Below are 112926 nucleotides of genomic sequence, written 5' to 3'. Positions count from 1 at the left end.
CCGCAGTGAGGAAAGCCTGCAGCGCCTGGAGCTCGCGCTCGACACGGCCAAGCGCGACAGCACCGACCACCGGCCGCACCTGAACTTCCACCGGGAGCTCGCCGGCGGTTCGGGCAACCAGGTGCTCTTCGAGGTCGTCGACTCGCTGCTCGCCGCGCGTGGCCGGGAGCAGAAAGCCCTGCGTGCCCTCATCGAGGACCGCCGGCGCGACTACGAGGAGCACCTCGCCATCTTCGACGCCGTGCGCTCCGGCGACGCGGCCGCCGCGGAGGAACACACCCGCCACCACCTCGAACAACTCCGCACCGAAGTGGCCCGCCAGCTCGGGCGGGCCGAATGACCGGGAAAGACACCATGCCGATCGCACCACGTTCACACCGCCTCGCCGATCTCACCTGGCCCGAGATCGACGACCTGCGCCCGCACGCCCCCGTGGCGATCGTGCCGCTCGGAGCCACCGAGCAGCACGGCCACGGGCTCGCGCAGCGCACCGACACCACCCGGGCCGAGGTCGTCGCAGACCTTGTGGCGCAACACCTTTCACCGAAGGTCGTGGTGACCCCGGTGATCCCCGTGGGGGTCTCCGAGCACCACATGGCCTTCCCCGGCACGCTCACGCTGTCGCCGATCACGCTGCAGCAGGTGATCGTGGAACTCGTCACCAGCCTGCACCGCCACGGCTGGCGCAAGGTCTACGTGCTCACCGGCCACGGCGGCAACAACGCCACGGTCGAGGTCGCCGTCACGCGGCTGCGCACCGACCTGCCCGACCTGCACATCGCGTGGAGCGGGATCACGCCCGTGGTCTCGGACCTCGTGTCGAAGCTGTCCGAAAGCCGGATCGGCGGCCACTCCAGCGAAATCGAGACCTCGCAGGCGATGTTCGCCGACCCGGACCTCGTGCTCCCCGAGCGGCTCACCCCCGGCAGCTCCACCTTCGACGACCTCGACCAGGCGGGCAAGCTCAGCCGCTCGCGGCCGGGGATCCACTTTCCACAGTCCTATCACGACCTGAGCAAGACCGGCACGCTCGGCGACGCCACCAAGTCGTCCGTCGAGATCGGTGCTCGGCTGGTGGAAGCCACCGTCGAGCGCATCAGCGGCTTCCTGCAGGAGTTCCTCGACCTGCCGGAACGCCAGTCCGCCCCCACCCTCACCCGCATTCCCCAGGAGACGCCATGACCGCCCCGACCCGACGCCGTCTCGGAGTGGCCACCCTCGTGCTCGCGGCCGGCCTCACGCTGACCGCCTGCGGTGGCAGCGACGACCAGGCCGCCAACCCGCTCGGCACCGCCACCCCCGGCAAGGTCCACTTCGCCTTCCGCTCCGACGACAAGCCGACGTCGTTCATCGACGGCGGCAAGCCCGCCGGCTTCCTCATCGAGCTCACGCAGGCGATGGCGCAGAAGATGAACCTGACCGCCGACTACACCGCGACCGACTTCGCGAGCATGCTGCCCAACATCCGCAACCACAAGTACGACTCGGCCGCGTTCGGCACGCTCGTCACGCCGCCGCGCCAGGAGGTCACCGACTTCACCACCGCGGTGAACTACGGGCAGGCGCAGCTGATCTCCCGCAAGAGCGCGCCACTGGCCACTGTGGACGCTTCGGGTGGCAAGACCATCGCGATCACCCGCGGCAGCGAGCTGATCCCGCTCGTGAAGAAGCGCGTGCCGACCGTGACGGTCAAGGAGTTCCCCAACATCGCGGCCAGCTCCAACGCGCTCACCGCCGGACAGGTCGACGGGCTGTTCACCGGCGTCGCGACCACGAACGACCTCCTGGAGAAGCACCCGGACTACCAGGCCTCGCCGGCGATCACCAGCGGCATGACCGCGTTCCCGGTCGCCAAGGACAAGCCCGAGCTGAAGAAAGCGCTCGACGACGCGCTCAAGGCCGTGATCGCCGACGGCACGTACACGAAGCTGTTCGACAAGTGGAACCCCAAGGGCGTCGCGATCCCGGACGACATGCTCAAGGCCTACCCCGGCATGCAGCAGCGCCCCGGCGTCACCGCTGCCGACGGGTCCTGAAAGGACAGCGCCATGGACGGTCTGAAACAAATCTGGGACACGTTCTTCGACCTCGACCTCATCGGCAGCACGCTCCCCACGCTGCTGAAGGAGGGGCTGCTGAACACCCTGTTCCTCACCGTGCTCGCGAGCGCGATCGGCCTCGTGGTCGGCATCTTCCTCGCCAGCGGCCTGATGTCCCGCTTCCGCGTGCTGCGCCTGCCCTGCCGCTGGTACGTCGACATCCTGCGCGGCCTGCCCCACATCCTGAGCATCTACCTCATCGGCCAGGGCCTGCCGCTGGCCGGGCTCACGATGTTCGGCAACTGGACCTACGGCTACGCGGCGCTCGCGATCGGGCTCATGGAAGGCGCTTACATGGCGGAGATCTTCCGCTCGGGCTTCCAGAGCGTCGACAAGGGCATCGTCGAAGCGTCGCGCAGCCTCGGGATGTCGCACACGAAGACCATGCGGCTCATCGTGATCCCGATCGGGTTCCGGCGCGTGCTGCCGGCGCTCACCGGCCAGTTCATCCTGGTCATCAAGAGCACGGCCCTGGTCTACCTGCTGGGCCTCGCCGCCGGGCAGCGGGAGATGTTCGCGATCGCCCAGGACACGTCCACCAACAACGCTTCGCTCTCACCGCTGGTCGCCGCGGGCCTGTTCTACCTCGCGATCACCGTGCCGCTCACCTACGTGGTGAACAAGTGGGACAAGCGGATGCGCGAAGGCCGGCCCGCCGCGGCGACCACGCCGGCGGCCGTGCGCACCGAGGAGGCACTCGTATGACGCGGGCGAGCACCGCGGCGGCCGACGCCGTGACCACCACCGGGACGACCGTCCGCTACGAGCACATCGACAAGACCTTCGGCAACACCCCGGTGCTGCATGACATCGTGCTCGAAGCCCCGGGCGGCACCACCACGTGCATCATCGGCCCGTCGGGTTCCGGCAAGTCGACGCTGCTGCGCTGCACCAACCTGCTGGAGATCCCGACCGCCGGGCGCATCTTCATCGGCGACCAGGCCATCACCGACAAGGGCGCCGACGTCGACCGCATCCGCACCCGCGTCGGCATGGTGTTCCAGAACTTCCACCTGTTCCCGCACCACACGGTGCTCGACAACGTGACGCTCGCCCAGCAGCAGGTGCTCGGCGTGTCTCGCGACGAAGCTGTGGAGACCGCGCGGGCGAACCTCGCCGCGGTCGGGCTCGCGGCGTACGAGAACCGCCGGCCCTCCCAGCTCTCGGGCGGTCAGCAGCAGCGCGTGGCCATCGCGCGGTCGCTGGCGATGAACCCCGAGGTGATGTTGTTCGACGAAGCGACGTCCGCACTCGACCCCGAGCTCGTGAAAGGCGTGCTCGCCGTGATGCGCGACCTGGCTTCCCGCGGCATGACGATGATCGTGGTGACGCACGAGATGCGGTTCGCCCGTGAGGTCGCCGAGCAGGTCGTGTTCCTCGACCAGGGACGGCTCGTGGAAGCCGCCCACCCCACCGAGTTCTTCGAGTCCCCCCGCAGTGACCGGCTCCGGTCCTTCCTCGACGAGGTGCTCTGAATGAGATTCGCCAAGCTCGCCGCTGTCGCCGCGCTTGCGCTGACCGCCACGGCGGTCGTCCCGCAGACCGCGTCCGCGACCCCCTCCGTGCGCAACTACCCCCGGGTTTCGACGGGCTGCACCGCGCACTCGACCTCCCTGCCGCTCGGGCAGACGGTCACGCAGACCATCACCTCCGGCGGGCTTTCCCGCGACTACCTGATCCACCTGCCCGCGAACTACCAGCCGGGTCACCCGAAGCCCGTGGTCATGGCGTTCCACGGCCGCAAGGGCGACGGCAGCGACATCGAAGAGTTCTCCGGCATCGACGGCCTCGACACCATCGCCGTCTACCCCGTGGGCGCCAAGGGCGAAGCCGACCAGCGCGCCTGGCAGAGCGCGCCGTACGCCGCGCCGGGCGTCGACGACGTCCGCTTCGTCGGCGACCTGCTCGACCACCTGCAGGCGACGCTGTGCGTGGACCCGCTGCGCATCTTCGCCACCGGCAAGTCCAACGGCGCCGGCTTCGTGTCGCTGCTGGCCTGCCAGCTGCCGATGCGCATCGCCGCCTTCGCCACGATCGCCGGCGCCTTCTACCCCGGCACCACGGTCGGCTGCTCGTCGAGCGTCCCCGCCCCGATCGTCGACTTCCACGGCACGGCCGACCCGACCATCGAGTACAACGGCGGCACCAGCCACAGCGAGCCCATCCCCAACCTCATGGACTGGGCCCAGAACTGGGCGAACCACAACCACTGCACCGCGACGCCGGTCAGCACCCCGATCGGCTCCGACGTGATCCAATTCTCGTGGCAGAACTGCGCCGTCAACGCCTCCGTCACCCACTACCGCATCCTCGGCGCCGGCCACACCTGGCCCGGCGAGCTCGTGGACAGCGGCCCCGGCTCGGCGACGCAGACGATGAAGGCCCAGCAGGTGATCTGGAACTTCTTCAACGCCCACACGCTCGGCTCTGGTTTGTTCCGCTGATCTGAGGAAATGCCCGGCCGGGCGCAGCTGCACCCGGCTGGGCATTTCCTTTTGTCCGGACCCTTTGCCGGCCCGGGCGGGTACTCGGTCAGATCTTCCTTGACTCGCGGATCGGTCGAGGAGGGCACGGTCATGAATTCGGACGACCGACGGGCCGGCGCGGGACGGCCCGGGCAAACGACGGCGTCGACCTGTCCCAGCGCGAGTCGAACTCGGCGGAGCTGCTGCGAAGCAACGGCTTCACGATCGAGGCGCCGGTGGCTCCGCGGTTGATGATCGCCTTCTCATGCGCGAGGGCAGCGCGGCGCGCGCCCTGGTGCTCGAAGAACTCCTGGCAAAATGGATCTTGGCATAAGTTGATCCAGGAGGTTGTCGGTCGGCGCGGGAGGAAGGGACAGCAGCCTCCGTGGATCGTCTCCGACGAGTTGTGGGTGCGGATCGAGCCGCCGCTACCGGTCGTCGGGCGACGCACTGACCATCCAGGCCGCCAGCGTCCGGATGACCGGAAGGTCCCGTGCGGCATCCTGTTCGTGCTCTGCACCACGATTCAGTGGGAGTTCCTGCCGCTGGAACTGGGCTTCGGTTCCGGTATGACGTGCTGGCAGCGCCTACCGTGCCCGAACTGGCTCGACAACACCATCTGATCACCGAAGCGCACGGTACCCCGTTGCAGGTGTCGCTGACCGGCGGCAACCGCAACGACGTCACCCAGCTTTATGCCCCTGATCAAGACGATCCCGCCGGTTCGGGTCCGTCGCGGACGGCCCCGACAGCGACCGGACGCACTGTATGCCGACCGTGGGTATGACCACGACAAGTACCGCAAGCAGGTCCGCGAAGTCGGGATTACGCCGGTCATTGCTCGACGCGGTGAGGAGCACGGCTCCGGACTGGGCGTGTACCGGTGGAGCGTCGGGCGTTGAAAGATTGGGATTTTGGGTCGTGTCGGTCGGTCGAGTCAGTGGGTGAAGGCGATGGATGCCGCAAGGTCCTTTTGATTTTCGAGTGCGGCGAGACGTTCGGTGAGTGCGGCGTGGACAGCGTCGTAGGTGTCGGAACCGAAAGTGAGGCGCAGGGGCGGGTTCGAGTGACGGGTGGTGTCGTAGATGGCGGCGGCAATCTTGGCCGGGTCGCCGGTGCGGGTGCTGTCGTCGGCGGTCTCCAGCAGACGCCGTGTCCGGCCGACGGCGTTGTCGCGGTAGGCGGCCGTTTCGGTGGTATAGCGCAGGGCCGAGGCGAAGCCGGTGCGGGTGCCACCGGGTTCGACCAGGGTGAGGTGAATGTTGAAGTTGGCGACTTCGCGACCGACGCTCTCGGTGAAGCCTTCCAACCCCCACTTGCCCGCATGATAGGAGCTGTGGGTGGGGATGCCGATCTGGCCGCCCATACTGGAGATCTGGATGATCCGGCCGCCGCCCTGCTCGCGCATCGGCTTCAGGAACGCCCGGGTGATCAGCATCGGAGCGAGCAGGAGGACCTCGATCTGGTCGCGGATCTGCTCGACCGTCATCTCCTCGGCGGCGCCCACGACCGCGTACCCGGCGTTGTTGACCACGATGTCCACCGGTCCGGACCGAAGCGTCCGGCCGACCACTGCGTCGACATCGGCCGGACGGGCGAGGTCGAGGATCTCGACAGTCAGCCGGTCGCCGTACGTCTCACGCAGGTCTTGCAGAGTCTCGGGGCGGCGGACCGTCGCGGTGACGCGGTCGCCGCGCTGGAGGGCGTGCTCGGTGAGGTGGCGCCCCAGGCCACCGGACGCTCCGGTGACGAACCAGTGGCGCACGGCCGCGTCGGTGAGGGTGGGCATGAGCTCTCCTGAAGTAGAGTCGTAGCGGAATTCGTTCCGCTTACCAGTTAAGCGGAACGAATTCCGGAACGCAAGCGAAGGCAAGCACTGGAGGAACCCGCATGCCCGCGACTCCCCGCCGGATCAGGAGTGATGCGCTACAGAACCGGGCGCGCCTGCTGGAGGTCGCCGCGCAGGTCTTCGCGGAGCAGGGGCTGGACGCCGCACCGGCCGCGATCGCCAAGCAGGCGGGGGTCGGCGTCGGCACGCTCTACCGGCACTTCCCGACTCGAGAAGCCCTTATTGACGCCGCTTACCGGCACCAGCTCACCCGCGTCTGCGAGAAGGCAATCGAGCTCCTCGCCCGGCACCCGGGCGCTGAAGCCACCCGCCTGTGGATGGCACACTTCCTCGACTACGCCACGGCCAAGAGCGGTATGTCCGCGGCGCTCAACGCGGTCATCGCCTCCGGCATCGACCCGTATTCCGACAGTCACGCCCTCCTGTCCGGCGCCGTCGCCACCCTCCTCGAGGCCGGCGCCCGGGACGGCAGTCTGCGCACTGACGTCACCCCCGACGATGTGCTGATCCTCATGGGCGGCATCGCCTATTCGGTGCAGCACGGCACCAAAGAACAGGCCGGTCGACTCGTCGACCTCTTCATGGACGCGCTGACCAAAGGCGCGACAGCGAGCTAAACCCGCCACCCTGCCCGGCCGGCGCGTCGAACGCACGCACAAGTGCGCCACGCCGGCCTCTCTTCGTCGAGCGGTTCTGCCGCACTCGTCAGGCTCGGGCGCCCAGGGGACAACCCGCGTTTCGGAGTGATCCAACCGCTCGAATGTCATTCTGTCCGGAGCTCTGAGACAAGATCGTCGAATGCGCGAAACCCACCGCGCAGGCGAATCAGACGAAGCTGATCCACAAGTTCCCCTCCGAGTTTCTGCCTCAGACCCGTCGAGGCGCGCGAGATCGCCGCCCCCCTCTCGGTTTTCGCACGGTCGTTCGGCCGCGCGAACGGTAACCAAGCTGACCTGACCTTGCGGGGGTGGTGGCCAGGCCGCCACCCCCGCCATGGCTCAAGCCATCAGCTCCCGCACCATCGGCGCCACGCGAGCCCCGTACAGCTCGATGTTGCGCAGCACCGAGCCGCGCGGCAGCCCGGCCAGTCCGTACTTCAGGTCGAACCGCGTGGCCCCCACCGTCTTCAGCGACGCGGCGATCTTGCGCGCCACTGTCTCCGGTGAGCCGACGTGCCAGGCGCCGCGTTCGGAGACCTCCTCCAGGAACTGCTCGCGCGACGGCGGCCGGAACCCGCGTTCGTGCGCGACGCGGGTGAGCACGTCGACGTAGTGGGGGTACAGCTCTTCCATCGCGTCCTCGTCGCTGTCGGCGATGTGGCCGGGCATGTGCAGCCCGATCGCCTTCTGCGGCTTGTCGAGCCGGCGCTGCACGTCGCGGAACAGGTCCGCGAAGGGCTTGAACCGCGCGGCCGGGCCGCCGATGATCGCGAGCATGAGCGACATGCCGTACTTCGCCGTCCGCAGCACCGATTCGGGGCTGCCGCCGACGCCGATCCACGCCGGGATCGGGCCCGTCTCCGTGTGCGGCACCACTTCCTGGCCGTTCAGCGAGGGCCGCAGCCGGCCGGACCACGTCACGGGCTTCTCCTCCAGCAGGCGGGAGAACAGGTCGACCTTCTCGTCGAACAGCTCGTCGTAGTCGCCCAGGTCGTAGCCGAACAGGGGGAACGACTCGGTGCTCGACCCGCGGCCCAGGATCACCTCCGCGCGTCCGTGCGAGAGCGCGTCGAGGGTCGAGTAGCGCTGGAAGACGCGCACGGGGTCGTCGGAGCTCAGCACCGTGACGGCGGAGCCCAGCCGGATGCGTGACGTGCGCGCCGCCACGGCCGCCAGCACCACGTCGGGCGCCGAGAGCGGCATGTCCACCGTGTGGTGCTCACCGATGCCGAAGAAGTCGAGACCCACGTGATCGGCGAGCACGCCGTGCTCCACCAGGCCGCGGATGGTCTCGGCGTGGCTGACGGGGGTGCCGCCGTCGTCGGAAAGCACGTCCCCGAACGTGTCCAGTCCGAGGGTGACCGAATACTTCGTCATGCCCCGATGTTGTAACCACCACGGCAACCGCACCTCGCCACGCGCTGGGTACCCATACGAGGGGACGGCAGCGGGCGAGCCGCCGAAGGAGAATCGGGTCATGAGCGAGCAGCGCAACACCGAACTCGGGGACTTCCTGCGCTCCCGCAGGGCGGCGCTGACGCCCGCGGAGACCGGGGTCCCGACCTACGGCACTCCGCGGCGCGTCCCCGGGCTGCGGCGCGAAGAGGTCGCGCAGCTCGCCGGCGTGAGCGTGAACTACTACACCCGCATCGAGCAGGGCGAGAGCCACCAGATGTCCGACTCGGTGATGGAGGCCATCGCCAACGCGCTGCGCCTCGACGAGAGCGAGCGGATGCACCTGCTGCGCCTGGCCTGGCCCGCCCAGGTGATGCGGCGGGAGGCAGGCCCGGAAATGGTGCGTGACTCGGTTCTCGCGCTGGTCGAGGGCAACCTCGACCAGGCGGCGATCATCGTGGGCCGGCGGACCGACCTGCTCGGTGGCAACCGGCTCGGCTTCGCGTTGCTGGGCATCGACCGCACCGCGCGGCCCAACCTGACCAAGCACATGTTCCTCGAGCCGGCGATGCGCGACCTCGTCGTCGACTGGGAGCGCCAGGCCCGCAACGCGGCCTCCTACCTGCGGATGGCCACCGGCGAGCAGACCGAGGACCCGAAGATGGCGGAGCTGATCGGCGAGCTCAGCATCCACAGCCCGGAGTTCGCGCGGATCTGGGCCTCGCACCCCGTGGCGGAGTGCCTGCACTCGGTCCGCGAGTACGACCACCCGCTCGTCGGGCGGCTCACCCTCAACGAGGAGAGCCTGCGGATGCCCGACGACACGGGTCAGCGCATCATCTTCTCCGGCGCCGAGCCCGGCTCGCCGTCGGCCGAACGCCTGAAGCTGCTCGACTCGCTGGTCTCCTGAGGCCTCACAGCTCGTCGAAGACCAGCACCGTGTGCGTCGAAAGCACGTCCGGCATCGCCTGAAGCCGTTCGAAGACCAGGTCGCGCAGGCTGTCGGCGTCGCTCGTGCGGACGAACAGGATGAGGTCGTTGTCCCCCGAGACGAGCCCGCCGTGCTCGATCTCGGGGATGCTCTTGAGCGCCGCGCTCACCGTGCGCCACGAGTTCTGCGTGACCTTGAGGTAGACGTACGCCGCGAGCCCCTGACCCATCCGCCGCGGATCGGTCACCGCGGCGTACCCGGTGATCACGCCTTCGCGGTGCAGCCGCTCCACCCGCGTGTAACAGCCCGCTCGCGAAATGTGCACGCGCTCGGCCAGCGCCCGCATCGAGGCGCGCCCGTCGGCCTTGAGCTCGGCGATGAGTTTCAGGTCGACCTCGTCGAGGGCCGCCGCCATTCGTCCACCCGGCTCGGACATCCCGGCACCTCCCGAAGCCAATAATCCGGCTCACTGTGAGCAGGTGAGCCATTGTTCCACACTTGCCGTGGATACCTGGATCCCTGATCGGTGCGGAGCGAAGATCGGCGTTAGACGTCTTCCCCTGTTCCCCGTCGATCGGAGCTGCCGGTGACCACCACGGAACGCACCGCCGCGTCGTTCTTCCTCCCGAGCGACGAGCCCCTGGGCCTCATCACCGCCGACGGCGCGCCCGTCGCCGACCCCGACCTGGAGATGCCGGCCGACGACGTGCTGCTGCGCCTGCACCGCGCGATGGTGTCGGGCCGCCGCTTCGACGCGCAGGCCACCGCGCTGACCAAGCAGGGCCGCCTCGCCGTGTACCCGTCCGCCCGCGGCCAGGAGGCGGGTGAGATCGGCTCGATCCTCGCGTTGCGTCCGCAAGACTGGCTCTTCCCGACCTACCGCGACTCGATGGCCGTCGTCGCCCGCGGCGTCGACCCGGTCGAGGTCCTCACGCTGTTGCGTGGCGACTGGCACTGCGGCTATGACCCGTACCGCGCCAACGTCGCGCCCCAGTGCACGCCGCTGGCCACGAACACGCTGCACGCCGTCGGGTTCGCGCACGCCGCCAAGACCAAGGGCGAGGACACCGTCGCGCTGGTGCTGCTCGGCGACGGCGCCACCAGCGAAGGCGACACGCACGAGGCGCTGAACTTCGCGGCCGTGTGGCAGTCGCCGGTGGTGTTCCTGGTGCAGAACAACGGTTACGCCATCAGCGTGCCGCTTTCGAAGCAGACCGCGGCGCCTTCGCTCGCGCACAAGGGCGTGGGCTACGGCATGCCGTCGGTGCTGGTGGACGGCAACGACGCGGCCGCCGTGCACGCCGTGGTGGAGCAGGCCGTCGCGCGCGCCGCTGCCGGTGGCGGGCCGACGTTGATCGAGGCCCTCACCTACCGCGTCGAGTCGCACACCAACGCCGACGACGCCTCCCGCTACCGCGACCGAGCGGAGGTCGAGGCCTGGCTCACCCGCGACCCGATCGCGCGGCTGGAGCGTTACCTCACCGACCGCGGCCTGCTCGACGACGCCGCCCGCGAGGAGATCGCCGCGCGCGCCGAGACCGAAGCCGCGTCGCTGCGCGAGCGCATGAACGTCGACACCGTGCTCGACCCGGCGGACCTGTTCCGCCACGTGTACGCCGAGCCGACGGCCGCGTTGCGCCGCCAGGCCGAGGACCTCACCGCCGAACTCTCCTTCGGAGCCGAAGAATGACCGCGACCCTGGAGTCCACTTCGGGCACCGCCACCGAACCGGACACCGTCACCATGGCCGGCGCGCTCAACCGCGCCCTCGCCGACGCGCTGGCCGAGGACGAGCGCGTGCTCGTGTTCGGGGAGGACGTCGGCACGCTCGGCGGTGTCTTCCGCGTCACCGACGGGCTGGCCGCCCGCTTCGGCGAGACGCGGGTGTTCGACACCCCGCTCGCCGAGTCGGGCATCGTCGGCACGGCCATCGGCATGGCGATGAACGGCCTGCGGCCCGTGGTGGAGATGCAGTTCGACGCGTTCGCCTACCCTGCGTTCGAGCAGATCACCAGCCACCTCGCGAAGCTGCGCAACCGCACGCGCGGCGCCGTCGAGCTGCCCATCGTGATCCGGATCCCCTACGGCGGTGGCATCGGCGGCGTCGAACACCACTGCGACTCCTCCGAGGTCTACTACACGCACACGGCGGGCCTGCGCGTTGTCACGCCGGCTTCGCCCGCTGACGCGTATGCGCTGCTGCGCCAGGCGATCGACAGCCCGGACCCGGTGATCTTCCTGGAGCCCAAGCGGCGCTACTGGGAGAAGGAGACCGTGCGGCTCGACCACCGATCGTCCACTCTGGACCGCGCGGTCGTGCGGCGCTCGGGCACCGACGTCACGCTGATCTCCTACGGCGGCGCGCTCGGCACCACACTCGAAGCCGCCGCGGCGGCCGAGGAAGAGGGCTACAGCGCCGAGGTGATCGACCTGCGCAGCCTCGCCCCGTTCGACCTCGACACGGTCGCCGCCTCGGTTCGGCGGACCGGGCGCGCGGTCGTGGTGCACGAGGCCAGCCGCTTCTGCGGCTACGGCGCCGAGGTCGCGGCCCAGCTGTCGGAGACGTGCTTCCACTACCTGGAGGCGCCCGTGCTGCGCGTCGGCGGGTTCGACATCCCGTACCCCGCCCCGAACTTGGAGAAGCACCACCTGCCGAACGTCGACCGGGTGCTCGACGCGATCGAGCGGCTGCAGTGGGCCGACGCGGCGCCGCTCACGAAAACGGAGGCGTGATGGCCGTCTTCAAGCTGCCCGACCTGGGCGAGGGCCTGACCGAGGCCGAGATCGTCGCGTGGCACGTGGCCGTGGGCGACACCGTGACCGTCGACCAGACGGTGGTGGAGGTCGAGACGGCCAAGGCGAGCGTCGAGGTGCCGGTGCCGTTCGCGGGCCGGGTCGCGACGCTGCACGGTGCGGCCGGCGACGTGCTGACCGTCGGCAGCCCGCTGATCACGGTGGAGGAGGCGCCGGCGTTTCTGGAGCCGGGGGTGGTCACGCCTTCTCCGGCCACTTCGGAGGGCAGCGGCAACGTCCTCATCGGATACGGCACCGGTACGGCTCAGGCGCGGCGGACCCGTCGTGCTCGGGGCACGCGGCGGCCCGGAGCCGCGGTGGTGTCCGCGCCGCGGCCGGTGAACGAGCGCGTGCGCGTGGTGTCGCCGTTGGTGCGGCAGCTGGCCAAACAGTCCGGTGTGGACATCCACGCGCTCGCCGGTTCGGGTACCGACGGGATCATCAGCCGCGCCGACGTCGAGCGAGCGATCGCCGCGGCCGTCACTCCTGCGGCCTCCGACGAACGCCGGATCCCATTGCGCGGCGTCCGCAAGACCGTCGCCGACACGCTCACCCGCTCGCGCCGGGAAATCCCCGAAGCGACTGTCTGGGTCGACGTCGACGCCACAGCCCTGCTCGAAACCCGCGCCGCCCTCAACGCCGAGGCCGGGGCCCCGAAGATCAGCCTCCTCGCGCTGCTGGCCAAGTTCACCGTCGAAGGCCTGCGTCGCTTCCCCGAGCTCAACGCACACCTCGACGGCGACGAGATCGTGATCCCCTCGGCCGTGCACCTCGGGTTCGCCGCGCAGACCGACCGCGGCCTCGTGGTCCCCGTCGTGCCCGGCGCGCACGAGCTTTCGGTGGAACAGCTCTCCGGCGCCCTCGCCGAACGCACCGAGCGCGCCCGCTCCGGCTCACTCGCCCCCGCCGAGCTCACCGGCGGCACCTTCACGATCAACAACTACGGCGTGTTCGGCGTCGACGGTTCCGCCGCCATCATCAACCACCCCGAGGTCGCGATCCTCGGGATCGGCCGGATCATCGACCGCCCGTGGATCGTCGACGGCCAGGTCGTGCCGCGCAAGATCACCGAGCTGACGCTGGCGTTCGACCACCGCGTCTGCGACGGCGGCACGGCGGGCGGGTTCCTGCGGTTCATCGCGGACTGCGTGGAGTCACCGCTGCGGCTCCTGCGCGGCTTGTAGCGTTGCTCAGGCGAACTTGATCTCACTGAGGTCGATCGACACCAGCAGCGGTTCCGGCACCGGCTTGCCGTCCTCCCCGACGGGGTAGACGCGACGCTTGGTGGGGACCACGATGCCGTCGACCTCGCGGTGCTCCGACGAGTAGTGCGCCGCGAGGCCGCCGGCGACCGCCTCGGCGTCGTAGTCGTGGCGGCGGATGAGGCCGTCGGCGTCGAAGTAGAAGGTCTGCACCTTGTTGTGCGTGGTGAGGTCGTCGGGGAACTCCACGCGCAGGCGGCGCCACGTCTCGCCGTCCTCCTGCCACGGCGCGAGCTCCTCGGTGCGGAAGCCCGGACGGGTGAGCGTGAACGGCGTGGTCAGGTACGTCCACATCGCGTAGCCCGCGAAGTACGCCGTCTGCAACCGGTCCCAGTGTGACTCCAACGCGTGGCCGGCGAACGACGCGCGGAGGTTGTCGCGCTCCTCCACGACCTCGCCCGCCGCGTTCTCGATCGCCACGTGCTCGCCGCGGAACGCCGTGCGCAGCCCGGGCCCGCCGAACGGCGAGTGGCTGGTGAACTGCCGATGCAGCTCGACGCGGACGTCGATCTCGTCGAGCAACCCAGCCTGGCCCTTCAGCGGAAACACGACCCCGCCGTTGCGCAGGTGCGCCCTCACACTGTTCAGCTCGTTCCAGCGCTTCAACCCGCCGTGCGCCTCGACGGCGATGTCCAGCAAGTCACTCATGTCCGTAACTCCGATCCTCGGGTGGCTCCTGCCTCACCACTTGAATATGACCGGTCGTCTTAACTCTTGTCAACCCCTCCTCCTTCGCGGCTCGGCTACCGCTTGCCGGCTACCGGCTACCGGCTACCGGCGAAGAACTCCCGCCCCGCCGGCACCCACAGCAGAACCACCGACGCGACTTGCAGCGCCCCGAGCACCGGGATGACCGCGTGGAACATCCCCGAGGACGACCACGAGAACACGCTGAACAGCACCCCTGCCAACTGCGAGACGGTCACCAGCCGCCGCACCCACACTCTCCCGCCCCTCAGCTTCCACGCCGGCACCACGCACAACAGCAGCAGCACCAGGTGAAACCCCACCGCCGCCCCGACCGCCACATCGGCCGCGCGCGCCACCTCAGCCACCCCGAACTCCGGATGCGCCGCCGCAACCTCGTCACGCACCGCCCCCTCGCGCGCCCGCATCACCAGCGGCACCACCAGGTGACTCACCGCCACGAGGCCCAGCAATCCCCGCGCAACCTGCCCAACGGCGGGTATTCGGGCCGGAGCTATCGCAGTCATTTCTCCCCCTCATCACCCTGGCGTTTCCTCCGCCAGCGCGGCCCACTCCCGCGCTGCGCCGCCGAAGCTGCGTCGCCGCGGGTCGACCACGCCTGGTTCAGGCGGGTGATCAGCTCGCGGGCCCTGGTGACGTCTTCGTCCGACCAGCCGGAGATCACGTCGGCGAACACCGCCGCACCGGCGGCGACCGTGGCTTCGGCGTCGGCGCGGCCGGTTTCCGTCTGCCGCACCAGGAAAGTCCGCGAGTCCGCCGGGTCCGGCTCCACCGCGATCTGCCCGGCCGCCTCCAGCGCGGCGAGGTGGCGACTGGTCGCCGACGCCGTGAGCCCCAGCTCGGCCGCGATCGCGTTCGGCCGCACGGGCTGCCGGGCCTCGACGGTGCCCAGCACGCGCACCCGCGTCAGGTCGAGGTGCCGCGAGATCCGGCGGTGGCCGGTGTCGATGAGCTCCATGACCGCGCGGGCCAGGTCTGCTCGTTCATTTCGTTGCGGCATGAAACGACCGTAGCGCGCACGACTGGAAACGGGCACAAAAAAAGCCCGAACCCGCTGGTCAGCAGGTTCGGGCCGCGAGCTGGCGAAACGTCACTCGACGCCGAGCATGACCTCGGTCGACTTCACCAGCGCGGTCACCGGCTTGCCGACCTCGAGCTCCAGCTCCTCGGCGGCGTCCTTGGTGATCGAGGCGGTGACGGACTGGCCGCCGTCGAGCTGGACCGTGACCACGGTCATGACCGCGCCGGGCTTCACCGCCGACACGGTGCCGACGAGCTGGTTGCGGGTTGACAGGCGCATGTGGACAGTCCTTTGTGCGGTGTGTGGAAGTACGACAACGCCGCCACAGTAATACTTTTCCGCGAGCACCGTCGCCGATTCGATCACCCATCGAACCGACCTGCGGCACCACTCATCCCCCTGGTCCCGCACTTGCACGCCCAGCGCCCCCCACCGAGCAGCACCCGCATTTCCCTGTGATTTTCACCGCCCGCGTGTCGCGCTGGGTTTGGCCGCGTGGAACTGCGCACCCGGGACGCCCGCCGGCCGGGGGCGCGCGACGTGTGCGAGGTCCTCGGCGCGCTGCGGTGCCTGCAACTCGACTCGATCAGCGTGGTCGCGCACAGCCACCACCTCGTGCTGCGCAGCCCGCTGCACCAGGCACTGATTCGCGCCTACCCGGCCGAGAAGTCGGCGTACGGGCGCCGGGTCGCCGAGTTCCTCCACGGCAACGCCGCCTTGCGTGACCACATCCTCGATCGGCTCCGCGAATCCGGCCCGCTGCCGGCCGGCGCGTTCGAGGACCGATCGACGGCCGGGTGGGTCTCGGGCGGCTGGACGACCGGGCGCAACGTGGAGCGCATGCTCGACGTGCTCTGGTTCCGCGGCGAGATCATGGTGGCGTCGCGAACCGGCGGGAAACGCCTGTGGGACTTGGCTTCCCGGTGCCTGCCCGCCGGCCTCGAGCCCACGCCCCTGACCGAGACCGAGATCGTGACGCGCTGCGCGGAGTACGCGCTGCGCGCCCCTCGGCGTCGCGCGGCGCTGCTGGAGGCGATCACCGCCGGCGGCTGGACGCCGCACACCACGTTGCTTTCGCCGTTCGACAACCTCATCTGCGACCGCGGCCGCACGCAACGGTTGTGGGGATTCGAGTTCCGCACGGAGATGTACGTGCCGAAGGCCAAGCGCCGCTACGGCTACTACGTGCTGCCCGTCCTCCACGGCGACCGCCTGATCGGCCAGGTCGCCCCGCGCGTGGACCGGCGCCGCCGAGCGCCCGAGCTCGAAGGTGTCCACGCCGAGGCCACCGCGCCGACCCGCGCGGGTGCCGCCGTGCACGCTGATCAGGAATTGACGTTTTCCTTGCGCCACTTGATCATGCGCGGAACACCCACCCCGCCGTACCGTAAAGCTTAGCTTTGACAAGCATTACCGCGAGAAAGGACCATCCGCCATGTGGGCGCCCCTCACCGTTGCGCTGCTGATCGGCTTCGTCGGGAACCTGACGCTGGACCGGACGGGCTCCGCGGTCGTGTTCCTCGTCCTCGCGGTGGCCACGGTCGCCACCGCGGTCGCGTTGCGCAGGAACAAGGCCGCCTGAGTCAGGCGCGGACCGGCTTGCCGGGCAACGCGTCGGGCACGAGGGAGCCGGCGCGCACCACCGCGGTGCCGTTCACGAGCACGTGCTCGATCCCCACCGAGGGCCGCGTTCCGTCCACATAGGACGCCTGGTCCGCGATCCGCGCGGGGTCGAACACCACCACGTCGGCGTCGCTGCCGGCGCGCAGGCGACCCTTGCGCCACAGGGCGGGCACGACTTCGTCCAGGACCTGCGCGGGCAGCAGCGAGCAGCGCGCGACCGCTTCGGACAACGTCAGCTTCCCGCTTTCCCGGTAGAGCCGCCGAATCGCGCGCGAGAACGTACCCGCGCCCCGCGGGTGGCCGAGCGCGCCCGGCGGCAGCGGCCACGTCAGCGGGTCCGGCCGGGTGCCCGTCCACGTCAGCGGCATGGCGTCGCTCGCGATGGCGGTGCCCTCGAAGAGCAGGGCGCGCTCCAGCGCCGGGTCGTCCTCGTCGAGGAAGTGCAGCAGCGCGAGCGCGCCCGGGGTGCTCGCGCGGACCTCGGCGAGACGCGCGGCGTCCGCGATGCGCTCCCCCGTGCCGACGAGCACGAGCGAGTCGGGCCGGATGCCTTGGCGCGCCAGGACTTCCGGCGCCAGGAAAGCCGCGCCGATGGCCGTCGAGCCGGCGCCGTAGGGGTACGCCTCGGTGGTCACCTCGGCGCCTTCCAGCCGGCAGCGCTCCACGAGCCCGAGCACGCGGTCGACGTGGCGCCCCGACGTGCTGTTCACGTGGCAGTAGTGCAGGTGCACCCCGGTCTGTCCCGCGACGCGCGCGATCTCCTCGGCGCCGTCGACCGGCACGTCCGGGTCGGCTTCCACGAGCGGGCGCGCGTGCGTGAACGCGGGCAGCCCGGCCTCCGCGGCCAGCTCCGCCACGGCGACGAACTCGGCCGGATCGAGGTGCGGCGCGTAGCCCGCGAGCACGCCGACGCCCAGCGCGCCGTCGGCCAGGTCCCGTGACAGGTGCTCGAAGATCCGCGCGCGCTCGACCGCCGACGCCTCGGCGCGCCACGCGGACACGCCCAGGTGCGTGAGCACCGTGTCCGGCGGGCCTTCGAGCGGCGCCCCCGCGAGCACGGCCATGCGCGCCAGCGCCCACGACGTCGAGTAGCCGTAGTTGACCGGCCGGCCCTCCGCCGCAGCCCGCGCGTACGCCGCGCCGACCGGCGTGATGCCGGCCTCGAGCTCCAACGCCGTGGTGACGCCGTCGAGCGCCTGCAGCCGCTGCTCGGGAATCGCCTGGCCGTGGCTGTGCAGATCCACGAACCCCGGGGCGACGACGAGGCCGGTCGCGTCGATCGTCTGCGCGCCCTGCAGCGGTGTTGCGGATACCACACTCACGGTGCCGCCGGTGATTCCGACGTCGGCCACCGCGTCGAAACCGCTCTCCGGGTCGAGCACCCGTCCGCCCCTGATCACGAGCGGATAGCTGTCCTGTGAAGTGGTCACGATTCGCTCCTGGGAGTGGGCGACGGCACGCACAAGGTACTGCCGATTCACCCGGCCGTGGGAATGACCCTCACACCCGGTTTGTTGACACGTCCGCAGAGCGGAGACTAAATTGCGGACGCGTCATCGAACACTTCTGGATCAAGCCCTGACCAGCGCAACTGAACCGATGACCGTCCCCTCGAACCAGGAAAGTCGGACATGACCAAGATTGCGATCATCCTCGGCAGCACCCGTCCGGGCCGCAACGGCGAAGCCGTGGCGAAGTGGGCCCTCGACATCGCGAAGCAGCGTGGCACCGCGGAGTACGAGCTCCTCGACCTCCTCGACTACGAGCTCCCGCACCTCGACGAGCCGCTGCCGCCGGCCATGGGCCAGTACGCGCAGGAGCACACCAAGCGCTGGGCCGAGAAGATCGCCGAGTTCGACGGCTACGTCTTCGTGACCGCGGAGTACAACCACGCCATCCCGGGCCCGCTGAAGAACGCCATCGACTTCCTGGGTGCCGAGTGGAACAACAAGGCCGCCGGCTTCGTCGGCTACGGCTCCGTCGGCGCCGTCCGCGCGGTGGAGCAGCTGCGCCTCGTGCTGAGCAACCTGCAGGTCGCCCACGTGACGAGCCAGGTCGCGCTGTCGCTGTTCACCGACTTCGAGAACATGTCGACCTTCAAGCCGGCCGAGATGCACACCGGCTACCTCAACACGACTCTCGACCAGGTCGAGGCGTGGAGCAAGGCACTCGCCACCCTTCGCAACGCCTGAGTCTCGGTGTTTGGCCTCCCGCCCACCGGGTAGCCGGTGAGTGCCAGCGAATGAGCAAGGGAGGCGACACCATGACCGACAAGGCCGAGAACAAGGCGGAAGAGCTCAAGGGCCGAGCCAAGGAGGCCGTCGGCGACGCCACCGGCAACGAGCAGTGGCAGGCCGAAGGCAAGGCAGAGCAGGGCAAGAGCAACTTGAAGCAAGCCGCCGACAAGGTCAAGGACGCCGTGAAGGGCGTCAAGGACTGAGTTCCGGAAAGCCCAGGGTCACGTGGCCCTGGGCTTTCTTGTATCCATCGAACTTGCGCATCACGCAGACTTTGCGTGATGCGCAAGTTTGCGCTACCTTGGGGGCATGACCGAACGGCCGAGCCTGCGTGAACGGCGCCGACTGGAGACGCGCGCCGCGATCTCCTGGGCCGCGATCCGGCTCGCCGTCGAACGCGGTCTGGCGCACGTGACCATCGAGGACATCGCCACCGAGGCCGGCGTTTCGCCGCGCACCGTGAACAACTACTTCTCCAGCAAGGCCGAGGCCATCGCGGCCCGGCACCACGACCGCGCCCAGGGCATCGCCGACCTGCTGCGCGCGCGGCCGGCCGACGAGCCGCTCTGGGACGCCATCGCCGAAGCCGCGCTCGCCCGGTTCGAGGCCGACCGCGCCGAGTCCACTCCGGATCCACTGTGGACACAGGGCGTGCAGTTGATGATCGCCGAACCCGCCCTGCAGGGCGAGTTCCAGAAAGCCAACGTCGCCGCCGAAATCGCGCTCGCCCAGGCGATCGCGGACCGCACCGGCACCGACGCCGACCACGACCTCTACCCCGTGCTCGTCGCCACCGCCGCCGGCGGGGCCATCCGCGCGGCCATGGTGCACTGGCTGCGCGCCGATCCACCCGTTTCCTTCAGCTCGGTGCTGCGCGCGGCCTTCGGCGCGGTGACCGTCGAACTTCCCTGATTTTCCGGCTTTTCCTCTTCTGTCAAGGAGAAACCATGCCCGCGACCGATGTCGTGATCGCCGGTGGTGGGCCCAACGGGCTCATGCTGGCGTGCGAACTGAGCTTGGCCGGCGTCCGGCCGGTCGTCCTGGAACGCCTCACCGAACGCAGCGAAGAACAGCGCGCCAACGGCCTCGTCGGCCAGGTCGTGCGGCTGCTGCACCGCCGTGGCCTGTACGAAGGGCTCACCGGCCAGGCCGAACCCGCGCCCGCGCCGCACTACATGTTCGGCGCGTTTCCGCTCGATCTGGCCCGGTTGCCCGTCAACCCCGTGTACCTGCTGCCGATTCAGCAGCGCGAACTGGAACGCGCGTTGGAGGAGAGGGCTCTGGCGCTGGGCGTGGAAATCCGGCGGGCGCACGAGGTGCTCGGGTTCGAGCAGGACGACTCGGTGCACGTCACTGTTTCCGGCCCCGATGGTGAGTACACTGTGGACACTCGGTTCCTGGTGGGCGCGGACGGCGGGCGCAGCACCGTGCGCAAGCTCGCCGGCATCGATTTTCCCGGCGTCACCAGGGAAGATACGGTTTCGTACACCGCACATGTAAGCGTGCCCGACTCCGTGCGCGACCCGGCGACGGGCGGGCTGCGGCTCGACGGCGTCGGCGCGGTGCCGCCGTTCCGGCACCTCCGCACGGAGACGGGGCTGTTCGTGTTCGCGCCGTTCCCGAACGCCGCACCGCTGGTGGCTTCGTCCGAACGCGGCCGGCCGCAGGTGCCCGATGACGTGCCGCCCACGCTCGACGAGGTGCGCGAAAGCGTGCGGCGGGTGCTCGGCGTCGACTTGCCGCTGGACGCGCCTTCCGGCCCCGGGCCGCACCAGCCGCGCCGGGTCTCCAGCGGAAACACGCGCCTGGCGGAGAAGTTCCGCGTCGGGCGCGTGCTGCTCGTCGGCGACGCCGCCCACGTGCACTCGGCGATCGGCGGACCGGGACTGAACCTGGGGCTGCAGGACGCCGTCAACCTGGCGTGGAAGCTCGCCGCCGAGGTGCGCGGCTGGGCGCCGGCCGACCTGCTCGACACCTACGACGCCGAGCGGCGGCCGGTCAGCCGGCGCGTCGTGATGCAGACGCAGGCGCAGGGTGCGCTGACCGCGCCGGGCCCGGAGGTCACGGCGTTGCGCGAGCTGTTCGGGGAGCTGCTCGGGCACCAGGACGTGACGCAGCACCTCGCGGACCTGTTGTCGGGCGCGGACATCCGCTACGGCGACGACCCGCACCCGCTCGTCGGCCGGTGGGCGCCGGACCTTTCTTCCGACGGCGTCGCGGCGGCTTATCGTGCGGCGCGACCGGTTCTCGTCGACCTGACCTCGGACGGCTCGGTTTCTTCGGCCGCCGCCGCGTGGGCGGACCGGGTGGACCCGGTCACCGATGCGACGGGCGTCGACGCGACCGCGTTGCTGATCCGCCCGGACGGCTACGTCGCCTGGGCTTCCTCCGACGCCCGGCCGGACGTGGGCGGGTTGGAGAAGGCGCTGACGCGGTGGTTCGGCACTGTCACCTCAGCCGGGTGACCGCCACGTCGATGCACGCGGATGCCGCCAGCCGGCCCTCGGGCGTCACCAGGTTGCGCGTCGCCACGGTGAACGCGGTGCGCAGGCCCTTGCGGTGCGTGTCGTCGAGGGTGGCCATCTGGTAGTAGGTGTCGTGGCAGGTCTGCCAGACCTCCTCGGGTGTGCCGCCGAAGTCGACGACCATCCGGTCCCACTCGACGGGTTCGAAGCCGGCGGGCGTGAGCAGCTCGTCCAGACCTTCACGCGTGCGGGTCCGGGGGTCGCCGGCCGCCGGCACCCGGCGTTCCTCGGGCACGACGGCGAACAGCGGCCGCGCGACCTTGAGGAAGATCTCCATCGCCTCCCGCCCGCCACCGCCGACGCCGATCGCGAGCGTGCCGCCCGGGGCCAGCACCCGCGCGGCCTCGGCGAGGACCTGCTCGACGTCGGCCATGAGCATCAACGCCATGAAGGACACCACGGTGTCGAACGTCTTGTCCGCGAAGGGCAGCTCCTGCGCCCGCCCCTCGCGCAGATCAGCCTCCGCCAGCTCGGGCCGGCGGCCGGCCGAGGCCAGCTGGCCGGGCGAAAGGTCCACCCCCGCCAGCTTCGCCACCCCGCGGCGGCCGAGCTCGGCGAGCAGCGCGCCGTCGCCGCAGCCGAGGTCGAGCACGGCCTCGGCCGTGGCGACGCGGTCGGCGAACACCTCGTACACGGTCCTGCCGTCGCCCGTCACGCGGCCGCGCCCGGCCAGCTCGGACGCGGCGTCCGGGCGGGCGTCGTGGTAGCTGCGCAGGAACTCCTCGGCGGACGTCATGGCGAGACGTTAGCGCGGATCGTCACTCCGCCAGGCGCGTTCGCGCGATGTCGAGCCGCACGGCCGCGGGCAGGATCCCGTCGGCGGTCAGCAGCCCACGCGTCGCCCCGGCGAACTCGGCGCGCAGTTCGGCGAGCTGCGTGTCGTCCAGCGTCGAGGCGGGGTAGAGCGTCTCGCAGCACGTGACCCACACCTGCTCCGGCCGCGCCCCGAAATCGACCACGATCTGTTCCCACGCAACAGGTTCGAACCCCACCGGCCCGAGGAACTCGTCGAACCCCTCGGCAGTGCGCCGATCAACACCGACTGCGAATCCGGCTTGCGGTCGTGGTACTCCCGCAGCCACAGCTCCCCGGCGTCGTCATGTCCCCGACGTTATCGCGGCAGATCGGCCCGCAACCTCGTTTCGACGATTCGCATGGTCATCCCTGCGGGCAATCGACCGTCCTCCACAAGATCGCGGGTTTCCTCCCGGAACGCCGATTCGAGCCGCTTCAGCTGCGCGGCGTCGAGGGTGTCCACCGGGTAGAACGTCTCGCAGCAGCGCGCCCAGACGTCCGCCTCGGGGCCGCCGAAGTCGAGGTCGATCGGGTCCCACGAGGCGGGCTCGAAGCCGGCGGCGCCGAGCAGCTCGTCGAGGCCGTCGCGCCGCCGGACGCGTGGGTTGCCCAGGCGGACGCGACGTTCTGCGGGAACCTCGTCGAACAGGGGGTTCGCCAGCTCGATGAACACCTTCAGCGCCCCCGTGACGCCGCCGCTGATGGCCGCGGCGAACACGCCGCCCGGCGCCAGCACGCGTGCCGCTTCGGCGATGGCCGTGTCGGCGTCCGGGAGCAGCATCAGCACCATGTGCGACACGACGGCGTCGAACGAACCGTCCGCGAACGGCAACTCCTGCACCCGCGCCTGCCGTAGGTCGGCTTGCGCGAGTTCCGGCCGGGCCCGCGCCACGTCGAGGTGCGCCGCGGACAGGTCCACGCCCGCCAAGGCCTCCGCGCCGTCGATCGCGGCCAGCAGCGAACCGGCGCCGCAGCCGAGGTCGAGCACGCGCCGTTTGCCGGACACCCGCGCGGCGAGGACCTCGTAACTCGTCCGCCCGTCACCGATCACCCGGCACGAATCGATCAGATCGGACATCACATGGGGTTTCCGGTCGTGGTACGCGGCCATGAAGGCTTCGGCGGGTGTCGTCACCCCGCGACCGTAGCGGGATTTGATACATCTCTCCCATGAACGACAACCAGGTGGTCCTGGGCATCGACATCGGCACCACCGCCGTGAAGGTCGCCGCGTTCGGCCTCGACGGCCGGGCGCGCGCCGTCCGCAGCGGCGCCTACCCGATCACCCGGCCGCGCCCCGGCTGGGCGGAGCAGGATCCCGAGGACTGGTGGCGCGCCACCGTCACCGCGATCGGCGCCGTCCTCGCCGAGCTGCCGGACGTCGTCATCAGCGGCGCCGGGATCGTCAGCCAGGTCAACACCCATCTGCTGGCAGAAGAAGACCTCACCCCGCTGACACCTGCCCTGATCTGGCAGGACCAGCGGTGCGCGGCAATAGCCCGGGAACTGGACGCGCGCTTCACCGCCGAGGACAAGGTGCGGATCTGGGGCGGGCCGGTGGCGCTGGACGCGTCGTTCGTCGGTGCGCGGGCGGCGTGGTTCGCCGAGCAAGAGCCGGACAAGTGGGCGCGGGCGAGGTGGATCCTGAGCCCCAAGGACTTCATCGGCGCGCGGCTCACCGGGCGCGTCGCGACGGACAAGCTGTCCGGCGTCCGGGTCGCTGGCGCGCAGGGCTATCTGCCGGAGGCCGTCGCGCTCGTCGACGGGCTGGGTGAGCGGCTGCCGGAGCTCCTCGAGCCAGAAACGCCGCTGGGGCCGGCGAAACACCTCAACGGCGCGCCCGTCGTCGTGGGGACCATGGACGCGTTCGGCGCGGTTTTCGGGACGCGCACGACGGAGCCGGGCCGCGGCATGATCTCGTGCGGCACGTCGCTGGTCGTCGCGGGCGCGTCCAATCACGGTGCCGCCCAGAAGGGCATCGTGACGTTCCCGCCGCGCGGCGACCTCTTCGTCCACGCCGGTCCGACGCAGGCCGCGGGCGAGGCCGTCAGGTGGTGGGCCCAGGCGTCGGGACAGACGGTGCCCGACGTGTTCGCCACAGCGGCCGACGGCGAGGCCGGGATCGTGTTCACCCCGTACCTGCAGGGCGAACGCGCACCGCTGTGGGACGCCGACGTGCGGGGCAGCTTCCTCGGTCTGAGCTCGTCGGCGACGCGAGCGGACCTCTCGCGCGCGGTGCTGACGGGCGTCGCGTTCTCCGCGCGGCACGTGCTGGAGAAGGTGGAGCAGGCGTGCGGTTTCCGGCTGCCGTCGCTGAGCTTCTCCGGCGGCGGCGCGCGCAGCGACCTGTGGACCCAGCTGCACGCCGACGTCCTCGGCCGTCCCGTCGAGCGCCTCCGCGTGCACGACAGCGCCGCGCTCGGGGCCGCGCTGCTGGGTGCCGTCGGCGTGGGCCTGCAGCCGGACGTCGAAACGGCGGCCGCCGCGACCGTCGCCGTGGAGCGCGTGTTCGAGCCGCAGACGGACCTGACGCGGCTGTACGAGGCGTACCGCGCTTCGTACGAGGGGCTCGCGAAGGTCCACGAGCTGCTGAAGTGAACCTCATCCCTGGTGTAATGAAGGAATGAGGACGATCCGCTACGGCGCCGAACCCAGCCAGTTCGTCGAGCTGCACGGCGACAACCCCGCGCGCGGCACGGCTTTCCTGCTCCACGGCGGCTGGTGGCGCGCCCAGCGCGACCTGCACCTGATGGACGCGCTCGCCGCCGACCTCGTCGCCGCCGGCTGGCTCGTCGCGAACCTCGAGTACCGCCGCATCGACGGCGACACCGGCGGCTGGCCCGAGACCCTCGACGACGTCCTCGCCGCCATGGCCGCCGTCCCCGTCGCGGAGAACCTGCCGACGATCGCGGTCGGCCACTCCGCCGGGGGCCACCTCGCGCTCCTCGCCGCCGCGTCCGTGAAACCGTCCGCCGTCATCGGCCTCGCCCCGATCACCGACGTCCCCCGCAGCGCCGCCGAAGGCCTCGGCGAGGGCGCCGCGAGCCTGTTCCTGCCGTCCCCGGACCCGGCCGCCTCGCCCCTCACGCGCCTGCCGATCGGCGTGCCCCAGCTGATCGTCCACGGCGACGCCGACGTCCGCGTCCCGATCGACCACAGCCGCGTCTACGTCGAGGCCGCCCGCGCCGCCGGCGACGACGTCACCTTCACCGCGCTCGCCGGCGTGGACCACTTCCGCGTGATCGAGCCCGCCGACGAACCCTGGCAGCACGCCCGCACCTGGCTCACCACCAGGTTCGGCTAGGCGCACGAAATTCAGTAGGCACGCCGCCGTCCTGCCGCTATCGTTCCGGGGACCGTGACTCGACGCCGGGAGGTGAGACCCATGAACGCTGTTTCGATGTGGGTGCTCCCCTCGTCGTCACGGTCGGGCGACTGACGTAGGGGTTGCCGGGAGCGCCTTGATCAGGCACTCCCGAAAGGTGACCACCATGAACACTCTGCGTTTCACCGCGGGCGAACCCGCGGTGGAGATCACGCGCGTCGCGCCCCGGCTGTGGCACGCGCTGGACGACGACCGCGTCACCGGCCGCGCCGAGGCGACCACGCGCCCCGACGGCCGGGTCTTCCTCAGCGTCGACGCCTGGCACCGCTCCGTTTTCGACCAGCTCGTCGGCGCGATGCTCGCGACCCTGCCCCAACCGCTCCACACGGTGGTCGACGAAACCGACCACGAACTGCTGGCCGCCTGGCGCGAAGCCGGCTTGACGATCCGGCGGCGCGAGTGGGAGTACGTCGTGCCCACGCGCGTCACCGGCCCGGCCCTGCCACCACCGGGCGTCACCCTCGTCCCCGCGGGCGCCGCCGGAGAAGGCCCGCTGCGGGAGCTGGACCGCGTCGTCCGGGCCGAGGTCGAAGCGGCCGTCGGCTGGCACGAGATGCCGGCCGAGGTGCTGGTCCGGCCCGGCGACACGATCGTCGACCCGACGAAGTACGCCGTGGCAGCCGAAAACGGCGAGTACGTGGGCCTGATCCGGGTGGTCCAGCTGACGCGCCTGCCCCGCATCGGGCTGGTCGCCGTCCGTACCTCCCGGCGACGCCGCGGCATCGCCCGTGCGCTGCTCGTCCATTCACTCGGCGTTCTGCACCGGGCGGGGATCGAGACGGCGTCGGCCGAGGTGAACGAGGCCAACGAAGCGGCGACGGCGTTGTTCGAGGGCCTCGGCGCCCGGCGGAGCAACAGCACCCTGGAGCTGGTGCGCCATGGCCGGTAAGGGCGGGATCGAAGTCGAGGGAACCGTGGTGGAGTGCCTGCGCGACGCCCGGTTCAAGGTCGAGCTGTCCAACGGGCACCACGTGCTCGCCCACATCAGCGGCAAGATCAGGAAGAACTTCATCAAGATCGTGCCGTACGACCGGGTCCTGGTGGAGCTGAGCCCGTACGACCTGAGCCGGGGGCGGATCCTGTTCCGGTACCGCAACTAGGGCGGCGGCGTTCCCGTCGGCGGCCGGGCACCTGCGCGCCGGCCGCCGCGGGACCGTCCGAAGTGGACCCCCCCGCTCCCGGTTTGCCCGAACACACCACGGGCCGGGGCAGGAAGCGCCCGAAGGTCAGACGTTCGCTTCCACGAACTGGTGGCCCTCGGTATTCTCGACCACGATCGAAGCGACCTGAGCGGGGTCGACGAGGGCGGAACCGTTGAGGTCCGCACCGTCGTGGACCGCCTTCGGGGACACGAGCCAGCCGCCGGCGATTTCGCGGTCGCCGTTCTTGCTGACGACGATCAGGCGGCACTTCTCCCCCGCCGGAATGCCCGTCACGGCTGCCTCGACGCGAACCCAGCCGGCGGCCGGGACGATGCTCGCGGTGAGCCGCGTTTCGCCCGAGGTGCCGCTGAGGAACTTCGTGCCGGGCACGGTGCTGGACGCGGTCGTCGGCACGGGTGCGGGCGGCGGCGGAACGGCGACGGCCGGGCCCGCGGGCGACCCCGCCTTGCCCACTACGACACCGACGCCCATCGCCGCGGCGGCAACCACGACGGCGGCCGTCGCGGCCAGGAACCGGCCCCGGCCGGCGGAGCTGCGCGCTTCCGAACGGACCTGGCGCAGCGTGCGCTGCAGCAGCAGGTCGCCGCCCTCGGGCGGGCCGTCGAGCAGCGCCTCGGGCGGCACTTCGCCCAGGAACTCCTGCATCTCGCGCAGCGACTCGACCTCCGCGCGGCAGTCCGCGCAGCCGGCGAGGTGCGCCTCGATCGTCTGCTTCTCCTCCGCGGAGACGTCACCGGCGACGTAGCCGGCGAGGTCCGCGTGCTCGGGGAACTCGCTGAACCCGCTCATCTACGCCGCCCCCACCCGCTGATCCGCGAACTTCTCCCGCAATGCCCGTAGACCGTAGTACGACCGGGATTTCACCGTGCCCGCCGGGATTCCCAGCTGCTCGGCGGCCTCGGTCACCGTCCGGCCGTGCAGGTACATCTGTTCCAGGACTTCGCGGTGCTCGGGCGAGAGGCCTTCGAGCGCCGACAGGACCACCATCGAGTCCACGACGTGGTCGGCGTGGTCGTGCTCGACCGGACCGGTCGTGGGCGACTCCGCGACCTCCGCGGGGCGTGCGTCCCGCGCGCGGACCTTGTCGATCACCAGGTTGCGGACGACGGTCAGCAGCCAGCCGCGCACGGAGCCCTTGCCGTTGACAAGGCTGTCCGGGTTGCGCCAGGCGCGCACCAGGGCCTCCTGCACCACGTCTTCGGCGGCCGCGCGGTCGTTGAGGAGTCTCGTGGCGTAGGCGAGCATCGCCTTTCCGTGCTCCTCGAACAACGAGCGGACGAGCGCCTCGTCGGCCACCTGTTGGCGGTGACGAGTCCTCAACCCGGCCATTCCGGACCACCCTCCCCGAACCGGCAAGATCACCCTTGCCCTGCTGCGCAGAACTGTAGGACAGCACCCGAGGCCGTCCACACGAGGTGCTCCGTCCGCGACCACCACCCACAGTGGCCGCTTCGCACCCCGCGACAGTCAACCCTTCCCCTGAACGGACGATTGCCATCACCGGGGGCAACCGACACCTTCGGCCACGGACGGTGCCCGTTCGTCCCCTGCCGGACCGGTTTCGGCGCGCTCGCCGACCTCGCCATCACGCTCGGTGACGAGGGCGACCCGGGCGTCCGACCGGTCCCCGGCGGCCGCACTCAGCCGATCGGACCACTCACCGGGACCAGCGTCACCGTGGCCGTTTTGCCGCCTTGCCCGGCGACCGTCACCCGCAGTTTGTCGCCGGGGTGGTGGGTGTCCATGAGGGCGATCAGTGCCGTCGCCGAGGTGACCGGTTTGTCGTCGATGCCCACCACGAGCAGGTTGGCCTTCAGGCCCAGCTTGGCCGCCGGCCCGCCCGCGACCACGGACTTGATGAGCGCGCCCGTGCCGTTGCCGCCGTCGACCACGGTGAGGCCGATGAACGCGCTGGGTCCGATGTGGATGGTGTCGGACGCCTTGCGCTCGAGGATGCGCTTCGCGATGTCGGCGGCCTCCGTGATGGGGATCGCGAAGCCCTCGTGCGGGCGCAGGCCCTTGTCGAACACGTACCCGGCGTTCGCGGCCGTGTCGACGCCGATCACGCGGCCCTGGGTGTCGGCGAGCGGTCCCCCGGAGTCGCCCGACTGGATGTCGGCGTCGACCTGCAGCAGGCCGGTGAGGGTCTCGGTGGCGCCGGTGACCTCGTCGGCCGCGGTGACCTGCTGGCCAAGCCGCGTGACCTTGCCCGGCGACGCGCTGGGCGGCCCGCCGAGGCCACCCGCGTTGCCGATGGCGACCACCCCGTCGCCGATCTCGACCGCGCCGGATTCGCCCAGGGTGGCCGTGACCAGGCCGGTCGCGTCTTTCAGCTTGAGCAAGGCGATGTCGTGGCTGCGGTCGTAACCCAGCACCGTGGCGTCGTAGCCGCGGCCGTTGCCGACGTCGGTGACGTGCATCGCGGTGGCGCCCTCGACCACGTGGTTGTTGGTGAGCACCAGGCCGTCGTCGCTCAGGACGATGCCCGTGCCCGCCGCGCCGCCGCCCTCGAGGCCGAGCTCCACGTCGATGTCCACCACAGCGGGACTCACCTTCGCGACCACCGACGCGACGTCGAACGCCGCCTGCACCCGCACCGGGGCCGCCGCCGGCGCGGGCGGCGCCTTCGGGCCCCACGCGTAGTGCCCGACCGCGACGCCGACGAGCGCCAGCAGCACCACCAGTCCGAGTGAGATCAGCACGGCGCGCAGGGGGTGCTTGCGCTTCGGCGGCTCCTGCGGGTCCGGCGGCGGGGCCGGGACCTGCGGGAGCGCCTCTTGCTGCTGGTGTGCCCACGGCGCACCGAGGGGCGCGTCGGTGTTCTGGCTCATCTTCGGTTCCCTGCCGCTCGCATCGGACAGCACACGTGCATTGTTCACACCGCCTCGATCGGGGAACAGTACTGGCAGGCCCGCCGGGGTGTGGGTTACGTTCGAAGTGATCTTCCCAGCCTGCTCCTCTCACCAGGTCGGCCCACGCCGGCGGCTGTGCACTGGGATCACCGCCCCCGGCGCCCGACCGCCCGGCCGCCGGGAGTGCGGTGCGTTCACCGCACTCCCGGCGGCCCTGGTCCACGGCGCCCCTCTCGTCCTTTGTGGACACTTTCGCCGATCGGCTGAATCCGCGGGTCTGGTGCCTCCTCGGGTGCGGACGTACCGTCCGAAGCGAGACCCGAGGAGAGGTGGGCCATGCCCGAACACTTCAAGATGCTCATCGGCGGCCACGCCGTCGACGCGATCAGCGGCAAGACGTTCGAATCCCGCAACCCCTACACCGGCGAAACCTGGGCCGTGCTCCCCGACGGCGGGCCCGAGGACGTCGACGCCGCCGTGCGCGCGGCCCGCGCCGCCCTCGACGGCGAGTGGGGCTCCGCGACGGGCTTCACCCGCGCCGCGCTGCTGCGCCGGCTGGGTGTCCTGATCGGCGAGAACGCCGAACAGCTGGCCCGCCTCGAGGTCAACGACTCCGGCAAGCTCCTGCGCGAGATGCTCGGCCAGCTCACCACCCTCGGCGGCTGGTACCACTACTTCGCCGGCCTGGCGGACAAGATCGAGGGGCGGCAGATCCCGTCGCCCAACCCGAACTACCTCGTGTACACGAAGCGCGAGCCGGTCGGGGTGGTCGCGGCGATCACTCCGTGGAACTCGCCGTTGTTGCTGCTGACCTGGAAGCTGGCGCCGGCGCTGGCCGCCGGGTGCACCGTGGTGGTGAAGCCTTCGGAGCACGCGCCGACGTCGACGCTGGGCTTCGCCGCGCTGGTCACGGAGGCCGGTTTTCCGCCTGGTGTGGTGAATGTCGTCACGGGCCTTTCGCGCGAGACGGGCGCCTCCCTGGCCGGCCACCCCGGCGTGGACAAGGTCGCGTTCACGGGCTCGACGGCGACGGGCCGGGCCGTCGCGCGGGCAGCGGCGGAGAACCTCGTGAAGGTGACCTTGGAGCTGGGCGGGAAATCGCCTCAGGTCGTGTTCCCCGACGCGGATCTGGAGGCGGCCGCCAACGGCATCGTGGCGGGCGTTTTCGCGGCCACCGGGCAGACGTGCATGGCGGGCTCGCGGCTGATCGTGCACGCGGACGTCCACGACGAACTGGTGCGGCTGGTGGCCCGGCGCGCCGCCGCGATCCGGCTGGGCGACCCGACCGCGGCGGAGACCGAGATGGGGCCGGTGGCGAACGAGCCGCAGTATCAGAAGGTGTTGTCGTACTTGGAAACCGCGCGGTCTGAAGGCGCGACGGTCGCGTACGGCGGCGTCGCGGATCCCGGCCTGGGCGGGCTGTTCGTGCAGCCGACGGTGCTGACCGGCGTCACACCCGAGTCGACGGTGTATCGCGAGGAGGTGTTCGGCCCCGTCCTGGCCGCGCTGACCTTCACCGACGAGGACGAAGCGGTGAAACTGGCCAACGACACACCCTACGGCCTCGCCGGCGCGGTGTGGACCAAGGACGTGCACCGGGCCCACCGGGTCGCCGGGCGAATCCGCGCCGGGACGGTGTGGGTGAACGCCTACCGCGTGGTCTCCCCGTCGGTTCCCTTCGGGGGCTTCAAGAACTCCGGCCTGGGGCGGGAGAACGGGGTCCACGCGGTGGACGAGTACCTGGAGGAAAAGGCCGTCTGGATCGAGCTGACCGGAGGGACGCGGGACCCGTTCACGCTGGGCTGAGTCCCTTGTGGACTGTTGTTTTGCGAAAACCCCGTGCACCGGCCGGCCGGGCCTGGCAGGATCTTGCCGGTGCCCGGGACGATCGCCTGCGACGAGTCCGGCTCCGAGGGCGTCAACCTCATCGGGGCGAACACGGCCGTCTTCGCGCACGCCGGCGTCCGGGTGGGCCTCGACGCAGCCGCGGCTTGCGTCGGCGAGCTCCGGGACCGGATCGGCTCGCCGGCTCTGGAGTACAAGGCGAACCACCTGCTGCGCGCCAAGAACCGGGCCGCTCTGGTGTGGTTCCTGGGCCCGTCGGGCCCCTTGGTCGGCCGGGCCGGCGTCGTGCTGGTGGACAAGGCACTGTTCGTCACCGGAAAGGTGGTGGACCTCCTCGTCGACCGAGTGCCGTACCCGGACTGCCTCGCCCGCCGCCCGGACTCCCGGGCGCTGGCAGTTCATTTTGGGGGTTTGCGACTGTATGGGCCGCGGTGGGTTGAGTTCCTGCAGTCGTTCACCGCTTTGCTGCGGACCTCACAGCGACGTGGTCCGGGGCTGACGCCTGCGGAGTTCTTTGCTCAGCGTGATGTGTTGGGTTGGCTCGCCCAGGTGCCGCCGCACGGTGGTCCCCTGCCCACTGCTGTTTCGTCGGCGCCCCAGCCCGGCGGTTCCCTACCCAATGCTGTCTCGTCGACGCCACAGCCCGCCGCCCATTCACCGGCACGGCAGCGCGGATCGATCAGCATCGAGCCCCCGCTGGTCGCGCCTTGGCAACAACGCCAGTCAAACGACCCGGAGCACCCTCAGATCCGACCGGCGCAGCAGCCCGAGTCGCCCCACCTGCCGATCAACCCGCAGCAACGGCCCGAGCCGAACCACCCGGACCACCCGCAAATCCGGCCACCGCAACAGCCCGAGTCACTCCGCCCACCGATCGACCCGCGGCAACGCCACGAGCCAAACCACCCCGAGCACACCGAGGTCCCACCGCCCCAGCAGCGCGAGCCATCCCGCCCACAGATCAACCCGGAGCAACGGCCCGAGCCAAACCACCCGGGGCACCCGCAAGTCCGACCGCTGCAGCAGACCGAGTCACTCGACCCGCCGATCGACCGGCCGCCGGCGCGCGAGCACCTGACCGAGCTACGAGATCAGCTGCTCGCCGACCCATCGCTGGTACCACCACTCGACCCGCTGATGCCGGCCCTCGTCGACACGGTCGCCCACTGGCACCCCGCCACCGTCATCCACGACGAACAGCCCTCCCTCACCCCCGCACGCCCTCGCGACCCTCCTCGGCCCCACCCGCGACATCCACTTCGTCGACTCCCGCGCCGACCCGCGCGTCCAACTCGCCGACTTCCTGGCCGGCGTCACCCGCCGCCTGGCCGAAAACGCCCTGCACCACCGTGGGGACCCCGAGCTCACCGCACTCCTGCGCCCCTACCTGCTCCCGGCCTCGATCTGGGCCACGGAGCTGTGAAGGGCAGCGCGGTGGGGACTTTCGGACACTTCGTGAAGATCGGATCGGCCGCCCCGCAAGCGCCCGCCACCCGCCGCCGGCCGGCCGAGCGGTCCCTTCACGACGTCGTCAACTCCACAGAGTCACACCCGCCTGCGCAACGCCCGCCGGAACTCCACTCACCAATCCGAGCGATCGCGAAGGGACCGTTCACGACCGCCAAAGCAAGCCCACGACTCACCCTCAACCACTCGCCGAGACCCACCCAGCAACCCTGAACCCGTCACGAAAGGCCCCTTCGCGGCAGCCAGCCGCGAACCACCCCGACGCCCGCCTAACCGGGATCAGCAACCCGAGCGCGTCTCGAAAGGGCCGTTCGCGACGGTGACATCAGCCCGCCAAAGCTCCCCGAACACGTACCGGAACCGGTCACCCAGCAAGCACGTCGCGAGACGGCCGTTCGCGACGGCCAAGACGAGCCCACGAAGACACCCGGCCACCTGCCGAGGCCGGTCACCAACCCGAGCGCGTCTCGAAAAGGCCGTTCGCGACGGTGACATCAGCCCGCGAAACTTCCCCAACACGTGCCCAGACCGGTCACCGACCCGAGCACGTCGCGAAGGGACCGTTCGCGACTGCCCACGTCAGCCCGGCAAGTCACCCCCGGCCACCTGCCGACACCCGACTCGAGCACGTCGTGACCGGTCCGTCACCTCCCGGATCAGTCGCGGGGCGTGACGATGTGCACGGCGGCCTCTTCGGCGGACGCGGCGCCGCCGTCGATGCCGGCGTCGGAGGCGTAGAGCTCCTCGTCGGTGTCCGGGCCGAAGCCCGCGTCCTGGGCGACGAGGCGGCCCGCGCGGGCGTCGCCGACTTCGTCGTCGAGGAGTTCGCCGTCGGTGTCGGTGGTGTCGCCGAGGTCGTCGCTGTCGTCGTACGCCAGGTCCGGCAGCTCGCGCGCGAGGCGGCCCTCCCAGCTCTCGCCGGCGAGCTCCTCCGCGGCGGTCATGCCCCACTCGCGCACAGCCAGCGGCTTCTCCGGCGGCGAGTAGCCCTCGTCGTACGGGTCGCCGTCCTCGAGGGTGTCTTCGGGGTCGAGCACGCCGGTGTCGGCGTTGTCCTCGATGTCGTCGTCCACGAACGGCTCCTCTCTCCGTGCCCTCCGCGTGCAGATTACGCACCGCTGCCAGTGTCCCTCGAACGGTGGGTCCCGGCGAAGATCGCTACCCTCGGGCGCGCCTACGGAGGTGGAGGGGTCAGTGACACAGTGGAGCGGGCCGACGTTGCTGGCCCTGTTCGGCGGCTTCGGGCTGGCGTTCGTGCTGGTGGTGCCCTACGCCGTCCTCAGCTACCGCCGCCGCGGCGAGTTCGGCCCGGGACGCGCGATCGCGGCGTTGGGGTTCCTCGTCTACTGCTGCGCGTTGATCACGTACACGCTCGTGCCGACGCCCGTGGTCGACGCCGCCTTCTGCGCGAGCCACGAGTCGCTGCGCCACCCCGTCGTGAACCCACTGCAGTTCCTTTCGGACATGCAACAGTTCCACACGGGACTGCTCAGCAACCCGGCGCTGCGGCAGGTCCTGTTCAACGTCGCGTTGTTCGTGCCGTGGGGCGTGTTCATGCGCCGCCTCTACCGGAAGGGCCCGGCCTTCGCGATCGCCAGCGGGTTCCTCGTTTCGCTCTTCATCGAAACCACGCAGCTCACGGGCGTCTGGTTCCTCGTCGACTGCCCCTACCGCCTCTTCGACACGGGCGACCTCCTCTCCAACACCGCCGGCGCCGCGGTCGGCGCCCTGGTCGCCCCGGTGCTCGGCCGCCCCCACGAACGCCTCGACGCCAAGGCCCCCCGCCCCGTCCGCAGCGGACGTCGCCTGTTCGGCATGCTGCTCGACCTCATCGCGGTGACGCTGCTCGGCGTGGCGCTGAACGTCGCAGTGGTCGCCGTCCAGCTCCTGCGCGACCCGGACAGCCTCCGCGGGCCGGGCAATCCCGTCGTGAACGCGATTCTCGGCGAGTGGTTGCCCGCTTTGGTCTTGCTGTTGATGGTCCCTCTGGCCGGCAACGGCGCGACACCTGGGCAACGCGCGGTGCTCCTGACGGTGGTCAATTCTGGCGACGACAAGCCTTCGGCGCTGCAGATGGTGGCGCGGTTCGTCTTCGGGTCGGGCGGCTATTTCCTCGCCCTGGGCGCCGCGACGGCCAGCGCACAGCCTTCGACGTTCACCGGCGTGTGGATCGTGGTGAGCGGCCTGTTCGCCATCTTCACCCGCGGGCACCGCGGCCTGACGGGACTGTTGGCGGGGTTGCGGGTTGTGGATGCTCGCCGTGAGCGGGAGCGGGTTTCGGCCTGACTTCACCCGCGTGGCTTCGTGCCGTCCATCGGCCGCCGCAGTGATGTCTGTACCGCTACGCTCGATTCTCGCCCCGTCCGACGTTCGCCGCGAACCCGTTTCGGCGCAATCTCGCGTGGCTCGCCAGCGATCTCCACTCACGAGCTCCTCAGCCTCACCGAGCTGGTGAGGCCTGTGTAGGGCTCGGCCTGCCGCCCCTCGACCGCAGAGAGCGGGTTCCTGCGCACCATCGCGCCCGGCTCCACCACGACTCGGCGTAACCTCGCCCGCGTGGCGCGGCACATCCTCCAACGACACGCCGACTTCCGCCGGCTCTTCCTGGGTAACTCGGTGTCGCTGCTGGGTTCGAGTGTCACCACTGTCGCGCTGCCGCTGGCGGCCGTGCTGACGCTGCACGCTTCGTCCATCTACATGGGACTCCTCGGCGCGGCGGCCCTCCTGCCACACTTCCTGCTCGGGCTGCCCGCCGGTGTCTGGGTGGACCGTCTGCCGTACCGGCGGCTTTTGGTGACAGCCGACATCGCGCAACTGCTGCTCATCGGCTCGATCCCTGTCGCCGCGGCGTTCGGGGTGCTGACCTTGGTGCAGTTGCTGATTGTCGCGCTTCTCGCCGGCGTCGCGAACCTCTTCGAAACCGTTGCGGCGCAATCATTCACGCCAGCACTGGTGCCACGCGAGGAACTCCTGCCCGCCAACAATGCGCTTACGTTAACCCTGGCCGCCGTGGGCTCAGTACTCGACGTGTCGTTGTAGTCCTTTGCGACGGAGCCGGGCGGTGAGGACATCGACACCTCATGTCAACTCGCGTCCCGCAGTTGTCCACAAGCCCCGTTCTCGTGGCCACAGTTGTCCACAGATTCCGAACTGGCCGATTTTCGGGGCCTGGCAACGGTAGACTGGGATGGGGACGCCCCCTTGGGAGGGCGGGGGTTTGTCTGGCGAGTCGGGGACGGGACTGCACATTGCGAGATCGAGCGCGCGGTCTGGCCGTTGCGACTTGGTGGCAATGGGGCCCCGACACCGCGCAAGTCCGTGCGGTGATTCGGCCGAGATGAGCGCGGACGTCCGCGATCGGGAGGGCATTCGCCAACACGGCCGGTCTGATCATCGCCGCGGGTAGCGCAGTCGCCGGCCAGGTGCTGCGCGGCGCGGGGCCCTCGCTCTACGGCGTGAACCAGCAGACTCTGCGCCAAACCCTCATCGCGCCCGACCTGCTTTCCCGCGCGACCGCGACGTGGCGGTTCCTCGTCTACGGCATGCAACCCCTGGGCGCACTCGCCGGCGGGCTGCTCGGCGCCGTGAGTCTCCGCGCCACCCTGATCACGGGTGCGGCGGTGATGGCCCTCGCGACTGTGTCCGCCGCGGGGTTGAGCCGGGTACGGGAGCTGTAGTCGAAGTATCCACCGCACTTGCCGGTCCCGGCAGCACTTCCCGAGTTCGCCGAGCCGTGTCGCCGAAGTCGCGGAAGCCGCACGTCCCCCGTTCAAAGCCTGTGCCGAGCGCAATCAACGCCTCTCGAAGGCGTCCGACTGGGCCGGGCCTGGCGCCTCTGACCCGTCAGCCGGAGTACGGCTCCAGCTTCGCAATCCGCGAACAAGAGCAACCGCGTCGACCGCCCGACTGAACCGGCTGCGGGAGCTGTAATCGCCGTGATTGCCTCGCAAATTCGGTTATCCAGCAATAGTTCTCGCGCTCGTCGAGCGCTATTGCCAAGTTCAAGGAAGCCACGCACCCCTGCTCACAGCCGGAGCCATGTGAAATCAACGCCTCCCGACGACGTCCGGGTGAGCCGGGCATGGACCCTCTGACCCGTCGGCCGGAGCAACCCTCCCGGCGAAGTGACTACCTCGCCGCGTTTGCCTATCCAGCAGCACTTCCCGAGTTCGCCGAGCCGTGTCGCCGACTTCGCGGAGCCCGACCCGAGCGAAATCACCCCGCCTGAACCCGAGCCGGGTCCAGCGCCTCAAACCCCTCAGCTCGAGAAAGCCTCCAGCTCCACGATCCGCGAATAAGCATGATCATTCGAATCCAAAGCCACAACCCGCACCCCATCGGCCTGCACAGCCGGGAACGTCGACGTCACCGCGCCCGAGGTGTTGCCGCGCACCGAGGCGACCGTGGTCCAGGCGCCGGCGATGTGGGCCTGGATGTCGAAGTCGCGGAGGCCGTACTTGGCGGCCGGGTACTTGGTGGAGTCCAGGGTGTCGGTGACGACGCGGCTGACCGCGGCAGCAGCGGGCAGGGTCACGGCGTAGGTGTCCGGGAACGCGGACTTCGTGCCGTCGTTCCAGCCGGTGGTGGTGGACCAGTGGTCGCCGTTCGCATCGCCGTCGACGGCGCCGCAGGGGGAGAAGCTGCCGTTGGTCGAGGAGGGCGTGGCTTGTTCGCCGAGGAGGAGGTTGTCGCCGGGGCCCTTGGGAGGTAAGGGAAGGACGTCGACGGGGACGGGCAAGTGGGCGCGGTCGGAGAAGAGGTCCACGGTGTAGTGGCCGGGGCGGGCGGAGCGCGGCACGGTGACGCCGACCCGGACCGACACCGGCTGGCCGACGGGAAGCCAGGACGAGAACACCCGCCGGTCGAGGGACAGCGGCCGAGGCGCGGAGAGCTCCATGTCCGCGTACACCGGGCCCTTGCCGTTGTTCGTCATGCCGACGGTGAGGGCGCTCGGCAGGCAGGGCAGGCCGACGACCTGGATCTGCGCAGGCGTGGCGGTCAGCTGCAAAGCGGGCGTGGCCGGGGTGCTCTGCGCGGCGCTCGCGAGTGCCACGCCGAGCACGACGGCAGCGCCGGCGGCCACCGCGAGGTGACGTCGCTGCATGGGGAACTCCTGTCAGTGGACGTGGATGGCGGGGACGCGGTCTTCGACGGTGAGCTTCGCGCGCGTGGTGACCTTGCCGTCGCGGATGGAGACCTTGTCGACCACGCGGTAGTCGGCGGTCCACTCGCGCGGGGTGACCTCGCAGCGCACGTAGCCGCGCTGGAAGTTGCCGAACTTGACGTGCGGGTTCTCGTCGAGGATCGTCTGGCCGCCGGCGTCGAGGTCCATGCCGTCCTGGCCCGACGTGATCGAGGTGCCGACGAACTCCGTCGCCACGACCGGCGAAGCCGGGTCCGCGTAGTCGGGCCGAAGCTCCGACGCGACGCTGCGGTGCAGGTCACCCGCGATGCTCACCAGGTTGCGCACCTTGCGGTCCTGCGCGCCGCCGAGGATGCGCTTGCGGGAGGCGACGTAGCCGTCCCACGTGTCCATCGGCACGAGCACGGGCGCGCCCGCGGCGGTGTCGAGCTGCGCGATCGCGGTCTGGTGCGCGAGCACCTCCCAGCGCGCGGAGTGCTGCGCCATGCCGTCGAGCAGCCACTTCTCCTGCGCCGCACCGGTGATCGTGCGGTTCGGGTCGAGCGAGTCCGGGTTCGGGGCCTTGGTGCCGTCGCCCGCGGCCTGGTCGTCGCGGTACTGGCGGGTGTCCAGCACGTTGAAGCGGATCAGGTCGCCGTACTGGAAGCGGCGGTACATCTGGATGTCCGGCCCGGTCGGCAGCTGCGAGACGCGCACGGGCTGGTGCTCCCACCACGCGCGGAACGCGTTGGCGCGCCGCACGAGGAACTGCGCGACGGGGTCGTTGTTCTCGGAGATGTCGCCGGCCCAGTTGTTCTCGACCTCGTGGTCGTCGATCGTGACGATCCACGGCGCGGCGGCGTGCGCGGCCTGCAGGTCGGCGTCGGTCTTGTAGAGGGCGTAGCGGCCGCGGTAGTCGTCGAGCGTCGTGGTCTCGCGCTGGAAGTCCACGGCCATGTCCTGCTTGCGCAGGCCGCCGTCGGCGCCCACGCCGTACTCGTAGATGTAGTCGCCGAGGTGGAACACGACGTCGTGGTCCTTCGCCGCCATGTCGCGGTAGGCGGTGTAGAAGCCCTCGTACCAGGCCTGGCAGCTCGCGTACGCCAGCGCGACGGCGGGCACCGACTGGTGCGCGGTCGGCGACGTGCGGGTGCGGCCGACCGGGCTGGTGTGGCCGCCGACGTGGAAGCGGTAGAAGTAGTGCCGCCACGGCCGCAGCCCGCGGACGTCCACGTGCACGCTGTGGGACTCCTCGCGCCGGGCGAGCGCGTTGCCCGAGCGGACGACCCGGCGGAACCGCTCATCCTCGGCGACCTCCCAGCGCACCGACACCGGGCGGTCGTTCATGCCGCCGAACGGATCGAGCGGCTTCGGCGCCAGGCGCGTCCAGATCACCACCGCGTCGGGCAGCGGGTCGCCCGAGGCGATGCCGAGCGTGAACGGGTAGCCGGGCACGCGGTCGGTGTCCACGGTGGTGGCGCCGGAAGCGGTGATGCCGGGCAAGGTGCCGGCGAGCGCCAGCGCGGCGGCGGCTCCCGTGACGGTGAGGAACTTGCGTCGCGTCGGGTTTTCCACGTCGCTCCGATCCAGTGCGGTCCCGGCGGTCGTGCCCGCGGGAGGGCGGACGGCCGCACAGGTGCGGCACGGTGGTTGTGCTCACCGTCGGCGGCTTCCCCAGTCGCTTCTTCGCCGGTGGAGCGGGTGGTGACACGTCTCAACACGGGCCGGTTCGTGCGTGGTTCGTCCCGCGCTGGGCACGTTATCCGGGTCCCGGCGCGCCGTGAACGATCACGGGGGTGAATTCGAGCTGAAGTCTGGGGAAGGTTGTCGGCGGTAGCGCTGAGTGACCATCGGAGACGACAAATAGTGCCACCGGAATTGTTTTCCGGTGGCACTATTTGTGGTTTTTTTTCAGATCAGACGAACAGTGCGCAGCTGGCCTTGTTGTCGAAGTTGTTGTTCGAGAAGTCGGTGTCCACCGAGTTCTTCTTGGCCTCGTAACCCTGGTTGCCGCCGCAGTCGGCGGCGTCGTACAGCTTCACGACGTGGCTGGTGTTGTTCTTCATCGAGCTGGCGCCGTTGGTGACGAAGCCGTTGCCGCCCGCCCACTTGGTCTTGGACAGGTCGATGGCGCCCGCGCGGTAGGCGAACTCGACGTGCTGACCCTTGTAGTCGTCGTCCTCGAACAGGCAGAAGTGCCCGGACGCGCAGGTCCCGGCCGCGCCGGCGGACGGGGCCAGCGCGAGCATCGAGCCGGCGCCCACGAGCACGCCGAGGACCAGCGAAATGTGCTTCTTCATTCAATCGCCTTTCGGTGGAGAAAACCCGGCCGACGGACCGGATTCGAACAGGCGGGAACGTCCCCAGACGCGTATGGCGAACTTCCCCAGAATTCCCGCCAGTGCGAAAAACTATAGCGACTGCTCTTCGGTGCACACCGCCGAAGTGGTGATCGTCACCGACCAGCCGGTATGGTGTTTCGGTGATCGGGAAAAAGTGAGGCATTACCTTCGCCGAGTGTGACGCTCGGTGGGGTGATGTCGCATTCCCGCCAGGTTCTGTCGGTGCCACCGGGCAGACTGGCGGGGTGTACGAGGACATCGAACGCTGCGTGCGCGCGGTGCAGTCGAAGGACGCCCGGTTCGACGGGTGGTTCTTCACCGCCGTCGTCACCACGGGTATCTACTGCCGCCCGAGCTGCCCGGTCGTGCCACCGAAGGTCGAGAACATGCGCTTCTACGGCAGCGCGGCGGCGGCGCAGACGGCCGGGTTCCGCGCGTGCAAGCGCTGCCGGCCCGACGTCACGCCGGGATCGCCGCTGTGGAACGAGCGCGCCGACGTGGTCGCCCGCGCCATGCGGCTGATCGCCGACGGGGTGGTCGACCGCGAGGGCGTGAGCGGGCTCGCGGCGCGGCTCGGGTACAGCGTGCGGCAGCTCGAGCGCCAGGTACACGCGGAGCTGGGCGCCGGGCCGCTCGCGCTCGCGCGGGCCCAGCGCGCGGAAACGGCGCGGCTGCTGGTCGAGACCACCGACATGCCGATGGGCGACATCGCGCACGCCGCGGGGTTCTCGAGCATCCGGACGTTCAACGACACCGTGCGGCAGGTGTTCGCCCTGACGCCGAGCGAACTGCGGGCGCGGGCGTCCGGCGCGCCGTCTTCGCCCGGGGCGCTGTGGTTGCGGCTGCCGTTCCGCGCACCGCTGTGCCCGGACAACCTCTTCGGCCACCTGGCGGCCACGGCCGTGCCGGGCGTCGAGGAATGGCGCGACGGCGCGTACCGGCGCACCCTGCGCCTGCCGCACGGCCACGGCCTCGTTTCGCTGGCGCCGACGCCCGACCACATCGCGTGCCGCCTCAGCCTCACCGACCTGCGTGACCTGTCGGCCGCCATCAGCCGCTGCCGCCGCCTCCTGGACCTCGACGCGGATCCCATCGCGGTCGACGCGCAGCTCTCCTCGGATCCGGCGCTGGCCCCGTTGGTCGCGAAGAACCCGGGGCGCCGGGTGCCGCGCACGACGGATCCGGAGGAGTTCGCGATGCGGGCCGTGCTGGGGCAGCAGGTGTCGACCGCCGCGGCCCGCACACACGCCGCCCGCCTGGTCACGGCCCACGGCACGCCCGTCGACGATCGCGAGGGCGGCCTCGGTTTTCTCTTTCCCACGCCGGCCGACCTCGTGGACCTGGATCCTTCGACGCTCGCGATGCCGCAGTCCCGCCGCCGGACGCTGCTGGGCCTCATCGCCGCTCTCGCCGCAGGTGACCTCGACCTTTCGCCGGGCGGTGACTGGGCTCGCGCCCGCGCCGAGCTGTCGGCGCTGCCGGGGTTCGGGCCGTGGACGGTGGAGACCATCGCGATGCGAGCGCTGGGTGATCCGGATGCTTTTGTGCCCACGGATCTGGGGGTGAAGCTGGCTGCTGCTGCTTTGGAACTGCCGACGTCGCCCTCCGCCCTGATCCGCCATGCGGCGGCGTGGCAGCCGTGGCGGGCCTACGCGGTGCAGTACCTGTGGGCGACGGGTGACCATCCGATCAACTATCTGCCCGCGTAGGTGTTTGTCGCTGTGGGGCGAGGAAATCCAGGACGGCCCCGGCGACGCAGAACGACCGACTCACCCTCCCAACGGCATCCGCCCAGAGGCGACAGCCATCGTCGGCCGGGATCATCGTGCCGGGGTGATCGGGCTCCACGACGGCGTTCCCGGCGGGATATTCCACGCCGGTTAGCCCCGCGTCATCCATGTCGGTCCGCGCCGGGCGAACCACGCTGCTCGATTCCTCGTGGTCCACGCGGTCCGAACCCGCATGATCCAAGCGACCCGGCTCCTCGGGATCCACGCGGTCCGCATCTCTGAGATCCGCGCGGTCGCGCCCCTCGGAATCCGCGCGATCCAAACCCACACGATCCCTGCGACCCGGCCTTTCCAGATCCACGTGATCCGTCCACCCGGAATCCTCGTGGTCCAAGACTGCCTGGTCGGCGCGGTTCGGCACCTCGTGATTCATGGGGCGCGAACCCGCGTGGCCCGCGCGACCCACGCCCGCGCGACCCACGCCCGCGGAATCCGCGCGGTCCGAAACCGCCTGATCCGCGCGGTGAGGTCCTCCGTAGGCGACACGGCCCGGAGTCGCACCCTCCGGGGTGAGGGCCCTCGGAGTACAGGCGATTCGAGCCCGCACGGCCACACGGTCCAGTCCCCCGAAATCCACGCAGTTCGAACCCGCGGGATCGGCATCGGGTGGTCCCACGTGATCCACGCGGTTCAGTATCGTCCCCGGCCGCCCGGGAGGGGTGAGGACAGAAGCGCGGGGCTACACGGCGCCCACCTCCGCGCAGTCGAAGGCCGTCACGCGAACAAGCCGTTCAGCGTGCCGAAGTCCATGGCGGAGGCCAGTTCGGCGTAGGTGCCCGCGTCGAGGAGTTCGCGGGTCGAGCGGAGGGCCGCGGCGTAGGCGGCCTGGGCCAGGGCCGTGCCGACGGTGACGCGGCGGACGCCGGCCGACGCGAGGTCTGCCACGGAAGGAGCGCCCGGGCCGGCCATGGCGGCGACGGGGAGCGGGGAGGCGGCCGTGAGCTCGCGGAGTACAGCCAGGTCCACCAGGCCCGGCACGAAGATGCTGTCCACGCCGGCCTCGGCGTAGGCGTGGGCGCGGGCGAGCACGTCGGCGAAGCGGCCCGCGGGCTCGCCGATGCCGAAGAGGTACACGTCGGTGCGGGCGTTGATCCACAGCTCCGGCAGGCCCGCCGAGGCGGCAGCCGCGCGGGCCGCCGCGAGACGCTCAGCCTGGACCTCCGGGGGGAACAGCGAGAGCGTGCCCGCCCGGGAGTCCTCCAGGTTGACGCCGACCGCGCCGGCGTCGATGACCTCGGCGACGGTGGTGGCGACGTCGGCGGGGTCCGGGCCGTAGCCGCCTTCGATGTCGGCCGTCACCGGTACCGAGACGGTGCGGGTGATCTGCCGCACGGCCGCCGTCATCTCGGAGCGCGTGAGACGCTGGCCGTCGCCGCGGCCGAGGGCCCACGAGACGCCGCCGCTCGTGGTGGCGATGGCCGGTGCGCCGGCGTGCTGGATGACAGCCGCGCTGCCGGCGTCCCAGGCGTTCGGCAGTACCAGCATCGGCTGGGTGTGCAGCTCTCTGAATGCCTTTGCCTTGTCCTGCAACGATTCCATGTGATCCCTCCCAGTCGGACTCGAACAAGGGAGGACGCTAGCAGCGGCCACCGACAAAAAGCTCAGGCCGCGAGGTCGAGGACGATCCGGAAGCGCGCCTGACCCGACATCATGCGCTCGTAGGCCTTCGGGGCGTCGGTCCACGGGACGATCTCGTTCATCGGCCGCACGCCGCGGGCCTCGGCGAAGGCGAGGCCGTCCTCGTTCTCGATGGCCGAACCGGTGAGGCTGCCGGCCACCGTGTGCGTGCCGAAGATCAGGTCCGCGGTGCCGATCGACAGCGGGTCGGGCGCCGCGCCGACGACCACCATCCGCCCGCGCGGCGCGAGCCCCGCGACCAGCGGCGACATGGACGCGCCGCTCGAGGCCGTCGCGACGATCGCCGCCGCGCCGCCCAGCTTCTGCAGCTCCGCGCCGGGGTCGGCGGCAGTGCTGTCGAGGTACTCGTCCGCGCCGAGCCGCATGGCCAGGTCGGCCTTGTCCGTTCCCCGCGCGATCGCGGCGACGCGGTAGCCCAGCGCCTTCGCGTACTGCACACCAAGATGGCCCAGCCCGCCGATCCCCTGCACCGCGACCAGCGAACCGGGTCGCGCGTCCAGCTTGCTCAACGCGCTGTACGTGGTGATTCCCGCACACAGCAACGGCGCGGCGTCCGAAGAGGACAGTCCACTCGGGATGCGCACGAGGCCGGCGGCGCGGGCATAGGCGTATTCGGCGTAACCGCCGTCGACGTGCGTGCCGGTCCACGGCTGGTCGGTGCAGTTGACGAAGTCGCCGCGGCGGCAGTACTCGCACTCGCCGTCCTGCCCGCCCAGGTAACCGATGCCGACGCGCTCGCCGACGTGCCACGCCCGCACCCCCTCGCCGACGGCGTCGATCACCCCGACGATCTCGTGGCCGGGCACCCGCGGCACATCCGGGTCGGCGCGCAGCCCGTCCACCGCGAGCACGTCGGAATGGCAGACGCCGCAGTACTCCACTTTGACCCGGACCTGCCCGAACGACGGCGCGACGAGCTCCCGCTCGCTGAGCGCGAACTGGCGGGTTCCGGTGACTTCCAGAGCTCGGTAAGTTGTCATGTCACGAATATGACCGGTCGTCTTAGTCACTGTCAAGCGCCGACCCCCGAATCAGGCACCCAGGTTTTTCAGGGCAGGTCGAAGCCCAGTTCCTTCGCGGCGTCGACCGGCGTCGGCTGCGCCCACCGCTGCGCCACGGCCTGGTGCGTCGACAGCGAACGCAGCTCCGCGCGGTCGAGGTAGAGCACTCCGCCGAGGTGGTCGGTCTCGTGCTGGACGATGCGCGCCGGCCAGCCGGCGAACTCCTCGTCGACGGCCGCGCCCGTCTCGTCCTGCGCCTCGAGCCGGACGCGCAACGGCCGCGCGACCACGGCTTGCCATCCGTTCACGCTCAGGCACCCCTCGAAGAACGCGACCCGCTCGGCGCCCAGCGCCGTGTACCGCGGGTTCACCAGCACGCGGAACGGCAACGGCCCGATCCCCCGCGCCGCCAGCACCTCCGGCGGCGTGTTCGGCCGCTCGTAGTCCTCGATCACGGCGAGCTGCAGCGGGAGCCCGATCTGCGGCGCGGCCAGCCCGACACCGGGCGCCGCGTGCATCGTCTCCTTCATGCCCTCGATCAGCCCAGCGAGCGCGGCTTCGCTCAGCTCGCCTTCATACGGCGCCGCGGCCGTGCGCAGGACCGGGTCACCGGCCTGGACGATGGGCCACGGGAGCGGCTGGGCGAGCAGTTCGTCCACCAGGTCGGCGAGCACGCTGGGGGCACCTTCCTACAGCAGGGAGCCGAACACCACGTCGAAGAAGTCGTCCAGCGGGGCGACGCTCTTGGCCACCTTGGTACGGATGATCGCACCCTCCCACGCGTCGAGCACGAACCGCCCGAGCAGCTCCGGGTCCTTGTCGCCCTTGACCTCGCCGGCGGCCTGCGCCTGGCGGATGGAGTCGGTGATGCTGTCCGACCAGTGCGTGAGGCTCTCCCCAACCTGCTTGCGGATGACGGGACTGTGGTCGGCGCGCTCGGACCCCATGTTGCCGATGAGGCAGCCGCGGGTGAACTCGTTGTCCACGAGCACGTCGCGCATCACGGTGAACCGCGCGCGCAACGTGTCGAGCGGCCCGAGGTCGCCGTGGCCGTCACGCCAGCCGGAGCTCTCGGCGTAGCGCGCGACGACTTCGGCGCCGAGGTCTTCCTTGCTCTTGAAGTGGTTGTAGAACGACCCCTTGGGCACGCCGGCCGCCCGGGTGATGGTGTCGACGGAACACGCGGCGAAGCCGTAGCGGTGGAACTCGGTGACCGCGGTGTCGACGATCACCTCACGAACGCTGGGACGTGGCATCCACCAATTATATGACCGGTCGTCTCAGCTGTCGACCAAGCCGTTCCGACCAGGGCTCCGGCCGAGATCCCCGGCCGATCTCGCACCCGTCTGATCGCTTCCGGCATGCTGGGCTCCGTGGCCTATGACGTGAACGCGATCCGCAAGCACTTCCCCGCCCTCTCCGAAGGCGCCGCGCACTTCGACGGGCCCGGTGGCTCGCAGGTGCCGGACGTGGTGGGGGAAGCCGTGGCAGGAGTCCTCTGCTCCGCGATCGCCAACCGGGGCACCGTGACGCCGGCCGAGCGGCGCGCCGACGGGATCGTGCGGGAAGCACGCCAGGCAGTGGCCGATCTGCTGGGCGCGAAGGCCGAAGGCGTGGTCTTCGGACGCAGCATGACCCAGGTGACGTACGACTTCTCACGCACGCTGGCGAAGACGTGGGAAGCCGGGGACGAGGTCGTGGTCACGCGGCTCGACCACGACGCCAACATCCGGCCGTGGGTGCAGGCGGCGGCCACGCGCGGGGTCACCGTGCGGTGGGCCGACTTCGACCCGGCGACGGGTGAGCTGCCGGTCGAGGCGGTCACGTCGCTGCTGACGGACAAGACGCGGCTGGTGGCCGTGACGGCGGCGTCCAATCTGCTGGGCACGCGGCCGGACGTCGCGGCGATCACGGCGAAGGCGCGCGAAGCCGGGGCGCTCAGCTACGTCGACGGGGTGCACCTCACGCCGCACGCCACCGTGGACATCGCAGCACTCGGAGCCGACTTCTACGCCTGCTCCGCGTACAAGTTCCTGGGCCCGCACCTCGGCCTGCTCGCGGCCGCGCCCGAGCTGCTGGAGACGCTGCGGCCGGACAAGCTCGTGCCGTCCAGCGATGCCGTGCCGGAGCGCTTCGAGCTCGGCACGCTCCCCTACGAGCTGCTCGCGGGCACCACCGCGGCCATCGACTTCCTCGCGAACCTGGTCCCGGCCGAGGGCACTCGGCGCGAGCGGCTCGCCACGTCGCTGGCCGCGCTCGAAGTGCACGAGCAGGAGATGCTGCAGCGCCTCGACGACGGGCTCGCCGCCCTGCCCCAGGTCGTCCGCTACGGCTCCCCCGGCCGCGAACGCACGCCGACCGTCCTGTTCTCCGTGACGGGCCACGAACCCAAGGCCGTGTACGAGCACCTGGCGAGCCACAACGTCAACGCGCCGGCCGCGAGCTTCTACGCCATCGAGTGCTCCCGCCACCTCGGCCTCGGCGACACGGGCGCCGTCCGCGCGGGCATCGCGCCGTATACGACGGCGGCCGAGGTCGACCGCCTGGTCAGCGCGGTGGCGGAGCTGTGACCGCCGTGCCGCGCACGTAGACCGCGCGGATGTCGTGGAGGGCGGCCGGGTCGGTGAAGGGTTGCCGGCCGCCGCAAGGCGCGGAAGGTGTCCACTGTGGACATCCCCGGCAGCGCGCGGGCGAGCAGCCTCGCTGAGACGGCGTTGACCGGCTGAGTTCCGTTGTGGAACTCTCGGAGCATGAGCATCGACGTCGTGGCCGGCGAAGCCGTCACCAGCGTGACAATCAACCGCCCGGACAAGCGGAACGCGCTGACCACGGCCATGTACTCGGCCCTGGCCGAAGCGCTGGAGACCGCGGCCACGCCGATCGTCGTCCTCGGCGGCGCCGGTGGCACGTTCACCGCGGGCAACGACCTGGGCGACTTCCTGGCGCACGACTCCGGTGCCGGAGACGACACACCCGTGCGGCGGTTCCAGGAAGCCCTGCTGGCGACGCGCGCGGTGGTGGTCGCGGCCGTCGACGGCCCGGCCGTCGGCATCGGCGCGACGCTGCTGCTGCACTGCGACCTCGTGTACGCGACCGAGAGCAGCTACCTGCAGTTCCCGTTCACGTCGCTGGGGCTCGTGCCGGAGTACGGCAGCAGCTTCGTGCTGCCGCGTCTGCTCGGCCCGCAGCGCGCCGCCGAGCTGCTGCTCTTCGGCGAACGCGTGCCGGCCGCCGAGGCGCACCGGCTGGGGCTCGTGAACGAGGTGCTGCCCGACGCGGCGGCGCTGGAGGCCCGAGTCGCCGACCGGACGGCCGCGTTGGCCGCACAGCCGGCTTCCTCGCTGGCGCTCACCCGGGAGCTGCTGCGCGACACCGAGGACACCAGCGTGCGCGGGCGGATGGACGTGGAGTCGCAGCACTTCGCGAAGCTGCTGCACGACCCCGCGACGGTCGCCAACCTGCGCGCGAAGCTCGGCCGCCGCTAGGCGAGCTTGCGGCGGCGCTTGTCCACGGCGCCGTCCAGCAGGGGCCGCAGCTCCTCGACGACCGAGTCGAGCGGGGCGACGTCGTGTTCGGCGCGCGCGAGCACGATCGCGCCTTCGAGCGAGCTGATCATCAGCACGGCCAGTGAAGCGGCGCGAGCGGGAGATACGCCCATCTGCTCCAGTGCTTCGACGAGCGGTTTACGCCATTCGGCGAATGCGCCGGCCGCGCTCTCCCGCAGCTTTTCGCTCAGCGCGACGGAATCGGCGACCGTGGCGACGATCGGGCAGCCGTTCCCGAATCCCTGATCGGCGAATTCGGCGCGCCACGGCTCGACCATCGCGGCGAAGAGGTTGCCCGGCGTCGCGTCTTCCAGCGATTCGGCGTTGCGGCGCACGCGGCGCGCGGCGTAGCGGCCGGCCCAGGCGACCGCTTCGGCGACGAGCTGCTCCTTACCCCCGGGGAAGTAGTGCTGCAGCGACCCCCGCGGCGCGTTCGCGTGGGCCACCACGTCCCGCAGGCCCGTACCGCCGACGCCCTGCGTCCGCAGCAGCTGCGCGGCGCTGAACACCATCCGGTCCCGCGCCGGCCTCTCCGACTCCGCCATCGACGACCTCCTTCATGACGCTGGTCATGCTAGTCGGCACGACCCGTTCGAACTCCTTCTCGCCCCGCTCGAACGTCGGGACCGGGCGGAAGCCGTGGGCGCGCAGCAGGCCCTCCGCCGGCGCGTTGCCGGCCTGGACGGCGGCGTGCAGCGTCCAGCCGGCCCAGCGCGGGTCGTCGGCCAATTCGCGCACGAGCGCGCTCGCGATCCCGCGGCGGTGCCAGGCGTCGGCCACGAGCACCCCGAGCTCGGCCCGGCACTCGCCCTCCGGCACGAGGTTGACCAAGCCGACCGCGACGTCGCCGACCTTCGCGACGAGCGCGGCACCGGCGAGCAGGAACGCGCGGTAGCGCACCAGGATCCAGTCCGGCGCCGGGCGCCCGGGCAGCGTGAAGCGCCACGCGAGGCTCTCCGGCGAGCAAGCTCGCACGAGACTCTCGACGGCACCGGCGGTCGCCGGCTCGACGATCGTTATGACAGCTGTCATGACCCATGGGTAGCACGGTTTCCCTGATCGACTCACTATGACAGCCGTCATAGTGAGTGCTCACGCTCCCGACACGGCGAGCCTCGACCGAGACCCACACCGCCCAGCCGAACGGTGGGACATGACCGGTTCCGGGTAATGCGATTTCACTTCCCGTGTCCGCCATCACCCGGTGCGCTGAAAAATGCCGCCAATTCATGCGTGGAACACAATCCGTCAGGCCGTGAGCCTTATCGGGTGAAAACCGTTCCCAAAACCTTCCGACCTCGTGATTCTTCCCTATCTTCTAATCGAATCTTCTCCAAACAGCGCACGAAGGGGACGCGGTCATGACCCAGTCGATCGAAGCTCCGGCGAAGGAATTCTGCGTCGACTGGGAGATGGAGGGAAACGACGGCGGCCGCGTGAACGTGACGCTGTCGGGTCAGGTGAGCCTGCTCGACGGCAACCGCTTCTACAAGGTCGACGGCGTGCTCTACATCGCCGAAGGCGCCGAGTACTGCCGCGAGGTCGGCAACCCGCGCCTGTACGTCCGGCGCAACGGAGTGGAAGCGAGCGGACGGCACTGGGGCTGGGAGCCGATCAGCTCGCGCAAGACCGCCAACCGCCTCTGCACGATGGACGGGTACTTCGTGCGCACCGGTTACTGGGCCCCGGCGGACCGGTCGATCCAGCTGAGCATCGTGGCCGAGCACGGCATCACGCGACGAAAGTCGTACAGCACCACGGCGACCGTCCGGCTCGTGGACTGACACCGGTTTCGACTCTTCGCATTCAACGCGCGGCGAGCATCGGGCAAGTCGATCGCGACGTGAAGTGACGGCGTTCACCCACAAGTGGGGTGACCACCTTGAGCGTGCTGAGGAACACACCGTTTTCCCATGAAAATCAAAGAAAACGTTGTGCTGGACACAGCGCGCGCGGGCGTGTAAGAGGACCATGGAGCTCATGCGGAACAAGGCCCGGGCTGGCAGACCACCTCTTCTCTTCACCCGTTTCCTGCGACGACTGGGGTTCGCGCGCAATCCGCTCGTGCGGCGCTCCGACCGGATCGAGGGTCTCCTCGCCGGCCTGGCCGCGCTGATCGCGATCTTGGCGCTCCCGCTCGTGGTGATGCTCGGCAAAGCCGATGTCTCCCACGAGACCGCGGCGTCGGACGCGCAGCTGCGCGCGCGCCATCAGGTGACCGCGACCGTGCTCGCGCCCGCGCCGAAGCCGGCGTCGATGGGCGACAGCGCCCCGATCGCCCACAGCTCTCGCGTGACCGCCAGCTGGCGGCTGGCGAACGGCTCGCCCCAAACCGGTGTCGTGACGGTGCCCGCGGGCGCCGGCAACCCCGGTTCGCAGGCCACGATCTGGCTGGACGACAACGGCAAGCAGACGACCGCCCCGCTCACCCACGCCGACGCGGTGACCAACGGCGTGCTCGTGGGCACCTTCACGTGGCTCTGCGCGATCGGCCTGCTGGCCGGCGCGTTCTGGATCGCCCGGCGCGTGCTCGACCACCGGCGCGCGGTGCGCTGGGCCGACGAATGGGCGCAGCTCGCCGGCCCGGAGGCAGTTCGCTGAAACCGGCTGCCTCCGGGCCCCGGCCGGCGGACCGGCGGAGCGACACCCCCAGCGCCGCCCCGCGGCAGTGCAACGCCTACCGCTAAGCCTGTGTTGGCGAGTTAACTATCAGCTAATTCGCCCTGCGCACAGTCTTGTGTAGGGGAGCCCTGATTGTCAACTGTCAGCTAATCTGGGATAGTCGACCTAGCTGAGAGCAATCAGTCGCTGACCGGAGGGGGCGGACATGTCCAGTGACTCGAGTGATGACACTCGGCCGACGTTGGCCTCCAGGCTCGACGATCTGTTCCGCACGGTGCGCCCGCAGGGCAAGCACTGGACGAACGCCGAGGTGGCCACCGAGCTGAAGCGCGAGTCGCCGGAGCTGAAGGTCGGTTCGGTGTACCTGTCGCAGCTGCGGTCGGGCAAGCGCACCAACCCGTCGCAGGAGCTGCTGGCGGCGCTGGCGAAGTTCTTCGGGGTGTCCGTCGCGTACTTCTTCGACGAGAAGGTGGCGGGCGACGTCCTGAGCGAGCTGGCCGCCATCGAGGCGATGCGGCAGGCGGGCGTGCGCGCGGTCGCGATGCGCGCGGCGGGCATGCGTGAGGAGAACCTGCAGGCGATCACCACGATCATGGACCAGTACCGCCAGATGCAGGGCCTGCCGCCGGTCAGCGACGAAGCGGCGGGCTGAGCATGGCGGAGGAGCGTCGCGACCAGCTCAAGCGGATGCGCGAGGAGGGCGCCCGGCGGATCGCCGAGCTGGACCTGCCGGAGGGCTGCGACCTCCCGACCCTGTGCGAACGGCTGGGCACCATCCGCGAACGGCCGATCACCCTCGTGCCGATGCCCATGCCGGCCTCCCACCCGTGCGGCATGTGGGTCGCGGCGCAACAAGAAGACCTCATCTTCTTCGACGCCAACACCACCGGCGCCCACCAGGAGCACATCATCTTGCACGAGCTCGGTCACATCATCTGCTGCCACCGCGGCTCGGGCCTGCTCGACGACGAGAGCGCCCGCTCCCTCTTCCCCAACCTCGACCCGGACATCGTCCGCGACATGCTGATGCGCGCCACCTACGACGACGCCCAGGAGCAGGAGGCGGAGATCATCGCCTACCTGCTGTCCGAACGCATGGGCGTGGTCCCGGCTCCCGCTCCTCCGGCGAAGGTGCCGGCTGCGGAGGAGAAGCCGATCGACCGGATCGAGCGGATGCTGCTCTAGGGCGAGGCTGCCGGGTGCGCTGGTGCTGCCCGGGTCTCGGCTCCTGCTCTCGGCACCCGCCCTCAGCTCCCGGGCCTGTCCGGTAACGACTTCCGCCGACTCAAGGCCTTCGACGGGCCCGCCGGTTTTCCGGCGGGCCCGTCGAACGTGTTGAGGCCGCCGACGCGAAACGTCCATCGGTTCATCCGGCACCGCCGCGACGGCAACGCGATGCCGCCCCGCCACCTCAGCCCGATCTCCATCCGCGACTGGTCGGCGAAGGTGGGGCTATTTACCAACGCCCTGGTCCTCACAGCCAGTTCCAGCCACCCGGACACACAAGGCGCTCAACCACGACCGCCGACCAAGGTGGTGGGTGTCGCCGACGAACAGCGTGCCGGTGTAGCGCAGGCTCAGATGCCGGGTCGCCGGCGCCAACCCGATCCCGGGCCTGCGTATTCGTGTCGGCGGACGTTCCGCGCGGCGTGCTCGACGAGCGGTCCCGCCTGGAGCGTCCCGGCATGGGAATTGGTGCTGCCACGTTCGGCAGGGCCACATACGCGTCGACAGAGGCCACCGGGAACAGAAACCGTTCGTAGGTGCACAAGCTCGCGTATCGGGCCCTCCCGCAATTCTTGAACCTTCACATCCGAGTGAAGGTCGACGTACGCCGGAGCGCATCAGGATCGGGCATGGTGGGTGGCAGGATCACCTGCCCGCAGTGCGTTTGTCCAGGCCGTAAGAGCCGAGGAACACCACGTACCAGAGCGTCCAGAGGATCGCCCAATCGATGAAACCCAATGCGTCACCGTGGAGCGTCCCCGCGGACACCGGCTCGTGGAGTACGTGCGGGGCCAGCACGAAATAGTAGAGCGGGTAGGTCCCACAGGCCAGGACGCCGGTGATCACAATGCGGAGAATCACGTTCACCCCCGCGGTGAAGCGGGTCGGCCGGTTCCCGAAGATGTTCGCCCAGGCGATCATCCAGAACGTCCAGCACACCCCGAGTTCGGCGGCGTGCACGGTCACGCCATCGCCGAGCGCGGTGACGTTCGCCGGCCCCATCAGGACCTTCACGATGGGCACGAGGACGAAGTAGATCAGCGTTCCGAGCAGTGCGTTGCCGAGCAGGGACACCACCGCGACCGTGGCGGGACGGCCGGCCGGCCGCCACGGCAGGTTCTCGCCCAGCACACCGGTCAGGACTGTGGCCACGACCAAGGAGTAGAACCAGCCGATGAGCGTCGGGGTCGACAGCAGCGCGCTGCCCGGGCTCGCCCAGGTCGCGACGTTCGGCAACGCGAACACGGCATAGACGGCCAGCGTGGGAACGAACACCAGCGTGAGCTGCCCGAATCCGCGCCAAGGCTGCCGGTGTTTCGTCGACCACGGCCAATGCCCGTGACACACCGCGGACAGCACGTAGAAGAAGAACCCGAACAACACGAACAGGTTGCCCGCAGCGAACCCGGCGCCGCCCGCGCGCCCCGCGGCGAAACTCGGGTCGATCCGGCCCCAGCCGTACGCCAGCAGCACCGTGACCCCGATTCCGATACCCGCCGTCGTGGCGATGCCGGCGAGTCCACGCCACGGCTGCGGCCAACCGGCCGGCCCGAGCCACTCGAAGGTGAACGCGACCCACACCGTGCCCATCAGAAGCCAGAACAGCAAAGCGGTGAACGGTTGCGGGTAGAGTCCGGTGACACTCCATTGTGGATCCACCAGCAACCACCACGTCACGACCGAGACCACGAGCACGACGGCCAGGGTCGCCAGTGCGGTCCCCCACCGCGGCACGGGAGGCGGATCGACGGTGGGTTCGAGGTGGGTCAGGGGTTCCTCGGCAACCGACATGAGTACTCCTCGTTGAGCGCGGCGAAAGGGTCTTGGACGTGCATGACGGGGCGGGCGACGGAACGCCGCCGCCCGCCCGGTGAGACCGGTCAGGGCGAACCGGCCGAAGGCACACTCAGTCGTTCTTCAGGACGACCTTCAGTGCGCCCGTTTCCGCCGCGGCGAGGAACGTCCGGTACCCCGCTTCGGTTTCGTCGAGCGACATGCGGTGGGTGATCATCGGGGTGGAGTCCAGCGCGCCGGTCGCGATCGAGTTCATCAGCTGCGGGATCGTCAGCCCGGACGGGATGCCGGTGGTGATGGTGATCTGCTTGGCCCACAGCTTTTCCATGTGCAGCGTCGCCGGGCCCTCGTGCACGCCGATGTTGGCGATCCGGCCGCCGGAGCGGACCAGGTCCGCGGTCAGCTCGAACGCGTCGGGGAAGCCCACCGCTTCGATGGTGACGTCGGCGCCGAGACCGTCGGTGAGCTCGTTGACGAGACCGTGCACTTCGTTCTCGTCGACCGCGTGGGTGGCACCGAGTTTCAGCGCCATCTCCCGGCGGCTCGCGACGCGGTCGACCACGACGATGTTCCGCGGGGAGAACAGCTGAGCGGTCAACGTGGCGGACAGCCCGACCGGGCCGGCGCCGACGATCACCACGGTGTCGCCGGGCTGCACGCGTCCATTGAGGACACCCACCTCGTAGCCGGTGGCGAGGATGTCGGTCAGGAAGAGCACCTGCTCGTCGGTGAGATTGTCGGGGATCTTGTACACCGAGTTGCGGGCGAACGGGATCCGGGCGAATTCCGCCTGCACGCCGTCGATCGTGTTGCCCAGGGCCCAGCCGCCGTGCAGGCACTGGCCGTAGAGGCCGGCGGTGCAGAAGCGGCAGTAGCCACAGGCGCTGACGCACGCGGCCAGGATGCGGTCACCGGGTTTCACGTTCTGCACCGAGCCGCCGACTTCGGTCACCACGCCGGTCGCCTCGTGGCCGAGCACCGTGCCCGGCTGGACGGTGGGCACCCCGCCCTTGATGATGTGCGCGTCGGTGCCGCAGATCGTGGACTGCGAGACGCGCATGACGATGTCGGTGTCGGCCTGCAGCACCGGCATCGGGTGCTCGCGGTACTCGATCTTGCCGGGGCCGTCGTAGACGAGCGCTTTCATGAGCCAAACTCCCTTGTTTGAACTGGTGTTACTTGCCGGGTCCGTACAGGCCGAACCGGAGGTCGGGGTCGCCGGGGACCCACGTGTTGGTGAACTGCGAACGAGCGCCCATCGCGGCGACCCGGTCGATCAGCTGGTTGCCGAGCTCCAGTCGGCCCGGTTCCCAGCGCTTGAGGACGTCGGCGATTCCGCCGCCGCCGGCTCGGAGGTGTTCGTAGAGCTGCCACGCATCGTCGGCAGCCTTCGCAGAGCCCGCCGCGGCGTGCGGCCGCGCGGCGAACGCTGCGTCGCCGATGATCGCGACCCGGCCCTCGACCATGCCGGGAATGCGGGTGTCGAAGACGACCTGCACGTAGGGCTGCTCGGTACGCGTGACGACCTCGGCGACAGCCGGCGCGAGGGTGGCGGCCGCGGCCTCGCGCATCTCATCGACGTAGCGCTGCTGCACCGCGCCGGGGTGGATCGACACCGGGCACTCGAAACCGCGGGTGTCCGTGGTCAGCTCATCGAGCTCGGGTCCGGCGGCGACGTTGCGGTACCAGACGTAGTTGAGGAGCCGGTTGCATTCCTCCAGGTTGCCGTCCACACCCGGGATCGGGTACGTCACGCAATGCGTGCCGGGGGCGACGCTGTAAGTCAGGGAATCGGCCAGCAGCTCGTGGGTCTCAAGCGAAACCCGGTCCTCCCTGACCGCACCTCGCCAGCCCACATAACCGGAGTACTGCCGTTGCAGGTCCGGGAACATCCGCTTGCGCGCGGTGGAGGTGATCCCGTCCGCGAACACGACCAGATCCGCACGCTCCACCCGGCCCGAAACGAACCGGAGCTCAACCTGATCGGCGTCCTGGCCGTAGCCGGCACAGAACTCGCCGAGGTGGTAGTGGTCGGTGCCGAAGTCGCCCAGCAGCGCCCGGTAGACGGTTCCCCAGGAGGTGTAGCGCCAGTCGGCTGCTTCCTCGTGCAGGATCGCGTTACCGGAGCCGAGGTAGCGCAGCAGGCTGGTGCTGGTGCTGAGTTCGGCGATCTTGTGCGCGCTATGCCCGTCGAACCACTTCATCGTGATGGGCTGCAGCACGATGCCGCCTCCCCGGTTGTCCAGCTGCTCGGGCGTTCGTTCGAACACGTCGACGGAGAAACCGAGCTTGCGAAGCAGCAAGGCACTCGTGAGTCCGCCGATCGAGCCGCCGACGACGACAGCGCGCGAGCCTTCGTAGTGCTGCACGATCAGTCCTCCTTCACTCGTTGCGACCGGCACAGCATTGCTCCCCGACCGGGCCACCAGCACTGTGCAATCACCCAGTCATTCGCCGTTCGACTGTGGATATCACCATCCGCCGGCGACCCGGCTCGCTTTACCGTCTGTCCAACGGCCGGCGACGAGGCCCGCCGTCAAGCGCAAGGGAGTCAGCCGTGTCCATTGCCGTGTCGAAGTTCCGGGACGTCGCCGACGGCGTGCAGGAAGGCCAGTTCCAGATCGGGCAGCGCGCGTCCGTGCAGGGGCTCGCCGATCTCGATCCCGTCTACCGGCAGCTGCTCGACGGGCCGGTGACCGCCGCAGTCACGGTCGTGGGTGGGGACGGCTTGCCCAACCTGACGCCGGTGTGGTTCGACTACGACGGGGATCTCGTCCTGCTCAACATGGCCTCGCACCGCAAGAAGGTCGAGTGGCTGCGCGCGACGCCGAAGGCGACGTTCCTGTTGATGAACCCGGAAAACCCGTACCACTGGATGAGCGTCAAGGCGAGCGTCGTGCGGGAGATCGCCGAGGACGACCTCGACGACGGAGCACGGGTCACGGCTCACGGCTCACATCGACCGGATGGCGCGAAAGTACCTCGGCGCCGACAGCTATTCGCTGCGCGACCCGGCCCGTGACGAGCGCCGGGTCCTGTTCGAGCTTCGGGTGGACCGGGTCGCCACGTTCGGCCGGCCCTGACGCGGGTCCGGCGGCGCGAGTTGCGGGCCGTGGCCGCTCGCGCCGCCGAACACCTCGTCGGCCATGAGCGCGACCTTCAACCGCAGCAGTGCTTCGGGCTGCTGAAGGGAAACGCCGACCAGCTCCTCGATCCGTTTGAGGCGCAGCCCGATCGTGTTGGGGTGCACGAACAACGCCGCCGCCGTGCGCGCGATGTTCATCCCTTCGTCGAGGTACCGGCGGACCGTGTCGACCAGCTCCGCGTTCTTCCGCTGGTCGTACTCGCGCAACGGAGTCAAGACCTGCGAGGCGAACCGGACCAGCTCGGTGGGGTCGTTCACTTGCAGCAGCAGTCCGTAGACCCCGAGGTCCGGCAGGGCGACCGTGCGATCGGCGCCGTGCTGCCGGGCGATCTCAAGCGCGCCCCGCGCGGTGCCGACCGCCGCGGACGCTTCCTGCACGTGTGCGCACCGCTGGCCCACGACCACGGTCACGCTCCCGCCGGCGAGTGCCCGCCGCGCACGGGTGCGGACGAGATCCGCCGTGGCGGCGACATCGTCCCCCCGCGACGTGTCCGGCCACAGCACGACGACATGCTCGCCGGCGGTCGTGACCAAAGGCCGTGGCTCGCAACGGTCCGCGAGACTGTGGACCACGCTCAGCAGAGCCCGCCCGGCGTGGTCCCCAGGGGGCGCGTCCGGCGCCGCGACGAGCACCGTGTGCGCTCGCTGCAGGTCGTGGCCGAGGGGAACCGCGCGAGCCTGGAGCCGTTCGACGGCAGCGCCGGCCAGCAAGTCGGCCAGCAGGTCGGCGCGCAGGCTCCACTCCACGTCCTCGGCGGTGCGCCGGCGGACGAGCTCGAGCGAGCAGACGAGCGCCGCGTGCTCGATCGCCCGGCGGTCCAGCTCTGCCAGTTCGGCCAGCGAGCCCGGCAACCACAGGCGGGCGACGACGTCCCGCCCGAGCAGCACCGGCGCGGTGAGCCGGCCGGTCTCGGGGACCTCGTCGATGCCGTCGGCCGCCGGCTCCCCGGCGACGTCGTGCCCGGGCGCGAGTTGCACTCCCCGATGGGCGGCATTGGCCAGCACCGCGTTGTTCGCGTCGGTGACCAGCACCGGCCTCCCGAGCAGCTGAGCAAGCGCCTCCGTCACCCCCTGCACCCCGCCTGCCCGCAGCGCGACCGCGGTCAGCTCCCGGTGGATCGCTTCCGCCTGCTCGAGCAGGCGGCGTTGCTCGGTCAGCGAGGTGATCATCCGGGAACTCTGCAACGCCGTGCCGGCCTGGTTCGCCAACGTGGCAAGGAGCGTGAGCTCGTCCTGGCCGAACTCGTGGACTCCCCGCTGGTAGCAGTTGAGCGTGCCGACCGGTGTTCCGGCGATCAGCAACGGAACCGAGGCGATCGCTCGGTAGCCGTGATCCCGGGCCAGTGCCGCCCACGGTTCGAAGGACGGATCCGACAGGATGTCCGCGATCGGCACCGGCGCCGCCGTGCGGAAAGCCCGGCTCGACGGGCCGTTGGAGAGCGGGCCGGACGCCAGCGTGATCGTGCGCCGTTCGTTGACATCGGCGACGTAGTCGGCGGACAGTCCCGAGGAGCCGGAAATCCGCAGCACCTCTCCCGCCTCGTCGGTGAGCAGGACCGCGCTCGCGTCGTACCCGGTCAGTTCGCGGGCGGTGCGCGCGATCAAATCGAGCAGCTCGGTCAGCGGGGTCGTGGCGTTCACCGCGGCGGCGATCGCGCCGACGCCGGCCAGCCAGTACTGCACGTCGTCGCTGGTGTAGGTACGCATCGGCCGCCTCGGGTATCCGGCTGGCCACTTCGCAACCCGATGTGCGGAGCGACAGTGCCTGCCACTTTTGCTGTGGAAACTACCAGCTCCCGCGCCGAGCGAAAGGCGTACGTTCCGGGGCACAACACCGATCAGGGAGACGCAATGACGCACCCGGACCCGGCCCGGCGCATGGTCGACGCCGCGAACGCCTGGCTCGACAGCCTCGACGACCGGCAACGGTCCGCCGCGGTGGTCACCTGGCCGTCGGACGAGGAACGGCACCGGTGGTACTACACCCCGACCGACCACGGCGGGCTGCCGCTCCAGCGGATGCGGCCGGCTCAGCAGAGTCTCGCCATGCAGCTGCTCGCCACTGGGTTGTCCCGCCCCGGCTACGTGACGGCCACGACGATCATGGGCCTGGAGAACGTGCTCGACCAGGTCGAGGGCTGGCAGGTCGGCTGGGGCCGGGAACGAGGGCGCGACCCCCAGCTGTACTGGCTGCGGATCTTCGGCGAGCCGAGTATCGCCGGGCCCTGGTCGTGGCGGTTCGGCGGGCACCACATCTCGGTGCAACACCTGGTGGTCGACGGGCGGGTCGAGGCCAGTTCACCGGCGTTCCTGGGCGCCGACCCAGCCGAAGCCCCGTTGCTGGGCGGGCATCTCCTGCGTCCGCTCGGCGCGGCCGAGGACCTGGCCCGGGACTTGGTCCGGTCTCTCGACGACGGCCAGGCGGCACGAGCGTTGATCTCGCCGGTCGCGCCGGTGGACATCGTCGGCGGCAACCGACCCCGCATCGAAGACGGCGACCGGCTGATGCCGCTTCCCGACGTGTGGCGCGGGCGGTTCGCCGATCCCCACCTCGCCGCCCGCGTCGAGGCCATGCACCGGGGCGCCGAGGAGAACGCCGGTTTCAGGCCCGAACACGACGAGGCGGTGCGCCTCACCCGGACCCCGAAGGGCATCGCGGCCGCCGACCTCACCGGCGAACAGCAAGATCAGCTGCGCGCGCTGCTGGAGGTGTTCCTCGGCCGGATCCCCGACGAACTCGCCGAGCGCGAGGCCTGCAAGTTCGCCGGCGACCGGCTGCGCCAGGTCCACTTCGCCTGGGCCGGCGGACTCGAGCCCGGCGAACCGCACTACTACCGGCTCCAAGGGCCGCGGCTGCTAGCCGAGTACGACAACACCCAGCGCGACGTCAACCACATCCACACCGTGTGGCGCGATCCTGACGGCGACTTCGGCGACGATGTGCTCGCCCGCCACCTCGTCGCCTTCCATCATGAGCGCTGATCCGGCCGCCGCCGGCAGCGCTCACGCAACTCGTAGCCGCGCGAGTTCCGTGGCGACCGTCGTGGCGGTGTATTCAAGTTGTGTGGGTTCGTGGTCGCTGGTGAGGAAGAAGCGCAGGCGGGTCTGGGATTCGTCGACGGCCGGGTGGAGGATGGGGTCGACGATGATGCCGCGGTCGTAGAGGGTGGTGGCCAGGCGGAGCGTCGTGGTCGAGTCGCCGATGACGCAGGGGACGATGGGGGTCGCGGAGGCCGAGCCGGTGGGCAGGCCGGCCGCCTGGGCCAGGCGCAGGAACAGCCCCGAGTTCGAGCGGAGACGGGCCAGCCGCGAGGGGTCGGCGCGCAGGACGCGCAGGGCGGCCAGGGACGCGGCGGCGCTGGCGGGCGTGAGGCCGACGCTGTAGACGAAGCCCGGCAAGGAATACCGCAGCCATCGGACCGTGTGCGACGAGCCGGCCAGGTAGCCGCCGCAGCCGGCGAGGGACTTCGACAGCGTGCCCATCCAGAGGTCGACGTCGGACCGGTCGACGGCGAAGTGTTCGCCGACGCCCGCGCCGCCGGCGCCGACCGTGCCGATGCTGTGGGCCTCGTCGACCATCAGCAGGGCGCCGTAGCGCTTCTTGACCTCGATCAGGCCCGGCAGGTCGGCGAGGTCGCCGTCCATGCTGTACGCGCCCTCGACCACGATCAGCACGCGGCGGAACCGCGCGCGGGTGCGGCGCAGGATGTCTTCGAGCTGCGCGACGTCGTTGTGCGGGAACGGGCGGCGCGTCGCACCGGAAAGCGCGCAGCCCTGCAGGATGCTGTCGTGCGCGAGTGAGTCGTGGACGATGAGGTCGCCGGGGCCGACGAGGTGGCCGATGGCGCTCACGTTCGTCGCGTGGCCGCTCACCAGCGCCAGGCAGTCGTCCGTGCCCAGGAACGTCGCGAGCTCCGTCTCCAGCTGACGCGTGAGGTCGCGGTCGCCCGCGAGGAGGCGGCTGCCGGACACCGAGGTGCCGTAGCGGTCCACGGCGTCGTGCACCGCGGCCGTCACCGCGGGGTGGCCGGAGAGGCCCAGGTAGTTGTAGCTGGAGAACGACAGGTACTGCCGACCGCCGACGGTGGTGGTGCTGGTCAGCAGACCCTGGTGCTTGCGGAAGTACGGGTTCGGCACACCGAGGTCCGAGAACTCCCGCAGCCGCGCGTCGATCGCCGCGGCCTCGGGGAAGTCGTCGATCGACGCGGTGGCCGGGTCGAACGCGACGGTCTCCGAGGCCAGTGGCACGGGCACCGCCACGGCGGGCGTGATGAGGCCCGCCACCGCACCGGCCGTGACCCCGCGCTCCTGCTCGATTTCGAAGCGCTGCCCGGGGAAGCGCTTACGGAGGTTGGCTTCCAGCTCCGTCAGCATGAGGGAGTCGAACCCGAGATCGTCGATCAGCGCGTGCGCGGCACACAGGTCGCCGACCGGGAACGCACTCGTGCGCGCGACCTCCTCCAGCACCACGGCCAGCACGTCCCGCGAGGACGGAACCGCCGGTGGCTCAACGGGATCCGCCGCCGCCGAACCACTGAGCGGCGGCAACGACCGAGCCTTCAGCTGCTTCGCCTCGTCGACGACCCAGTGGTTGCGCGGGCTGAGCGGGCTCGGCGGCAGCGTGCACGGCGGCGTCCCGCCGATCACCGGCCGCAGCCCGGCGCCGGTCACCGCCAGCGCGGCCAGCTCCACCAACGGCAGGTCCGGTGCGGGCACCTCGGCGCCCGGCGCCACAACCCCGGCGTACGTCGCCGGCGCCAGCTCCCCCGTCGTCCCCGACTCCAGCGCGACGGACGCCGCCACCAGCTTCGACACTGCGTCAGGAAGGTCGTCGGCCACCACCGCGAGCCGTTCGGCGAACAACGTGCGACGCGCCAAAGTGGACGCCACCGCGGCCAGCGGCAACGGCTCGCGCGAAAGCACCTCCGCGACCTCGCGTGCGTGCCGGGCCAAGCCGGCCCGGTCCCGAGCGGTCAGCAGCAGCAACTGCGAACCGCCGGCGGAAACCGCTGGCACCGCAGGGGATTCCTCGAGCACCACGTGCACGTTCGTCCCGCCGAAGCCGAACGCGCTCACCCCGGCGCGCCGCGGACCGTCCGCGGTCCAGGGCGTCACCTCGCCGGCCACCCGCAGTCGGGCCTCGTCGAGCGCCAGGTGCGCGGCCGGTTCGAAGTCCGGCTGCGGCAGGATCTGTCCCTTGTGGACCGACAGCACCGACTTGATCAGCCCGGCGATCCCCGCGGTCCCCAGCGAATGCCCCACCACGGACTTCGCCGCGCCGAGGTACGCGGGAGCGGTCGCGTCGCGGCGCAGCTCGCCCAGCGCGTTGATCTCCACGTCGTCGCCCACCGACGTCGCCGTGCCGTGTGCTTCCAGGTAACCGACCGAGCCGGGGTCCACGTCGGCGTCGCGGTACGCGCGGCGCAGCGCCAGCAGCTGGCCCGACTCCTGCGGCATCATGCCGCCCTTGACCGTGCCGTCGTTGGACAACCCGACGCCGCGGATCACCGCGTAGATCCGGTCGCCGGCGGCCTGCGCGTCGGCCAGCGGGCGCAGCACGAGCACGCCGGCGCCTTCACCCAGCACGAACCCGTCGGCCCGGCTGTCGAACGGCCGGCACTCGCCGCTGCGGGAAACCGCGCCGATACGGGACAACCCCACCAGCAGGTCCGGTGTGAGCACCAGCTGCGCGCCACCGGCCACGGCGATGCGGCAGCGGCCGGCGCGCAGCGCGAACACCGCGTTGGCCACCGCCGTGAGGCCGCCGGAGCAGGCGGCGTCGAGCGCGTAGCTCTCACCGTGCAGGTCGAACACCGAGCTGATCGAGCTCGGGCCCATGTTGAGCAGCAGCCCGGCCATGGCCGTGGCGTGCAGGCCGCCGACGGCCGAGCCCGCCTCGGCCAGCTCGGCGCCCACCGACCGGCCGAACTCGCCGCCCGCGAGCTGGCGCAGGCGGATGTGAAGCGTGCTCATCTCGCGGTAGCCGCTCTCGGACAGCGACATGATCACCGACGTGTCTTCGCGCTCGAAGCCGCCGGCCTCCCAGCCGGCGTCCTGCAGCGCTTCGCGCGTGAGGTCGACCAGCAGCCGGTGCTGCGGGTCGAGCGACTTCGCGCGGCGCGGCGGGATGCCGTAGTGCCCGGCGTCGAAGTGGCCGACGTCGTCGAGCAGCGCCATCTTGTCGGAGTACGCGGCCGAGGTGTCCCGGAAATCGTCGTTGTAGAACGAGTCCCGCCGCCACCTCGAATCCGGGACGGTCCTGAACTGAGGTTTCGGCTCGCTGAGCAGATCCCAGTACTCGTTCACGTTCCGGGCACCGGGAAAACGGCACCCGATGCCGACAATAGCGATGTCCGGTCGATTTCCGATTTTTTGCGCAGCAGATCCCCAAGACGCCATGACAGAACTTCCTCGCGCCGATCGCCCACCCAGTAGGTGAGAGATTGCCCCGTGGCGATCGGATTTTCAAGGGCGTCCAGGAATTCGTGCGAAAATCCCCGACCGCAGGTCAACCCTCGGTAGCCGACCGATCACGCCACCAGCGCACCGTCGCCGCCGCCTGCTCGCCGAGCGGGGTGGCTTCTTCGCCCGAGAATTCCGTGAAGGCACGGGAATCCACCACGAACGGACGGTCGAACTGGTAGCGCACCTCCTGCAGTTCCCGCAGCAAGGGCGAAAACGCGGCGGCCATCCGCAGCAACGGCGCCGGAAGCCGTTGTACGCCGACCGGCGGCACGTTCGCCGCTTCGCACAACACGCCGACCATCACGCGCGACGAACGCGCCGGCAGCGTCGGCACGTGCCACGCGCGGCCCCACGCCTTCTCCTCCGCCGCGACGCGCACCAGCGTGCGCGCGACGTCCGGCAGGTAGGTCCAGCTGTGCGGCGCGTCCGGGTCGCCCATCACCTGGACCTTGCGTCCCTTCAGCACCGCCGGCACCACGCGCGCACCCAGGTGCCCGCCGTCGGTCACGCCCGGCCCGAAGAAGTCCGACGCCCGCACCTCGGCGGCGCGAATCCGGCCCTGCTCGTGCAGATCGTGCAGCTGCTCCCACAGCTGCACGCGCACGCGACCCTTGGGTCCCGTCGCCTCGAGCGGCAGATCCTCGGTGATCGGCCCGTCGACAGGGCCGTAGCCGTACAGGTTTCCCAGCGCCACGAGCACGGCGCCGGTCGCCTCGGCCGCCGCGGCGGTGGCGTCGGCCAGCGGCGGCCAGTCGCGCGTCCACCGGTGGTACGGCGGGCTCGCGCACTGGTAGATCGCGTCAGCACCCTCGGCTGCGGCGGTCAACGCGGCGCGGTCGGTGGCGTCGAGCACCACGTGCTCGAGCCCCGGCTCCTCGGGCCGCGGCGACCTGCCGATCACCTTCACCCGCTCGCCCCGTTCGGCGAGCAGCCTCGCCGTCGCCGCCCCCGCCGGACCGAACCCGATCACCACGTGAAGACTCATGCGCCACACCATAGTCAGCCCGGTGAGCGGGATTGGCTTTTCAGGTATCCGTAACTTCGGGTTCACCGCGAACTTCTTCGGACAGTTGTCCGTAAACCTCTCGGTTGCCTTGCGACGTCACCTCGAACGTCCCTCCGAAAAGGCTCGCGATTAATCCGATTCACGGGGCCTTCTCAGTGCTCTTCACTCTAGTCTTCCCTGTGGCCGGAGCCGCTTTTCGGACTCTAGGCGGCCGACGGGCGTTGGTGTAGGGTCGCCGATCATGGACAGTTCCGACAAGGATGCCTATGTCTTCTGAAGATCTCCCCCGGCTCGTCAAGGACACGGCTCGCCGTCAGCTCGCCGAGACCGGAGCGACCGGTCTGACGCTGCAGACGGTGGCCGTCGGAAGTGGCGTGACCGTGGCCGAGGTGCAACCGTTTTTCGGAGATCGTGACGATCTCCTGACCGCATTGATCATCGACGCTTACAACGCCTCCGGCGAGGCCATGGAACAGGCCGATCCCGGCGAACGGGAAACGGACCCGGGCGCGCGCCTGCTGGCCGTCACCCGCGCATTGCGCGAATGGTCGCTCGCCAACCCGGCCGAGTTCGCCTTGCTCTACGGCTCGCCCGTGCCCGGCTACGCGGCGCCGGAGACCACGGTGGGCCCGGCTTCGCGCACGCCCGCCGCGCTCGCCGCGGTGCTGCGTTCCGCGCTGGCGGCCGGATCCCTCACGCCGCCGAGCCGGCCGCTGCCCGGTCCGACGCTCGTGACCGCCGAGGCCGTCGCGCTCTTCGGCGGGCAGCCCGAGGCTCCGTACGGCGATCTGCTCGAACGCGGGATCGTGCTGTGGAGCAACCTGATCGGCCTGCTGGTGTTTCAGGTGTTCAGCCGTACGCACGACAGCGTCGCCGACCAGTCGGTCTTCTTCGACTACGCGGTGGCCGTGGCGGCGGAAGCCGTCGGCCTGGCCGTGCCGCTCGAAGGCAGCCGGCGCGAGGCCGTGAACGCCTGAATCTCGAGTTGCTGATCCGGCCACAGGCAGGCCGACCCCCACGCGGCGCGTAACCGTTGCTGCGAAGCCATTCGGCCGTGACTGTGGTCGGATCAGCAACAATCGATGCAGTATGCAACTGGGGTGGTCTGGTGTGAACGCGCTGAAGATCGTGCTCTTCGCGTCGTCCGCGGTGTCGTCGTACGCTGCGTTCCTCTACAAGCTCGCGTCGATCCGGCGCGGCTGGGGTGACATCGGGTACGTCACGATGATGGTGACGCTGGTGCTGCAGTGCCTCACGTTCACGATGGGGGCGGTGTCGCTCAGCGTCGTCACGTTCTTCGGCGTGCAGAACCTGGCCATCCTCGTGCTGCACCTCTCGGCGGTCGCCTACTGCATCAGTGCGCAGATCCTGCTGATGCAGTGGGCGAACCCGCTCTCGGAGGTGCGGCGCGCGATCCGGGCGTGGATCATCGCCGGCGTCGTGCTGTGCGTGGTCCTCACGGTGCTGTTCTTCATCGGCAACCGCCCCGGCACGCCGGCGTCGGCGTTCGGCACCGGCAGCAGCAACCCGGTCATCCTGATCTACCTGTTGCTGTTCATCGTTTCGCAGGCCGTGCCGTGCGTGACGATCTACCGCCAGTGCATCCCGTACGCGCGAAGCACCACGAAACCGTGGCTGCGCCGCGCTTTGCGGATGCTCGCATTCGGTGCGGTGGTGCTGTTCCTCTACTGCGCAGCGCGCACGGTGAACATCGTGAGCCCGATGTTCGGCCTGTCGGTCGGGCCGTGGGCGATCGCGGCGTCGCTGTTCAGCGCGCTCGGCATCGTGATCGTGTCGCTGGGGCTGACCATGCCGTCGTGGGGCGGGCACGTGTCGAACCTCCTTGCCTGGGGCCGGAACTACAGCTCCTACCGCGCGCTCTACCCGCTGTGGCACTCGCTCTACGAGTCCTCGCCGGGCATCGCGCTGGAGCCGCCGTCCGGTGCCGACCGCCAGTGGTCCGACCTGCACTACCGCCTGCACCGCCGGGTGATCGAGATCCGCGACGGGTGGCGGGCGCTGCGCCCGTACATGGACCGCGCCGAGCCTTCCCCGGCCGAAGCGGCGAACCGGGCACTCGTCGAGGCCACGAAGATCAAGCACGCGCTGCGGGCCAAGAACTCCGGCGTCACCCCGGCACACAGCCAGGACAACGGCAGCTTCGACGACCACGACGCCAAGACCTTCGCCGCGGAAGTCGAGTGGCTCACGCAGGTTTCGGCCGCCTACGGCCGGCTGAACTGAACCACTTCCGTCCGAAGTGGACCAAGGCTCAGGCCTGGACCAGTTCGCCGCGGTCGTGCGGCAGGTCGGCCAGCAGCGCCTCGCCCTTCACCAGCCACGAGACGCCGAACGCGATCACCGCGAGGGATTCCAGCCACACCGTCGCGTGCAGCGAAGCCGTGGCCGAGTCGAAGAAGAGCCCGTCGACCACGATCAGCGCGAGCGCCGCCAGCATCACGCCGCCGCACACGCGGTAGACGACGTTGCGCACGGCTTTGCGTGAGGTGGGCGACGGATCGTCGGACTTGGTGAACAGGAAGAAGCAGAAGAACGCCAGCGTCAGGAAGAAGATCGCGGCGAACACGAGGTGCGCCACGCCGATCGCGCGCTCGGTGCCCGTGGGCGAAGCCGGGCTGGTGGGGAAGAGCGCGACGCCGATGGCCGCGACCGCCGCGACGTTGCCGGCGATGTCGTCGATCCGGCCGTAACCCCGGTAGGAGACGAGGAAAACGCCGATGGCGCACATCGTGCCGACGAAGACGTTGCGCAGGTCGGTGTAGTAGTAGCCGCTCAGCGAGCCCTGCAGGCCGCCGCCTTGCAGCAGCTCCTTGCCGACGATCACGACGAACGGCAGCGCGAGGCCGAGCACGCCGATCGCGCGGCGGAGGAAGAGGAACGAGCGCACGAGGGTGTTCACGGTTGCCTCCCCGGTGTGGTCCACCACCATTTTCTACCGGGCCGGCCTGGTTTTCACAGCGTGACAGGCGTGGTTCCCAAAACGTTGTCGAGTTCGGCGAGCAGCCGGGCCTTCGAACGGGCGCCGACAATGGTGTGCACCGGCTCACCGCCGCGGAAGAGGATCAACGTCGGCAGGGACATCACCTGGTACTTCCGCGCCGTCTCGGGATTCAGGTCGGTGTCGATCTCGTGCACCGTCAGGGAATCTGCCCGCCCGGCCGCGATCTCGGCCAGCACCGGCGCGATCATCCGGCACGGCGGGCACCACTCGGCCCCGAAGTCCACGAGCACCGGCTTGTCGTGGTCGAGGACGTCGGCAGCGAAGGTCGCATCGGTGGTCATCGGGTCTCCTCCGCAACACAGGGGTCACGCCGGGCCGAGGCCTCGGCGAGCTTGTCCATCAACGCGGTCCGCACGGCACCGAGGTCGGCCAGGCACTTCTCGACCTCCTCGAGCTTGCGCCGGTACACCTCGACCGAAGCCGGGCAGGAGTCGCCGGACTCGTGGCCGGTGCGCAGGCAGTCGACGAACGGGCGGGTGTCCTCGAGGGTGAACCCGACCGTGCGCAGCGTCTGGATCTCGCTGACCAGCCGCAGGTCGTCCTCGTCGTACTCCCGGTACCCGTTCGCCGCCCGCCCCGCCGGCAGCAGCCCCTGCGCCTCGTAGAAGCGCAGCGCCCGTGGTGTCGTCCCCGCCCGCCGGGCGAGCTCGCCGATCCGCATGCGTTCGACGGTAGACCTTGACGTGCGCGTCAAGGCAACCTCTCAACCCGCGACCTTGCCGGTGTATTCGCGGTACTGCACCGCGTTCGCCGCCCGGGTGCTCATGTAATCGAACACCTTGCTGAACACGGGGCCGGTCAGCATGCGGTACATCCGGTTGCGGCTGCGCAGCTTCTTCTCGTTCTCCGGCACGAGGAACCCGCCGGAGCCGGCACCGTTCTTGTGACCGAGGTGCGCCGGCTTGCGCAGGCGCTGCTCGTACTTCTCGAACGCCGCCACGTGGTCGCCGTCCGCGGCCGCCAGCTCACCGGCGAGGATCTGCGCGCCCATCATGGCCAGGCCCGTGCCGGAGCCGCCGGGGCCCGCGCACCACGCGGCGTCGCCGAGCAGCACCACGCGGCCCTTCGACCACGTGTCCAGGCTGATCTGGCCGATGGTGTCGAAGTACAGGTCCGGCGCGTCGTCGAGCGCGCTCAGCAGGCGCTGCATCTCCCAGCTCGCGCCGGCGAAGACGTCGGCCACGATCTCCTTCTGCCGCTCGGGATCCGGGCGGCCGTAACCCCGCGGGTCGCCGCGGAAGTACAGGATGACGGTCACGGTGTCGCCGTCGCGGCCGCTGTAGACCATCGCGCCGCGGCCCGGCTCGTTGAAGATCAGGCCACTGTGGTCGAGCCCGAGGTGGTTGGGCGCGCTGAACGCGGCGACGTGGTAACCGAGGTCCTTGCGGAAGCGCGCCTCCGCGCCGAAGGCGGCCGTGCGCACGCCCGAGTGCACGCCGTCGGCGCCGACCACCAGGTCGAACCGCCGGGGCGCGCCGTGGCGGAAGGTCACCTCGACGCCGTCGGCGGTCTCGGTCAGCGAAGTGACGCGGTCGCCGAACACGTACTCGGTGTAGTCCCGGGTGCGGTCGTAGAGAATGCGGGCGAGGTCGCCGCGCAGGATCTCGAGCTCGCCACTGGCGAACGAGCTGGGCACGGTCACGATCGGCTTGCCCTCGGCGTTCAGCAGCAGCTGGTCGCCCATCGCGGTCTCGTACTTGCGTAGCTCCTCGGTGAGCCCCATGGCGTCGATCAGCTTCATCTGCTCACCGCGGAAGTCCACGGCCTGGCCGCCGGGCCGCAACGCCGGCGCCGCCTCGACGACGGTCACGGAGTAGCCGTGGTGGTGCAGCCAGAAAGCGGCCGACGGCCCTGCCACGCTGGCACCGGAAACGAGCACGGTCTTGGTCATCGCTGGAGTCCCTTCTCGGGGTTCGGCTTTCGATGACGCAAGACTGCGGCCCGGCGCTGACCACGCCCGCACGGTGCGCTGACGGTGGTGGTGCGCGCCCGTCAGTGGGGTCTGCGGAACGGTCAGCGCAGGCCGCGAACGCCCGAAACCAGGAGGTCTACGCCACGGGCGAAGTACGAATCCTCGTCGCCGCAGGCGGCCAGCGCGTCGGCGGCGGCCGAGACGTTCGGGAAGCGCTCGGGCGACAACGCGGCCAGCGCGACCCGCTTGCGCTCCACGGCCTCGTCCCGGGTGGACGCGGGGTGGACGTCGGTGGCGCCGGGCTCGGCCGTCACGAGGGTGACACTGGCCGACAGCAGGTAACCGCCGAGCTCGGCGGCTTCTTCGGCCGTGAAGCCGGCTTCGCGCAGCAGACCGAGCACGTGGTCGGCCACGGTGAGGCCGGCGTCGGACTCGAGGATGCGGGGCGGGACGAGGGCGGCGACGGCGGGGTGGGGGCGCACCGCGGCCAGCACCGCCACGAGCGCGGCCCGCAGCCGCGCGTCCCAAGGCCCATCGGACTCCGGCAGCGAGACGTCCGCGAGCAGGCGTTCGGCCAGGCCCGCCACGAGCTCGTGCTTGTCCTTGAAGTGCCAGTACAGCGCCATCGGCGTGACGCCGTGGTCCTGCGCGAGGCGGCGGATCGTCAGCGCGTCGAGGCCTTCGCGATCGGCCAGGGCGAGGGCGCCGTCGACGATCGTGTCGCGGCTGAGCTTCTCGCGCGTTTTGGCCACGAAGCCGACTTTACCGCGTACAGGGGCCGTCTTCGTCGTCCGCGTTCAGGCGCGAGACCATGCGGTCGAAGACGCGTTCCAGCACCTCGAGCTCGTCGGGTTTGACCTGCTCGAAGAAGTACCGCCGCACGGTCTCCACGTGCTCGGGGGCGGCGGCCTCGATGGCTTCGCGCCCGGCCGGCGTGAGGCGCACCATGGCGCCGCGCGCGTCGTCCGAGCAGTCCTCGCGCGTGACGAGGCCGCGTTTCTCCATCCGGCTCACGTGGTGCGACAGCCGGCTGCGGTCCCACCGGATCTGCATCCCGAGGTCACGCATGCGCAGCACGTCGCCGGGCGCCTCGGAAAGCGGCACCATCAGCGTGTAGTCCGGGCCCGAGAGCCCCGCGTCGCGCACGAGCTGCCGGTCGATGGCACCGTTGAGGGACCGCTGGAGCAGGTGGTACAGCTTCCAGACGTGCAACTCGCGCTCGTCGAGCCAGCGTGCGTCCGTCATGGAGTGAGTCTACCCAATTTGTTGACACATCACCATATTGTCTGCCCCGCCTCCGGCGTGGCGTGCGAGATCGCCCAGGAGCCGACGCCTCGAGGGTCCTCAACCGATCATCCCGCGACGATCACCGCGGCGTCCGGTTCACCAGCGTAAAGGCGCTCGACGAGCGCCACGCGCCGGGCCAGCACGCGGCGCTGGTTGAGGTAGCCCTTGTCCGTGATCTCGCCCGCGTCGAGGTCCGGTGGCTCGGCCAGCACCACGAGCCGCTCGACGCGACCGGCCGAGCCGGCCGCCGCGTTCATCGCGGCCAGCAGCTTCCCGACGTGCGCGCGCAGCTCGGCGTGCACCACGCAGCCGTCCGAGGCGTCGAGCGAACCCGCGAACAACCCGCGCGCTTCGGCCTGGTTGAGCCACGCCAGCGCACTGACGTACGAGCGGTTCTCCCCCGCGATCACCGCGTCGGACAGCAGCGGCACGGCCGAGAGCAGCGCCGTGCGCAGCGCGCCGACGCGGACGAACGTGCCCGTGTCGAGCTTGAAGTCCTCCGCGATGCGGCCGCCGAACAGCAGCCCCGCGTTCGGGTCGGCCGAGACCGGCACGGCGGCGTCGCCCGTGCGGTAGAAGCCTTCCTCGTCGAACGCCGCCTCCGTGAGGTCGGGCCGGTGCAGGTAGCCGGGCGTCACGGAGGCACCGCGCACGCGGATCTCCCGCGCCTCGCCCACGGCCGCGAGCTTGACCTCGAGGCCCGGCAGCGGCACGCCGATGCACCGCGCGTCGTCGAACGGGAAGTGGGCGCTCGTCACGGCGGGCGCGGTCTCGGTCGCGCCCCACGAGCTCGTCAGCGGCACGTCGACGCCGGCCGCCCTGGCCGCTTCCGCCAGGCGCGTGCGCAACGCCGCCGGCAGCGCGGCCGCCGCGTTGAACAGCAACCGCAGGCGCGAGAAGAACGCACGCGCGAAGTCCGGGTCCTGTTCCAGCACGGGCACGAGCTGCGCGTAACCCGCGGGCACGTTGAAGTACAGCGTCGGCCGCGCCGAACGCAGGTTCTCCAGGCTGCGGCCGAACAGCTGCGGCGCCGGTTTGCCGTCGTCCACGTAGAGCGTGCCTCCGTTGTGCAGCACCAGATCCACGTTGTGGTTGCCGCCGAAGGTGTGGCTCCACGGCAGCCAGTCGACGAGCACGGGCCGCTCCTCCACCAGGAACGGCCACGCCTGCCGGATCGACTGCTGGTTCGCGCACAGCATCCGGTGCGTGTTGAGCACGCCCTTCGGCGAACCGGTGGAGCCGGACGTGAAGAGCACCTTCGCCAGCGTGTCCGGTCCCGTCGCGGCGTACGCGGCTTCAAGCTCCGGGCCCGGTGAAGTGGCCAGCAGATCGTCGAGGGACGCCGCGCCCGGCACGGCGTCGACCTCGCGCGCCAGGACTACTTCCGGCCCCTCGACCGCGGCGAGCGCCTTCGCGAACGGACCACCGGCCTCGGCGAACACCAGGCCCGGCTTCAGCACCTTCGCGATCTCGCGGATCCGCGCGTGGTCTCCGCTGAGCAGCGAGTACGCGACGCTGATCGGCGCCACCGGCACGCCCGCGGTCAGCGCGCCGAGCGTGAGCACGAGGTGGGCGACGGAGTTGCCCGAAAGGATCAGGACCGGCCGGTCCGGACCCAGGCCACGGTCGAGCAGCGCCTGCCCGAGCGCGTCGGCGCGACGGCGGACCTCGCCGTACGTCAGCGTCGCCCAGCCGTCGCCGTCGCGTTCGGCCACCAGCGGGTGGTCGGGGTCCACGCGCGCCCAGGCCCGCAGCATCGTGGCCACGCTGCGCGGGTAGGCACCCAGCGGGTCGCGGGAGCGGAAGACGACGCTCCCGTCCGGCCGGTCTTCGCGTTCGACGTCGGGTTCAGCGAACATTCGACCGTCTCCTCCTCGAGACCCGCTGTTTCTCACACAACTATTGTGGGTCGCGAGGAATTTGTCGAATGTCAGTTTCCGCGCCGTCGGTCATCCGGCGCAGCACCGCGCCCGCCTTGAGCAGCAGCTCGACCTCGTCCTGTTCGAGGTCGCCGAACCGCTCCACGAGCACCCGCGCCTCGTCGCGCACCACCGCGCCGAGGCGGCGGCGGCCCTGCGGGGTGAGGTGCACGTAGCTCACGCGCTTGTCGCCTGCGTCGGCCGCGCGCGCGACGAAGCCGGCCTCCTCCATGGCGTGCACGACCTTCGTGGCCGTGGGCTGGGAGCAGCCGACCTCGTCGGCGAGCGCGCCGATGCGCAGGGGTCCGGACCGGGCCAGCTTGGCGAGCACCAGCAGCTGAGTACGCGGCAGGTTGTCGGGCGGCGCCGCCCGATGCAGCTCGCGCAGCAGCCGGTACAGCGACAGCACGAACTGGAACGCCTCGTCGGCGTCGACGTCCGGCGACTCGCCCGCCATGGCCCGCTCCTCACCCTCGTGGTCACTTCACCGGATGCGCAGCTCCGGTGAGTACAGATCGAACCAGGTCGCGAAGTTCAGCACACGCTCCACGAGTGGCCGGAGGAAGGGCACGGTGTCCTCCCGGGCAAGCAGCCTCGTCAGCAGGCCGCGGTCGAACAGGTCGAACACGGGGTGCGCCGGCGCGGCCAGCAGGTCGCCGACCTGGTCGCGCAGGGCTTCGAGGTACTTCGGGTCCTGCGTCGACGGGTACGGGCTCTTCACCCGCTCGGCCACCGACGTGGGCAGCACGTCGCGGGCCGCCGCGCGCAGCAGGCTCTTCTCGCGGCCGTCGAACGTCTTCGTCGTCCAGGGCGTGTTGTAGACGTACTCCACGAGCCGGTGGTCGCAGAACGGCACGCGCACCTCGAGGCCGGTGGCCATGCTCAGGCGGTCCTTGCGGTCGAGCAGGATGCGCACGAACCGCGTCAGGTGCAGGTAGCCGATCACGCGCATGCGACGCTCGTGCTCGGTCTCGCCGGGCCGGGTGCCGGCCTCCGCGACCGCCGCCGAGTACGAGTCGCGCAGGTGCGTGGCGAGGTCCAAAGAGGACCGCACGCCGTCGGCGAAGATCTGGCTCACCCCGCGTTCGCCCGACTGCAGCCGCCGCGCGAGCCACGGGAAGGTGTCGGCCTGCTGCACCTTCGGGTCGTGGAACCACGCGTAACCACCGAAGACCTCGTCGGCCGACTCGCCCGACAACGCGACGGTGGAGCGCTCGCGGATCGCGCGGAACAGCAGGTACAGCGAGCCGTCCATGTCGCCGAGGCCTGTCGGCAGGTCGCGAGCCCGCACCACCGCGCGGCGCACGGCCGGGTCGGCGAGCTCCGCCGAGTCGAGCACGATGTCCTGGTGCATCGAGCCCACGTGCTCGTGGACGTCACGCACATACGGCGCTTCCGGCGTGGCCCGCAGCGCGTCCGGCACGAAGTTGTCTTCCTGCCCCACGAAATCCACCGCGAAGCTGCGCACCCGCTCGTCCTGGTCGGCGAGCTGCAGGGCGGCCAGCGCGGTGATGACACTGGAGTCGAGGCCGCCCGAGAGCAGCACGCAGCGCGGGACGTCGGCCACGAGCTGGCGGCGCACGATGTCGTCGAGCAGCTCGCGCACGTGCTGCACGGTCACGCCGATGTCGTCGGTGTGCTCGGCCGGCTGGAGCTGCCAGTAGCGGCGCACCTTCAGGCCGGTGCGGTCCAGCGTCACGACGGTGCCGGGCTCGACCTCCCGCATGCCCGCCCACACGGCCTGGCCGGGGTTCTTGGTGAACGACAGGAGCTCCCGCAGGCCGTCGGTCTCCACGACGGGCCGGATCTCCGGGTGCGCGAGGATCGCTTTGGGCTCGGAGCCGAACAGCAGCCCGTCGCCGTGCGGCGAGTAGTACAGCGGCTTGATGCCCATCCGGTCGCGGATCAGGACCAGGCGCTCCTCGCGCGGGTCCCAGATCCCGAACGCGTACATGCCGTTGAGGCGTTCGGCCAGGCCGGTGCCCCATTCCAGGTAGCCGCGCAGGACCACCTCGGTGTCGCTGTTGGTGGTGAAGCGGTGCCCGCGCGTCTGCAGCTCCGCGCGCAGCTCGGCGAAGTTGTAGACCTCACCGCTGTAGGTCAGCGCGACCGTGCCGCCGGCCTCGGCCGTCATCGGCTGCGTGCCCAGCTCGAGGTCGATGATGGCCAGGCGCCGGTGCCCGAACGCCGCGTGGCGGTCGAACCACGTCCCGCTCGCATCCGGCCCGCGGCAGGCCATGGTGGCGGTCATGGCCGCCACCGTCTCCCGCTCGGCCGTCAGGTCGCGGCCGTAGTCGACCCATCCCGTGATCCCGCACATGTCCAGCCCCCGGAACATTTTCGAAGAGAAACATTCACAGGGAATGAAACTGGTCTCCGGGTGCGAGCGCCACCCGGACGAACCGGACGCGAGCGTGCCGATCCGACCCGGACGCCGAGCTTTCCGCTGCTGGAGAGACCAGCGAACCAAGAGGGGTGACGTGCGTCACGAAGTGGGGTAGAGCCGGCCCATCAGTTCGAGGACCTCTTCGATCATCTGCCCCGCCTTCGCCTTCGACGGAGCGGCCGCGACCTCACGGCCCGCCTCGGTCGACATCGCGGTGAGCGAGAGCACGAGCATGTCCGAAAGCGGCCGGGTATGGCCGTTGACCAGCGTGGCGTTGGCCGTGAGCCACTCCCGGAACCGCTCGCGCGTGAGCAGGCCGAAGCCCGCCGGGCCGTTCCCCGAGAGGAACAGCCGGGCGAGCTTGCGCTCCTGCCAGCACCCTTCGAGGTAGGCGCGCGCTCCGGAGATGTAGAGCCGGAGCGCGTCCTCCTCGCCCTGCGCCAGCGCCGTGCGGAACGCCTTGGCGGACCGGTGCTGCTGGCGGCGGTTGTACTCGTTGTAGAGCGTGATGTACAGATCGGACTTCGCGACGAAGTGGTGGTACAGGCTGCCGATGCTGGCGCCGGCCCGTTCGGCGATCGCGGCCATGCTCGCCTGGTCGTACCCCGACGCGGTGAAGACCTCACCGGCCGCCTCGAGCAGCGCCGCGCGGGTCGCTTGCGCCCGCTTGCTCCCTGTCGCCTCCGTCATGGCGTGATTGTGCCGGACGGACTCACGCCGCGGGGATGCCGTTGGCCGGTGCCTGTGGTTGCGGTTGTGTGTAGGGGGTCACGGGACCGTCACCGTCGTCGGTCGTGAGCGGCGTTCCGGACGACACCTGCTTGCCGTCCTTGATGGTCGCGATCTGCCCACCGGTGTAGCCCGCGTGCGAGTCCGCGCCGTAGCGGAACGGCACCAGACCCGGCCCGGTGAGCCCGCCCTTCTTCAGCGCGTCGATCACGCCCTGGCGCGTCGGGTTCTGCCCGGCGCGGGCGAGGGCCTGCGTGAAGGTGTAGGCGTAGGCCATGGCGTAGTACACGTTGCCGTCGAACGGCACATTCGGGATGTACTGGTCGTGGATCTTCTTGAACAGCGCGGTCCACGAGTTGCTCGTGTCGTCGAGTGCCGGCAGGTAAGCCGACGTGACCAGGCCTTCGATGAGGTCCTGCCCCTTCACCGACGAACCCGCCTTCTTGGCGAAGTTCTCCAGCAGCCCCGACACGGTGATCGGGTCGGCGCCCACACTGGACGCGACGAGCGTCGGCGAGTAGCCGAGCTTCAGCGAAGTCAGCTTGAACAACGCGGTGTAGGCCGGGATCGCCTCGAGCACCACGACGTCGGCCTTCGACGCCGCGATCGCCGACACCTGCGCGGCCACGTCGGTGTTGCCGGGCTGGTACGGCTGGCGCGAGACGACCAGGCTCTGGTCGATGTACTTGTCGAGGCCCTTCATGCCGTCGCGGCCGAAGTCGTCGTCCTGGTAGAAGTACGCGACCTTCTTGCCCGCCAGGTTCTTCTTCACGTAGTCGCCGAGGATCTTGCCCTCCACCGTGTAGTCCGGTTGCCAGCCGAACGTGTAGGGGTTCTTCTGCGGCTGGTCCCAGCACGTGCAGCCGGACGCGACGAACAGGTCGGGCACGCGCGAGGAGTTGAGGAAGTCCACGACCTTCGTGTGCGTCGGCGTGCCGAGCGAGCCGACGATCGCGAACACCTTGTCCTGCAACACGAGCTGCTTGGTCAGCGTGACCGTCTGGGCCGGGTTGTAGGCGTCGTCGAGGTACTTGAGGGTGATCTTGCGGCCGTTGATGCCGCCGTTGGCGTTGACGTAGTCGAAGAACGCCTTCGCGGCCGGGCCCTGCTCACTGTAGCCCGGCGCGGCCGTGCCCGTGAGCGGAATCGTGGACCCGATGGTGACGGTGTCGGCGGTGATCCCGGGCGTCGCCTCGGCGGCGTCGTCACCCGAGGCGCAGGCCGTGGCGGTGAGGGCGACCACCGCGGCCAGGGCGACCGCGACGGATGCTGGTCGGCGTACGGTCATCTTCTCGTCTCCTGACGGGTCGGGAGTGGACGGACGAAACGAGCCTTGAGCAAGGCGCCGAGCTTGCGGACCCCCGACTGGATGCCGCCGGGGAACGCGATGATCACCACGATCAGCACCAGCCCGTAGAGCACGAGCGGGATGTTCGCGTAGATCGCGCGGGGCAGGTCGGCCTGCTGCGCCAGGTCGGCGGTCCAGTTGGGCAGCAGGGTCACGATCACCGCGCCGTACACCGCGCCGGCGAGGCTGCCGAGCCCGCCGAGTACGGCCGCGGTGAGCAGGGACAAGGAAAGGCTCAACGTGAACGCACCGGGCGCGGCCAGGCTGTTGACGATCGCGAACAGCCCGCCCGCCAGGCCCGCGAACGCCGCGCTGATGCCGAACGTGACGATCTGCGTGCGGGCCACGTGCACGCCCGAGAGCGCGGCGGCCTGCTCGTCCTCGCGCACCAGGCGCATGTCGCGGCCGATCCGGCTGCGAGTGAGGTTCGCCAGCAGGAACAACGTGACCACCAGGCAGAGGCCGCAGATCCAGGCCTGCCAGCGTTCCAGCGGGAAACTTTCGCCGAGGGAGAGCGGCGGCGGGTCGGAGGTGACGATGAGGCCGTTGGCACCGCCGAGCAGGTCGCGCAGGCCGTGGTAGTCGGCCAGCGAGGGCAGGCCGACGGCCAGCGCCAGCGTCGCACCCGCCAGGTACGGGCCACGCAGCCGCGCCGCCGCCACGCCCACGAGCGAACCCAGTGCGCCGCCGACGACCACCGAACCGAGCAGCACGAGCACGAGCGGCCAGTCGAGGTGTTCCAGCAGCAACGCCGTGGTGTAGGCACCGACGGCCACGAACGCGCCGTGGCCCAGCGAGATCTGGCCGGACAGTCCGGAAAGGACGGTCAGGCCCGCCGTCGCGATGGCGGTGTAGCAGATCTGGGCGAACTGCAGGTTCGCGAACGAGTCGAGCGAGGTCGTCACGAAGTACAGCACGATCAGGCCCAGCAAAGAGAGCGTGAGGTGGCGGACGAGCGTGGACCGCTGCCAGAACCGGACCGGGGCCGCCGCGGCGAGCGCCGTCATACCCGCCTTCCCTTCGTCGAACCGAACAGCCCTTGCGGACGCAGCATCAGCACCCCGATGAGGACGACCAGCGAGGCCAGCGTGACGATGTCGGACCCGAGGTAGCCGGCCACGTAGCTGAGCACGATGCCGAGTGCGAGCCCGCCGACGACCGCGCCCGGCGGGCTGTCGAGGCCGCCGATCACCGCCGCGGTGAAGCCGAACACCAGCACCGCGTCGAACGCCGTGGGACTCACGAACGTGCTGGGCGCCACGAGCACCCCGGCGATCGCGCCGACCGCCGCCGCCAGAGCCCAGCCGACCGTGAGCATCCGCCCGACGCGCACGCCGAGCAGGCGCGCGACTTCCGGCGCGAACGCCGAGGCCCGCATCCGCAGGCCGAGGTTCGTCTTGCGGAACACCAGCGCCAGCACGACCATCACGACCAGGACCACGAGCACGATCCACAGGTCGTTGGGCGCGAACAGCAGCTGCCGGTCGCCCGCTTTGAACCCCGCGATGTCGAACGCCGGCGGGTACGAGCGCGGGGTGCCGCCGAAGAGCATCCCGGCCACGCCCTGCAGCAGCACGAGCAGGCCGAAGGTGACCACCACCGCGTCGAGCGGCGACCGCTTCTCCACCGGCCGCACGAGCACGCGTTCCACCACGGCGCCGAGCACGAGTCCACTGAGGACGGCCACGATCAGTGCCAGCCAGTACGAGCCGCCGTGGGAGACGATGGTGTAGGCGATGAACGTGGTGATCATCAGCATGCCGCCCTGCGCGAAGTTCACGATCCGCGTGGAGCGCCAGATCAGCACGAGCGCCAGCGCGACGGCCGAGTACACGGCCCCGCTGGTGAGCCCGGCGAGGGTCAGGTCGAGGAAGCGGCCCATCACACCTCCAGGTAGGCGCGGCGCACGCGGTCGTCGGCCGCGAGGGTGTCGGCGGTGTCGTCGGCGACCTTGCGGCCGAGGTGCAGGACGACGGCCCGGTCGGCGACCGACAGCGCGGTCGCCGCGTTCTGCTCCACCAGCAGCAGCGTGAGGCCGTTCTCCTCACGCAGCGTTCGCAGCACGGCCACGATCCGGGCCGAAACCCGTGGGGCGAGGCCGAGTGAGGGCTCGTCGAGCAGGAGCAGCTCGGGGCGGCTCATCAACGCGCGGCCGATGGCGAGCATCTGGCGTTCGCCGCCGGAAAGCGCTTCCGCACGCTGGTGGCGGCGTTCGGCCAACGGGGGGAACAGGTCGTACATCTCGCCGGTGCCCGCTTTGAGCCACTGGCGCTCGCGCCGCCACAGGCCGCCGAGGCGCAGGTTCTCCTCCACCGTCAGCTCGGCGATCACGCCGCGGCCCTCGGGCACGTGGGCGACGCCGAGGCGGACGAGGTCTTCCGGGGCCAGGCGGGTGATGTCGTGACCGTCGAGCTGCACGGCGCCCTCACGGGGGCGGTGCAGACCACTGAGCGCGCGCAGCAGGGTCGTCTTGCCGGCGCCGTTGGAGCCGAGCACCGCGGTGATGGATCCCTGCTCCACCACCAGGTCGACGTGGTCGAGCGCCCGCACCGGCCCGTAGTCCACGACGAGGCCGCTGACGTCAAGCATGCGCACCGCCTTGTCCCGCTGTCACCGGGTCGCCGAGATAGGCGCGCTGCACCTGCGGGTCGGCCCGCACCTGCGCCGGCGTGCCGCGGGCGATGACCTCGCCGAAGTCGAGCACCACGAGCCGGTCGCACAGGTTCATCACGAAGTCCATGTGGTGCTCCACGAGCATCACGGTCGTCGCCGGCGCGAGGCCGCGGACGATGTCGGCCAGCTCCCCGACCTCCGACGCCGACAGGCCGGCCGCCGGTTCGTCGAGCAGCAGCAACCGGGGCTCGCTCACCAGGGCGCGCGCGAGGGCGACGCGTTTGCGCACGCCGTAGGGCAACCCGGCGCAGATCCGCTTCGCGTCACCGTCGATTCCGAGCTCGCACAGCACCTCCATGGCGCGGGCGGCGAGGGCGCGTTCGTCGCGGTCGGCCCAGGGTGACGCGAGCAGCGCGCCGCCGAGACTCGTGCGCGAGCGGTGCGTGGCGCCCGCGACCACGTTGTCCAGCACGGTCAATCCGGCGAACAGACCGAGTCCTTGCAACGTGCGGGCGATGCCGTGGCGCGTGAGCCGCTCGGGCCGCGGGCGGTCGAGGGCTTCGCCGGCGAAGGTGATCGTGCCGGAGTCGGGCCGGACGAACCCGCAGATGGTGTTGAACAGCGTGGTCTTGCCCGCACCGTTCGGGCCGATGACGCCGAGTACGCACCCGGCGTGGACCTCCAGCGAAACCTGCCTGAGCACCTCGAGCCCGCCGAAGGAGACACAGAGTCCCTCCGCGCGCAGGAGTACAGGATCCTCGACCACGCTCACCCCACCGCCTCGTTGCAGTGACACCGGCAAAGCAGAATCCGATTCGGACGCGACGAACAGTACAGACATCTCCGTGGCTTGCCCAGACCTGTTATCGGGCCGAGCTCGCGGTTACCGAAGCTTGATCCAGCTCGCCGTGATCAACTAGGGCGGCCGAATGTTGTTCTGGCTAAGTAACGCGTGCTATACCCGGCACTTGCGTGGCACCGCACCCGAGCGGTGCCGTGAGCAACGAGGTGCGAAGTTGAGAAACCGTACTTGGCGCTCGACCGCGGTAGTGGCCGCTCTGGCCGTGCCGATCCTCCTCACGACAGCGGCGACCTCGGCCGTCGCGCAACCGGGCGGGCATTCCCGCTTGGCCATCACGACCGTCTCCAACCCGCGGCCCGATCTGGTCAGCGGAGGCCAGGTCCTGGTCAGAGTCACGCCGCCGGACACGCGCTCCACGGTGCGTGTGTCGGCCGGCGGCCACGACGTCACGCGCTCGTTCCACGCGTCGCGGGACGGCAGCCTGCTCGGTCTCGTCACCGGACTGCGCAACGGGCCGACGGACCTGGTCGCCACGGCCGGGCACGATCGCGCGAGCGTTCGCGTGGTGAACCACTCGATCACCGGCCCGGTGTTCTCCGGGACGCAGCAGAAGCCGTTCTACTGTGAGACCACGGCGTTCGGCCTGCCGCCGGCGACCATGCCGCTGTGCAGCGCGCCGACGCAGGTTACCTACCAGTACAAGAACACCGCCGGGAAGTTCGTGGCCCTGGCCGACCCGGCCAGCCGCCCGGCCGACCTCGCCACGGCGGCCGGTGGCGTGCCGTACATCGTGCGGGTGGAGCGCGGCACGATCGACCGCGCGGTGTACGAGATCGCGGCACTGGCCTCCGGGCCGGCCACACCGTCGCCGTTCACCGCCACTCCGGGCTGGAACGGCAAACTGGTCTATACCTTCGGCGGCGGCTGCAACTCCGGCTACCACCAGGGCAACGGCACCGGTGGCGTGGTCAACGACCTGTTCCTCTCGCAGGGCTACGCGGTGGCGTCGTCGAGCCTGAACGTGCTCGACAACAACTGCAGCCCGATCATCTCGGCCGAGGCCGCGATGATGGTGAAGGAACACTTCGTCGAGACCTACGGCCCGGTGCAGCACACCATCGGCTGGGGCGGCTCCGGCGGCGCGATCCAGCAGTACGACATCGCCGAGAACTACCCCGGCATCGTCGACGGCATCATCCCCGGCGTGTCCTTTCCGGACCCCATCACCACAGCCGGCCCGGTGGCCGACTGCCGGTTGCTGAACCGGTACTTCACCACCGCCGGCTTTACTGATGCCCAGAAGCTCGCCGTGGCGGGCTGGAACTCGTACTCTTCGTGCCTTTCGTGGGACGCCACCTTCGCCAGCCGCGCGACCGCCACGGACAGCTGCAACTCGGCCATCCCCGTTTCGGTGCGCTGGGACCCGGTGACGAACCCGCACGGCGTGATCTGCAATTCCAACGAGCAGTTCGCGAACCAGCTGGGCCGGGATCCGCGGACCGGGTTCGTGCGGAACACGCTGGACAACGTCGGTGTCCAGTACGGCTTGGACGCACTGAAGGCCGGCACGATTTCGGCCGCACAGTTCGTGTCCTTGAACGCCTCGATCGGCGGGCTGGACTACACGGGCAAGCCGGTGGCCGCCCGGTCTTCCGCTGACCCCAAGGCCCTGGACGCGCTGTACCGCGACGACATCTTCAACTCCGCGTCGCAGGGTTTGGCGTCGACGCCGATCATCGACCAGCGCACGGACCTCGACCTGGCCGGTGCGGGTAACGACATCCACACTTCGGAGTGGTCGTTCGTCATGCGCCAGCGGTTGCTCTCGGCCAACGGCACCGCGGCCAACCAGGTCATCATCGCCAACCACCCGACGGCCGGCGAACAGGCAGCGGCGAGCGCTTACGAACTCGACGCCATGGACCGCTGGCTGACGGCGATTTCCGCTGACCACTCGGGCCGTAGTGCTGCTTCCAAGGTGATCGCTGCTCGGCCGCACGACCTCTCGGACGGCTGCTACCTCTCCGCGACCCAGCGGGTGCAGGAGAAGCTGACCGATCCGTCGTCCGGCCAGTGCGGTGCGCTTTATCCGGTCGCGGAGAACACCCGGATGGCGGCTGGTGAAGGGTTGGCCATGGACGTGCTGAAGTGCCAGACCCGCCCGCTGGACTTCGGCTCTTACCCGGTCAAGTTCACGTCCGCCGAGAAGGCCACCCTGCGGGCCACCTTCCCAACGGGGGTTTGTGACTACCGCCGGGACGGCGTCGGGGAGCGTCAGCCTGCCGGTGTGTGGCGAAACTACGGCAGCCGCGCGTAGCTAGATAACCGCGACTGCGGCCGGCAGCTTCCTCACCGGGAGCGGCACACTCCGACCAGGGAGCTGCCGGCCATCTCTTGGGCCGCCAATCAAAATTGCACACTTTCCAAGAACTTGCCAATCAAGCATTTTCATCGCACTTGCCAGCCCAAGAGAAACCTCCAAAGAATTCTCTTTGAAGAATCCGATTTTTATGTAAAAATCCTCTTCGCAAGAGAACAGAGTTGGAACGACTACCAGCGCAGCCAGTAGCGTGTGCAGCTCGTCGATCGAGAATCTACTAGCCTCCGAACTTGCTACCTTTCCACGCAGCAAGGATATCTGACTCCCGGTACAGCCAATCCAAACGCGCAAAACCAGATCAGACTCAGGGCGATTGTCCATAAAAACGAGGAGCGATTCGATCAAATCAACCTGCGGCACCGTCAGCCGCAAAACATACAATTCACCGTCTCGAGCCAATGAAATTTTAGTTCTCATCGCGCAACAGCCTACTTGAATTCCGACCGGGCCCGCACTCGAGCGGCGCGAGTGCGGGCCCGGCCATGCCACAAGGGCCGCGGGTCAGAACAGCTTGCGCTTCGCTGCCTGGTTGATCAGGGTGCGGCCGTCCTCCGGGAGGAGGAAGTGCTGGGTTTCCAGGCGTTGCACGACGTCAGCGACCTGCTGCCGGTAGTCGGCGGTGCTGTAGTACAGCGAATGAAGCTGCGCGGCGTCGAAATCGCGGTGTGTGCCGTAGAGAACGCAGAACGAGGAAAGCGGATTGTCGAGGTTGGCGGGTGAGTTGATGCCGTCGTTGAGGCCGGTCGGAACTTCCACGTCGGGCAGGCGGATGCCGCCCTGGGCGAGGCCGAGGGGGTCGCGGGCCAGAACCGCGGGTGGGCCCGGGTCGATCAAGGCCAAGGGCGCCGCGCGGCGGGGTGTGATGCCGCGGCTGACCCACTTGTCGAGGGCGTCGTAGGCGGCGTGGAAGACCGTCCAGGACTCGACCTGGCTCGGGCCGGGGTTGGCGCAGGCGAAGGGGGCCTGCTCGCCGAACTCGCGGGACTGGATGGCGCCGAGCGTGGTGCGGAAGTCGTTCGGGTCGGTGCCGGTCGAGTAGGCGGGCACGTGGGAGGCGCCGGCGATTTCCCACGTGCGCAGGGAATCGCTGTCGGGCGCGGTTTTGCTCGGGACACCGGCGCCGCGGTAGACATCGTTTTCGGTGTAGACGCGGATGGCCTTGGTGCCGACGCCCTCGCGCGGGGGCAGGGAGCTGTCGGAGAGGGCGAACAGGAAACCGTCGTAGACGTGGCGCAGCGGCTGCACAGTGTTGTAGTACACGCCGAGGTAGCGGCCGGACTGCGAGGCGCCGCCGGCGTACACGCGGTCGATGCCGAGGTCGGCCAGCGGGTTCTTCTTGCCGCGGCCCTTGAGCAGCTGCGCGATCTGCGTGTAGATGTCGAACGACTGCGAGTCGTCGAGGACGGCGCCGCCATTGGTGACGTCGAGGGAGCCGTAGCGCTGCGGGCTCCACTGCGTGAGGCCGAGGCCGGCGGTGCCGCCCGTGGTGGCGCCGTTGACGCCGACGTGCTGCACCGAGGCGCCCACCCACGTCCAGCCGTTGCGGACGTAGTAGTCGGCGCTCGTGCCCCACTCGGTGTCGATGTCGTGCCCGGCGGTCACGTTCTGCCAGTCGACCACGGCGACGCCGGCCGACTTCGCGGGCTTCACCGGGCGCCGCACCACGATGCGGGTCGTGTACGGCGTGGTGCCCAGCGGCGTGGCGGCCTGCTTCTGCTCGTCGACGGTCGGGTTCGGGTTGTACCGCGTGGCAGTGCCCGAGATGAAGAACTCCTCTTCCTCGTAACCGGCCTTCTTCAGGTCGTACGGGGTCGAGTAGAAGACGTAGTCGTGCGCAGGGTCCCCAGGTTTGCCCTGCGACGGGATGGGACCGGTGATCTTCGCCGGGCCGTTGCCCGGAGCGGACGTCGGGGGCGCCTTCGCGACGGGAGCGGAGGGAGCCGCAGGAGCGGCCAGCGCCGGCGTCGCGGCGAGCAGGAGCGTGAGCGGTGCCAGGAGGATGGTGGTTCGCAGTCTTCGTTGAGTGCGGTTTCCGGACATGTACGTCCCTTCACGAGGGTGACAGCCTCTTTCCGGCGCCGCCAGTGAACGCCCGCTTAGTGAGCCATGTCAAGAATCTCATTCGGTTTTGACCGGTGGCGACCACCGGATTAGCCCGGACGTACGACAGCAGCCACCGAACTCCATTCTGTTTCCAGGAAGTCCACATCAGACGGCGCCCCGCTCTCGCCAGGCCGGGAACGCGTTCTTCTGGCAAGATCCACGCCCGAACGGTTGATCTTCACCACCGGAAGGCGTGACGCATGGCCCTGGGCAGGAAGCTGACCGTCGTCACCGCGACGGCCACCACACTCGCGGCCCTGCTCGCCGCCCCGGCCGGCGCCGCGCGCGAGACCGTCGACTGGAAACCGTGCCCCACCGCCGCCGGCGTCGACTGCGGCACCGTCACCGTCCCGATCGACTGGGCCCATCCGGGTGACGGCACGATCCAGCTCGCCCTCTCCCGGCGCAAAGCCACAGACCCCGCGCACCGCATCGGCTCCATCCTCATGGACCCCGGCGGCCCCGGCGGCGCAGGCGCGGGCGAGGTGCAGGACGGCTGGACCCTGTCGCCCGCCATCACCGCCCGCTTCGACACCGTGGGCTTCGACCCGCGCGGCGTCGGGCAGAGCAGCCCCGTGCGCTGCGGCCTCACCGAGGTCACGGCCCCGAACCCGCAACTGCCGAAGAGCGTTGCCGAGTTCCGCCAGCTCACCGCCCGCAACCAAGCCCTCGGCACGAGCTGCGCGAAGACCACCGGACCGCTCGCCTCGCACGTCGACACCACGAGCGTCGCCCACGACATCGACGCCATCCGCGCCGCGCTCGGCGAAAGCAAGCTGACGTACTACGGCACCTCCTACGGCACGCTCATGGGCCAGGAGTACGCCGAGGCCTACCCCGACCGCGTCCGCGCGCTGGTGCTCGACGGGACGATGGACCACTCCGTGCGCAGCACCTGGGAGTTCCTGAGCTCACAGACTCGCGCGACGCAGGAGATGTTCGGCCAGTTCGCGCACTGGTGCGCCGCCACCGCGTCCTGCGCCCTGCACGGCCAGGACGTGCGCTCGGTCATGGCCCAGCTCTACTCCCGCGCCGAACACGGCACCCTCGGCACCCCCGACGACCCCCTCGACCCGGTCGCGCTGATGGGCATGATCACCCACGCCTTCTACGGCCCCGACTGGTCCGGCCTCGCCACCAGCATGGTCAACCTGCGCGACGGCAAACCCGCCGAGTCCGCGTTCGGCGACATCACCGTGCCCACCGCGTTCAGCAGCATCTTCTGCTCCGACTGGCGCCTGCCCGTCAGCGGCTACGGCGAACTCGAGACCTTCCGCCGCTCGCTGGGCGCCATCGCCCCCGACATCCGGTTCTCCCCCCTGGCCTGGACTTCCGCCACCGGCTGCCTCGGCTGGCCCGGCACCGTCCGCGACCCGCAGCGCGCACCCGGCTTCCTGGGCAACCTGCCCGTGCTGCTCCTGAACAGCCGCTACGACCCCGCCACGCCCTACTCGTGGGCCCAGCACGTCTCCCGCCAGACCGGCGCGCCCCTCCTGACCTACGACGGCTGGGGCCACGGCGCCTACTTCAAGAACAGCGACTGCATCGTGTCCACCACAGACAAGTTCCTCATCGACGGCACCCTCCCGCCCAAGGGAACCCACTGCGCCGCCGTGACTCCCGGCACCTCGAAGTCCCGAATGGACGGACCCACCTACTGACCGACGAAGGGCCTCCCAGGTTTCGCCGGGAGGCCCTTCTCGCGTCACAGGTCAGTAATCGTCCCGCCCGGTGAACTGCTGCTCCAGCAACTCCGCCGACCCGGCCACCAGCTCCAGCGGGTCGGTGAACTCGTTGATGTCGAGGTTCACCAACGGCAACGAATGCCGCAGCACCACGTGCTCCCCCATCACCACGATCCCCCCGACCACGAGCGTGTGCCCCACCTCGGTCAGCACGTCGAGCAGATCCACCTCGTCCACCCGCGCGAACGGCGTCGCGATCTGCACCCAGTCTTCCTTCTTGTCGAAGACCTCATGCGCGACCACCACCACCTGCGCCCGCCCGGTCGTCTCCGCATCCTCCCCGAACGCCATGCGAATCCGCACCTCGTCGGGCTCCTCCCGGATCACCCGGTACTCCTGCCTCATGAACGCGACCAGATCGGCCCATCCCGCCACGCGGCTTCCTCCGTTTCGTGAGTGAACACGGGGAAGCGTAGTGAAGGTCCGGCCACCAGGCTGGGCGTTGTCGCTAATGTCCGTTTCCGCGGTATGGCGCAGCCCGATCGGCCTACACTATCGGCGGATTCACCCCACCACGCACAGCCTCTCACCAGCTCGCCCTCGAACCGCCGCAACACACCACCCCCCAACCCCTCACCACACGCAACACACCACCACCCACCCAACAGCCAGCCGGCAACCCAACCCAAGATCTCCCCAACCCCTCCCCCGACCTTCCCCCGGCCGGCCCCCGATAAAAGGTGACGACACGGTTCGGACTGCTTGTCAAGGTACTCTTTCCAGCCTTGACAAGCAGTCCGAACCGTTGTGACAATCGAAATTCGGGGAGCACATAGTGTTTTTGTCTTTTTGCCCGAAGGGCACCCGCCTGAAAGGCGCAATGCGCCCAGATGGCAGGGCTTAAAGAAGCTTCCACGCTCCCGTGAGCGTATCGCGGAGGATCTGTTCCATCTCGTCGAATTCCTTCTGTCCGCAAATGAGCGGCGGAGAAAGCTGGATCACCGGCTCGGCGCGGTCGTCCGCCCGGCAGTACAGGCCGGCTTCGAAGAGGGCGTCCGAGAGGTACCCACGGAGGACTCGTTCGGATTCCTCCGAGGTGAAGGTTTCCTTCGTGGCCTTGTCCTTCACCAGTTCGATCCCGTAGAAGAACCCGGCACCTCGGACGTCGCCGACAATGGGGAGATCCAGCAGCCGATCAAGGGTGGAGCGGAAAGCCGATTCCTGAGCGAGGACGTGGCCGTAAATGCCCTCACGTTCGATCAAGTCCAGGTTGGCCAACGCAACGGCACAAGAAACCGGATGTCCACCATAAGTAGACCCGTGCATGAACGTGGTCGACCCGTGCTCAAACGGCTCCATCAGCCGATCACTCGCCAGTACCGCCCCCAGCGGAGCATAACCGGACGTAAGCCCCTTGGCCGTCGTGATGATGTCCGGCTGATACCCGTACCGCTTGGCCGCGAAATCATACCCAACCCGGCCGAACGCGCAAATCACCTCATCCGAAACCAGCAACACATCATGCCGGTCGCAGATCTCCCGCACCCGTTCGAAATACCCGGGCGGCGGAACAAAACACCCACCAGTGTTCTGCACCGGCTCCAGAAACACCGCGGCAACCGTGTCCGCGCCCTCGAACTCGATCGCCTGCTCGATCTGATCAGCGGCCCACCGGCCATAAGCCTCGTAGTCATCGGCATGCTCAGGCGCACGGTAGAAGTTCGTGTTCGGCACTCGCAACGAACTCGGCACGAGCGGCTCGAAATCCGCCTTCGCGCCAGGAATCCCGGTGATGGACAGCGCCCCCTGGGAAGTCCCGTGGTAAGCGAGCGCGCGGCTGATCACCTTGTGCTTGGTCGGCTTGCCGACGATCTTGAAGTACTGCTTGGCCAGCTTCCAAGCCGTCTCCACCGACTCGCCGCCACTGACCGTGAAGAAGACCCGGTTCAAATCCCCGGGAGCAGCAGCCGTGAGACGCTCGGCCAGCTCGATGGCCGGCGGGTGGGCGTGCCCCCACAACGGGAAATACGCCAGGTGCTTCGTCTGCCGAGCCGCCGCCTCCGCGAGCTCGTCACGACCGTGACCGACCTGCACGGCGAACAGACCGGCAAGTCCGTCGAGGTAACGCTTCCCCCGCGAGTCCCAGATGTACACACCTTCCCCGCGCACGATCACGGGGACCTCGGAGGCTTCGAAGCCCGAGTGGCGTGTGAAGTGCAGCCAGAGGTTGTCGCGCGCGGACTCGGCCAGGCCGGTCGCGGCAGTGGCGTTGGGGTCGGCAGTGGTGGTCATGGCTCCTCGCAAGCGGGCCTCGAAGTGCCGGGCACGCATGGCGGCGCGAACCGGCCGGACCTCTTCGTTATCGCACGAGCCGATCATCCGACGCAAGCGGATCAGTCGCCGTATGGAGTAACCTCAACTAATTCTAGGCCATCCAGAACGTCACACCTTCGGATTTAGTCGTCCGAGGATCAGCGGGTGCCCCACTGGTACGACTGCTTGCGCAGCTTCAGGTACACGAGCGTCTCCGCGGTGCGGACGCCCGGGAGCGTGCGGATGCGGTTGGAGATCAAGTCCAGCAGGGCCTCGTCGTCGGCGCAGACGGCTTCGCACAGCACGTCGAAGCGGCCGGCGCAGAGGACGACGTAGTCGATTTCCGTCATCTCCGCGAGGGCGTCCGCCACGGGTTCGAGGGGGCCGTCGACGGTGATCGCCACCATGGCCTGGCGCAAAAGCCCTACCTGCAAGGGATCCGAGACCGCGACGATCTGGATCACCCCGGAGTCGGACAGGCGCTGCACGCGCTGGCGCACCGCGGCCTCGGAGAGCCCGACGGCCTTGCCGATGGTCGCGTAGGCGCGGCGGCCGTCCTCCTGGAGCTGGGCGATGATCTTCTTCGAGATGTCGTCGATCACCGGCGGCGCGGGCCGGGGGTGGTTCGGTTCCTGGCTGGTCACCCCCGGGATCATCCCCGACCCGCCCGAGGCCCGGCAAGCCAGCGCGCAGGCCACTGAACGCGACTGTCCACAGTGCGACAGGCGACGGATTTAGTCGTCTTGGTGCCGTTGACAACACCGAATCAGTGCTGTTCCATCCGTCGAAACATCGCGCCGCCGACGGAGGGACATCGCCTCAATGCCCCCTAATCCGGCTCTCGCCGAGACCACCACGACAGGCACCGCAGCGCCCCGCACGCTGACGCGTTCCATCGGCGTCACGGGCGGAACGCTGCTGACGCTGAGCTGCGTGACGCCCGCGTCGTCGTTGTTCGTGCTCGTGCCGCCGCTGTTCGCCGACCTCGGAACCGGCACGGCGCCGGCCATCGCGCTGGCCGTGCTGCTGTGCGTGGGCATCGCGTTCTGCTACTCGGAGCTCGGCACGCTCGTGCCCAGCGCGGGCGGCGAGTACGCCATGGTCACCACGGTGCTCAACCGCTTCGCCGGCTGGATCACGTTCGTGCTGTCGTTCATCGTGATCCTGGTCGTGCCGCCGATCATCGCGATCGGCGTGGCCGACTACCTCGCCCCGATCGTGCACCTCGACCCGTCGCTGGCAGGCGCCGCGGTGATGCTGGCGTCGACCGTGATGGGGCTGGCGAACCTGCGTTCCAACGCGTGGATCACCGGCGTCTTCCTGGCCATCGAGCTCATCGCCGTGGTGGTCGTGTCGGTGCTCGGGTTCGCGCACGCCGACCGCTCGCCTGCGGTGCTGCTGCGCCCGAGCCTCAACGGCGTGAGCGGCGTCGGGCTCGTCACGGTGATCGCCGGGCTCGCCGTGGCTCTCTTTGTGGTGCAAGGGTTTTCGACGGCCGTGTACCTGGCAGAGGAAATGCGTGAGCCACATCGGACAGTCTCGCGCACGGTCCTGTGGACACTCGGCATCAGCGCGCTCGTCATCCTGGTGCCGGTCGTCGCCATCACGCTCGCCGACACCGGCTCCCTGGGCGAGGTCGACCTCACCGCCCTGGTCGTGAGCTGGAGTGGCTCGACGCTCGGCACGATCATCAGCCTCTGCATCGCCGCCGCGATCGTCAACGCGGTGATCGTGATGGTCATCCAGAACTCACGCGTGCTCTACGCGTCGGGCCGCGACCGCGCCTGGCCTGACCCGGTGAACCGCGCCCTGAGCGTGGTCGGCTCCCGCTTCGGCTCGCCGTGGGCCGCGACGCTCGTGGTGGGCCTGTCGGAGGCCGTGCTGTGTTTCGTGCCGGTCGAGACGCTGAGCGGCGTCACGGGTGTCGCGGTGGTCGCGCTCTACCTGGCCATCGCGATCACCGTGCTCGCCGCCCGCCGCGCCGCCCACCGCGGCCCGCACGTCTGGCGGATGCCGGGCTGGCCCGTGATCCCGGCGGTCGTGGTGCTGGCGCTGGGGTACGTGCTCGTCGAGCAGACCGCACTGGACCTGGGCATCACGGCCGCGGTGCTCGTGGTTTCGGGCGCGTACTGGCTGTTCTACCTGCGCCGGCGGTCGGACCGGTGGCTGGTGACGGTTCCGGGGTGAGGCCCCCGCTCACGCGGCGAGCGCGGCCGGCGTGCCGAGCGATGCCGCGACGCGGGCGATGAACTCGGCGTTGGACTTCGTGGTGCGGACCTGGTCCAGGAACTGCTCGGTGGCGCGCTTGGGGTCCTGGCCGGACAGGGCGCGGCGGACCTCGTTCATGACCTGGAGTTCAGCCGCCGGGACGAGCAGCTCGTCGCGGCGGGTGCCGGAGCCGAAGAGCTCCACGGCGGGGAACACGCGGTTGTCGGCCAGCAGGCGGTCCAGGCGCAGCTCGGAGTTGCCGGTGCTCTTGAGCTCCTCGAAGAACACGGTGTCGGCGAGCGAGCCGGTGCCGACCAGCGCCGTGGCGATGATCGTGAGCGAACCGCCGCCTTCGATGTTGCGCGCGGCGCCGAGGATCTTCTTCATCGGGTGCAGCGCGCCGGCGTCGACACCGCCCGAGAGGACGCGGCCCGACGGGCGGGCGGCGAGGTTGTAGGCGCGACCGAGGCGGGTGAGCGAATCGAGCAGCAGCACGACGTCGCGGCCGCTTTCCACGAGCCGCTTGGCGCGCTCGACGGCCAGCTCGGCCACGGCCACGTGCTCGGACGGCTTGCGGTCGAACGTCGAAGAGACGACCTCACCGCGCACCGACCGCTGCATGTCCGTGACCTCCTCGGGCCGCTCGTCGGCGAGCAGCACCATGAGGTGCACGTCGGGGTGGTTCACCGCCACCGCTTGCGCGATCGCCTGCAGCACCGACGTTTTCCCGGTCCGGGGCGGCGCCACGATCAGTGCGCGCTGCCCCTTCCCGACGGGCGCGACGAGGTCGAGCACGCGAGTCGTGAGCTGGTGGCGGGTGGTTTCGAGGACGAGCCGCTGGTCGGGGTGCACCGGCGTGAGCCGTTCGAACTCCGGGCGGTTGGGCGCCGGAGGGGCCCCGTTGACCGAGACGACCTGCTCGCCGTCGACGACGATCTCGTCGCCGCGCCGCAGGTTGTGCTTGCGGATCAGTCCAAAGGGGACGGACGGACCGCCCGGCGTGTAGCCGAGGGTGGCGGTCTTGCCGTGGATGTCGAGAATTCCTTGGTATGACATGGTTTTGACTCCTTGAAGGATGAAAAGCGATTCTTGGTGAGATCGCGAAACGAGCGAACGCCACATCGAGGCGACGCAGCTTTCGTGAAAGTTGAGAACTCCCCCGGGCGGCCGGGCCGGCATCCATGGGGATCGAGGCGAGCATAGCGCAACGGCGGCGAGGACCACAACCGGCTACAATCGCGGCGACGGAGAAAGGGGGCGTCACCTTGCACACGCTGCTGCACCTGGCGTTCCCTGCCGTGCACATCTTCGGCCAAGCCGGCCCGGCGGCAATTCTCGCGTTCGCCTCCGTGGTGGCCGCGAGCCTGCTCGTGGTCCTGGTCGTCGGCAACGCCAACCGCGGTGAGCTGGCCGCGTGGACCGTCCCGGTCCGCGCTCGCCGCACCGCCCTGAACCAGCGCGCCCGTCGCGCCGCTTTCCTTCGGCTACGCGATCCCGGCGCCCCGGGCCGAAGCCGGCCCCGCGCACCCGGGTGGCACTCCCCGGCTGCGTAGCCCGTTCCAGGTCAGTCCGATCAGGACGGTCCGCAGCCGGTTCCGCTTGCCCTGAAACGACTTTCCCCTGGAGTGCTGTCATGCCCGAAATCTTCGACGTGCCCGTCGCCGGCGCGTACCACCTCGTCGACTGGCTCGCCTCGGCGACCGAACCGCTCACCGGCTCGTTCGCGGCCGCCGCGGCGATTGTGCTGTTCACCGTCGCCGTACGGCTGCTGCTCGTGCCGTTCGCCCGGGCCGCGGCGCACGGTCAGCGGGCCCGCACCGCGTTGGCCCCCGAAATTCGCAAGCTGCAGGAGAAGCACGGCAAGAACCGCGAAAAGCTCGTAGCGGAGATGGCGAAACTGCAGCAGGAGTCGGGCACCTCGATGTTCGTGGGATGCCTGCCGATGCTCGCGCAGCTGCCGTTCTTCTGGGTGATGTACCACCTCTTCAGCACGGCCGTGATCTCCGGCGCACCCAACGCCCTGCTCGGCAGCACGCTGTTCGGCATCACCCTCGGCGCCCACGGCCTCGCGGCGGCACCGGTCGTGTTCGTGGTGGCCGGCCTGCTCGCCGTGGTGGCGTGGTTCTCCGTCCGCCGGCAGGACCGCCGGCGCGACCTCACGGCCCCCGGCGCTCGAGTCCTGCGCCTCCTGCCTTATGGAACAATCGCGGTCACCGCTTTTGTTCCCTTGGCCGCCTCGCTGTACCAGCTGACGACCACGACGTGGACGGTCGTGGAGCGGGCGATCCTCACCCGGTGAGACCCGAGTCACCCATCGAGAACCGAGCTAGCCCGACCGGTCGATCGGCACTCGACTGGCGCATGCGCGCGGCGGGTTTGCTGATGATGTGGGCTGGGCGCATGCCGCGTTTGAGGGGGTGCGCAGCCGTCGGGGGTACCGGCAGTACCTCCCTTCGCCTGCAGACACGGCCTACGGTGGAGGGGTGGCCACGATCGATCTGCGCACCGAGATCAAGGAATTTCTGAGCTCGCGTCGCGCGCGGATCGCGCCCGAGCGGGCCGGACTGCCCGCCTACGGCGGCAATCGCCGAGTCAAAGGGCTGCGTCGCGAAGAGGTCGCTCTGCTGGCAGGGGTATCGGTCGACTACTACGTGCGCATGGAGCGCGGCGGCCTCGCCGGCGCCTCCGACGGGGTGCTCGACGCGTTGGCCGCGGCCTTGCAACTCGACGAGGCCGAGCGCGATCACCTGTTCCACCTTGCGCGGCAGTCCAGGGCGCCCGGCGGTCCACGCCGCCGGCGACCCGCCGTGGCGGTGCGTCCGGCGCTTCAGCAGGTGCTCGCGGCCATCACCGATGCACCGGCGTGGATTTGCAACGGCCGTTATGACGTGCTGGCCATGAATCGACTGGCCCGCGCGCTGTATTCACCGGTGCTGGCCGACGCCCGACGACCGGCGAACACCGCGCGGTTCTTGTATCTGGATCCCGAGGCGGCGAAAACGTTCTTCGTCGACTACGACCGAATCGCCTGCGATGTGGCCGCGAAGCTGCGCATGGAAGCCGGCCGCAATCCGCGCGACGAGGAACTGATCGCCCTCGTCGGTGAGTTGTCAACACGCAGTGAACTGTTTCGGCAGCGGTGGGCATCTCAGGACGTTCGGCTCCACCGGTCCGGACGCAAGCGTGTGCACCATCCGGTAGTGGGCCGGCTCGAGCTGGACGTCGAGTCGATGGAGCTGCCGGCCGAACCCGGCCTGCTCCTGAACGTCTACACCGCGCCCGCCGGCACGGCGACCGCGGACGGTCTGGCCGTCTTGGCGTCGTGGGCAGCCAGCCAGGAGCAACTGGCGACCGAGACTCAAGCACTCAGCTGATACGGGCCGCCGCTCACGCCTGCCGGCCCTGGCCGCGATGCTCACCACACTGATCCTGCGTGTCACCGACGCTGTCGACCACGTCGGGGCGTGGCCCCGCTTCGGGCGCCGACGACAACACCAAGCCCGCCTCAGCCACGCCAAACGACGTGGCTACCCACTCACCTGACTGCCGTTGCCGTACTAGGTACCTGTTGCGGTCGTGGCGATGCCGCCGTCGATCGGGATGACGGTGCCCGTGAGGTAAGAGCCGGCCCGGCTGGCGAGGAACACGGCGATACCTGCCATGTCGTCGTCGCGGCCGAGACGGCGCAGAGGAGCCTTCGCCGCGATCGTGTCGCCGATGGCCTCGAGCGTGGCCGCCATCATCTGCGACGGGAACGGTCCTGGGGCTACCGCGTTCACCGTGATGTGCTGTGGGCCCAGTTCTCTGGCAAGCACTCTGGTGAGTTGGTGGAGTGCCGCTTTGCTACTGGCGTACGAGTAGTTGGGCGACTCGGCGACGTGGATGGCGGCGATACTGCCGATGTTGACGATCCGCGCGGGATCGTCGGCGGTACCCGCCCTGCGAAGTGCGGGGAGCAGCGCCTGCACCAGCCAGAACGGCGACTTGAGGTTGAGATCGACCACTGCGTCCCAGGCCTCGGCCGGGAACGTCTCCAGCGGCTCGCGCCACATCGCTCCCGCGTTGTTGACGAGGATATCCAGGCGTTCCGAGTCGACCTTGACAAGATCAGCGAGGCGCTGACACTCGTCGTACCTGGACAGGTCGGCGGGGATTGCTTGAACGTCGCCGAATTCGGACAGCAGACGCTGTGCCTCCGCGCACGCGTCTGCGTTGCGTGAGCTGATGACGACGCGGGCGCCCGCCTGCAGAAGGCCGCGCGCAATCATCATCCCGATGCCCCTGGTACCGCCGGTGACAAGTGCGTATTTCCCACTCAGATCGAAAAGGTCTGCGTGAGTGGTGAACTGGCTGTCCGCGACGGGTATTCGTTCCTTCTGCCGTGGATCCATTACTTCTCCTCTGTTTGGCCGAAAGCCGACTCAAACAGGTTCACAGGCGTCCTGGACGTCCGGGAGACCCTGGTGATACAGGTACTGTGAGAGCCACCCACGCTTGCAGATCTTCAGCTGCAAGGCTGCCCTGCGTTCACGTGCTTCAGCCCAGCCGCAGGCCTGGCGGCAGCCGCAGGTCCGTCACCGTTCCGTCGGCCGCGATGGTGACGTCCAGGGTGCCGCCGGCCAGGGGCAGGTCGGTCACGCGAAGGGCGCCCACCGGGCTCGGCCGAGGTGGGTCCAGGGTGACGACGCCGGCGGGGACGTCGACGCGCAGGCCCAGGAAGGTGACCAGCAGCGTCACCGCGGATGCGGCCGCCCAGGCCTGGGGGCGGCAGGACGCGGGGTAGGGCAGCGGCGACGAGACCTCGTCGGAGCCGTAGCCCGAGAACAGCTCCGGCAGGCGGTTGTCGAAGCCGCCGGCCGCGTGGACGAGTTGCAACCCCAGTGAAGCGGCGCGCGAGGACTGGCCCGAGGCTTGGAGGCCGCGGACGACGACGGCGGTGTCGTGGGGCCAGACGGAGCCGCAGTGGTAGCTCAGCGGTGAGAATCCGCCGCCGGTCGAGGACATGGTGCGCAGGCCGAAGCCGGCGGCCATCGACGGGCCGAGGAGCAGCTCGCCGATCGAGGAGCTCTCGGCCGGGTCCAGGATGCCGGTGCCCAGCAGGTGCCCGATGTTGCTCGTCAGGGAATCCACGGGTTGTTTGGCGCCGTCCAGGGCCAGGGCCGGGAAGTGGCCGTCCGAAGTGGACACCCAGAACCGCGAGCGGAAGCGCGAGCGCAGGGCCTCGGCCCACTCGAGGAGTCCGTCGGCCGGTTCGCCGAGGGCGGAGAGCAGCTCGGCGGCGCGGACGGCGGCCTCGTACTGGTAGCCCTGCACCTCGGACAGCGCGACGGGCGGCTTGGCGATCGTGCCGTCGGCGAAGCGGATGGCGTCGCCCGAGTCCTTCCAGCCCTGGTTGGCCAGGCCGCGGCCGCTTTCGTCGAGGTACTCGGCGAAGCCGTCGCCGTCGGTGTCGGACAGGCCGGTGATCCAGAACAGCGCGGCGCGCAGGTTCGGCAGCAGCGCGCGGACCTCGGCCTCGGGCAGGCCCCAGCGCCAGGCGTCGTAGAGCAGGCCGACCCACAGAGCGGTCGCGTCGACGGTGCCGTAGTAGCGCGCGGGCAACGACATGCCGTGGACCTCGAAGCCGGTGCGCCGCCGTTCGTGCAGGATCTTGCCGGGCGCCTCGCCGGTCGCCGGGTCGTGGCGCTCGCCCTGGGCCCGGGCCAGTGTGCGCAGCGTGCCGCCCGCCAGCGAAAGCGACAGCGGCAACGCCAGGCGCGCGGCCCACAGGCTGTCGCGGCCGAAGAGGGTGAAGAACCACGGCGCGCCGGCACCCGCGAACACGTCGCCGGGGTGCTCGCGTTCGGCCAGCAGCAACGCGTTGAGATCGTCGAGCGAACGGTTCAGCAGCGCGGTGAACCGGCGGTCGTCGGCCTCCACCACGGGGGCCGACAGCCGTGCGGCGGAGCCCGGCACGAAGGGCGCTTCCGGGTCCGTGGCGGTCAGCGTCCAGTGCAGCACCACGCGGTCCTCGACGCGCACCCGCCACTTCACCAGCACCCGAGCACCGTCCACAGTGGTCTCGCCGTCGGTGGCGACCACGGCGTTGACCAGTCCTTGCGACCACCGCACGCCGCCGTCGACGCGCTCGGGCGCCAGCGGGTCCACCGAGCCGCCGGACTTGATCACCTCGATCGACGCGAAGTCCGCCGCCAGCGCGAGCTCGACCACGCACTCCACGGCCTCGGCCGCCGACGAGACCAGCTCCAGCTCCTCCGTCACCCCGCTCGCCATGACGCGGCGGTGGCGGCGCAGCCACACCGTCGGGTCCGGGCCGGGATTGCCGAGGTGGCGCACCAGCCCCGTGAACGTGCCGCGGTCCGCCGCCGGCTCCTCGAAGCCGATCGGTTCGGGCTCCCGCCCGTCGACGGTCACCACCGCTTCGCTCACCAACCGCAGGTCACCGTGCAGCAGACCCTGCGTGCCGTTGCCGCGGATCTGCCCGTCGCGACCGGAGAGGACGACGGTCGGGGCGTGCAGGGCGATCGCGAGGTCGTGGAGCAGGGGCTGCATGGAAATGTCCTCCGGTGGGGTCGGGTGTCCCCGATTGGATCGATCAAACCGGGTTCGTGTCAAGTTGGTTTGAAGTCTTGACAGGTCAGCGGCCAACGTTCAGAGTAGCCGCCAGATTGAACGTTCAAACCTGCACCTCGATCGAGGTGCCGGACCAGGTCACCAGGAGGCGGGATGGCTCAGCGGGCCACGCTGAACTCGGTCGCGGAGGCCGCCTCCGTCTCGCGCCAGACCGTGTCGAACGTGATCAACTCGCCCGAGCTCGTGAGCCCGGAGACCCGTGAACGCGTGCTCGAGGCCATCGACCGCCTCGGCTACCGCCCGCACACCGCCGCCCGCCAGCTGCGCACCACGCGCTCGCAGATCATCGGGATGCGCATCGCCCCGGTCGGCAACGGCGTGAGCGGCGTGGTCCTCGACCAGTTCCTGCACTCCCTCACGGCCACAGCCGAGGAGTACGACCACCGGATCATGCTCTTCACCGCCGCCGACGACGAAGCCGAGACGCGTGCGTACGCCGATCTCATCGCGTCGGTCGGCGTCGACGGTTTCGTGCTCACCCACACCCACCACGACGACCTGCGCACCCGCTGGCTCAAGGAGCGCGAGCTGCCGTTCGTCACTTTCGGCCGGCCGTGGGGCGACGAGCAGGCGCACGGCTGGGTCGACGTCGACGGCGCCCGCGGCACCCGCCTGGCCACCGAGCACCTCGTGCGCCAGGGCCACCGCCGCATCGCGTTCGTCGGCTGGCCCGCGGGCTCCGAGACCGGTGACGATCGGCGCGCCGGCTGGGAGGCCGGGCTCGCCGCCGCCGGGCTGGCGGACCGGCCGCAGATCCCCGTGTTCGACGGTGTGGAGGGCGGGCGTTCGGCCGCCGCCCGGCTGCTCGACGAGCCCGCCGCGCCCACCGCGTTCGTGTGCGCCAGCGACTCCCTCGCGCTCGGCGTGGTCGGGGAGCTGCGCGAGCGCGGCCTGCGCCCCGGCGCCGACGCGTCGGTGATCGGCTTCGACGACACCCCGACCGCCGCCGTGCTCGGCCTGAGCTCCGTCGCCCAGCCCATCGCCGAAGTCGCCGCCGAATGCGTGCGCCAGCTGCGCGCGACCCTGCGCGGCACCGCCGGCCCCGAACCCGTCTCGACCCTGCTCACCCCCCGGCTCGTGCTGCGCACGACCTGACATCACCATCTGCACGATCAAGGAGGATCGATGCGTCACCTCGTCCCCCGCACGGCCGTCGCCGCTGCCGGCCTGCTGCTCACGCTCACCGCGTGCGGCGGCGGCTTCGACGACTCGACGGCGCCCGCGACCCAGCAGTCCGGCCCCGCCCAGCTCAAGCTGATGATCGCCTCCAGCGGCGGCGCCGAGCTCACCGCGGTGCAGGACGCGGCCGCGAAGTGGGCGGCCGGCTCCGGCGGCTCGAAGGTTCAGGTGATCGGCGCCAACGATCTGCCGCAGCAGCTGAGCCAGGGCTTCGCGGCGGGTAGCCCGCCCGACGTGTTCGCCGTGGACGCCACGAAGTTCCAGGGCTACGCCGACGAGATGCTGCCCTACGGCGACTCGGTGTCCTACAAGGACGATCTCTACCCGACGCTGCGCACCACGTTCACCAAGGACGGCAAGCTCTACTGCGTCCCCAAGGACTTCTCCACGCTGGCGCTGGCGATCAACACCGACCAGTGGGCCGCGGCGGGCCTGACCGACAAGGACATCCCGAAGACCTGGGACCAGCTCAAGGCCGCTGCGCAGAAGCTGACCACCGGCGGGCACACGGGCCTCGTGTTCAACGACACCCGCGACCGCGTCGGCGCGTTCCTGGTGCAGGCCGGCGGCTGGCCGCTCGACGCGGACCAGAAGAAGGCCACGGCCGACACCCCGCAGAACCTGCAGGGGCTCACGTTCGTGCGCGACCTGCTGGCTTCCGGCGTCGCCAAGTACCCGAAGCAGATCGGCGCGGGCGACTCGGGTGAGGCGTTCGGCCTGGGCAAGGCCGCGATGAGCATCGACGGCAACTGGATGGTCGGCGGGATGACCAAGGACTACCCGAACGTGAAGTACCAGGTCGTGCCGCTGCCGGCCGGTCCGGCGGGTGCGGGCACGCTGTCGTTCACGCAATGCTGGGGCATCGCGGCGAAGAGCAAGTTCCAGGACCAGGCCAAGCAGCTCGTGGACGCGCTGATGCAGCCGGCCCAGGAGCTGACGTTCGCGAAGACGTTCGGCGTGATGCCGTCGCGGCAGTCGGCGCGCGCGCAGTACCAGCAGGAGTTCCCGCAGCAGGCGGCGTTCCTCGCCGGGGCCGACTCGGCGCACGGCCCGGTGACGCTCACGAAGATGGACCCGGTGCTCACCGACTTCGACGCCCAGATCCAGCAGCTGCCCGGCGCCGACCCGAAGCACATCCTGCAGCAGCTGCAGACCAACACCTCCGCCGCGCTCGGACAGTGAGCTGGGCATGACGACGCTGCTCACCACGACGAGCTCCCCCGCCGCGCCACCATCCCCGGCGCGGCGGGGGAAGGGACCGAGCCGGCGTGAAGGCCGCGTGGGCTGGCTGTTCCTCGCGCCCACGCTGGTGGTGCTCGGCCTGTTCTTCGTGCTGCCCATCGGAATGGCGCTCTGGGTGAGCGTGAGCGACTGGACCGGCAACGGCAGCCCGTTCTCGTCTCGGGTGCACTTCGTCGGCGGCGACAACTACGCCGCGCTGCTCACCGAACCCGGCCTCACGCAACGCAACTTCGCCACGAGCATCCGCAACAACGGCTACTTCGTACTGTTCGTGGTCCCGCTGCAGACCGCGCTCGCGCTGTTCCTCGCGATGGTGCTGAACCAGCGCCGGCTCAAGGGCAAGCAGTTCTTCCGCACGGCGTTCTACTTCCCCACCGTGACCAGCTCCGTCGCGATCTCGGTGGTGTTCCTGTTCCTCTTCTCCAGCACCGGCACGGTGAACGCCGCGCTCAAACTGTTCGGAGTGGACGGTCCCAGCTGGTTCGCCGACCCGCGCGGCCTCTTCCAGATCGTCCTCAACGGACTCGGCGTGCCGCAGAACCCGGCCGCGCTGACGTCACACGGATTCCTCGGACTGTCCTGGTGGGACTGGCTCTCGGGCCCGAGCGTGGCGATGTGCTCGATCATCGTGCTCGTGGTGTGGACGACCACCGGCGGGTTCATGCTGATGTTCTACGCGGCGCTCCAGAACCTGCCGCCGAGCGTCGACGAGGCCGCCGTGATCGACGGCGCCAACGGGTGGCAGCGCTTCTGGCGCGTGACGCTGCCCCAGCTGCGCCCGACGTTGTTCCTCGTGCTCACCCTCGGCCTGATCGGCACGTGGCAGGTCTTCGACCAGATCTACGTGCTCAGCCGCGGCGCCCCCGCCAACACCACGCTCACCCCCGCGTACCTCTCGTACTCGACGTCGTTCATCGGCAAGGAATGGGGCCAGGGCTCGGCGATCGCGTTCCTGCTGTTCGTGGTGATCGTGGTGCTCACGCTGGTGCAGCGCTGGCTGTTGAAGGAGAAGGACGGAAAACGGAGGAGCCGGCGGTGAAGCGACGCGGATACCTGCGCTGGGTCGGCTTCGGCGTACTGCTGCTGGTCGCTGTTGCCTACATCTACCCATTCCTGATCCAGCTGGCCACGGCGTTCAAGACCGACGCCGACGCCACGGCCCACCCGCTCACCCCGTGGCCGCACGAGTGGTCCGTGGCCGTCTTCTCGACGCTCGCCCAGCAGGATTTCCCGCGCTGGGCGCTGAACTCGATCTTCGTGTCGGTCACGATCACCGTCGGCCGGGTCGTGTTCAACTCGATGGCCGGGTACGCGCTGGCGCGGCTGCGGTTCCGCGGCCGCGGCGCGGTGTTCGGCGCGGTCGTGGCCGTGCTCGCCGTGCCGAGCGTGGTTCTGCTCATCCCGAAGTTCCTGGTGCTCAACCAGTTCGGCATGTACGACACGTACGCGGCGATGATCATCCCGCTGCTGGCCGACGCGTCGGGCGTGTTCATCATGAAGCAGTTCTTCGAAAGCGTGCCGCTGAGCGTCGAGGAAGCGGCTCGCATCGACGGCGCCGGACCGCTGCGCACGTTCTGGTCCGTGGTGCTGCCGATGTCGAAGCCGGCCCTGATCACCATGACGATCCTGGCGTTCCAGGGGTCCTGGAACGAGCTGCCGCACTACATCGTGTCGCGGCAGGACCCGGCACTGAACACGCTCACCACCGGCGTCGCCTCACTCGTGTCCGGCGAGCTCGGGCAGGGCAACCAGTTCCCGCTCAAGCTCGCCGCCGCGCTGCTGATGACGGTACCGGTGGCGATCGTGTACTTCGTCTTCTCGAAGCGCTTCACCCGAGGCACGTACGAGGGTGTCGACAAATAGCCAAATCCCTGAAATTCAGGGCATGCTCCACGGCGCGTTCGGCATCACGTGGCCGGTCTCCAGCAGCGACTTGAGGTTCGCGAACACCGACGGCCAGCCGCGGCCGATGTCCCGGCGCGCCTGCTCGTCGGGCAGGTCCTCGTGGGTCACGGTGAGCCGGACGATCGCCTCGTACTGCTCGATGTCGAACGTCACGCGCGAAGGCTCCTGGGTGTCCTCCTTGGTCGGGTCGAACCAGCGGGTCACGAGGCGCTTCGGCGGCACGGCTTCCACCACGTCGCCGTAGACGTCGACGATGCCGGACCCGTCCACCCGCACGTGTTCCCAACGTGAGCCGGGCTGCCAGTCGGACTCGTTGCGGTGCCCCCAGTACTGCCCGCTCAGCTCGGCGTCGGTGAGCGCCTCCCACACCTTCTCCGGCGTGCTCTCGATATAGGTGACGTAGACGTAACTCGGCTTTTCGGTCATGGCTTCCTCTGCTCGGCGTTTGACGGCGCTCAGCGCGCGCAGCCGGGGGCGCTCGAACTTGTCCACCCAGCGTTCCTGCATCTCGTGCAACGGGACCGGATTGAGGTAGTGCAGCTTCTCCCGGCCACGGCGCACCGTGCTGACCAGGTTCGCCGCCTCGAGGACGGACAGGTGCTGGGTGACCGTCTGGCGCGTCATGTCCAGGCGGGCGCACAGCTCGTTGAGCGTCTGTCCGTTGTCCTCGTGCAGCTGGTCGAGCAGGTAGCGCCTGGTCGGGTCGGCCAGCGCTTTGAAGACCTTGTCCAAGAAAATCCCGTCCAGCTCCGATTGCACACTCTAAGTTAGGCAGTCAAACGACTGCATGTCAAGCCCTCGGGCATACTGGCCTGGTGAAGAAGGTGGTCAAGGCTTGGACAGTGGCAGCGACCGGCAGCGGGCTGCCGTCGACCCTGCACGCGGTGATCACGCGCGGTGATCCGCTGGCGGCGACGCGCGCGGCGGGCACGCTGGCGCCCGGCGGCAAGGCCGGGCTGGTCCGCGGCGCCCTGGTCCACGGGCTGGTGTCCGCCGGCTGGACGGCCGCACTCGCCTATGTGGACCGCCGCCGGCCGCTGTCGGTGGCCAACGGAGTGGCGGCGGGAGCCGCCATCGCGGTGCTGGACCTGGAGATCGTCGGGCGGCGCAACGCCGCGATCCGGGCGTTGCCGCGCGGGGCGCAGTGGCTCGATCACCTGGCCTTCGGCGCGTTGACGGCCGTGGCGCTCAGAGCAACTCGGGCTTCAACGGCGGGTCCGCCATCTCCGCGTCGAACGGGAACATCGGCCGGTCGATCCCGGCGTGCCCGAGGCGCAGCAGGTCTTGGTCGACGCCCCCGGGCGTGAGAGCGAGCAGCCAGTCGGCGGCCATGTCGTACAGCTCCGGTTCCAGGTAGCCGATTTTCACGATCACCACGTCGGCTTCGCGCGGGCGCAGGCCGAGCGCGAGGAAGTCGGACTCCAGGTGGTAGGGCTTGCGCCGCGCGGTGACGATCACGCGCAGGCCGCCGATGGCGAACACCACGGCCGTGCCCGCGACGGGGTCTTCGGGGTCGATCGCCTCGACGCGAGCGGTCACCGGCACCGGACCGTGCGGCCCGGAGTCGACTTTTCCGCCCAGCTCCACGGAAACCGTCGCGCCGACGCCGGCTTCGACCGCCGCGGCAACGGCTTCCGGGTCCACGATCGCCGCGTACAGCGTGGTGAGCTCGGAGTCCACAATGGCCGGAGTGCGCAGGAGGACGTCGAGGCTCCAGGACGTGTCCCCGGCACCTCCAGCAGTCGGGTTGTCGCCGGAATCGCTGACGAAGAACGGCCGCGCGGTCGAGGCGACGGCCTGCTCCAGGCACTCGGCCAGGGTCCCCGTCGGGGCGACGAAAGCGAAGTCGCGACGAGCGTCCCAATAGGACTTGGCGAGCCGCTCGGCCTGTTCCGCGATGACGTCTTCGTCGTCACCGGACACGACCACGGCGGCTTGGCAACGCGGTTCGTCGGCCCACGCGTAGCCGACCCAGATGGCGGCGTCGAGCACGCCGCCGAGCGTTTCGACCTCGTCGACGGCGGCGTAGACGCTCTTGGCCGGTTCGAGGCGAGTGCTCGTTTTCTCGCCGGGCAGCAGCACCGGCACCTGCACCCACGCCTTCTTCGGCTTGCCGCCGTGACGCAGGCGAGCGGCGAGGTTGCGGGCCGCACGCTCGCGAGTGTCCCACGCGTCGGTGTGCGGGGCCTTGCGGTAGCAGGTGATCAGGTCGAGCGCCGTGGCCAGCTCGCGCGAGACGTTGCCGTGCAGGTCCATCGACGCCGAGATGAGCACGTCCGGCCCCAGAATCGCGCGGATCTCGGTGGCCAGCTCGGCTTCCACGTCCGTGCGGCCGACGACACTCATCGCGCCGTGGATGTCGAAGAACAACCCGTCGAGGTGCTGCGCCGCGCGCACCCGTTCCAGGATCTCCCTCGACAGCTCCGCGTAGGCCTCCTCGGTCACCGCGCCGCCGGGTAGCGAACGGGCGTGCACGAGCGGCACCCACTCGACGTCGTCCGTCCACGAAGGACGGTCTTCGCGCAGGAACGGGTAGCGCGCCAGCAGTTCTTCGCCCCGGGTCACGTGGAAGTCGGCCACGGTGGAGCGGTGCGGGGAGAACGTGCTCGACTCGATGGCGATCCCCGTGATCCCGATCCGCACCTTCGTCATCGTCTGCTCCGTATCGCTTCGTCGAAGACCTCGTCCAGCACCAGCGCGCCCGCGCCGTACAGCCCGGCGTCCGGGCCGAAGCGCACCCGATCGATGCGCAGTTCCCTCGTGGCCAGGGGAAGACAGCGTTCGTAGAGCGCGCCGCGCACGGCGGCCACGAACGCCTCCGAACCCGACAGCGCGCCGCCGAGCAGCACCTCGTCGGGGTTGCCAAAGTTCACCACCGTGGCCAGCACCTCGCCGAGCTGCAGGCCCGCACGCCGCACGGCCGTGGTCGCGTCGGGGTGCCCGTCCTCCGCCGTCGCCATCACCTGCGCGGTGCTGTTCACGTCCACGCCCTGCTCGCGCAGCTGCGCCACGAGGGCCGCGCCGCTCGCCACGGTCTCCAGGCAGCCGCGGTTTCCGCAGGTGCACGGCCGGTCGCCGGCCGCGGGCACGCGCACGTGGCTGATGTCGCCCGCGACGCCGGCGCGGCCGCGGTAGAGCCGGCCGGTCACGACGAGCCCCGAGCCGATGCCCGTGCCCGCCTTCACCACGAGCAGCGTGCGCCCGGGCGGCCCGGCGACGGATTCGCCCAGCGCCTGCAGGTTCGCGTCGTTGTCCACTGCCACGGGCAGGTCGAAGTGCGCACGCAACGCGTCGCGCACCGCGAACCCGCGCCAGCCCGGCATGCGCGAGGGCAGCGTGATCGTGCCCGCGCCGACGTCGACCGGCCCGGGGAAGGCGACGCCGATGCCCAGCTGCCGGCCCGGGCACCGCGCCTCGGCCGCGACTTCCCGCACGGTGTCGGCGAAAGCCGCGACGACCTGCGCCGGTTCGCGGTTGATGTCCAGCGGCCGTTCGGTCACGTGCAGCAGGTTGCCCGCGATGTCGAGGGCGCCGATGCGGACGTGGCGCGAACCGACGTCGGCGGCCCAGACGTGGCCGAACCCCGCGTTGACCGACAGCAGCTTCGGCCGCCGGCCACCCGCCGAGCTGCCTTCGCCGGACTCGACGAGCACCCCGGCGGAGATCAGCGCCTGCGTCCGAACGGACACCGTCGACTGCGGCAAGCCGAGCACCCGCGCGAGGTCCATCCGCGAGACGGCGTGCTCGTGGGCGACGAGCCAGAGCAGCCGCAGCAGACCGGCGGGATCCTGGGCCACGGCTGTCACCTACTTACTTCATGCCTGATGTAACTGTCCGGAAACTTGCCCCCGAAATCACCTCTTGGCAATTTCCAACACGCGTGCGACATTACACGGCAACCAAGAACACGCCCAGTCCCTGGACATCGACTTACACCAAGGATGTTGGAAGTGATGTGGATGGCTCGACACCGGTGGCGCGCCGCGCTCGGGGTCACGCTCGCCGCCGCGCTGGCGCTCTCCGGCTGCGCGACGAGCCGCGAGCAGCACGGCGGCGGCACGGGCAAGCCGGTGACCGGCGGCAGCGCACGGTTCGCGCTGCCCCCGTCGGCGACCCCGAACTGGATCTTGCCGATCTCGATCCCCGGCTACGGCGCGAGCTACAACGGCGCGATCCGGAACGAGCTGTACACCCCGCTGTACAACTACGACGGCAGCTCGGGCTCGGTCACGCTCGACGATCCCTCCAGCGCCGCCAACGCACCGAGCTACTCCGCCGACGGCAAGACCGTGACCATCACGCTCAAGCCGCTCACCTGGTCGGACGGCAACCCCCTGACCAGCCGCGACTTCGAGTTCTGGCTCAACCTGGTGCGCGCCGGCAAGGACAACTGGGGCAAGTACTCCGAAGGCCTGATGCCCGACAACATCAAGGCCTTCCACGCGGTCGACGACCACACGTTCACGCTGACCCTCGACAAGCCGTACAACGCCGACTGGTTCACGGCCAACCAGCTGAGCCTGGTCGTGCCGATGCCGCAGAAGGCGTGGGACCGCACGAGCGCGTCCGGCCCGGTCGGCGACTTCGACCGCGACCCCGCCGGGGCCAAGAAGGTGTTCGACTTCCTGGTGGCGCAGGCGAAGCAGCTCGGCACGTACTCGACGAATCCACTGTGGAAGGTCGTGAACGGGCCGTTCACGCTCGCCGGGTTCACCGCTTCGGGCCAGGTGACGCTGAACAAGAACCCGAAGTACACCGGCCCGGACGCGGCGAAGCTCGACACCGTGCAGTTCCTGACCTTCACCAGCTCCTCGGCGGAGTACAACGTGCTGCGTGCCGGCGGCGTCGACTACGGCTACGTGCCGACGTCGAACCTCGGCCAGCGCCCGAAACTGGAGGCGCAGGGCTACCGGATCGAACCGTGGAACGGCTGGTCGATCACGTACTCGCCGTTCAACTTCAACAACCCGCAGCTCGGCGCGGCGTTCAAGCAGCTGTACGTGCGCCAGGCGCTGCAGCACGCCGTGGACCAGGACAGCATCACGAAGGTGATCTGGCGCGGCACGGCCCGCGTGGACTACGGCCCCGTGCCGCAGGACAACGACGTCAAGTACCTGTCGGCGCGGCAGAAGACCAACCCGTACCCGTTCGATCTCGCCGCCGCGCGGAAGCTGCTCACCGACCACGGCTGGAAACCCGGCTCCGACGACGTTCTCGAGTGTGCGGCACCCGGCAGCGGACCCGGCCAGTGCGGCGACGGCGTCAAAGCCGGCACCCGGCTGTCGCTCACCATGCTGACCGAGTCGGGCTCCGACGAGACCGACGGGACGATGCAGGAGCTGCGCTCGGAGCTGTCGAAGATCGGCGTGGAGATGAAGATCAACGCGCAGCCGCTGAACACCGTGCTGGCCAACGGAACCGCGTGCAAGCCGGAAGAGGCGTCGTGTTCGTGGCAGCTGTCGTACTTCGGCACGCAGGGCAGCTGGTACTTCCCCGCCAGCCCCAGCGGTGAGGACCTGTTCGCCACCGACGCGGGCACGAACTTCGGCAGCTACGCCGACCAGCACGCCGACGACCTGATCACCGCGACCAACCTGGCCACGGGCGATCAGCCGATGCTCGACTACAGCGCCTACCTGGCCGAGCAGCTGCCCGTGCTCTGGCTGCCCAACCCGCCGTACCAGGTGTCGGCGATCGACACCGCGCTGCGCGGGGTGAACCAGGATCCGCTCGCCGGGCTGCAGCCGCAGCGCTGGTACTGGACGAGGTGAGGACATGACCCGCTACCTCCTCAAGCGGCTCGTGCTGGCCGTGGTCGTGGTGCTGCTGGTCACCGTGGTCACGTTCGTGCTGCTGCACCTGCTGCCCGGTGGTCCGGCGCGCGGCGTGCTCGGTGTGCAGGCCACGCAGGAGCAGATCGACGCGTTCAACAAGGCCCAGGGCTTCGACCAGCCGTTGCCCGTGCAGTACTGGGACTACCTGGTGCGGCTGCTGCACGGCGACCTCGGCGACTCGTACACGCAGAACTCCCCCGTGTCGACGCTGCTCGGAGAGCGCGTGCCGAAGACGCTGCTGCTCACCGCGATCTCGACGTTGCTCGCGATCGTGGTCGCGCTGCCGGTGGGTGTGTGGCAGGCGGTGCGGCGCGGCAAGGCGGCGGACCACGTGACCACCGGGGTGACGTTCCTGCTCTACGCGACGCCGGTGTTCTTCCTGTCGCTCGTGCTGATCATCGTGTTCGCGCAGGTCCTGCCGTGGTTCCCGGCGCAGGCCGCGCAGGGCGAGACGATCGGTGAGCTGCTCTCGCAACCCGGCTCGCTGGTGCTGCCGGTGGTCGCGGGCATGGGGGCGGCGCTGGCCGCGTTCAGCCGGTACATGCGAGCGTCCACTCTGGACAACCTCGCCGAGGACTACGTGCGCACCGCCCGCGCGAAGGGCACGCCGGAGCGCACGATCGTCTGGCGGCACGTCTGGCCCAACTCGCTGACGTCGGTGGTCTCGATGCTCGGCTACTACGTGCCCGTGGTGTTCAGCGGTTCGCTGGTGGTGGAGTCGATGTTCAACTACCCGGGCGTCGGCCTGCTGTTCTGGACGGCCGCGCGCAACGCCGACTTCCCCGTGCTGCTCGGGGTGGTGCTGGTGATCGCCGTGGCGACCGTGATCGGCTCGCTGCTCGCGGACGTCGTGCAGCTCGTGATCGATCCGCGCGTGCGGGTGAAGGGGGTGCGGTCGTGACCGTCCTTTCGCGAGTGTTCGCGCGGCGCACGGCGCTCGTCGGCGCCATCCTGCTCCTGCTGGTGATCCTGTTCTGCTTCTTCGGCCCGCTGTTCTACGGCACGGACCAGTCGCACACCGACCTCGCGGCGGCGCGGCTCGGGCCCGGCAGCGGGCATCCGCTGGGCACCGACGACCTCGGCTACGACGTGCTCGGCCGGCTGATGGTCGCCGGGCGGACGTCGCTGATCATCGGCGTGCTGGCCGGGCTCATCGCCACCGCGATCGGCGCGGTGTGGGGCGCGCTCGCCGGCTACACCGGCGGCTGGCTCGACACGGTGCTGATGCGCGTGGTCGACACCGGCGTCGCGATCCCCGCGTTGTTCCTGCTGCTGGTGGCGGCCACGCTGGTCACCCCGAGCGTCGGGGTGCTGGCGCTGATCATCGGCTGCGTGTCGTGGCTGGTGCCCGCACGGCTGATGCGCGCGGAGACGGTGAGCCTGCGCGAACGCGACTACATCCGCGCGATCACCGTGCTCGGCGCGAGCCGCACGCGGGTGGTGTTCCGGCACGTGATCCCCAACGCCATCGGCACGGTGGTGGTGAACGCGACGTTCCAGATCGCCGACGCCATCCTGCTCGTGGCCTACGTGAGCTTCCTCGGCCTCGGCGTGCCCGCGCCGGGCACCGACTGGGGCGCGATGCTGTCGAAGGGCATCACCTACACGTTCGACGGCTCGTGGTGGCTGATCCTGCCGCCGGGCATCGCGATCGTGCTCGTGGTGTGCGCGATCAACTTTCTGGGCGACGGACTGCGCGACGCGTTCGCGGTGAAGGGACGGCGATGAGCGAGCCGGTACTCGACATCCGTGACCTGCGGGTGTCCTATGGGGACGGTGACCCGGCCGTCGACGGGCTGTCGCTGACGGTCGAGCCGGGTGAGATCGTGGCGGTGGTCGGCGAATCGGGCTCGGGCAAGAGCACGGCCGCGCTCGCGGTGCTGGGGCTGCTGCCCGAGTCGGCTTCGGTGACCGGGGCGATCGAGCTGGCCGGGCAGAACGTGCTGGAACTGCAGGGCGAACAGCTGCGGAAGCTGCGCGGGCAGGGCGCGGGGATGGTGTTCCAGGAGCCGATGACGGCGCTGAACCCGTTGCTGCGCATCGGGTTCCAGCTCGCGGAGGCGATCCGCAACCACGACCCGAAGCGGCGGCGGCACAAGCACTACCACCCGCGGTGCGTGGAGCTGCTGGACCGCGTAGGGGTGCCGGAGCCGGAGGCGCGGCTGAAGCAGTACCCGCACGAGCTGTCCGGTGGGTTGCGCCAGCGCGTCATGATCGCGATCGCGCTGGCCGCGCGCCCGAAGCTGATCATCGCGGACGAGCCGACGACGGCGCTGGACGTGACCGTTCAGCAGCAGATCCTGGACCTGCTGAGGGACATCCGGGAGACCGAGGGCACGGCGACGCTGCTGATCACGCACAACATGGGTGTGGTGGCGGACGTTGCCGACCGCGTCCTCGTGCTGCGGTCCGGCCGGCTGGTGGAGGAAGCTCGGACGGCTGAGCTGTTCTCCTCCCCGCAGGCCGCGTATACGCGTGAGCTGCTCGCCGCCGTGCCGCGGCTGGGCGCGGGCGAGCACGCCGGCGCGGCGGCGGCGCCGGAGAAGCCGGTGCTGGCGTTGACGGACGTCGTGGTGGAGTACGGCGGCAAGCGCGCCGTGGACTCGGTGTCGCTGAGCGTCGGGCCGGGCGAGATCGTGGGGCTGGTCGGGGAGTCGGGCTCGGGCAAGACGACGCTGGGCAACTGCGCGCTGGGCCTGGTCACGCCCAAATCGGGCCGGGTCGACGTGCTCGGCGGGCCGTTGCCACGCGGGACCGGGCGGTCGGCGCGGGCGGTGCGGCGGCAGATCGGCGCGGTGTTCCAGGATCCGGCGTCTTCGCTGGACCCGCGGATGACCGTGGGCCAGACCGTGGCCGAGCCGCTGGTCATGCACACCTCCGCCGGCCGGTCCGAGCGGCGGCGGCGCGTGCGCGAGCTGCTCGACGCCGTGGAGCTGCCGGAGTCGCTGATGGACCGCTACGGCCACGAGCTGTCGGGCGGGCAGCGCCAGCGCGTGAGCCTCGCGCGGGCTTTGGTGCTGGGGCCGAAGCTGCTGATCGCGGACGAACCGACGAGCGCCCTCGACGTGTCCGTGCAGGCCGTGGTGCTGGACGTGTTCAAGCGGCTGCACGAGGAGTTCGGGTTCGGCTGCCTGTTCGTGAGCCACGACCTGGCGGTGGTCGACAGCCTGTGCGACCGCGTCGCCGTGCTGCGCGGGGGCGAGCTGGTGGAGCAGGGGCCGGCCGCGCGCGTGCTGCGCGAGCCGTCGCACGCGTACACGCAGGCGTTGCTGCTGTCCTCACCCGTGCCGGACCCCGCGGTGCAGCGCAGCCGACGGGCCGGGCTGGCGGACGTGGATCCCGCGGCGTGAGCCAAGTGTGGGCCGGGGTCGACATCGGCGGTTCGAAAACACTCGTGGTCGTGTGCGACTCCGACGGCCGGGAGGTGGCATCGGCGTCGGCGGATTCGGGTGCGCACCTGGGAGGTGCCGCGATCCTGGACCGCGCGGCCGCGCTGGTGTTGTCGCTCGCGCCGGGCCGGCTGGCCGGGGTCGGCGTCGGTGCGGCCGGCGTGGTGGAGCCGGAGACCGGGACGATCGTGGTCACCGGCGACTCGTTCACCGGCTGGGCGGGCACGGCCGTCAACGCGGGGCTGTCCTCACGGCTCGGCGGCGTGCCGGTGACGACCGAGAACGACGTGAACGCGTTCCTCCTCGGCGAACTGTCCACAACGGATCGGCACGTACTCGGCGTCGCGCTGGGCACGGGTGTCGGCGGCGCGTTGTACGTGGACGGCACCCTGCTGCACGGCGGCGGCACCGGCGCGGGCGAGATCGGCCACGTCGGCACCTACGGGCCGGCGCCGTGCACCTGCGGGCAGACCGGGCACCTGGAGGCCTACGCGTCGGGCCGGTCCCTGGCCCGCCGCTACACCGAGGCGACGGGCGTTTCCCTGCCCGCCGAGGCGGTCGCGGCCGCCGCGTTCGCCGGCGACGAGGCCGCGCTGGCGGTGTTCACCGACGCCGGGCGTTTCCTCGGCGAGGCGATCACGCACGCGTGCGGCCTGCTCGGCATCGCGACGGCGGTGGTCGGCGGTTCCGTGACGAACTCGTGGGCACTGCTGGAGAAACCGATGCAGGAGGCGCTCACCGAGCACCCCCTGCTGTCGGGTTCTCCCGTCGAGGTGCGGCTGGCCCGGGGCGGCGCGAAGGCCGTGGCGCTGGGCGCGGTCGCACTCGCGCGCGGCCTCAGCTGACCGCGGCTTCCTCGCCCGGCTGGAGCAGGTGCAGTTTCGTCGCCTTGCCGGCGAACGCCTCCGCCAGCGTGTCGGCGCCCTGGGTGAAGTGCCCCCAGCCCTGGAAGTGCAGCGGCACCACGTCGGCGGACCCCAGGATCTCGGCGGCTTCGGCGGCGGCCGCGCTCGGGAGCGTGAGGAAGTCGTCGATGAGCGGCGTGCGGGCCCCGCCCGCGAACAGCACGGCGATCGGCACCGGCCCGACGCGGGCGGCGATCTCGCGCACCAGCGCCAGCGACGCGTTGTCGCCGCTGACGTAGACCGACGGCAGGCCTTCGGCGGACAGCAGGAAGCCGGTGACCTCGCCGACCTTGGGCTCGGAGCCTTCCGGCCCGTGCAGCGCGGGCATCCCGGTCACTCGCACGCCGCCGACCTCGACGTG

The 112926-nt window shown here is 70.0% G+C and carries 109 protein-coding genes and 1 pseudogene (2 of these 110 running past the window's edge); 52 read left to right on the top strand and 58 right to left on the bottom strand.

Translation table 11 applies throughout. From position 1 onward, the window contains the following. From AB0878_RS27610 to AB0878_RS27580, 7 genes and pseudogenes are all read left to right on the top strand, one after another. Nucleotides 1–340, top strand: the end of a protein-coding gene (locus AB0878_RS27610; RefSeq protein WP_366583147.1) for an FCD domain-containing protein. Its footprint begins 347 nt before the window's first position; only the last 340 of its 687 coding nucleotides appear in the window; its start codon lies off the left edge, out of view; the stop codon is at nucleotides 338–340. Nucleotides 341–354: 14 nt separating this feature from the next. Then, nucleotides 355–1182: a creatininase family protein gene (locus tag AB0878_RS27605; protein WP_220243516.1), complete on the top strand. Its 828-nt coding sequence runs from the start codon at nucleotides 355–357 to the stop codon at nucleotides 1180–1182. Then, complete coding sequence (locus AB0878_RS27600; protein ID WP_366583146.1) at nucleotides 1179–2036, top strand: transporter substrate-binding domain-containing protein; 858 nt, start codon at nucleotides 1179–1181, stop codon at nucleotides 2034–2036. The genes AB0878_RS27605 and AB0878_RS27600 overlap by 4 nt, the downstream gene beginning before the upstream one ends. 12 nt (nucleotides 2037–2048) lie before the next feature. After that, a complete protein-coding gene (locus tag AB0878_RS27595) occupies nucleotides 2049–2804 on the top strand; it encodes an amino acid ABC transporter permease (protein WP_366583145.1) in 756 nt (251 codons plus the stop codon). Then, nucleotides 2801–3574, top strand: coding sequence for an amino acid ABC transporter ATP-binding protein (locus tag AB0878_RS27590; protein WP_366583144.1), 774 nt, complete (start codon nucleotides 2801–2803; stop codon nucleotides 3572–3574). Before AB0878_RS27595 ends, AB0878_RS27590 begins: the two co-directional genes overlap by 4 nt. After that, complete coding sequence (locus AB0878_RS27585) at nucleotides 3575–4543, top strand: PHB depolymerase family esterase (protein WP_366583143.1); 969 nt, start codon at nucleotides 3575–3577, stop codon at nucleotides 4541–4543. A 425-nt stretch (nucleotides 4544–4968) separates the two neighbouring features. Then, nucleotides 4969–5451, top strand: a pseudogene (locus AB0878_RS27580) (transposase); the annotation flags it as partial. Nucleotides 5452–5501: 50 nt separating this feature from the next. On the opposite strand, the gene AB0878_RS27575 reads toward AB0878_RS27580, so the two are convergent. Further along, nucleotides 5502–6437 carry an SDR family oxidoreductase gene (locus AB0878_RS27575; RefSeq protein WP_366583142.1) on the bottom strand — a complete coding sequence of 312 codons (936 nt, stop codon included), beginning with the start codon at nucleotides 6435–6437 and terminating at the stop codon, nucleotides 5502–5504. A 17-nt stretch (nucleotides 6438–6454) separates the two neighbouring features. On the opposite strand from AB0878_RS27575, the gene AB0878_RS27570 reads away from it, so the two are divergent. Further along, the gene (locus tag AB0878_RS27570) at nucleotides 6455–7030 is read left to right on the top strand and encodes a TetR/AcrR family transcriptional regulator (protein WP_366583141.1); all 576 of its coding nucleotides are present in this window, start codon (nucleotides 6455–6457) and stop codon (nucleotides 7028–7030) included. Nucleotides 7031–7411: 381 nt separating this feature from the next. On the opposite strand, the gene AB0878_RS27565 is transcribed toward AB0878_RS27570, so the two are convergent. Continuing rightward, the gene (locus tag AB0878_RS27565) at nucleotides 7412–8449 is read right to left on the bottom strand and encodes an Atu2307/SP_0267 family LLM class monooxygenase (protein ID WP_366583140.1); all 1038 of its coding nucleotides are present in this window, start codon (nucleotides 8447–8449) and stop codon (nucleotides 7412–7414) included. Nucleotides 8450–8549: 100 nt separating this feature from the next. On the opposite strand from AB0878_RS27565, the gene AB0878_RS27560 reads away from it, so the two are divergent. Then, nucleotides 8550–9377, top strand: coding sequence for a helix-turn-helix transcriptional regulator (locus AB0878_RS27560; RefSeq protein WP_366583139.1), 828 nt, complete (start codon nucleotides 8550–8552; stop codon nucleotides 9375–9377). 4 nt (nucleotides 9378–9381) lie between these two features. Here AB0878_RS27560 and AB0878_RS27555 read toward each other — a convergent pair whose 3' ends face one another. After that, nucleotides 9382–9834, bottom strand: coding sequence for an Lrp/AsnC family transcriptional regulator (locus AB0878_RS27555; RefSeq protein ID WP_360595072.1), 453 nt, complete (start codon nucleotides 9832–9834; stop codon nucleotides 9382–9384). 150 nt (nucleotides 9835–9984) lie between these two features. On the opposite strand from AB0878_RS27555, the gene pdhA reads away from it, so the two are divergent. Genes pdhA through AB0878_RS27540 form a run of 3 tightly spaced genes read left to right on the top strand, consistent with a single transcriptional unit; the run spans nucleotide 9985 to nucleotide 13375 of the window. Further along, nucleotides 9985–11088: a pyruvate dehydrogenase (acetyl-transferring) E1 component subunit alpha gene (gene pdhA, locus AB0878_RS27550; RefSeq protein WP_366583138.1), complete on the top strand. Its 1104-nt coding sequence runs from the start codon at nucleotides 9985–9987 to the stop codon at nucleotides 11086–11088. After that, a complete protein-coding gene (locus tag AB0878_RS27545) occupies nucleotides 11085–12131 on the top strand; it encodes an alpha-ketoacid dehydrogenase subunit beta (RefSeq protein ID WP_366583137.1) in 1047 nt (348 codons plus the stop codon). The genes pdhA and AB0878_RS27545 overlap by 4 nt, the downstream gene beginning before the upstream one ends. After that, complete coding sequence (locus AB0878_RS27540; protein WP_366583136.1) at nucleotides 12131–13375, top strand: dihydrolipoamide acetyltransferase family protein; 1245 nt, start codon at nucleotides 12131–12133, stop codon at nucleotides 13373–13375. Before AB0878_RS27545 ends, AB0878_RS27540 begins: the two co-directional genes overlap by 1 nt. Nucleotides 13376–13381: 6 nt before the next feature. Here the strand turns inward: AB0878_RS27540 and AB0878_RS27535 are convergent, their stop codons facing one another. The 4 genes from AB0878_RS27535 to AB0878_RS27520 all read right to left on the bottom strand — a co-directional run bounded on the left by AB0878_RS27535 (nucleotide 13382) and on the right by AB0878_RS27520 (nucleotide 15461). Further along, nucleotides 13382–14101 carry a hypothetical protein gene (locus tag AB0878_RS27535; RefSeq protein WP_366583135.1) on the bottom strand — a complete coding sequence of 240 codons (720 nt, stop codon included), beginning with the start codon at nucleotides 14099–14101 and terminating at the stop codon, nucleotides 13382–13384. 116 nt (nucleotides 14102–14217) lie between these two features. Next, nucleotides 14218–14613 (bottom strand): hypothetical protein, encoded by a 396-nt coding sequence (locus tag AB0878_RS27530; RefSeq protein ID WP_366583134.1) that lies wholly within the window; start codon nucleotides 14611–14613, stop codon nucleotides 14218–14220. A gap of 50 nt (nucleotides 14614–14663) precedes the next feature. Beyond that, nucleotides 14664–15161, bottom strand: coding sequence for a MarR family winged helix-turn-helix transcriptional regulator (locus AB0878_RS27525; protein WP_366583133.1), 498 nt, complete (start codon nucleotides 15159–15161; stop codon nucleotides 14664–14666). Nucleotides 15162–15251: 90 nt separating this feature from the next. Next, a complete protein-coding gene (locus tag AB0878_RS27520) occupies nucleotides 15252–15461 on the bottom strand; it encodes a TOBE domain-containing protein (protein ID WP_220243528.1) in 210 nt (69 codons plus the stop codon). Between the two features lie 216 nt (nucleotides 15462–15677). Between AB0878_RS27520 and AB0878_RS27515 the strand changes: the two genes are divergently transcribed. Next, nucleotides 15678–16580, top strand: coding sequence for a crosslink repair DNA glycosylase YcaQ family protein (locus AB0878_RS27515; RefSeq protein WP_366583132.1), 903 nt, complete (start codon nucleotides 15678–15680; stop codon nucleotides 16578–16580). Between the two features lie 37 nt (nucleotides 16581–16617). Beyond that, complete coding sequence (locus AB0878_RS27510; protein WP_366583131.1) at nucleotides 16618–16764, top strand: hypothetical protein; 147 nt, start codon at nucleotides 16618–16620, stop codon at nucleotides 16762–16764. 1 nt (nucleotide 16765) lies between these two features. On the opposite strand, the gene AB0878_RS27505 is transcribed toward AB0878_RS27510, so the two are convergent. Next, on the bottom strand, nucleotides 16766–18268 hold the full coding sequence (locus AB0878_RS27505; protein WP_366583130.1) for an amidohydrolase family protein: 1503 nt from the start codon (nucleotides 18266–18268) through the stop codon (nucleotides 16766–16768). A 168-nt stretch (nucleotides 18269–18436) separates the two neighbouring features. On the opposite strand from AB0878_RS27505, the gene AB0878_RS27500 reads away from it, so the two are divergent. From AB0878_RS27500 to AB0878_RS27485, 4 genes are all read left to right on the top strand, one after another. Next, the gene (locus AB0878_RS27500; protein ID WP_366583129.1) at nucleotides 18437–18997 is read left to right on the top strand and encodes an NAD(P)H-dependent oxidoreductase; all 561 of its coding nucleotides are present in this window, start codon (nucleotides 18437–18439) and stop codon (nucleotides 18995–18997) included. 71 nt (nucleotides 18998–19068) lie between these two features. Beyond that, nucleotides 19069–19245 (top strand): CsbD family protein, encoded by a 177-nt coding sequence (locus tag AB0878_RS27495; protein WP_220243533.1) that lies wholly within the window; start codon nucleotides 19069–19071, stop codon nucleotides 19243–19245. 106 nt (nucleotides 19246–19351) lie between these two features. Then, nucleotides 19352–19954: a TetR family transcriptional regulator gene (locus tag AB0878_RS27490; RefSeq protein WP_366583128.1), complete on the top strand. Its 603-nt coding sequence runs from the start codon at nucleotides 19352–19354 to the stop codon at nucleotides 19952–19954. 35 nt (nucleotides 19955–19989) lie between these two features. Beyond that, on the top strand, nucleotides 19990–21507 hold the full coding sequence (locus tag AB0878_RS27485; RefSeq protein WP_366583127.1) for an FAD-dependent monooxygenase: 1518 nt from the start codon (nucleotides 19990–19992) through the stop codon (nucleotides 21505–21507). Here the strand turns inward: AB0878_RS27485 and AB0878_RS27480 are convergent. The 3 genes from AB0878_RS27480 to AB0878_RS27470 all read right to left on the bottom strand — a co-directional run bounded on the left by AB0878_RS27480 (nucleotide 21491) and on the right by AB0878_RS27470 (nucleotide 23497). Then, complete coding sequence (locus tag AB0878_RS27480; RefSeq protein ID WP_366583126.1) at nucleotides 21491–22303, bottom strand: class I SAM-dependent methyltransferase; 813 nt, start codon at nucleotides 22301–22303, stop codon at nucleotides 21491–21493. The two genes, AB0878_RS27485 and AB0878_RS27480, sit on opposite strands and share 17 nt — an antisense overlap. 22 nt (nucleotides 22304–22325) lie before the next feature. Continuing rightward, nucleotides 22326–22526 carry a hypothetical protein gene (locus AB0878_RS27475; protein ID WP_366583125.1) on the bottom strand — a complete coding sequence of 67 codons (201 nt, stop codon included), beginning with the start codon at nucleotides 22524–22526 and terminating at the stop codon, nucleotides 22326–22328. 152 nt (nucleotides 22527–22678) lie between these two features. Then, complete coding sequence (locus AB0878_RS27470; protein ID WP_366583124.1) at nucleotides 22679–23497, bottom strand: class I SAM-dependent methyltransferase; 819 nt, start codon at nucleotides 23495–23497, stop codon at nucleotides 22679–22681. Between the two features lie 35 nt (nucleotides 23498–23532). Here AB0878_RS27470 and AB0878_RS27465 point away from each other — a divergent pair, with 35 nt between their 5' ends. The 4 genes from AB0878_RS27465 (at nucleotide 23533) to infA (ending at nucleotide 26847) form a co-directional block, all read left to right on the top strand. Beyond that, complete coding sequence (locus AB0878_RS27465) at nucleotides 23533–24960, top strand: FGGY-family carbohydrate kinase (RefSeq protein WP_366583123.1); 1428 nt, start codon at nucleotides 23533–23535, stop codon at nucleotides 24958–24960. Between the two features lie 25 nt (nucleotides 24961–24985). After that, nucleotides 24986–25666, top strand: coding sequence for a prolyl oligopeptidase family serine peptidase (locus AB0878_RS27460; protein ID WP_366583122.1), 681 nt, complete (start codon nucleotides 24986–24988; stop codon nucleotides 25664–25666). Between the two features lie 187 nt (nucleotides 25667–25853). Continuing rightward, nucleotides 25854–26636 (top strand): GNAT family N-acetyltransferase, encoded by a 783-nt coding sequence (locus AB0878_RS27455; RefSeq protein ID WP_366583121.1) that lies wholly within the window; start codon nucleotides 25854–25856, stop codon nucleotides 26634–26636. Then, nucleotides 26626–26847 carry a translation initiation factor IF-1 gene (gene infA / locus AB0878_RS27450; protein ID WP_220243541.1) on the top strand — a complete coding sequence of 74 codons (222 nt, stop codon included), beginning with the start codon at nucleotides 26626–26628 and terminating at the stop codon, nucleotides 26845–26847. The genes AB0878_RS27455 and infA overlap by 11 nt, the downstream gene beginning before the upstream one ends. A gap of 126 nt (nucleotides 26848–26973) precedes the next feature. Here infA and AB0878_RS27445 read toward each other — a convergent pair whose 3' ends face one another. From AB0878_RS27445 to AB0878_RS27435, 3 genes are all read right to left on the bottom strand, one after another. Then, complete coding sequence (locus AB0878_RS27445) at nucleotides 26974–27699, bottom strand: zf-HC2 domain-containing protein (RefSeq protein ID WP_366583120.1); 726 nt, start codon at nucleotides 27697–27699, stop codon at nucleotides 26974–26976. After that, nucleotides 27700–28239, bottom strand: a complete 540-nt coding sequence (locus AB0878_RS27440; protein WP_285973083.1) for a sigma-70 family RNA polymerase sigma factor — start codon at nucleotides 28237–28239, stop codon at nucleotides 27700–27702. A gap of 311 nt (nucleotides 28240–28550) precedes the next feature. Continuing rightward, a complete protein-coding gene (locus tag AB0878_RS27435; protein ID WP_366583119.1) occupies nucleotides 28551–29741 on the bottom strand; it encodes a S1C family serine protease in 1191 nt (396 codons plus the stop codon). A 357-nt stretch (nucleotides 29742–30098) separates the two neighbouring features. On the opposite strand from AB0878_RS27435, the gene AB0878_RS27430 reads away from it, so the two are divergent. Further along, complete coding sequence (locus AB0878_RS27430) at nucleotides 30099–31568, top strand: aldehyde dehydrogenase (protein WP_366583118.1); 1470 nt, start codon at nucleotides 30099–30101, stop codon at nucleotides 31566–31568. A 1246-nt stretch (nucleotides 31569–32814) separates the two neighbouring features. On the opposite strand, the gene AB0878_RS27425 is transcribed toward AB0878_RS27430, so the two are convergent. Next, nucleotides 32815–32955, bottom strand: a complete 141-nt coding sequence (locus AB0878_RS27425; protein ID WP_366583117.1) for a hypothetical protein — start codon at nucleotides 32953–32955, stop codon at nucleotides 32815–32817. A gap of 775 nt (nucleotides 32956–33730) precedes the next feature. Next, nucleotides 33731–34147, bottom strand: coding sequence for a DUF5709 domain-containing protein (locus tag AB0878_RS27420; protein ID WP_366583116.1), 417 nt, complete (start codon nucleotides 34145–34147; stop codon nucleotides 33731–33733). A 121-nt stretch (nucleotides 34148–34268) separates the two neighbouring features. On the opposite strand from AB0878_RS27420, the gene AB0878_RS27415 reads away from it, so the two are divergent. The 3 genes from AB0878_RS27415 (at nucleotide 34269) to AB0878_RS27405 (ending at nucleotide 36751) form a co-directional block, all read left to right on the top strand. Then, entirely contained in the window at nucleotides 34269–35360 is a 1092-nt protein-coding gene (locus AB0878_RS27415) for a VanZ family protein (protein ID WP_366583115.1), read from the top strand. 270 nt (nucleotides 35361–35630) lie between these two features. Next, nucleotides 35631–36113, top strand: a complete 483-nt coding sequence (locus AB0878_RS27410) for an MFS transporter (RefSeq protein WP_366583114.1) — start codon at nucleotides 35631–35633, stop codon at nucleotides 36111–36113. A gap of 416 nt (nucleotides 36114–36529) precedes the next feature. Then, nucleotides 36530–36751: a hypothetical protein gene (locus tag AB0878_RS27405; RefSeq protein ID WP_366583113.1), complete on the top strand. Its 222-nt coding sequence runs from the start codon at nucleotides 36530–36532 to the stop codon at nucleotides 36749–36751. A 581-nt stretch (nucleotides 36752–37332) separates the two neighbouring features. On the opposite strand, the gene AB0878_RS27400 is transcribed toward AB0878_RS27405, so the two are convergent. The 3 genes from AB0878_RS27400 to AB0878_RS27390 all read right to left on the bottom strand — a co-directional run bounded on the left by AB0878_RS27400 (nucleotide 37333) and on the right by AB0878_RS27390 (nucleotide 40496). Next, nucleotides 37333–38178 (bottom strand): discoidin domain-containing protein, encoded by an 846-nt coding sequence (locus AB0878_RS27400; RefSeq protein WP_366583112.1) that lies wholly within the window; start codon nucleotides 38176–38178, stop codon nucleotides 37333–37335. A 12-nt stretch (nucleotides 38179–38190) separates the two neighbouring features. After that, the gene (locus tag AB0878_RS27395; RefSeq protein WP_366583111.1) at nucleotides 38191–39771 is read right to left on the bottom strand and encodes an alkaline phosphatase D family protein; all 1581 of its coding nucleotides are present in this window, start codon (nucleotides 39769–39771) and stop codon (nucleotides 38191–38193) included. 341 nt (nucleotides 39772–40112) lie between these two features. Beyond that, nucleotides 40113–40496 carry a peptidase inhibitor family I36 protein gene (locus tag AB0878_RS27390; protein ID WP_366583110.1) on the bottom strand — a complete coding sequence of 128 codons (384 nt, stop codon included), beginning with the start codon at nucleotides 40494–40496 and terminating at the stop codon, nucleotides 40113–40115. A gap of 287 nt (nucleotides 40497–40783) precedes the next feature. On the opposite strand from AB0878_RS27390, the gene AB0878_RS27385 reads away from it, so the two are divergent. Next, entirely contained in the window at nucleotides 40784–42247 is a 1464-nt protein-coding gene (locus AB0878_RS27385; RefSeq protein ID WP_366583109.1) for an AlkA N-terminal domain-containing protein, read from the top strand. 795 nt (nucleotides 42248–43042) lie between these two features. Here the strand turns inward: AB0878_RS27385 and AB0878_RS27380 are convergent. From AB0878_RS27380 to AB0878_RS27365, 4 genes are all read right to left on the bottom strand, one after another. After that, complete coding sequence (locus AB0878_RS27380; protein ID WP_366583108.1) at nucleotides 43043–43867, bottom strand: isocitrate lyase/phosphoenolpyruvate mutase family protein; 825 nt, start codon at nucleotides 43865–43867, stop codon at nucleotides 43043–43045. A gap of 62 nt (nucleotides 43868–43929) precedes the next feature. Further along, entirely contained in the window at nucleotides 43930–44946 is a 1017-nt protein-coding gene (locus tag AB0878_RS27375) for an alcohol dehydrogenase catalytic domain-containing protein (protein WP_366583107.1), read from the bottom strand. A 68-nt stretch (nucleotides 44947–45014) separates the two neighbouring features. Continuing rightward, on the bottom strand, nucleotides 45015–45641 hold the full coding sequence (locus tag AB0878_RS27370; protein ID WP_366583106.1) for a peptide deformylase: 627 nt from the start codon (nucleotides 45639–45641) through the stop codon (nucleotides 45015–45017). A 15-nt stretch (nucleotides 45642–45656) separates the two neighbouring features. Next, nucleotides 45657–46223, bottom strand: coding sequence for a TetR family transcriptional regulator C-terminal domain-containing protein (locus AB0878_RS27365; RefSeq protein WP_364061162.1), 567 nt, complete (start codon nucleotides 46221–46223; stop codon nucleotides 45657–45659). Between the two features lie 117 nt (nucleotides 46224–46340). On the opposite strand from AB0878_RS27365, the gene AB0878_RS27360 reads away from it, so the two are divergent. Continuing rightward, a complete protein-coding gene (locus AB0878_RS27360; protein WP_366583105.1) occupies nucleotides 46341–47537 on the top strand; it encodes a cysteine desulfurase-like protein in 1197 nt (398 codons plus the stop codon). Between the two features lie 180 nt (nucleotides 47538–47717). Continuing rightward, on the top strand, nucleotides 47718–48452 hold the full coding sequence (locus AB0878_RS27355; protein ID WP_366583104.1) for an enoyl-CoA hydratase-related protein: 735 nt from the start codon (nucleotides 47718–47720) through the stop codon (nucleotides 48450–48452). Here AB0878_RS27355 and AB0878_RS27350 read toward each other — a convergent pair. Further along, complete coding sequence (locus AB0878_RS27350; RefSeq protein WP_366583103.1) at nucleotides 48449–48961, bottom strand: TetR/AcrR family transcriptional regulator; 513 nt, start codon at nucleotides 48959–48961, stop codon at nucleotides 48449–48451. The genes AB0878_RS27355 and AB0878_RS27350 overlap by 4 nt on opposite strands. Then, nucleotides 48903–49544: a GNAT family N-acetyltransferase gene (locus AB0878_RS27345; protein ID WP_366583102.1), complete on the bottom strand. Its 642-nt coding sequence runs from the start codon at nucleotides 49542–49544 to the stop codon at nucleotides 48903–48905. The genes AB0878_RS27350 and AB0878_RS27345 overlap by 59 nt, the downstream gene beginning before the upstream one ends. Before the next feature lie 329 nt (nucleotides 49545–49873). Here AB0878_RS27345 and AB0878_RS27340 point away from each other — a divergent pair, with 329 nt between their 5' ends. The 4 genes from AB0878_RS27340 (at nucleotide 49874) to AB0878_RS27325 (ending at nucleotide 52319) form a co-directional block, all read left to right on the top strand. Beyond that, complete coding sequence (locus AB0878_RS27340; RefSeq protein WP_366583101.1) at nucleotides 49874–50296, top strand: hypothetical protein; 423 nt, start codon at nucleotides 49874–49876, stop codon at nucleotides 50294–50296. Between the two features lie 280 nt (nucleotides 50297–50576). Further along, nucleotides 50577–51113: a hypothetical protein gene (locus tag AB0878_RS27335; protein WP_366583100.1), complete on the top strand. Its 537-nt coding sequence runs from the start codon at nucleotides 50577–50579 to the stop codon at nucleotides 51111–51113. 226 nt (nucleotides 51114–51339) lie between these two features. Next, entirely contained in the window at nucleotides 51340–51786 is a 447-nt protein-coding gene (locus AB0878_RS27330; RefSeq protein ID WP_366583099.1) for a helix-turn-helix transcriptional regulator, read from the top strand. Between the two features lie 2 nt (nucleotides 51787–51788). After that, entirely contained in the window at nucleotides 51789–52319 is a 531-nt protein-coding gene (locus tag AB0878_RS27325; RefSeq protein WP_366583098.1) for a toxin, read from the top strand. Between the two features lie 687 nt (nucleotides 52320–53006). On the opposite strand, the gene AB0878_RS27320 is transcribed toward AB0878_RS27325, so the two are convergent. From AB0878_RS27320 to AB0878_RS27310, 3 genes are all read right to left on the bottom strand, one after another. Next, the gene (locus AB0878_RS27320; protein ID WP_366583097.1) at nucleotides 53007–54152 is read right to left on the bottom strand and encodes a hypothetical protein; all 1146 of its coding nucleotides are present in this window, start codon (nucleotides 54150–54152) and stop codon (nucleotides 53007–53009) included. Between the two features lie 115 nt (nucleotides 54153–54267). Continuing rightward, complete coding sequence (locus tag AB0878_RS27315) at nucleotides 54268–55302, bottom strand: alcohol dehydrogenase catalytic domain-containing protein (protein WP_366583096.1); 1035 nt, start codon at nucleotides 55300–55302, stop codon at nucleotides 54268–54270. Between the two features lie 28 nt (nucleotides 55303–55330). Beyond that, a complete protein-coding gene (locus AB0878_RS27310) occupies nucleotides 55331–56524 on the bottom strand; it encodes an FAD-dependent monooxygenase (RefSeq protein ID WP_366583095.1) in 1194 nt (397 codons plus the stop codon). Between the two features lie 188 nt (nucleotides 56525–56712). Between AB0878_RS27310 and AB0878_RS27305 the strand changes: the two genes are divergently transcribed. Then, on the top strand, nucleotides 56713–57177 hold the full coding sequence (locus AB0878_RS27305) for a pyridoxamine 5'-phosphate oxidase family protein (RefSeq protein ID WP_366583094.1): 465 nt from the start codon (nucleotides 56713–56715) through the stop codon (nucleotides 57175–57177). Here the strand turns inward: AB0878_RS27305 and AB0878_RS27300 are convergent. After that, complete coding sequence (locus tag AB0878_RS27300) at nucleotides 57151–59007, bottom strand: GAF domain-containing protein (RefSeq protein ID WP_366583093.1); 1857 nt, start codon at nucleotides 59005–59007, stop codon at nucleotides 57151–57153. The genes AB0878_RS27305 and AB0878_RS27300 overlap by 27 nt on opposite strands. A 144-nt stretch (nucleotides 59008–59151) precedes the next feature. Between AB0878_RS27300 and AB0878_RS27295 the strand changes: the two genes are divergently transcribed. Then, the gene (locus tag AB0878_RS27295) at nucleotides 59152–60282 is read left to right on the top strand and encodes a DUF3500 domain-containing protein (RefSeq protein WP_366583092.1); all 1131 of its coding nucleotides are present in this window, start codon (nucleotides 59152–59154) and stop codon (nucleotides 60280–60282) included. 21 nt (nucleotides 60283–60303) lie between these two features. Here AB0878_RS27295 and AB0878_RS27290 read toward each other — a convergent pair whose 3' ends face one another. Together AB0878_RS27290 and AB0878_RS27285 are read right to left on the bottom strand one after the other, a co-directional pair. Then, nucleotides 60304–63699 carry an aminotransferase class I/II-fold pyridoxal phosphate-dependent enzyme gene (locus AB0878_RS27290; protein WP_366583091.1) on the bottom strand — a complete coding sequence of 1132 codons (3396 nt, stop codon included), beginning with the start codon at nucleotides 63697–63699 and terminating at the stop codon, nucleotides 60304–60306. A 109-nt stretch (nucleotides 63700–63808) separates the two neighbouring features. Then, on the bottom strand, nucleotides 63809–64750 hold the full coding sequence (locus AB0878_RS27285) for an NAD-dependent epimerase/dehydratase family protein (RefSeq protein WP_366583090.1): 942 nt from the start codon (nucleotides 64748–64750) through the stop codon (nucleotides 63809–63811). Nucleotides 64751–65037: 287 nt separating this feature from the next. On the opposite strand from AB0878_RS27285, the gene AB0878_RS27280 reads away from it, so the two are divergent. Together AB0878_RS27280 and AB0878_RS27275 are read left to right on the top strand one after the other, a co-directional pair. Then, nucleotides 65038–65748: a TetR-like C-terminal domain-containing protein gene (locus tag AB0878_RS27280; RefSeq protein WP_366583089.1), complete on the top strand. Its 711-nt coding sequence runs from the start codon at nucleotides 65038–65040 to the stop codon at nucleotides 65746–65748. 133 nt (nucleotides 65749–65881) lie between these two features. After that, nucleotides 65882–67015: an MAB_1171c family putative transporter gene (locus AB0878_RS27275; RefSeq protein ID WP_366583088.1), complete on the top strand. Its 1134-nt coding sequence runs from the start codon at nucleotides 65882–65884 to the stop codon at nucleotides 67013–67015. Between the two features lie 28 nt (nucleotides 67016–67043). On the opposite strand, the gene AB0878_RS27270 is transcribed toward AB0878_RS27275, so the two are convergent. The 15 genes from AB0878_RS27270 to AB0878_RS27200 form a co-directional block, all read right to left on the bottom strand. Beyond that, nucleotides 67044–67691, bottom strand: a complete 648-nt coding sequence (locus AB0878_RS27270; RefSeq protein ID WP_366583087.1) for a DUF998 domain-containing protein — start codon at nucleotides 67689–67691, stop codon at nucleotides 67044–67046. Between the two features lie 53 nt (nucleotides 67692–67744). Further along, the gene (gene trxA / locus AB0878_RS27265) at nucleotides 67745–68074 is read right to left on the bottom strand and encodes a thioredoxin (RefSeq protein WP_366583086.1); all 330 of its coding nucleotides are present in this window, start codon (nucleotides 68072–68074) and stop codon (nucleotides 67745–67747) included. Next, the gene (locus AB0878_RS27260) at nucleotides 68071–68454 is read right to left on the bottom strand and encodes a MerR family transcriptional regulator (RefSeq protein ID WP_366583085.1); all 384 of its coding nucleotides are present in this window, start codon (nucleotides 68452–68454) and stop codon (nucleotides 68071–68073) included. The genes trxA and AB0878_RS27260 overlap by 4 nt, the downstream gene beginning before the upstream one ends. Nucleotides 68455–68496: 42 nt before the next feature. After that, on the bottom strand, nucleotides 68497–69684 hold the full coding sequence (locus AB0878_RS27255; RefSeq protein ID WP_366583084.1) for an FAD-dependent monooxygenase: 1188 nt from the start codon (nucleotides 69682–69684) through the stop codon (nucleotides 68497–68499). Between the two features lie 122 nt (nucleotides 69685–69806). Next, entirely contained in the window at nucleotides 69807–70457 is a 651-nt protein-coding gene (locus AB0878_RS27250; RefSeq protein WP_366583083.1) for a TetR/AcrR family transcriptional regulator C-terminal domain-containing protein, read from the bottom strand. Nucleotides 70458–70467: 10 nt separating this feature from the next. Then, nucleotides 70468–70950 carry a MarR family winged helix-turn-helix transcriptional regulator gene (locus AB0878_RS27245; protein ID WP_364181414.1) on the bottom strand — a complete coding sequence of 161 codons (483 nt, stop codon included), beginning with the start codon at nucleotides 70948–70950 and terminating at the stop codon, nucleotides 70468–70470. 107 nt (nucleotides 70951–71057) lie between these two features. Next, entirely contained in the window at nucleotides 71058–72851 is a 1794-nt protein-coding gene (locus AB0878_RS27240; protein ID WP_366583082.1) for a feruloyl-CoA synthase, read from the bottom strand. 40 nt (nucleotides 72852–72891) lie between these two features. Then, a complete protein-coding gene (locus AB0878_RS27235; RefSeq protein WP_366583081.1) occupies nucleotides 72892–73368 on the bottom strand; it encodes a MarR family transcriptional regulator in 477 nt (158 codons plus the stop codon). Between the two features lie 27 nt (nucleotides 73369–73395). After that, nucleotides 73396–75231 carry an asparagine synthase (glutamine-hydrolyzing) gene (asnB, locus tag AB0878_RS27230; RefSeq protein WP_366583178.1) on the bottom strand — a complete coding sequence of 612 codons (1836 nt, stop codon included), beginning with the start codon at nucleotides 75229–75231 and terminating at the stop codon, nucleotides 73396–73398. Nucleotides 75232–75396: 165 nt separating this feature from the next. After that, complete coding sequence (locus tag AB0878_RS27225; RefSeq protein ID WP_360594985.1) at nucleotides 75397–75987, bottom strand: TetR/AcrR family transcriptional regulator; 591 nt, start codon at nucleotides 75985–75987, stop codon at nucleotides 75397–75399. A 22-nt stretch (nucleotides 75988–76009) separates the two neighbouring features. Next, nucleotides 76010–77314: an ABC transporter substrate-binding protein gene (locus AB0878_RS27220; protein ID WP_366583080.1), complete on the bottom strand. Its 1305-nt coding sequence runs from the start codon at nucleotides 77312–77314 to the stop codon at nucleotides 76010–76012. Then, the gene (locus AB0878_RS27215) at nucleotides 77311–78381 is read right to left on the bottom strand and encodes a branched-chain amino acid ABC transporter permease (protein ID WP_366583079.1); all 1071 of its coding nucleotides are present in this window, start codon (nucleotides 78379–78381) and stop codon (nucleotides 77311–77313) included. The genes AB0878_RS27220 and AB0878_RS27215 overlap by 4 nt, the downstream gene beginning before the upstream one ends. Then, on the bottom strand, nucleotides 78378–79256 hold the full coding sequence (locus AB0878_RS27210) for a branched-chain amino acid ABC transporter permease (protein WP_366583078.1): 879 nt from the start codon (nucleotides 79254–79256) through the stop codon (nucleotides 78378–78380). The genes AB0878_RS27215 and AB0878_RS27210 overlap by 4 nt, the downstream gene beginning before the upstream one ends. Further along, a complete protein-coding gene (locus AB0878_RS27205) occupies nucleotides 79256–79963 on the bottom strand; it encodes an ABC transporter ATP-binding protein (RefSeq protein ID WP_366583077.1) in 708 nt (235 codons plus the stop codon). Before AB0878_RS27205 ends, AB0878_RS27210 begins: the two co-directional genes overlap by 1 nt. Further along, nucleotides 79956–80759 carry an ABC transporter ATP-binding protein gene (locus tag AB0878_RS27200; RefSeq protein ID WP_366583076.1) on the bottom strand — a complete coding sequence of 268 codons (804 nt, stop codon included), beginning with the start codon at nucleotides 80757–80759 and terminating at the stop codon, nucleotides 79956–79958. Before AB0878_RS27200 ends, AB0878_RS27205 begins: the two co-directional genes overlap by 8 nt. Nucleotides 80760–81003: 244 nt before the next feature. On the opposite strand from AB0878_RS27200, the gene AB0878_RS27195 reads away from it, so the two are divergent. After that, entirely contained in the window at nucleotides 81004–83106 is a 2103-nt protein-coding gene (locus AB0878_RS27195; RefSeq protein ID WP_366583075.1) for a DUF6351 family protein, read from the top strand. Here AB0878_RS27195 and AB0878_RS27190 read toward each other — a convergent pair whose 3' ends face one another. Continuing rightward, nucleotides 83107–83586 (bottom strand): hypothetical protein, encoded by a 480-nt coding sequence (locus AB0878_RS27190; RefSeq protein ID WP_366583074.1) that lies wholly within the window; start codon nucleotides 83584–83586, stop codon nucleotides 83107–83109. It lies immediately after the preceding gene. An 84-nt stretch (nucleotides 83587–83670) separates the two neighbouring features. Then, the gene (locus AB0878_RS27185) at nucleotides 83671–85209 is read right to left on the bottom strand and encodes an alpha/beta hydrolase domain-containing protein (RefSeq protein WP_366583073.1); all 1539 of its coding nucleotides are present in this window, start codon (nucleotides 85207–85209) and stop codon (nucleotides 83671–83673) included. A 263-nt stretch (nucleotides 85210–85472) separates the two neighbouring features. Here AB0878_RS27185 and AB0878_RS27180 point away from each other — a divergent pair, with 263 nt between their 5' ends. Then, nucleotides 85473–86933: an alpha/beta hydrolase gene (locus tag AB0878_RS27180; protein ID WP_366583072.1), complete on the top strand. Its 1461-nt coding sequence runs from the start codon at nucleotides 85473–85475 to the stop codon at nucleotides 86931–86933. A gap of 51 nt (nucleotides 86934–86984) precedes the next feature. On the opposite strand, the gene AB0878_RS27175 is transcribed toward AB0878_RS27180, so the two are convergent. From AB0878_RS27175 to AB0878_RS27165, 3 genes are all read right to left on the bottom strand, one after another. After that, on the bottom strand, nucleotides 86985–87392 hold the full coding sequence (locus AB0878_RS27175) for a YbjN domain-containing protein (RefSeq protein WP_220243591.1): 408 nt from the start codon (nucleotides 87390–87392) through the stop codon (nucleotides 86985–86987). 465 nt (nucleotides 87393–87857) lie between these two features. After that, nucleotides 87858–89249, bottom strand: a complete 1392-nt coding sequence (locus AB0878_RS27170; protein WP_366583071.1) for an aspartate aminotransferase family protein — start codon at nucleotides 89247–89249, stop codon at nucleotides 87858–87860. Nucleotides 89250–89428: 179 nt separating this feature from the next. Then, the gene (locus AB0878_RS27165; protein ID WP_366583070.1) at nucleotides 89429–89926 is read right to left on the bottom strand and encodes an Lrp/AsnC family transcriptional regulator; all 498 of its coding nucleotides are present in this window, start codon (nucleotides 89924–89926) and stop codon (nucleotides 89429–89431) included. A gap of 166 nt (nucleotides 89927–90092) precedes the next feature. Here AB0878_RS27165 and AB0878_RS27160 point away from each other — a divergent pair, with 166 nt between their 5' ends. Beyond that, complete coding sequence (locus tag AB0878_RS27160) at nucleotides 90093–91457, top strand: APC family permease (protein WP_366583069.1); 1365 nt, start codon at nucleotides 90093–90095, stop codon at nucleotides 91455–91457. A gap of 9 nt (nucleotides 91458–91466) precedes the next feature. Here AB0878_RS27160 and rho read toward each other — a convergent pair whose 3' ends face one another. Then, entirely contained in the window at nucleotides 91467–92534 is a 1068-nt protein-coding gene (rho, locus tag AB0878_RS27155) for a transcription termination factor Rho (RefSeq protein ID WP_366583068.1), read from the bottom strand. A 209-nt stretch (nucleotides 92535–92743) separates the two neighbouring features. On the opposite strand from rho, the gene AB0878_RS27150 reads away from it, so the two are divergent. From AB0878_RS27150 to AB0878_RS27140, 3 genes are all read left to right on the top strand, one after another. Continuing rightward, a complete protein-coding gene (locus AB0878_RS27150) occupies nucleotides 92744–93031 on the top strand; it encodes a DUF6412 domain-containing protein (protein ID WP_366583067.1) in 288 nt (95 codons plus the stop codon). A gap of 80 nt (nucleotides 93032–93111) precedes the next feature. Then, nucleotides 93112–93777 carry a YidC/Oxa1 family membrane protein insertase gene (locus tag AB0878_RS27145; RefSeq protein WP_366583066.1) on the top strand — a complete coding sequence of 222 codons (666 nt, stop codon included), beginning with the start codon at nucleotides 93112–93114 and terminating at the stop codon, nucleotides 93775–93777. A gap of 184 nt (nucleotides 93778–93961) precedes the next feature. Then, nucleotides 93962–94852 carry a helix-turn-helix domain-containing protein gene (locus AB0878_RS27140; RefSeq protein WP_366583065.1) on the top strand — a complete coding sequence of 297 codons (891 nt, stop codon included), beginning with the start codon at nucleotides 93962–93964 and terminating at the stop codon, nucleotides 94850–94852. Nucleotides 94853–95035: 183 nt separating this feature from the next. Here the strand turns inward: AB0878_RS27140 and AB0878_RS27135 are convergent, their stop codons facing one another. Both AB0878_RS27135 and AB0878_RS27130 read right to left on the bottom strand, forming a co-directional pair. Then, nucleotides 95036–95869, bottom strand: coding sequence for an SDR family oxidoreductase (locus tag AB0878_RS27135; protein WP_366583064.1), 834 nt, complete (start codon nucleotides 95867–95869; stop codon nucleotides 95036–95038). Nucleotides 95870–96014: 145 nt separating this feature from the next. Further along, complete coding sequence (locus AB0878_RS27130) at nucleotides 96015–98030, bottom strand: glycogen debranching N-terminal domain-containing protein (protein ID WP_366583063.1); 2016 nt, start codon at nucleotides 98028–98030, stop codon at nucleotides 96015–96017. Nucleotides 98031–98204: 174 nt separating this feature from the next. On the opposite strand from AB0878_RS27130, the gene AB0878_RS27125 reads away from it, so the two are divergent. From AB0878_RS27125 to AB0878_RS27110, 4 genes are read left to right on the top strand one after another with little or no spacing between them, the layout of a single operon-like run. Next, nucleotides 98205–99206 carry a LacI family DNA-binding transcriptional regulator gene (locus AB0878_RS27125; RefSeq protein WP_366583062.1) on the top strand — a complete coding sequence of 334 codons (1002 nt, stop codon included), beginning with the start codon at nucleotides 98205–98207 and terminating at the stop codon, nucleotides 99204–99206. Between the two features lie 30 nt (nucleotides 99207–99236). Beyond that, nucleotides 99237–100472 (top strand): sugar ABC transporter substrate-binding protein, encoded by a 1236-nt coding sequence (locus tag AB0878_RS27120; RefSeq protein ID WP_366583061.1) that lies wholly within the window; start codon nucleotides 99237–99239, stop codon nucleotides 100470–100472. Nucleotides 100473–100479: 7 nt separating this feature from the next. Beyond that, nucleotides 100480–101571 (top strand): sugar ABC transporter permease, encoded by a 1092-nt coding sequence (locus AB0878_RS27115; protein WP_366583060.1) that lies wholly within the window; start codon nucleotides 100480–100482, stop codon nucleotides 101569–101571. Beyond that, on the top strand, nucleotides 101568–102395 hold the full coding sequence (locus AB0878_RS27110) for a carbohydrate ABC transporter permease (protein WP_366583059.1): 828 nt from the start codon (nucleotides 101568–101570) through the stop codon (nucleotides 102393–102395). Before AB0878_RS27115 ends, AB0878_RS27110 begins: the two co-directional genes overlap by 4 nt. A 15-nt stretch (nucleotides 102396–102410) precedes the next feature. Here the strand turns inward: AB0878_RS27110 and AB0878_RS27105 are convergent, their stop codons facing one another. The 3 genes from AB0878_RS27105 to AB0878_RS27095 form a co-directional block, all read right to left on the bottom strand. Further along, entirely contained in the window at nucleotides 102411–103169 is a 759-nt protein-coding gene (locus AB0878_RS27105; RefSeq protein WP_366583058.1) for a metalloregulator ArsR/SmtB family transcription factor, read from the bottom strand. 456 nt (nucleotides 103170–103625) lie between these two features. After that, nucleotides 103626–105089, bottom strand: a complete 1464-nt coding sequence (locus AB0878_RS27100) for a M81 family metallopeptidase (RefSeq protein WP_366583057.1) — start codon at nucleotides 105087–105089, stop codon at nucleotides 103626–103628. Further along, nucleotides 105086–106234 (bottom strand): ROK family protein, encoded by a 1149-nt coding sequence (locus AB0878_RS27095; protein WP_366583056.1) that lies wholly within the window; start codon nucleotides 106232–106234, stop codon nucleotides 105086–105088. The genes AB0878_RS27100 and AB0878_RS27095 overlap by 4 nt, the downstream gene beginning before the upstream one ends. A 162-nt stretch (nucleotides 106235–106396) precedes the next feature. Between AB0878_RS27095 and AB0878_RS27090 the strand changes: the two genes are divergently transcribed. From AB0878_RS27090 to AB0878_RS27070, 5 genes are read left to right on the top strand one after another with little or no spacing between them, the layout of a single operon-like run. Continuing rightward, nucleotides 106397–108208 (top strand): peptide ABC transporter substrate-binding protein, encoded by a 1812-nt coding sequence (locus tag AB0878_RS27090; protein WP_366583055.1) that lies wholly within the window; start codon nucleotides 106397–106399, stop codon nucleotides 108206–108208. A gap of 4 nt (nucleotides 108209–108212) precedes the next feature. Then, a complete protein-coding gene (locus AB0878_RS27085) occupies nucleotides 108213–109172 on the top strand; it encodes an ABC transporter permease (RefSeq protein ID WP_366583054.1) in 960 nt (319 codons plus the stop codon). Beyond that, nucleotides 109169–109999 carry an ABC transporter permease gene (locus AB0878_RS27080; RefSeq protein WP_366583053.1) on the top strand — a complete coding sequence of 277 codons (831 nt, stop codon included), beginning with the start codon at nucleotides 109169–109171 and terminating at the stop codon, nucleotides 109997–109999. The genes AB0878_RS27085 and AB0878_RS27080 overlap by 4 nt, the downstream gene beginning before the upstream one ends. After that, nucleotides 109996–111621: an ABC transporter ATP-binding protein gene (locus AB0878_RS27075; protein ID WP_366583052.1), complete on the top strand. Its 1626-nt coding sequence runs from the start codon at nucleotides 109996–109998 to the stop codon at nucleotides 111619–111621. The genes AB0878_RS27080 and AB0878_RS27075 overlap by 4 nt, the downstream gene beginning before the upstream one ends. Next, on the top strand, nucleotides 111618–112505 hold the full coding sequence (locus AB0878_RS27070) for an ROK family protein (protein ID WP_366583051.1): 888 nt from the start codon (nucleotides 111618–111620) through the stop codon (nucleotides 112503–112505). The genes AB0878_RS27075 and AB0878_RS27070 overlap by 4 nt, the downstream gene beginning before the upstream one ends. On the opposite strand, the gene AB0878_RS27065 is transcribed toward AB0878_RS27070, so the two are convergent. Beyond that, nucleotides 112498–112926 carry the 3' portion of an MBL fold metallo-hydrolase gene (locus AB0878_RS27065; protein ID WP_366583050.1) on the bottom strand. 321 nt of this gene lie beyond the right edge of the window, so the window shows 429 of its 750 coding nt (coding positions 322–750); its start codon lies off the right edge, out of view; it ends in the stop codon at nucleotides 112498–112500. The two genes, AB0878_RS27070 and AB0878_RS27065, sit on opposite strands and share 8 nt — an antisense overlap.

Source organism: Amycolatopsis sp. NPDC047767, from assembly GCF_040704195.1.
In the GTDB taxonomy this organism is placed as follows: Bacteria; Actinomycetota; Actinomycetes; order Mycobacteriales; family Pseudonocardiaceae; genus Amycolatopsis.
The sequence above is the reverse complement of the archived record's forward strand: the minus strand, read 5'-3'. Positions and strand labels throughout refer to the sequence as shown.

Coding starts and splice junctions, on each gene's coding strand:
- AB0878_RS27525 (WP_366583133.1), bottom strand. CDS start 15,161: ATGCCGCAACGAAATGAACGAGCAGACCTGGCCCGCGCGGTCATGGAG.
- AB0878_RS27605 (WP_220243516.1), top strand. CDS start 355: ATGCCGATCGCACCACGTTCACACCGCCTCGCCGATCTCACCTGGCCC.
- AB0878_RS27465 (WP_366583123.1), top strand. CDS start 23,533: ATGAACGACAACCAGGTGGTCCTGGGCATCGACATCGGCACCACCGCC.
- AB0878_RS27255 (WP_366583084.1), bottom strand. CDS start 69,684: ATGACCAAGACCGTGCTCGTTTCCGGTGCCAGCGTGGCAGGGCCGTCG.
- AB0878_RS27390 (WP_366583110.1), bottom strand. CDS start 40,496: ATGAAGAAGCACATTTCGCTGGTCCTCGGCGTGCTCGTGGGCGCCGGC.
- AB0878_RS27510 (WP_366583131.1), top strand. CDS start 16,618: ATGTGGGCGCCCCTCACCGTTGCGCTGCTGATCGGCTTCGTCGGGAAC.
- AB0878_RS27445 (WP_366583120.1), bottom strand. CDS start 27,699: ATGAGCGGGTTCAGCGAGTTCCCCGAGCACGCGGACCTCGCCGGCTAC.
- AB0878_RS27320 (WP_366583097.1), bottom strand. CDS start 54,152: ATGTCGGTTGCCGAGGAACCCCTGACCCACCTCGAACCCACCGTCGAT.
- AB0878_RS27170 (WP_366583071.1), bottom strand. CDS start 89,249: ATGACCACCACTGCCGACCCCAACGCCACTGCCGCGACCGGCCTGGCC.
- AB0878_RS27215 (WP_366583079.1), bottom strand. CDS start 78,381: ATGACGGCGCTCGCCGCGGCGGCCCCGGTCCGGTTCTGGCAGCGGTCC.
- AB0878_RS27210 (WP_366583078.1), bottom strand. CDS start 79,256: ATGGGCCGCTTCCTCGACCTGACCCTCGCCGGGCTCACCAGCGGGGCC.
- AB0878_RS27570 (WP_366583141.1), top strand. CDS start 6,455: ATGCCCGCGACTCCCCGCCGGATCAGGAGTGATGCGCTACAGAACCGG.
- AB0878_RS27205 (WP_366583077.1), bottom strand. CDS start 79,963: ATGCTTGACGTCAGCGGCCTCGTCGTGGACTACGGGCCGGTGCGGGCG.
- AB0878_RS27480 (WP_366583126.1), bottom strand. CDS start 22,303: ATGACGTCCGCCGAGGAGTTCCTGCGCAGCTACCACGACGCCCGCCCG.
- AB0878_RS27365 (WP_364061162.1), bottom strand. CDS start 46,223: ATGCCACGTCCCAGCGTTCGTGAGGTGATCGTCGACACCGCGGTCACC.
- AB0878_RS27400 (WP_366583112.1), bottom strand. CDS start 38,178: ATGCAGCGACGTCACCTCGCGGTGGCCGCCGGCGCTGCCGTCGTGCTC.
- AB0878_RS27090 (WP_366583055.1), top strand. CDS start 106,397: ATGGCTCGACACCGGTGGCGCGCCGCGCTCGGGGTCACGCTCGCCGCC.
- AB0878_RS27125 (WP_366583062.1), top strand. CDS start 98,205: ATGGCTCAGCGGGCCACGCTGAACTCGGTCGCGGAGGCCGCCTCCGTC.
- AB0878_RS27495 (WP_220243533.1), top strand. CDS start 19,069: ATGACCGACAAGGCCGAGAACAAGGCGGAAGAGCTCAAGGGCCGAGCC.
- AB0878_RS27375 (WP_366583107.1), bottom strand. CDS start 44,946: ATGACAACTTACCGAGCTCTGGAAGTCACCGGAACCCGCCAGTTCGCG.
- AB0878_RS27315 (WP_366583096.1), bottom strand. CDS start 55,302: ATGAAAGCGCTCGTCTACGACGGCCCCGGCAAGATCGAGTACCGCGAG.
- AB0878_RS27295 (WP_366583092.1), top strand. CDS start 59,152: ATGACGCACCCGGACCCGGCCCGGCGCATGGTCGACGCCGCGAACGCC.
- AB0878_RS27455 (WP_366583121.1), top strand. CDS start 25,854: ATGAACACTCTGCGTTTCACCGCGGGCGAACCCGCGGTGGAGATCACG.
- AB0878_RS27240 (WP_366583082.1), bottom strand. CDS start 72,851: ATGTTCGCTGAACCCGACGTCGAACGCGAAGACCGGCCGGACGGGAGC.
- AB0878_RS27485 (WP_366583127.1), top strand. CDS start 19,990: ATGCCCGCGACCGATGTCGTGATCGCCGGTGGTGGGCCCAACGGGCTC.
- AB0878_RS27340 (WP_366583101.1), top strand. CDS start 49,874: ATGACCCAGTCGATCGAAGCTCCGGCGAAGGAATTCTGCGTCGACTGG.
- AB0878_RS27520 (WP_220243528.1), bottom strand. CDS start 15,461: ATGCGCCTGTCAACCCGCAACCAGCTCGTCGGCACCGTGTCGGCGGTG.
- AB0878_RS27345 (WP_366583102.1), bottom strand. CDS start 49,544: ATGACAGCTGTCATAACGATCGTCGAGCCGGCGACCGCCGGTGCCGTC.
- AB0878_RS27555 (WP_360595072.1), bottom strand. CDS start 9,834: ATGTCCGAGCCGGGTGGACGAATGGCGGCGGCCCTCGACGAGGTCGAC.
- AB0878_RS27490 (WP_366583128.1), top strand. CDS start 19,352: ATGACCGAACGGCCGAGCCTGCGTGAACGGCGCCGACTGGAGACGCGC.
- AB0878_RS27190 (WP_366583074.1), bottom strand. CDS start 83,586: ATGAGAACTAAAATTTCATTGGCTCGAGACGGTGAATTGTATGTTTTG.
- AB0878_RS27535 (WP_366583135.1), bottom strand. CDS start 14,101: ATGAGTGACTTGCTGGACATCGCCGTCGAGGCGCACGGCGGGTTGAAG.
- AB0878_RS27180 (WP_366583072.1), top strand. CDS start 85,473: ATGGCCCTGGGCAGGAAGCTGACCGTCGTCACCGCGACGGCCACCACA.
- AB0878_RS27235 (WP_366583081.1), bottom strand. CDS start 73,368: ATGGCGGGCGAGTCGCCGGACGTCGACGCCGACGAGGCGTTCCAGTTC.
- AB0878_RS27160 (WP_366583069.1), top strand. CDS start 90,093: ATGCCCCCTAATCCGGCTCTCGCCGAGACCACCACGACAGGCACCGCA.
- infA (WP_220243541.1), top strand. CDS start 26,626: ATGGCCGGTAAGGGCGGGATCGAAGTCGAGGGAACCGTGGTGGAGTGC.
- AB0878_RS27355 (WP_366583104.1), top strand. CDS start 47,718: ATGAGCATCGACGTCGTGGCCGGCGAAGCCGTCACCAGCGTGACAATC.
- AB0878_RS27145 (WP_366583066.1), top strand. CDS start 93,112: ATGCCCGAAATCTTCGACGTGCCCGTCGCCGGCGCGTACCACCTCGTC.
- AB0878_RS27330 (WP_366583099.1), top strand. CDS start 51,340: ATGTCCAGTGACTCGAGTGATGACACTCGGCCGACGTTGGCCTCCAGG.
- AB0878_RS27585 (WP_366583143.1), top strand. CDS start 3,575: ATGAGATTCGCCAAGCTCGCCGCTGTCGCCGCGCTTGCGCTGACCGCC.
- AB0878_RS27595 (WP_366583145.1), top strand. CDS start 2,049: ATGGACGGTCTGAAACAAATCTGGGACACGTTCTTCGACCTCGACCTC.
- AB0878_RS27115 (WP_366583060.1), top strand. CDS start 100,480: ATGACGACGCTGCTCACCACGACGAGCTCCCCCGCCGCGCCACCATCC.
- AB0878_RS27435 (WP_366583119.1), bottom strand. CDS start 29,741: ATGAGCCAGAACACCGACGCGCCCCTCGGTGCGCCGTGGGCACACCAG.
- AB0878_RS27590 (WP_366583144.1), top strand. CDS start 2,801: ATGACGCGGGCGAGCACCGCGGCGGCCGACGCCGTGACCACCACCGGG.
- AB0878_RS27380 (WP_366583108.1), bottom strand. CDS start 43,867: ATGGAATCGTTGCAGGACAAGGCAAAGGCATTCAGAGAGCTGCACACC.
- AB0878_RS27130 (WP_366583063.1), bottom strand. CDS start 98,030: ATGCAGCCCCTGCTCCACGACCTCGCGATCGCCCTGCACGCCCCGACC.
- AB0878_RS27135 (WP_366583064.1), bottom strand. CDS start 95,869: ATGGATCCACGGCAGAAGGAACGAATACCCGTCGCGGACAGCCAGTTC.
- trxA (WP_366583086.1), bottom strand. CDS start 68,074: ATGACCACCGATGCGACCTTCGCTGCCGACGTCCTCGACCACGACAAG.
- AB0878_RS27260 (WP_366583085.1), bottom strand. CDS start 68,454: ATGCGGATCGGCGAGCTCGCCCGGCGGGCGGGGACGACACCACGGGCG.
- rho (WP_366583068.1), bottom strand. CDS start 92,534: ATGTCATACCAAGGAATTCTCGACATCCACGGCAAGACCGCCACCCTC.
- AB0878_RS27500 (WP_366583129.1), top strand. CDS start 18,437: ATGACCAAGATTGCGATCATCCTCGGCAGCACCCGTCCGGGCCGCAAC.
- AB0878_RS27440 (WP_285973083.1), bottom strand. CDS start 28,239: ATGGCCGGGTTGAGGACTCGTCACCGCCAACAGGTGGCCGACGAGGCG.
- AB0878_RS27075 (WP_366583052.1), top strand. CDS start 109,996: ATGAGCGAGCCGGTACTCGACATCCGTGACCTGCGGGTGTCCTATGGG.
- AB0878_RS27430 (WP_366583118.1), top strand. CDS start 30,099: ATGCCCGAACACTTCAAGATGCTCATCGGCGGCCACGCCGTCGACGCG.
- AB0878_RS27220 (WP_366583080.1), bottom strand. CDS start 77,314: ATGACCGTACGCCGACCAGCATCCGTCGCGGTCGCCCTGGCCGCGGTG.
- AB0878_RS27120 (WP_366583061.1), top strand. CDS start 99,237: ATGCGTCACCTCGTCCCCCGCACGGCCGTCGCCGCTGCCGGCCTGCTG.
- AB0878_RS27225 (WP_360594985.1), bottom strand. CDS start 75,987: ATGACGGAGGCGACAGGGAGCAAGCGGGCGCAAGCGACCCGCGCGGCG.
- AB0878_RS27100 (WP_366583057.1), bottom strand. CDS start 105,089: ATGACGAAGGTGCGGATCGGGATCACGGGGATCGCCATCGAGTCGAGC.
- AB0878_RS27600 (WP_366583146.1), top strand. CDS start 1,179: ATGACCGCCCCGACCCGACGCCGTCTCGGAGTGGCCACCCTCGTGCTC.
- AB0878_RS27245 (WP_364181414.1), bottom strand. CDS start 70,950: ATGACGGACGCACGCTGGCTCGACGAGCGCGAGTTGCACGTCTGGAAG.
- AB0878_RS27545 (WP_366583137.1), top strand. CDS start 11,085: ATGACCGCGACCCTGGAGTCCACTTCGGGCACCGCCACCGAACCGGAC.
- AB0878_RS27085 (WP_366583054.1), top strand. CDS start 108,213: ATGACCCGCTACCTCCTCAAGCGGCTCGTGCTGGCCGTGGTCGTGGTG.
- AB0878_RS27540 (WP_366583136.1), top strand. CDS start 12,131: ATGGCCGTCTTCAAGCTGCCCGACCTGGGCGAGGGCCTGACCGAGGCC.
- AB0878_RS27560 (WP_366583139.1), top strand. CDS start 8,550: ATGAGCGAGCAGCGCAACACCGAACTCGGGGACTTCCTGCGCTCCCGC.
- AB0878_RS27285 (WP_366583090.1), bottom strand. CDS start 64,750: ATGAGTCTTCACGTGGTGATCGGGTTCGGTCCGGCGGGGGCGGCGACG.
- AB0878_RS27565 (WP_366583140.1), bottom strand. CDS start 8,449: ATGACGAAGTATTCGGTCACCCTCGGACTGGACACGTTCGGGGACGTG.
- AB0878_RS27325 (WP_366583098.1), top strand. CDS start 51,789: ATGGCGGAGGAGCGTCGCGACCAGCTCAAGCGGATGCGCGAGGAGGGC.
- AB0878_RS27300 (WP_366583093.1), bottom strand. CDS start 59,007: ATGCGTACCTACACCAGCGACGACGTGCAGTACTGGCTGGCCGGCGTC.
- asnB (WP_366583178.1), bottom strand. CDS start 75,231: ATGTGCGGGATCACGGGATGGGTCGACTACGGCCGCGACCTGACGGCC.
- AB0878_RS27185 (WP_366583073.1), bottom strand. CDS start 85,209: ATGTCCGGAAACCGCACTCAACGAAGACTGCGAACCACCATCCTCCTG.
- AB0878_RS27460 (WP_366583122.1), top strand. CDS start 24,986: ATGAGGACGATCCGCTACGGCGCCGAACCCAGCCAGTTCGTCGAGCTG.
- AB0878_RS27290 (WP_366583091.1), bottom strand. CDS start 63,699: ATGGCGTCTTGGGGATCTGCTGCGCAAAAAATCGGAAATCGACCGGAC.
- AB0878_RS27165 (WP_366583070.1), bottom strand. CDS start 89,926: ATGATCCCGGGGGTGACCAGCCAGGAACCGAACCACCCCCGGCCCGCG.
- AB0878_RS27280 (WP_366583089.1), top strand. CDS start 65,038: ATGTCTTCTGAAGATCTCCCCCGGCTCGTCAAGGACACGGCTCGCCGT.